101 protein-coding genes, 5 tRNA genes and 4 pseudogenes (1 of these 110 running past the window's edge) are annotated in these 115,343 nt (G+C 41.0%); 79 read left to right on the top strand and 31 right to left on the bottom strand.

Features of this window, described 5'->3' with window-relative positions; all coding sequences use genetic code 11:
* The first annotated feature begins 604 nt into the window (after positions 1-604).
* The 6 genes from HXT41_RS00005 (at position 605) to HXT41_RS00030 (ending at position 10,374) form a co-directional block, all read left to right on the top strand.
* Positions 605-6,682 carry a S8 family serine peptidase gene (locus HXT41_RS00005; RefSeq protein ID WP_421788675.1) on the top strand — a complete coding sequence of 2,026 codons (6,078 nt, stop codon included), beginning with the start codon at positions 605-607 and terminating at the stop codon, positions 6,680-6,682.
* Positions 6,683-6,806: 124 nt separating this feature from the next.
* Complete coding sequence (locus tag HXT41_RS00010; protein ID WP_421788677.1) at positions 6,807-7,910, top strand: class C sortase; 1,104 nt, start codon at positions 6,807-6,809, stop codon at positions 7,908-7,910.
* A 378-nt stretch (positions 7,911-8,288) separates the two neighbouring features.
* Positions 8,289-8,362: transfer RNA gene (locus HXT41_RS00015), tRNA-Lys, on the top strand.
* Between the two features lie 120 nt (positions 8,363-8,482).
* The gene (gene xseA, locus HXT41_RS00020; protein ID WP_421788823.1) at positions 8,483-9,889 is read left to right on the top strand and encodes an exodeoxyribonuclease VII large subunit; all 1,407 of its coding nucleotides are present in this window, start codon (positions 8,483-8,485) and stop codon (positions 9,887-9,889) included.
* A gap of 48 nt (positions 9,890-9,937) precedes the next feature.
* Entirely contained in the window at positions 9,938-10,258 is a 321-nt protein-coding gene (locus tag HXT41_RS00025) for an exodeoxyribonuclease VII small subunit (protein WP_004110585.1), read from the top strand.
* Positions 10,259-10,301: 43 nt separating this feature from the next.
* Positions 10,302-10,374: transfer RNA gene (locus HXT41_RS00030), tRNA-Arg, on the top strand.
* 215 nt (positions 10,375-10,589) lie between these two features.
* Here the strand turns inward: HXT41_RS00030 and HXT41_RS00035 are convergent.
* Positions 10,590-10,880 carry an addiction module antidote protein gene (locus HXT41_RS00035; RefSeq protein WP_016636961.1) on the bottom strand — a complete coding sequence of 97 codons (291 nt, stop codon included), beginning with the start codon at positions 10,878-10,880 and terminating at the stop codon, positions 10,590-10,592.
* Between the two features lie 174 nt (positions 10,881-11,054).
* Between HXT41_RS00035 and HXT41_RS00040 the strand changes: the two genes are divergently transcribed.
* Both HXT41_RS00040 and ileS read left to right on the top strand, forming a co-directional pair.
* Positions 11,055-11,357 carry a type II toxin-antitoxin system RelB/DinJ family antitoxin gene (locus tag HXT41_RS00040; RefSeq protein WP_421788679.1) on the top strand — a complete coding sequence of 101 codons (303 nt, stop codon included), beginning with the start codon at positions 11,055-11,057 and terminating at the stop codon, positions 11,355-11,357.
* A gap of 335 nt (positions 11,358-11,692) precedes the next feature.
* On the top strand, positions 11,693-15,103 hold the full coding sequence (ileS, locus tag HXT41_RS00045) for a mupirocin-resistant isoleucine--tRNA ligase (protein ID WP_421788681.1): 3,411 nt from the start codon (positions 11,693-11,695) through the stop codon (positions 15,101-15,103).
* 89 nt (positions 15,104-15,192) lie between these two features.
* On the opposite strand, the gene HXT41_RS00050 is transcribed toward ileS, so the two are convergent.
* Together HXT41_RS00050 and HXT41_RS00055 are read right to left on the bottom strand one after the other, a co-directional pair.
* A complete protein-coding gene (locus HXT41_RS00050; protein ID WP_033888599.1) occupies positions 15,193-15,396 on the bottom strand; it encodes a hypothetical protein in 204 nt (67 codons plus the stop codon).
* A complete protein-coding gene (locus HXT41_RS00055) occupies positions 15,374-15,649 on the bottom strand; it encodes a BrnT family toxin (RefSeq protein WP_004110572.1) in 276 nt (91 codons plus the stop codon). Before HXT41_RS00055 ends, HXT41_RS00050 begins: the two co-directional genes overlap by 23 nt.
* A 341-nt stretch (positions 15,650-15,990) precedes the next feature.
* Between HXT41_RS00055 and HXT41_RS00060 the strand changes: the two genes are divergently transcribed.
* The 5 genes from HXT41_RS00060 (at position 15,991) to murI (ending at position 22,497) form a co-directional block, all read left to right on the top strand.
* Complete coding sequence (locus tag HXT41_RS00060; protein ID WP_421788683.1) at positions 15,991-16,920, top strand: ABC transporter permease; 930 nt, start codon at positions 15,991-15,993, stop codon at positions 16,918-16,920.
* Positions 16,917-18,113, top strand: coding sequence for an ABC transporter permease (locus tag HXT41_RS00065; RefSeq protein WP_415685083.1), 1,197 nt, complete (start codon positions 16,917-16,919; stop codon positions 18,111-18,113). Before HXT41_RS00060 ends, HXT41_RS00065 begins: the two co-directional genes overlap by 4 nt.
* Before the next feature lie 173 nt (positions 18,114-18,286).
* On the top strand, positions 18,287-19,996 hold the full coding sequence (locus HXT41_RS00070; RefSeq protein ID WP_421783031.1) for an ABC transporter substrate-binding protein: 1,710 nt from the start codon (positions 18,287-18,289) through the stop codon (positions 19,994-19,996).
* A gap of 6 nt (positions 19,997-20,002) precedes the next feature.
* Positions 20,003-21,664, top strand: a complete 1,662-nt coding sequence (gene nikE / locus HXT41_RS00075; RefSeq protein WP_421788685.1) for a nickel ABC transporter ATP-binding protein NikE — start codon at positions 20,003-20,005, stop codon at positions 21,662-21,664.
* Positions 21,665-21,726: 62 nt separating this feature from the next.
* Positions 21,727-22,497: a glutamate racemase gene (gene murI / locus HXT41_RS00080; RefSeq protein ID WP_012913941.1), complete on the top strand. Its 771-nt coding sequence runs from the start codon at positions 21,727-21,729 to the stop codon at positions 22,495-22,497.
* A 40-nt stretch (positions 22,498-22,537) separates the two neighbouring features.
* Here the strand turns inward: murI and HXT41_RS00085 are convergent, their stop codons facing one another.
* Entirely contained in the window at positions 22,538-23,188 is a 651-nt protein-coding gene (locus HXT41_RS00085; RefSeq protein WP_004110557.1) for a vitamin K epoxide reductase family protein, read from the bottom strand.
* A 175-nt stretch (positions 23,189-23,363) separates the two neighbouring features.
* On the opposite strand from HXT41_RS00085, the gene HXT41_RS00090 reads away from it, so the two are divergent.
* A complete protein-coding gene (locus HXT41_RS00090) occupies positions 23,364-24,221 on the top strand; it encodes a PHP domain-containing protein (RefSeq protein ID WP_102703408.1) in 858 nt (285 codons plus the stop codon).
* A 61-nt stretch (positions 24,222-24,282) separates the two neighbouring features.
* Here the strand turns inward: HXT41_RS00090 and HXT41_RS00095 are convergent, their stop codons facing one another.
* Complete coding sequence (locus HXT41_RS00095; RefSeq protein ID WP_004105154.1) at positions 24,283-24,501, bottom strand: DUF3107 domain-containing protein; 219 nt, start codon at positions 24,499-24,501, stop codon at positions 24,283-24,285.
* A gap of 63 nt (positions 24,502-24,564) precedes the next feature.
* Complete coding sequence (locus tag HXT41_RS00100) at positions 24,565-26,295, bottom strand: phosphotransferase (protein ID WP_421788824.1); 1,731 nt, start codon at positions 26,293-26,295, stop codon at positions 24,565-24,567.
* Positions 26,296-26,450: 155 nt separating this feature from the next.
* Between HXT41_RS00100 and HXT41_RS00105 the strand changes: the two genes are divergently transcribed.
* A complete protein-coding gene (locus tag HXT41_RS00105) occupies positions 26,451-27,998 on the top strand; it encodes an ATP-dependent helicase (RefSeq protein WP_421788687.1) in 1,548 nt (515 codons plus the stop codon).
* Between the two features lie 154 nt (positions 27,999-28,152).
* Here HXT41_RS00105 and HXT41_RS00110 read toward each other — a convergent pair whose 3' ends face one another.
* Positions 28,153-29,892 (bottom strand): zinc-dependent metalloprotease, encoded by a 1,740-nt coding sequence (locus tag HXT41_RS00110; RefSeq protein ID WP_102703410.1) that lies wholly within the window; start codon positions 29,890-29,892, stop codon positions 28,153-28,155.
* A 260-nt stretch (positions 29,893-30,152) separates the two neighbouring features.
* Here HXT41_RS00110 and HXT41_RS00115 point away from each other — a divergent pair, with 260 nt between their 5' ends.
* Positions 30,153-31,040, top strand: a complete 888-nt coding sequence (locus tag HXT41_RS00115; RefSeq protein WP_102703411.1) for a YlbL family protein — start codon at positions 30,153-30,155, stop codon at positions 31,038-31,040.
* 44 nt (positions 31,041-31,084) lie between these two features.
* On the opposite strand, the gene HXT41_RS00120 is transcribed toward HXT41_RS00115, so the two are convergent.
* Positions 31,085-31,158, bottom strand: a tRNA-Val gene (locus HXT41_RS00120).
* Positions 31,159-31,276: 118 nt separating this feature from the next.
* On the opposite strand from HXT41_RS00120, the gene HXT41_RS00125 reads away from it, so the two are divergent.
* The 3 genes from HXT41_RS00125 to HXT41_RS00135 are packed head-to-tail and all read left to right on the top strand — an operon-like array spanning position 31,277 to position 34,362.
* Positions 31,277-32,788, top strand: a complete 1,512-nt coding sequence (locus tag HXT41_RS00125; protein ID WP_012913947.1) for a DivIVA domain-containing protein — start codon at positions 31,277-31,279, stop codon at positions 32,786-32,788.
* Between the two features lie 30 nt (positions 32,789-32,818).
* Positions 32,819-33,565 carry a DNA repair protein RecO gene (gene recO, locus HXT41_RS00130; RefSeq protein WP_116994863.1) on the top strand — a complete coding sequence of 249 codons (747 nt, stop codon included), beginning with the start codon at positions 32,819-32,821 and terminating at the stop codon, positions 33,563-33,565.
* 2 nt (positions 33,566-33,567) lie between these two features.
* A complete protein-coding gene (locus tag HXT41_RS00135) occupies positions 33,568-34,362 on the top strand; it encodes an isoprenyl transferase (protein ID WP_004110536.1) in 795 nt (264 codons plus the stop codon).
* A 17-nt stretch (positions 34,363-34,379) separates the two neighbouring features.
* Here HXT41_RS00135 and HXT41_RS00140 read toward each other — a convergent pair whose 3' ends face one another.
* On the bottom strand, positions 34,380-35,612 hold the full coding sequence (locus HXT41_RS00140) for a M20 family metallopeptidase (protein WP_033888600.1): 1,233 nt from the start codon (positions 35,610-35,612) through the stop codon (positions 34,380-34,382).
* Positions 35,613-35,676: 64 nt separating this feature from the next.
* Positions 35,677-36,042: an MTH1187 family thiamine-binding protein gene (locus tag HXT41_RS00145; protein ID WP_033888601.1), complete on the bottom strand. Its 366-nt coding sequence runs from the start codon at positions 36,040-36,042 to the stop codon at positions 35,677-35,679.
* Between the two features lie 179 nt (positions 36,043-36,221).
* Between HXT41_RS00145 and HXT41_RS00150 the strand changes: the two genes are divergently transcribed.
* From HXT41_RS00150 to HXT41_RS00185, 8 genes are all read left to right on the top strand, one after another.
* Positions 36,222-37,742, top strand: coding sequence for a glycine--tRNA ligase (locus HXT41_RS00150; RefSeq protein WP_102703413.1), 1,521 nt, complete (start codon positions 36,222-36,224; stop codon positions 37,740-37,742).
* Positions 37,743-37,811: 69 nt separating this feature from the next.
* Positions 37,812-38,966, top strand: a complete 1,155-nt coding sequence (gene dusB, locus HXT41_RS00155) for a tRNA dihydrouridine synthase DusB (RefSeq protein ID WP_064621738.1) — start codon at positions 37,812-37,814, stop codon at positions 38,964-38,966.
* A 202-nt stretch (positions 38,967-39,168) separates the two neighbouring features.
* Positions 39,169-40,380, top strand: a complete 1,212-nt coding sequence (gene ftsZ / locus HXT41_RS00160) for a cell division protein FtsZ (protein WP_116440542.1) — start codon at positions 39,169-39,171, stop codon at positions 40,378-40,380.
* Between the two features lie 24 nt (positions 40,381-40,404).
* The gene (locus HXT41_RS00165; protein ID WP_116431859.1) at positions 40,405-40,863 is read left to right on the top strand and encodes a cell division protein SepF; all 459 of its coding nucleotides are present in this window, start codon (positions 40,405-40,407) and stop codon (positions 40,861-40,863) included.
* 159 nt (positions 40,864-41,022) lie between these two features.
* On the top strand, positions 41,023-41,841 hold the full coding sequence (trmB, locus tag HXT41_RS00170) for a tRNA (guanosine(46)-N7)-methyltransferase TrmB (RefSeq protein WP_116994861.1): 819 nt from the start codon (positions 41,023-41,025) through the stop codon (positions 41,839-41,841).
* 107 nt (positions 41,842-41,948) lie between these two features.
* Positions 41,949-42,020, top strand: a tRNA-Glu gene (locus HXT41_RS00175).
* 297 nt (positions 42,021-42,317) lie between these two features.
* A complete protein-coding gene (locus HXT41_RS00180) occupies positions 42,318-42,998 on the top strand; it encodes an ECF transporter S component (protein ID WP_064621671.1) in 681 nt (226 codons plus the stop codon).
* Between the two features lie 287 nt (positions 42,999-43,285).
* Positions 43,286-43,359 (top strand) — tRNA-Ile (locus tag HXT41_RS00185).
* Between the two features lie 80 nt (positions 43,360-43,439).
* On the opposite strand, the gene HXT41_RS00190 is transcribed toward HXT41_RS00185, so the two are convergent.
* A complete protein-coding gene (locus tag HXT41_RS00190) occupies positions 43,440-44,342 on the bottom strand; it encodes a carbohydrate kinase family protein (RefSeq protein ID WP_004110445.1) in 903 nt (300 codons plus the stop codon).
* A 285-nt stretch (positions 44,343-44,627) separates the two neighbouring features.
* Positions 44,628-46,223 carry an aminopeptidase P family protein gene (locus tag HXT41_RS00195; RefSeq protein ID WP_421788690.1) on the bottom strand — a complete coding sequence of 532 codons (1,596 nt, stop codon included), beginning with the start codon at positions 46,221-46,223 and terminating at the stop codon, positions 44,628-44,630.
* A gap of 278 nt (positions 46,224-46,501) precedes the next feature.
* On the opposite strand from HXT41_RS00195, the gene HXT41_RS00200 reads away from it, so the two are divergent.
* A complete protein-coding gene (locus tag HXT41_RS00200; protein ID WP_421788692.1) occupies positions 46,502-47,959 on the top strand; it encodes a bifunctional folylpolyglutamate synthase/dihydrofolate synthase in 1,458 nt (485 codons plus the stop codon).
* Between the two features lie 17 nt (positions 47,960-47,976).
* Here the strand turns inward: HXT41_RS00200 and HXT41_RS00205 are convergent, their stop codons facing one another.
* The 4 genes from HXT41_RS00205 to HXT41_RS00220 all read right to left on the bottom strand — a co-directional run bounded on the left by HXT41_RS00205 (position 47,977) and on the right by HXT41_RS00220 (position 52,727).
* Positions 47,977-48,705 carry an aspartate/glutamate racemase family protein gene (locus tag HXT41_RS00205; protein WP_076002693.1) on the bottom strand — a complete coding sequence of 243 codons (729 nt, stop codon included), beginning with the start codon at positions 48,703-48,705 and terminating at the stop codon, positions 47,977-47,979.
* Between the two features lie 35 nt (positions 48,706-48,740).
* Complete coding sequence (locus HXT41_RS00210; RefSeq protein WP_081378923.1) at positions 48,741-49,982, bottom strand: carboxylate--amine ligase; 1,242 nt, start codon at positions 49,980-49,982, stop codon at positions 48,741-48,743.
* Positions 49,983-50,116: 134 nt separating this feature from the next.
* On the bottom strand, positions 50,117-51,922 hold the full coding sequence (locus tag HXT41_RS00215; protein WP_116440545.1) for a UDP-N-acetylmuramoyl-L-alanyl-D-glutamate--2,6-diaminopimelate ligase: 1,806 nt from the start codon (positions 51,920-51,922) through the stop codon (positions 50,117-50,119).
* Positions 51,923-51,947: 25 nt separating this feature from the next.
* Positions 51,948-52,727 (bottom strand): exonuclease domain-containing protein, encoded by a 780-nt coding sequence (locus tag HXT41_RS00220; protein WP_116440629.1) that lies wholly within the window; start codon positions 52,725-52,727, stop codon positions 51,948-51,950.
* Between the two features lie 149 nt (positions 52,728-52,876).
* Between HXT41_RS00220 and HXT41_RS00225 the strand changes: the two genes are divergently transcribed.
* Positions 52,877-53,554 carry a sigma-70 family RNA polymerase sigma factor gene (locus HXT41_RS00225; protein ID WP_119504673.1) on the top strand — a complete coding sequence of 226 codons (678 nt, stop codon included), beginning with the start codon at positions 52,877-52,879 and terminating at the stop codon, positions 53,552-53,554.
* A 68-nt stretch (positions 53,555-53,622) separates the two neighbouring features.
* On the opposite strand, the gene HXT41_RS00230 is transcribed toward HXT41_RS00225, so the two are convergent.
* From HXT41_RS00230 to HXT41_RS00245, 4 genes are all read right to left on the bottom strand, one after another.
* On the bottom strand, positions 53,623-53,697 hold the full coding sequence (locus HXT41_RS00230; protein ID WP_369803150.1) for a 50S ribosomal protein bL37: 75 nt from the start codon (positions 53,695-53,697) through the stop codon (positions 53,623-53,625).
* 137 nt (positions 53,698-53,834) lie between these two features.
* Positions 53,835-54,335 (bottom strand): Cys-tRNA(Pro) deacylase, encoded by a 501-nt coding sequence (gene ybaK / locus HXT41_RS00235; protein WP_004105119.1) that lies wholly within the window; start codon positions 54,333-54,335, stop codon positions 53,835-53,837.
* Between the two features lie 167 nt (positions 54,336-54,502).
* Positions 54,503-55,558 (bottom strand): type I glyceraldehyde-3-phosphate dehydrogenase, encoded by a 1,056-nt coding sequence (gene gap, locus HXT41_RS00240; protein WP_421788694.1) that lies wholly within the window; start codon positions 55,556-55,558, stop codon positions 54,503-54,505.
* 372 nt (positions 55,559-55,930) lie between these two features.
* Positions 55,931-56,728, bottom strand: a complete 798-nt coding sequence (locus HXT41_RS00245) for a thiamine diphosphokinase (protein ID WP_064621400.1) — start codon at positions 56,726-56,728, stop codon at positions 55,931-55,933.
* A 299-nt stretch (positions 56,729-57,027) separates the two neighbouring features.
* Between HXT41_RS00245 and asnB the strand changes: the two genes are divergently transcribed.
* From asnB to HXT41_RS00295, 10 genes are all read left to right on the top strand, one after another.
* A complete protein-coding gene (asnB, locus tag HXT41_RS00250) occupies positions 57,028-58,914 on the top strand; it encodes an asparagine synthase (glutamine-hydrolyzing) (protein ID WP_119504674.1) in 1,887 nt (628 codons plus the stop codon).
* Between the two features lie 229 nt (positions 58,915-59,143).
* Positions 59,144-59,905, top strand: a complete 762-nt coding sequence (gene infC, locus HXT41_RS00255; RefSeq protein ID WP_012913964.1) for a translation initiation factor IF-3 — start codon at positions 59,144-59,146, stop codon at positions 59,903-59,905.
* Positions 59,886-60,080, top strand: a complete 195-nt coding sequence (gene rpmI, locus HXT41_RS00260; protein ID WP_004128670.1) for a 50S ribosomal protein L35 — start codon at positions 59,886-59,888, stop codon at positions 60,078-60,080. Before infC ends, rpmI begins: the two co-directional genes overlap by 20 nt.
* 68 nt (positions 60,081-60,148) lie before the next feature.
* Positions 60,149-60,532, top strand: coding sequence for a 50S ribosomal protein L20 (gene rplT / locus HXT41_RS00265; protein ID WP_004105106.1), 384 nt, complete (start codon positions 60,149-60,151; stop codon positions 60,530-60,532).
* 94 nt (positions 60,533-60,626) lie between these two features.
* Positions 60,627-61,586, top strand: a complete 960-nt coding sequence (xerD, locus tag HXT41_RS00270) for a site-specific tyrosine recombinase XerD (protein WP_116440631.1) — start codon at positions 60,627-60,629, stop codon at positions 61,584-61,586.
* Between the two features lie 48 nt (positions 61,587-61,634).
* Positions 61,635-62,474, top strand: a complete 840-nt coding sequence (locus tag HXT41_RS00275) for a ParA family protein (protein WP_421788696.1) — start codon at positions 61,635-61,637, stop codon at positions 62,472-62,474.
* Positions 62,475-62,664: 190 nt separating this feature from the next.
* A complete protein-coding gene (gene typA / locus HXT41_RS00280; protein ID WP_064621387.1) occupies positions 62,665-64,590 on the top strand; it encodes a translational GTPase TypA in 1,926 nt (641 codons plus the stop codon).
* 43 nt (positions 64,591-64,633) lie between these two features.
* Positions 64,634-65,041, top strand: coding sequence for a hypothetical protein (locus HXT41_RS00285; protein ID WP_041160476.1), 408 nt, complete (start codon positions 64,634-64,636; stop codon positions 65,039-65,041).
* A gap of 137 nt (positions 65,042-65,178) precedes the next feature.
* Positions 65,179-66,174: a prephenate dehydratase domain-containing protein gene (locus HXT41_RS00290; RefSeq protein WP_116440547.1), complete on the top strand. Its 996-nt coding sequence runs from the start codon at positions 65,179-65,181 to the stop codon at positions 66,172-66,174.
* Positions 66,168-67,253: a prephenate dehydrogenase gene (locus HXT41_RS00295; RefSeq protein WP_116440548.1), complete on the top strand. Its 1,086-nt coding sequence runs from the start codon at positions 66,168-66,170 to the stop codon at positions 67,251-67,253. The genes HXT41_RS00290 and HXT41_RS00295 overlap by 7 nt, the downstream gene beginning before the upstream one ends.
* A gap of 23 nt (positions 67,254-67,276) precedes the next feature.
* Here HXT41_RS00295 and HXT41_RS00300 read toward each other — a convergent pair whose 3' ends face one another.
* A complete protein-coding gene (locus HXT41_RS00300) occupies positions 67,277-67,570 on the bottom strand; it encodes a DUF6725 family protein (protein WP_012913969.1) in 294 nt (97 codons plus the stop codon).
* A gap of 85 nt (positions 67,571-67,655) precedes the next feature.
* On the opposite strand from HXT41_RS00300, the gene HXT41_RS00305 reads away from it, so the two are divergent.
* The 13 genes from HXT41_RS00305 to HXT41_RS00365 all read left to right on the top strand — a co-directional run bounded on the left by HXT41_RS00305 (position 67,656) and on the right by HXT41_RS00365 (position 82,570).
* Complete coding sequence (locus tag HXT41_RS00305; protein ID WP_116440549.1) at positions 67,656-68,624, top strand: tyrosine recombinase XerC; 969 nt, start codon at positions 67,656-67,658, stop codon at positions 68,622-68,624.
* A 386-nt stretch (positions 68,625-69,010) separates the two neighbouring features.
* Positions 69,011-70,639 carry a peptide ABC transporter substrate-binding protein gene (locus HXT41_RS00310; protein WP_004110383.1) on the top strand — a complete coding sequence of 543 codons (1,629 nt, stop codon included), beginning with the start codon at positions 69,011-69,013 and terminating at the stop codon, positions 70,637-70,639.
* Between the two features lie 201 nt (positions 70,640-70,840).
* Complete coding sequence (locus tag HXT41_RS00315) at positions 70,841-71,767, top strand: ABC transporter permease (protein WP_004105077.1); 927 nt, start codon at positions 70,841-70,843, stop codon at positions 71,765-71,767.
* 12 nt (positions 71,768-71,779) lie between these two features.
* Positions 71,780-72,772: an ABC transporter permease gene (locus HXT41_RS00320; RefSeq protein ID WP_064621766.1), complete on the top strand. Its 993-nt coding sequence runs from the start codon at positions 71,780-71,782 to the stop codon at positions 72,770-72,772.
* 24 nt (positions 72,773-72,796) lie between these two features.
* A complete protein-coding gene (locus tag HXT41_RS00325; protein ID WP_033888614.1) occupies positions 72,797-74,821 on the top strand; it encodes a dipeptide ABC transporter ATP-binding protein in 2,025 nt (674 codons plus the stop codon).
* 179 nt (positions 74,822-75,000) lie between these two features.
* Complete coding sequence (locus HXT41_RS00330; protein ID WP_116440551.1) at positions 75,001-75,867, top strand: exodeoxyribonuclease III; 867 nt, start codon at positions 75,001-75,003, stop codon at positions 75,865-75,867.
* Between the two features lie 156 nt (positions 75,868-76,023).
* A complete protein-coding gene (locus HXT41_RS00335; RefSeq protein ID WP_102703420.1) occupies positions 76,024-76,788 on the top strand; it encodes a DUF3710 domain-containing protein in 765 nt (254 codons plus the stop codon).
* 24 nt (positions 76,789-76,812) lie between these two features.
* Positions 76,813-77,664, top strand: a complete 852-nt coding sequence (locus HXT41_RS00340) for a DUF3159 domain-containing protein (RefSeq protein ID WP_240318290.1) — start codon at positions 76,813-76,815, stop codon at positions 77,662-77,664.
* Positions 77,665-77,744: 80 nt separating this feature from the next.
* Positions 77,745-79,160 carry a class I SAM-dependent RNA methyltransferase gene (locus HXT41_RS00345; RefSeq protein ID WP_421788698.1) on the top strand — a complete coding sequence of 472 codons (1,416 nt, stop codon included), beginning with the start codon at positions 77,745-77,747 and terminating at the stop codon, positions 79,158-79,160.
* A 474-nt stretch (positions 79,161-79,634) separates the two neighbouring features.
* A complete protein-coding gene (locus tag HXT41_RS00350; protein ID WP_103014080.1) occupies positions 79,635-79,898 on the top strand; it encodes a type II toxin-antitoxin system RelE/ParE family toxin in 264 nt (87 codons plus the stop codon).
* A complete protein-coding gene (locus HXT41_RS00355) occupies positions 79,892-80,179 on the top strand; it encodes an addiction module antidote protein (protein WP_004109873.1) in 288 nt (95 codons plus the stop codon). Before HXT41_RS00350 ends, HXT41_RS00355 begins: the two co-directional genes overlap by 7 nt.
* Positions 80,180-80,561: 382 nt before the next feature.
* Positions 80,562-81,590, top strand: a complete 1,029-nt coding sequence (locus tag HXT41_RS00360; RefSeq protein ID WP_103014079.1) for an amidase domain-containing protein — start codon at positions 80,562-80,564, stop codon at positions 81,588-81,590.
* Between the two features lie 344 nt (positions 81,591-81,934).
* Positions 81,935-82,570 (top strand): hypothetical protein, encoded by a 636-nt coding sequence (locus tag HXT41_RS00365; RefSeq protein ID WP_146024633.1) that lies wholly within the window; start codon positions 81,935-81,937, stop codon positions 82,568-82,570.
* Positions 82,571-82,613: 43 nt separating this feature from the next.
* Here HXT41_RS00365 and HXT41_RS00370 read toward each other — a convergent pair whose 3' ends face one another.
* From HXT41_RS00370 to HXT41_RS00385, 4 genes are all read right to left on the bottom strand, one after another.
* Positions 82,614-83,186 (bottom strand): FMN-binding protein, encoded by a 573-nt coding sequence (locus HXT41_RS00370; RefSeq protein WP_103014077.1) that lies wholly within the window; start codon positions 83,184-83,186, stop codon positions 82,614-82,616.
* A gap of 227 nt (positions 83,187-83,413) precedes the next feature.
* A complete protein-coding gene (locus HXT41_RS00375) occupies positions 83,414-85,015 on the bottom strand; it encodes an ATP-binding cassette domain-containing protein (protein ID WP_103014076.1) in 1,602 nt (533 codons plus the stop codon).
* 33 nt (positions 85,016-85,048) lie between these two features.
* On the bottom strand, positions 85,049-85,414 hold the full coding sequence (locus tag HXT41_RS00380; protein WP_421788825.1) for a methyltransferase: 366 nt from the start codon (positions 85,412-85,414) through the stop codon (positions 85,049-85,051).
* A 28-nt stretch (positions 85,415-85,442) separates the two neighbouring features.
* Entirely contained in the window at positions 85,443-86,033 is a 591-nt protein-coding gene (locus HXT41_RS00385) for a hypothetical protein (RefSeq protein WP_103014074.1), read from the bottom strand.
* 602 nt (positions 86,034-86,635) lie between these two features.
* Here HXT41_RS00385 and HXT41_RS00390 point away from each other — a divergent pair.
* The 4 genes and pseudogenes from HXT41_RS00390 to HXT41_RS00405 all read left to right on the top strand — a co-directional run.
* A pseudogene (locus HXT41_RS00390) lies at positions 86,636-86,782 on the top strand (MFS transporter); the annotation flags it as partial.
* Positions 86,783-87,078: 296 nt separating this feature from the next.
* Entirely contained in the window at positions 87,079-87,642 is a 564-nt protein-coding gene (locus HXT41_RS00395) for a hypothetical protein (protein ID WP_103014073.1), read from the top strand.
* 13 nt (positions 87,643-87,655) lie between these two features.
* Entirely contained in the window at positions 87,656-87,901 is a 246-nt protein-coding gene (locus HXT41_RS00400) for a hypothetical protein (RefSeq protein ID WP_421775745.1), read from the top strand.
* A gap of 553 nt (positions 87,902-88,454) precedes the next feature.
* The gene (locus HXT41_RS00405) at positions 88,455-89,465 is read left to right on the top strand and encodes an amidase domain-containing protein (protein WP_048730094.1); all 1,011 of its coding nucleotides are present in this window, start codon (positions 88,455-88,457) and stop codon (positions 89,463-89,465) included.
* Positions 89,466-90,071: 606 nt separating this feature from the next.
* On the opposite strand, the pseudogene HXT41_RS00410 reads toward HXT41_RS00405, so the two are convergent.
* Both HXT41_RS00410 and HXT41_RS00415 read right to left on the bottom strand, forming a co-directional pair.
* Positions 90,072-90,254 (bottom strand): annotated as a pseudogene (locus HXT41_RS00410) (IS3 family transposase); the annotation flags it as partial.
* 12 nt (positions 90,255-90,266) lie between these two features.
* A complete protein-coding gene (locus HXT41_RS00415) occupies positions 90,267-90,905 on the bottom strand; it encodes an IS3 family transposase (protein WP_421788700.1) in 639 nt (212 codons plus the stop codon).
* A 596-nt stretch (positions 90,906-91,501) separates the two neighbouring features.
* Here HXT41_RS00415 and HXT41_RS00420 point away from each other — a divergent pair.
* The 3 genes from HXT41_RS00420 (at position 91,502) to HXT41_RS00430 (ending at position 93,815) form a co-directional block, all read left to right on the top strand.
* Positions 91,502-91,894 carry a hypothetical protein gene (locus tag HXT41_RS00420; protein ID WP_410309529.1) on the top strand — a complete coding sequence of 131 codons (393 nt, stop codon included), beginning with the start codon at positions 91,502-91,504 and terminating at the stop codon, positions 91,892-91,894.
* A gap of 292 nt (positions 91,895-92,186) precedes the next feature.
* Entirely contained in the window at positions 92,187-92,672 is a 486-nt protein-coding gene (locus HXT41_RS00425) for an NUDIX hydrolase (RefSeq protein WP_421788703.1), read from the top strand.
* A 510-nt stretch (positions 92,673-93,182) separates the two neighbouring features.
* Positions 93,183-93,815, top strand: coding sequence for a helix-turn-helix domain-containing protein (locus HXT41_RS00430; protein WP_116994836.1), 633 nt, complete (start codon positions 93,183-93,185; stop codon positions 93,813-93,815).
* A 736-nt stretch (positions 93,816-94,551) separates the two neighbouring features.
* Here HXT41_RS00430 and HXT41_RS00435 read toward each other — a convergent pair.
* On the bottom strand, positions 94,552-94,806 hold the full coding sequence (locus tag HXT41_RS00435; RefSeq protein ID WP_004110957.1) for a type II toxin-antitoxin system Phd/YefM family antitoxin: 255 nt from the start codon (positions 94,804-94,806) through the stop codon (positions 94,552-94,554).
* A 310-nt stretch (positions 94,807-95,116) separates the two neighbouring features.
* Between HXT41_RS00435 and HXT41_RS00440 the strand changes: the two genes are divergently transcribed.
* Positions 95,117-96,103 (top strand): helix-turn-helix domain-containing protein, encoded by a 987-nt coding sequence (locus HXT41_RS00440; protein WP_116994835.1) that lies wholly within the window; start codon positions 95,117-95,119, stop codon positions 96,101-96,103.
* Positions 96,104-96,124: 21 nt separating this feature from the next.
* A pseudogene (locus tag HXT41_RS00445) lies at positions 96,125-96,361 on the top strand (hypothetical protein); the annotation flags it as partial.
* Positions 96,362-96,609: 248 nt separating this feature from the next.
* Here the strand turns inward: HXT41_RS00445 and HXT41_RS00450 are convergent.
* Positions 96,610-97,011, bottom strand: a complete 402-nt coding sequence (locus tag HXT41_RS00450) for a DUF2178 domain-containing protein (RefSeq protein WP_116994834.1) — start codon at positions 97,009-97,011, stop codon at positions 96,610-96,612.
* The gene (locus HXT41_RS00455; protein ID WP_004134772.1) at positions 97,008-97,211 is read right to left on the bottom strand and encodes a helix-turn-helix transcriptional regulator; all 204 of its coding nucleotides are present in this window, start codon (positions 97,209-97,211) and stop codon (positions 97,008-97,010) included. The genes HXT41_RS00450 and HXT41_RS00455 overlap by 4 nt, the downstream gene beginning before the upstream one ends.
* A gap of 199 nt (positions 97,212-97,410) precedes the next feature.
* Here HXT41_RS00455 and HXT41_RS00460 point away from each other — a divergent pair, with 199 nt between their 5' ends.
* The 15 genes from HXT41_RS00460 (at position 97,411) to HXT41_RS00530 (ending at position 110,816) form a co-directional block, all read left to right on the top strand.
* Positions 97,411-97,707: a type II toxin-antitoxin system RelB/DinJ family antitoxin gene (locus HXT41_RS00460; protein WP_116994833.1), complete on the top strand. Its 297-nt coding sequence runs from the start codon at positions 97,411-97,413 to the stop codon at positions 97,705-97,707.
* A 423-nt stretch (positions 97,708-98,130) separates the two neighbouring features.
* Positions 98,131-98,703, top strand: coding sequence for a hypothetical protein (locus tag HXT41_RS00465; RefSeq protein ID WP_410311175.1), 573 nt, complete (start codon positions 98,131-98,133; stop codon positions 98,701-98,703).
* Between the two features lie 175 nt (positions 98,704-98,878).
* Complete coding sequence (locus HXT41_RS00470; protein WP_421788706.1) at positions 98,879-99,037, top strand: hypothetical protein; 159 nt, start codon at positions 98,879-98,881, stop codon at positions 99,035-99,037.
* Positions 99,038-99,545: 508 nt separating this feature from the next.
* Positions 99,546-100,652, top strand: a complete 1,107-nt coding sequence (locus HXT41_RS00475) for an ABC transporter ATP-binding protein (protein ID WP_116994832.1) — start codon at positions 99,546-99,548, stop codon at positions 100,650-100,652.
* Between the two features lie 10 nt (positions 100,653-100,662).
* Positions 100,663-101,442 (top strand): ABC transporter, encoded by a 780-nt coding sequence (locus tag HXT41_RS00480; protein WP_421788709.1) that lies wholly within the window; start codon positions 100,663-100,665, stop codon positions 101,440-101,442.
* A complete protein-coding gene (locus HXT41_RS00485) occupies positions 101,439-102,377 on the top strand; it encodes an ABC transporter permease (protein ID WP_421788711.1) in 939 nt (312 codons plus the stop codon). The genes HXT41_RS00480 and HXT41_RS00485 overlap by 4 nt, the downstream gene beginning before the upstream one ends.
* Positions 102,378-102,794: 417 nt before the next feature.
* On the top strand, positions 102,795-103,295 hold the full coding sequence (locus tag HXT41_RS00490; RefSeq protein WP_116994830.1) for a GNAT family N-acetyltransferase: 501 nt from the start codon (positions 102,795-102,797) through the stop codon (positions 103,293-103,295).
* Positions 103,296-103,307: 12 nt separating this feature from the next.
* The gene (locus tag HXT41_RS00495; RefSeq protein ID WP_076002752.1) at positions 103,308-103,583 is read left to right on the top strand and encodes a type II toxin-antitoxin system RelB/DinJ family antitoxin; all 276 of its coding nucleotides are present in this window, start codon (positions 103,308-103,310) and stop codon (positions 103,581-103,583) included.
* A gap of 102 nt (positions 103,584-103,685) precedes the next feature.
* On the top strand, positions 103,686-104,177 hold the full coding sequence (locus tag HXT41_RS00500) for a recombinase family protein (RefSeq protein WP_421788713.1): 492 nt from the start codon (positions 103,686-103,688) through the stop codon (positions 104,175-104,177).
* A gap of 19 nt (positions 104,178-104,196) precedes the next feature.
* Complete coding sequence (locus tag HXT41_RS00505; RefSeq protein WP_012913997.1) at positions 104,197-104,826, top strand: hypothetical protein; 630 nt, start codon at positions 104,197-104,199, stop codon at positions 104,824-104,826.
* Positions 104,827-105,466: 640 nt separating this feature from the next.
* Positions 105,467-105,652 carry a helix-turn-helix domain-containing protein gene (locus HXT41_RS00510; RefSeq protein WP_004110921.1) on the top strand — a complete coding sequence of 62 codons (186 nt, stop codon included), beginning with the start codon at positions 105,467-105,469 and terminating at the stop codon, positions 105,650-105,652.
* 26 nt (positions 105,653-105,678) lie between these two features.
* On the top strand, positions 105,679-106,398 hold the full coding sequence (locus HXT41_RS00515) for a DNA-methyltransferase (protein ID WP_116994827.1): 720 nt from the start codon (positions 105,679-105,681) through the stop codon (positions 106,396-106,398).
* Entirely contained in the window at positions 106,399-107,472 is a 1,074-nt protein-coding gene (locus HXT41_RS00520; protein WP_116431816.1) for a DNA cytosine methyltransferase, read from the top strand.
* The gene (locus HXT41_RS00525; protein WP_285089495.1) at positions 107,465-109,426 is read left to right on the top strand and encodes an McrB family protein; all 1,962 of its coding nucleotides are present in this window, start codon (positions 107,465-107,467) and stop codon (positions 109,424-109,426) included. The genes HXT41_RS00520 and HXT41_RS00525 overlap by 8 nt, the downstream gene beginning before the upstream one ends.
* A 13-nt stretch (positions 109,427-109,439) precedes the next feature.
* Positions 109,440-110,816 (top strand): LlaJI family restriction endonuclease, encoded by a 1,377-nt coding sequence (locus HXT41_RS00530; protein WP_116994826.1) that lies wholly within the window; start codon positions 109,440-109,442, stop codon positions 110,814-110,816.
* 141 nt (positions 110,817-110,957) lie between these two features.
* Here the strand turns inward: HXT41_RS00530 and HXT41_RS00535 are convergent.
* Positions 110,958-111,600 (bottom strand): annotated as a pseudogene (locus tag HXT41_RS00535) (relaxase/mobilization nuclease domain-containing protein); the annotation flags it as partial.
* A 791-nt stretch (positions 111,601-112,391) separates the two neighbouring features.
* Here HXT41_RS00535 and HXT41_RS00540 point away from each other — a divergent pair.
* The 3 genes from HXT41_RS00540 to HXT41_RS00550 all read left to right on the top strand — a co-directional run.
* Positions 112,392-113,654, top strand: a complete 1,263-nt coding sequence (locus HXT41_RS00540; protein ID WP_102702995.1) for a YcaO-like family protein — start codon at positions 112,392-112,394, stop codon at positions 113,652-113,654.
* A 22-nt stretch (positions 113,655-113,676) separates the two neighbouring features.
* Positions 113,677-114,990 carry an MFS transporter gene (locus HXT41_RS00545; RefSeq protein WP_421788716.1) on the top strand — a complete coding sequence of 438 codons (1,314 nt, stop codon included), beginning with the start codon at positions 113,677-113,679 and terminating at the stop codon, positions 114,988-114,990.
* A gap of 183 nt (positions 114,991-115,173) precedes the next feature.
* Positions 115,174-115,343, top strand: partial view of a GA module gene (locus HXT41_RS00550; protein WP_421788718.1) — the 5' end (the start) only. 5,920 nt of this gene lie beyond the right edge of the window; only the first 170 of its 6,090 coding nucleotides appear in the window; it begins with the start codon at positions 115,174-115,176; its stop codon lies off the right edge, out of view.

Consider the following 115,343-nt stretch of genomic DNA (forward strand, 5'->3'; position numbering starts at 1 on the left):
CTAAAGTAGCGCAATCCCTCCAAACGTGAGATAACTCTCGCGCGAGCGTAAAATTTAGGTCATTTGCGCATATCGTCGGTTGGCTGAAAAATTTACGGTTTATATTGCGCAACGTACTAACATTAGTTGGTAAACCAGCAATATTTTTTTAAAAAACATTGTCAAAATGCAAGGTTGTTGAAAAATTCTGTAAATTATATGTTAACTACAGATTTTTTACATGTTACTTGTGGAAAAGTGTTTGCGAGGAAATGGCGTAATTTAGCCATTTTTTCTATCCTAAATACAAATTTTTCAAATTTTATTTGCTAAATTAACAAGTTAAAAAAATTTTTTCTCTTTAAACAAGTGCTAGAGTATATGAAAAATATTTTGTTGCACTTGCAAAAATACACCATTATTTGCTGTTTGCATGGGGGGGGGGTATATCTCTTATGCGATATTTAGCGGAAATGATTCAAACTAGCGTAACAAAAATATTTACACCCGCATGAAAAATTTTGGCAGCCAGTATGAAAGATTTTGGCTGCTGGCATGAGTTTGTGATAGCTAGAACCGAAATTTTTCCGGGATAACAACCACCATTTTGAAGGAGAGTATGTTTATGAAGTTCAAACGAACGTCATATCTGACTCGTTTAGCAGCATTAAGTGTGGCCGCGGCGACGCTTATGGTGCCGCTTGGTACAGTTCCTGCGGCATTTGCAAAAAATGATAATGAAACTAAAAAAGATGAGAATACACTTGTCTCTAAGATGCTTGATTCATCTTTAAAAGATAATAGTGAGATTAAGTCTATAGAAGATTTACGCCATGTTAATCCAACTCTTGCTAAAGCTTTTGAGAATTACAGTAAAAAAGATCAATTTAATAAAAATTCAAATGCTCAAGTGACTGTTGTTGTTACGTTGAAAAATAATCATCCGAAACTCACGAATTATGACGAAAAAGCCAACATTCATGAGCAGAATGTTTTAATTAACCGCGTAAAGTCAAAGTACAATATGACGGTTCGTCGCCAAGTTGGTTATTTAATGAGTGCTTTTGAAGCTACTCTCCCTGAAAAACACGTTCAAGATTTGAAACGTGAGCCAGGTGTAGTTTCTGTCGCAAAAGAACGTTTATATCATCCAATGGAAAATACTGCACGTAATTTGCAAGGTGTGCAAGCTGCGTTTAAAAAATATCATCTTGATGGCACTGGTATGTTGGTTTCCATCATCGATACGGGCATAGATCCAACTCACCAAGATATGAAGCTTGATGCTTCAGCTAAGACGCATCTTCGATTACAACCAACAGGTAAAGGCAACACTACTGACAAAGTGCCTGCAGGTTTCAATTACGCTGATGAAAATACTAATTTCACAGACTCGGGTGCGGAACAGCATGGCATGCACGTAGCTGGTATTGTGGCTGCTAACGGCGATGAGACTGGTGCTCCTGCATCTGAACATAATCGTGTTGATGGCATAGCTCCAAACGCTCAGCTGCTTGCTATGAAAGTATTCTCAAACGTGCCGGGTTCGCATGGTGCTCGTGATGTTGATATTGTTGCTGCAATCGAGGATTCTGTAAAGCTTGGTGCTGATGTTATTAACATGTCTCTCGGATCAGATAACGGTTTTGGTGGAACTTCTAATGCTACATCTCTCGCTTTAAAGAAGGCTCACGAAGCTGGTGTGCTTCCAGTTATTTCTGCAGGAAACTCCGGCTTGAACTTCTCTGAAAGTGGTGGCATAGACGATGTTCTAGGTAAGTGGGATGATGCAACTCTTGGTTCACCATCTTCTTATCCTTCTGCTTTCAGCGTTGCTTCTGTAGAAAATTCAAATATTACTCAGCAGTCTGCAAATTGGGTTGGAAAAGATGGCAAGTCACATACTTTGCCGTACAGCTATTCTATTGGTTCTTTAACGGATGCACTATCTCAGCATGAACTTATGGATGCTAAAAAAGCCACTAAAGCTGATGTTAAAGATCTTGATCTTACAGGTAAATATGCTCTCGTAGAACGTGGCGATATCAGTTTTACTGAAAAGTTTAATAATGCGATTTCTAAAGGTGCTAAAGGTGTGATTGTTTACAATCACGACAAAGATTCATCCTTATTCATAGGAATGGGTGGATTGGACAAAATCAAAGGTTGCTTTGGTGCGTCTATTCCTCGTTCTTATGCATTAGAAATTAAAAAAGCATTAGATAATGGTGAGAAAGTAAAGATTGCTTTCACTGAACAATTCGTTACTATCGCCAATCCGGATGATGGGAAGCCTTCTAGCTTTACTTCTTGGGGTCCAACTCCAGAATTTGATTTTAAACCTCAAATTGCTGGTATCGGTGGTAATGTTTGGTCTACGCAGAATGGAAATAAGTACACCAGCATGTCTGGTACTTCCATGGCTGCTCCAAACGTTTCCGGTCTTTCAGCGTTAGTGATGGAAAGCTATAAGAAGCGTTTCCCTGATCTTAAAAAGTCTGAAATGGCTACTCGTGTAAGCCAAGCATTAATGAATACAGCAAGTATTATTGGACATAAAGATTCTGCAGATAGTAGGAAAATTCCTTACGCTCCTCGTCAAATTGGCGCTGGTTTAGCTCAGGTCGATAAAGCTGTTGCTACTAACGTGATTGCAACAGTCAACGGCAATTCGTACGTTGCTCTTAAAAACGTGAATTCTAATCGCAACTTTACAGTTACTTTGCATAATTATGGTAAGACTCCAGTAAAATTTGCTGTCCCAGATCAGGATGTTGTAAATGAGTCTAATGAGGCCAATAAAGATACAGTAACCTCTATTAGTGATACTGAAACGTTGCAATCAAAAACGCGTGAAGTTACGGTAAAGCCTGACAAAACCGCTGATGTTAAGTTTACGTTAAGCCCAAATCGTTCTAAAGGCAATCATTATATTGAAGGTTGGGCGCGATTTGAATCGCTTACTGATACTCAGCCAGATGTTTCTGTGCCATATCTTGGCTTTGTTGGCGATTGGAACGATGAACCTATAATGGTAAAACCGGGAGAAAGCTATAGTGCAAGCCACAGTGATCTTACGACATCATTGCTTTCGGTAGCTGGTTTTATGGGTAAACTTCCGGTTAATAATGAAACGAAGCCTTATGTACTTGGCGAATTTTCACCTGCAAATAGAGATGGCTGGATGGATTATGTTGTTCCATCTATGGCTATATTCCGCGGTGCATCTGAAGTAAAATATTCTGTGTTGGATTCACATAATAAAACTAAGATTGTTCTTGGAACAGAACACAACGTGAATCGTTCTACTATTTCTAATGTTGGAGCAACCGATGGTTTAGCTGGAAATTTCGACGGGTCTGTGTGGAATCCAAAAACAAGTAGGTTTGACATTCTTCCTGATGGATGGTACACGTATCGTATTCAAGCTCGCTTAGGAGATAAGTTTGATTGGCAAACTTATGACATGAAGGTAGCAATCGATAATCATGGACCTAAAGTCACAGTATCTGATCGTGATGCTAACGGCAATGTGAAGATTGTTATTAGTGATGAGTTAAGCCCTGATCCTGGCGTACCAACTATTCATCTTCCTGGTGTAAAGGATGCCTTGAACTATGGTGATGAAGACACTCAATGCCCGTTGAATGAAGCAACTCGTACGCGAGTGTGCAAGACTATTCACATTGGTAATGAAGCTCAATACATAGATGTGCTTGTTCGAGACAATGCTATGAATTCAACTGAGGTTAAAAAGGTATTCGACACATATGCTGTGAAGAAACCGGATGGTTCAGAAGAATCTAAGAAGAACAAGAAGTTTATTATTCCAAATGAACAAAAACTTACTTCTCAACAAATTAAAGTTAATGCTCTAGAAGAAAGTAAGACCGACCCAGATATTAATGGTAAGTTCTATCTTGAGGGATATCTCACTAAAGATGTTGCTTCTATAAAAGCTTATGTGACTCCTGAAGGCGGTAAAAAGCAGGAAGTCAAATTAGCTAAAAAGCGCAAGGGTGAGAATACTTTCTATGCGTTTGTGCCACTGAAAAATGGTGAAAATACTGTGATGCTTAAAGCTTTTGATAGTAAGGGTGACCGTATTGGCAATAAGAAACTTGTTTTAAAGTTTAATGCACAAACACCTAAGATTACTGTTGATGGTCTTGACAACAAGGGTAATTTGCCTGTAGCTGCAGATGGTAAAGTAACTGTTGCTGGTAAAGTAACTGATACTCCTGGAGATACTGTAAAGCTAACGCTTAATTATCAAAAGGCTGCTGACAACACTACTGCAGCTAATGCAGTTGCTGGTTCTGTGAACAATCATGCTTCTGGTTCTGCCTCTGAATCTACTACTAAAGCTGTTTCTGGTGCTAATACAACTTCAGCAGCGAATATTAATGCAAATGTGAAGCAAGCAGATATAGCTGCAGCTAGTAAAGAAACTGAAGAAGTAGTAACTGTTGGTAAAGACGGTAGCTTCAAAACAGTTATTACTCCTGCCGCTAAAGCTGTTATGGTAACTCTTGTAGCTACTGATTCTGCTGAAAACACTACAACTATAGGTTTGGCTCTCGCTGGTCGTTCAACTCCTACGCCTAAACCTGCAGCTGCAACAAAAGATTTCATGCTTACTAATGCTGGCTCTATGGGTTCTTATGCGTGGTTAATTCATAAGAAGAATAATGGTCCAGACGTTATTGGCTCTGATTACTTTGTTGCTCAAGGTGATGTGAGTTCCAAAGTGACTAGCGTGGTGTTTACTCCAGCTTCGCGTTTTGATGCTACAACTAAGAATCTTGTAACTCCAAACCCATTGCGTGCTGAAATTAAGAACGGAAAGTTTAGTGTAAAGCTTCCAATGCATCCGGGTATAAATGATTTCCGCTTGCAGGTGAACACCAAATCAACTGACGAAGATGCTGATGAAGACGATGAAACGAATGTAATCGATACTCCTGCAGCATTCTACTTCGACATTACGCCTCCAACAGCACATTTCGATACTCCAAAACTGTATGGTCACACGTTGTTCACCAATCGTGACACAGTGACTTTCAGTGGAAATGTATCAGATGATGCTTTCGGCCAAACTTTGCGAATTAATAATGATTCTGTAGGTGATTTCTACACTTTGGACACGAATGGTAAAGAAACAACTCGTCGCCGATTCTCAACTGACATTCAAGTAGACAATGGTGATAAGTTGCTGCTGCACTTAAGTGATCAGGTTGAATCTCATTTACTTGGTGTGATTCCAGTTGTTCTTGATGAAGTTGATCCTACTGTTAAAGCAGGTTTGGTTGAAGGCGAAGAAATCACTGATGGTCACGAAATTACTGTTAAAGCAGAAGATGATAATTTGAAGTCTTTGCGCGTTATAGTTGATGGTCATCCAGTAGCGTATACGGAAAATTATCTTCCAACTACAGCAGTAGAGGACACATTAGTGGATGTTTCTAAGGTTAACGATAATCCAACTCCAGATAAGCCAAGTTCTACAACATTAACGTTGAAGATTCCTACTAAGAAGTTGGTTGATGGTACTCACACTATCACTATTGAGGCGACCGATTTTGCTGGTAATACAGCAAGCGACGCAAGTAATAATGCAAATGGAGCTACTGCATATACATTCACGGTGAAGAATGGTGTGAAGCCTGGTGAGAATCCAACGAAGCCAAGTAATTCAGGAACCAAGGATGAGTCAACTCAAACTGATTCTGCACCAATTCCTCCTGCTTCTACAAAAAAGATCCAAAAGTCTCTTGCTGGATTAGAAACCAAGAATGTCACAGCTGGAAAGGAAGTAAAGATTTATGTTTCTGGACAGCCTGAAGCTGTGAAGAAAGCCAAATCCGGTGATCGCATGTATGCGTTCATTTACTCTGATCCTAAGGATCTTAAGGGTGAAGATGGTCATGAATATGTGACAGTGCATACTGATGAAAACGGTAAGTACTATTTCAAGGCTTTGATTCCTAGCGGATATTCAGGTAAGCACACAATCTTACTTATGGATGCAAATGGTAACCAGATTGCTTCTGGAGGGGTATCTGTATCTTCCTCTGCTTCTTCTGATAGTGGCAGCCAAACTGATTCTGATAATAAGAATAATCAGAACCAGAATGGTAGCGGTAATGTTGGTAATACTGGCAACTCTGGTAATACTGGTAATAGCGAAGGTGGAAGCACAGGTCACGGTAACGGTAGTGGCAACAACGGTGGCAGCACTAGTGGTAATGCAAGCGGTAATACTAGCGGTAATACTAGCGGTAATGCCAGCGGTGATACCAACAATAATAGCCGCGGTGGTAATCATGGCGGTAGCCACAGCTCTAACCACGGCGGTAATCATGGTGGAAAATCCTTCACTACTGTAGGTAATTCCAGTAATAATTCGGAGTCGTCCTCAAAGGATGATGCGGATTCTACTAATGCAGGCGCATCCGCTGCATCCGGCGATGCCGCTGCCAATGGCAACGCAAGTTCTTCCAATGGCAACGCAAGTGTTGCGAATGCTAACGCTGCTGAAAAGGAGCAGGCTGCCGCTAAGTCTGCAGCCAAGAAGATGACTTCTGACTTGGCGATGACTGGTAGCAGTGTGATTGGCATGGTTGTGACGTTTATGGTGCTGCTTGCAAGCGGTGCTGTAACGTTTAAAACTCGCCGCCATCATACGCACACAAGAAAGTAAATAAACAAAATAAGTAAATAAACAAAATAAGTAAATAAATAAAAAAGTAAATAAACAAAGAGCACTTTCATCCTTTAGTAAGGTGGGAGTGCTCTTTGCTCCTTGTTTATTTATTGGAGGAATTATGAAGTTGGCTGATTTTGCAGAGTCTGCTCGCGCGCTATTTAAGCGGCTGACTCGTATGCGCGCTAATAAGTCCTCCAAAAGTGCGGAATCTTCCGCAAGCTCTGGAATCGCTGCATCTTCCGAAAATACTGAATCTGCGCAGTCTACGCAGTCTTCGCAATCTTCATCATCACAAGAGCAATCTTCCCCAAAACCAATGTCCACACTTCGCAAGCTGGCTGAGCCGATTGCGCTTGTTACTATTGGCATTTTGTGTTTCAGCTATCCTGTGGTTTCTACTTTGGTCAACAACCATGCTGCCAAGGAACTTTCAATCGAGTATGACAAATTAAATAAGGAAAAGACTAAAGAAAATCGCGCGGAAATTTTGGGAAAAGCGCGTGAATACAACGTTCGCCACAAGGCGATTATTAGCGCGGACCCGTATAACGGCAATAACGACTACATGGACACTCCCGAATATAAAGAGTACGAAAAAGTGCTTAGTGAGCCGATGGGGATTATGGGCATCGTGAAAATACCGAAAATTGGCGTGAGACTGCCGATTTACCATGGAACTACTCAAGATACTCTCGCGATGGGAGCGGGGCATTTGTACGGCACGGATTTGCCGGTGGGCGGCAAAAGCAGGCACACGGTTGTGACGGCGCATACGGGTATGCCGGATGCCACAATGTTCGACGATTTAAACACGCTGAAAAAAGGCGATTACTTCTATTTTGATGTGCAAGGCAAGACTCTTCGGTACAAAGTGTTTCGCATAAATGTGGTAGAGCCGAACGATATTCGTTTGCTGCGGCGTGAGAAGGGGTGCGACTTGGCGACGCTGATTACGTGTACCCCGTATGGAATTAACACGCAAAGGCTGCTCGTGACGGGGTATCGCGTGCTGCCGGATCCTGCCAACGTGCCGGGCGACCATATGCAGTGGTCGTTGTGGATGACGTTGTTTGTGATATCGATGGTGATGTCTGCGGTGTTGATGGCGATGATGCTGATTGCGTCGTTGCGAAAGAAGAATGGTGTGAGTAGTGTGCAAGGCAGGCATTTGCTGGCGGTTTCGCGCAAAATGTTGCGTAAGTTGCGCGAACTGCCTGCCTGAGCGCGCGCAATGCTGCGCTCAAGCAAGTCGTCGCGCACGTAAAGCACACTGTGCTTTCAGCATTGAGTCGTCGCTACCGCATTGGGTCGCTTTTCGCGCTACGCATTAAGCGAAAAGCGAGGCAATTATATTTGTGTCTTATTGGATTATTGGTCGTCAGATTACGCTTTCTTAGGAATATAAAGAAAGCGTAATCGTGTGCGCGCTTGCGTGGAAAGAGCACTGGGCTTTCCACATTGAGCAAGCGCTACCGCATTAGTGTATCGAGAAGCGCGCTGTGCTGCTTCTCGATACACTAATGCGACACGCCGGCTTGCGCGCAAGCTCATTCTGAGTATAGTAGTTACTCGGTTCGCGAAACGAGCCAAGATAACCAACGCCCCTTTAGCTCAGTTGGTTAGAGCAGCTGACTCTTAATCAGCGTGTCCAGGGTTCGAATCCCTGAGGGGGCACAAGCGAAACCCAAGCTTCATCGCTTGGGTTTTTTCGTATCTAATCCCTCCGCTACGCATATGCAGCAGCGCGCGTTTGTCCCTCTTTGCAGTCAAGCTGGAAACATGACCTCGTCAAATATGATGCCGCAATTATTTCAGGATGATGCCCAGCTTGAACAGCCGCAACAACCGCTGCTAAATTTAGCACAGTCGCAGTCGCAACAAGTTCAGTCGCAGCTGCAATCACTTACGTCGCAGCAAGCTCAGCCGCGACAGCTCCCTCTAAAAGCCGCCGACACGACTGCCGAAAATCCATGGCCTGTTGCCGTTTTAAGCCAAAAGTTCCACAGTGCCGTAGAACGATGGCCAGCAGCGTGGATTGAGGGTCAAATCGTCGAAATTAACATGCGCCGCGCTTCTTCTGGTTACATCACCCTTCGCGACAGTAATGAAGAAGTGTCGATTTCAGTAATGGGCTTCAGCAATTTCGTGCAGCAGGCGCGCGAACTTCGCCAGGGCGACCGCGTAGTCGTTCACGGCAAGGCGGATATTTGGGTAAAAGCCACGCGTTTGAGCTTCGTTGCAGACGAAATCCGCCGCGTCGGTGCCGGTGACTTAAAAGCGCAAATTGACGAGTTGCGAAAAAAGCTTAAGGGCGAGGGCTTATTTGACGCTGAAAATAAGGTTCCGCTGCCGGAATTTCCTAAGTGCATCGGACTTGTGTGCGCTCCTCAAGCGCGCGCTGAAGGCGATGTTATTACGAACGTGAATTTGCGCTGGCCTGTTACGCGTTTCAAAGTTGTTCACGCGCACGTGCAGGGCGTGCAGTGCCCGTCGGATATTATTGCCGCAATCGAGCAGCTCGACGCGGACCCGGAGGTTGACGTTATTATCGTTGCTCGCGGCGGCGGTAGCTTTGAAGATTTGATTGGTTTTTCAGACGAAGGCGTGGTTCGCGCTACGGCTGCGTGCGCGACGCCGATTGTGTCTGCAATAGGCCACGAGGACGATTGGACGCTTATCGATTTGGCTGCAGACATGCGCGCTTCAACTCCTACAGATGCTGCAAAGCGCGTGGTTCCGGACGTGCGCGAGCAGTGGCAGCTTATTGATAACGCTTTGCAAACTATGCGCATGCGAATTTCTGCGCGCGTAGACAATGAGATTCGTCTCGTTGAAGGTTATGCGAATCGCCCGAGTCTTACGCGCCCGAGCACTATGCTTGAGCCGCACGAGCGTTTGGTTGAGCAGGCTGTTGAGCGAATGCGTCACGGTTTGGTGCGACTTCTTGACGACGCGAGTTTGACTGTTGAGAAGGCTCACGCAAGCTTGACTGCGTTAAGTCCGCAATCGACTTTGAATCGCGGGTACGCTGTTGTGCAGCTCAGTGGTGGGCGAGTGCTTGACGATGCGGCTTTAGCGAAAGTTGGCGACGATATGACAGTTACGCTTAAAAGTGGCGTGGTTCTTGGCAAGGTGACTGGAACAAAGTCAGCTGTTACTAAGTCTGCTTTCATAAAGCCAAGTAAAAAGTCAAGTAAATAATTTTTTAGATATTTTAGATATTTATTTAGATGCAACGAAAGGTTAGATATGAGTGAGAAAGTAACGAAAAAAGCGGAAGAATCAGCAGAAAACACAGAATTTGCAAGCACACTTACGAAAGAAGAGCGCGCTGCGATTGAGACGATGCCGTACGAAGAGGCTCGCGAAAAGCTGGTTCAGGCGGTTCAAGCGTTGGAAGCTGGCGGTTTGACACTAGATCAGTCCATGCGTCAGTGGGAGATTGGCGAGGCGTTGGCAAAGCGCGCGCAGGGTTTGCTTGCCACGGTTCGCGCTAAGTTGGACGCGGCGCAGGCGGAGCAGTCGGCGACGGCGGCTACGGCTGGCACGCAGTCTAATCTTGAGGATTAAGCGCGCCGCAGTGACACGCCATAGTGTATAATTGCCATTTGTTGTCTCGGTAGCTCAGTGGATAGAGCACCACTCTCCTAAAGTGGGTGTCGTCAGTTCGATTCTGATCCGGGGCACTTTTATGTGTGGACGTTGTGCAGTTTATATTTGTGCAATGATGTTGTGTGCTGTGTATGGTTTGCCTATTTTTTGTTGATAAATATTAGTTTCTTTTGTATAATTTAGCAGTGGTGAAGCCAGGCAGTGTCTGGTTCGCAAAGAGCCAATCAAGCGATTGATTGGCTCTTTGCGCATCTAGTATCGGGGGATTGCAAATTTAATTAGAAGATTATTATTTATTCACTGCAAGTGTCATATGTAATCCTAGTGCTTTTAAGATTTTCGAGATTGTTGCAAATGATGGGTTCCCTTCTTTAGAAAGTGATTTGTACAGTGATTCTCGATTAAGTTTTGTTTCTTGAGCTAGTTTGCTCATTCCATGAGCTTTTGCTATATCTCTTAGAACAAGTTGGACTGTTTTAGTATCTCCATCTTCTAGTGCAATAGCAAGATATTCATCAATTGCTTCCTGTGTGTCTAAGTATTTACTTGCGTCAAACGTTGAAAAAGTAACCTTGTCCATCTTATTGTTCCTCGCGTAATTGTCTTAATTACCTGTTTAAGCCCTGTATATATATATATGAAATTGTAACTTATATACTAAAGAGCAACAATTTATAGATATAATATTGTTTTTTGACATATATGTGTACAATAGACATATAATGTATGTAATTATGACAATGAAGGTGTTTTTATGACTGTTTCCACTGTAGCAAGAATTAATTTCAGAACAGATGAGAAAACTAAGCAAGATGCAGAAGTCTTATTTGATGCTTTAGGTCTTGATATGTCTACTGCGTTAAACATGTTTCTTAAGCAGGCAGTACGTGAACAAGCTCTACCTATTAGTCCGTCACTTGTTACGCCTGTTCCAAACGAGGTAACACTTAAGGCTATGAATCACGCTAATCAAATTATGAATGGCAAAATTTCTGAAGACGGTATTGTTTTTAGCAATGCTAAGGAAGCTAAAGCATTTTTGGATAATATGTCATGAAAATTATTCGCGAGTCGCGAAATTATTCCCAATGTTAGGGGATAGTGTTAGATTATTTCTAACTTAAGCGATGATCCGTTATCGGCGGGGAGTTTTCGGAAGAACGGCGAGGAATCGTAAGATTCTAGCTTATTAGAACCGACGGGGTTGGCCCGCACAGCCAAACACGAGAGGCTATGGGAATAGTTCGATTGCGTTGCATATTTGTGTTACGCACTTGCGTTATGCATTGCGATACACGTTACGTAATCATCTTATAGCAAGCGAGGTGGTACCGCGGCAGTAACTGTCGTCCTCGCAGGGAAATATTCACCCTGTTGAGCGAGGAGAGCACAGTGAGCGAATCCACTAATCCAGCAGCAAACGCGTCCGAAAATACGTCCGCAAATCACGTATACCCAAAGGTAAGTGTTTCAGCATCAACGCAAGAAAACTCCGGCGCGCAAGTTGCACCAAATCCTTCCTTCCCAAAGCTTGAAGAATCAGTTCTCCAATACTGGGATGCAAACAACACTTTCCGCAAGTCAATCGAATACCGTCCGTCCGGCAAGGGTAGTCAAAACGAGTTCGTGTTCTTCGACGGACCTCCATTCGCAAACGGTCTTCCTCACTACGGCCACCTGCTCACAGGCTACGCAAAAGACGTCGTTCCGCGCTATCAGACTATGCGCGGTCGCAAAGTAAACCGCGTTTTTGGTTGGGATACTCACGGTCTTCCTGCAGAGTTGGAAGCGCAGAAGGAACTCGGCATCGAGTCGGTTGAGCAAATCGAAAAAATGGGCATCGCAAAGTTTAACGATGCTTGCCGTGCCAGCGTTTTGAAGTACACAAACGAGTGGCAAAACTACGTGCATCGTCAGGCTCGCTGGGTTGATTTCGAGCGCGGTTACAAAACGCTGAACATTCCATACATGGAATCCGTAATGTGGGCTTTTAAGCAGCTTTATGATAAGGGCTTGGCTTACAAGGGTTACCGCGTGCTTCCGTACTGCCCGAAGGACCAAACTCCACTTTCAGCCCACGAGCTTCGCATGGACGCGGATGTGTACCAGAATCGTCAGGATACTACCGTTTCCGTTGCCGTTAAGCTTCGCGACGAAGCCGACGCTTACGCAGTATTCTGGACCACTACTCCTTGGACTGTGCCAACCAATTTCGCAATCGTAGTTGGCGCAGACATCGACTACGTGGAAGTTCGCCCAACTGAAGGCAAGTTCGCAGGTAAAAAGTTCTACATCGGTAAGCCTTTGCTTGGCTCCTACACTAAGGAACTTGGCGAAAATTACGAAGTTGTGCGCGAACTTAAGGGCGCTGAGATGGCTGGTTGGCGCTACTACCCAGTGTTCCCATACTTTGCAAGCGATTCCGCGCTTTCCGAGGGTGGCACTCCTGGTCCTAACGCTTTTACGATTTTCACTGCAGATTATGTTGACACCGCTGAAGGTACTGGTCTCGTTCACCAGGCTCCTTACGGCGAGGACGATATGAACACGCTTAATGCGCACGAAATTCGCAGCGTTGACGTGCTCGACGCAGGTTGCAAGTTTACAAGCGACTGTCCAGATTACGAAGGCTTGTACGTTTTCGACGCGAACTTGCCAATTTTGCGTAACTTGCGTGCAGGAGACGGTCCGCTTGCTCAAATGCCGGAAGATCAGCGCGCGTTGTTATTCCAAGAAAAAAGCTATGTACACAGCTATCCTCATTGCTGGCGTTGTGCAACTCCGCTTATTTATAAGCCTGTTTCTAGCTGGTTTGTGTCTGTTACGAAGATTAAGAAGCGCTTGCTTGAGCTTAATCAGGAGATTAATTGGATTCCTGGAAACGTTAAGGACGGTCAGTTTGGTAAGTGGCTTTCTAACGCGCGCGACTGGTCGATTAGCCGTAACCGCTTCTGGGGTTCGCCAATTCCAGTGTGGGTGAGTGACGATCCAAAGTATCCTCGCGTAGACGTGTACGGTTCTTTGGAAGAGCTTAAGGCTGATTTTGGCGACTATCCGCGCGATGACGACGGCAATGTGAATATGCACCGCCCGTATATTGATCGCCTTACTCGTCCAAATCCAGACGATCCTACTGGAAAGTCGCAAATGCATCGTATTACGGATGTTCTCGACTGTTGGTTTGAGTCTGGTTCCATGCCTTTCGCGCAGTTCCATTATCCGTTTGAAAATAAGGAATTCTTCGAAGAGCACTTCCCATGCGACTACATCGTTGAATATATTGGTCAGACTCGTGGCTGGTTCTACACGCTTCACATTATGGCTACGGCTCTATTCGACCGCCCAGCTTATAAGAACGTGATTTGCCACGGCATCGTGCTTGGTTCCGACGGCCAGAAGATGAGTAAGCATTTGCGCAATTACCCGGATGTGAACGGCGTTTTCAACGAGTACGGTTCGGACGCAATGCGCTGGTTCCTCATGTCTTCGCCAATTTTGCGCGGTGGCAATTTGATTGTGACTGCAGACGGCATTAGGGATACGGTTCGTCAGGTTATGCTTCCAGTTTGGAGCTCGTACTACTTCTTCACTTTGTATGCGAATGCTGCAAACGGTGGTAAGGGTTATGACGCTCGTCGCCTTCGCGCGGATGAGGTTGCAGGACTTTGCAACATGGATCGTTATTTGCTTGCTCGCACGCGTTTGCTTGTTGAGCGCGTAGAAAAGTGCTTGAACGCGTTTGCGATTAGCGATGCTTGCGCAGCAGTTGGCGATTTTATTGACGTGCTTACGAATTGGTATATTCGCGGCAGTCGTGACCGCTTCTGGAATGAAGACGAGACTGCTTTCAACACGCTTTACACTGTGTTGGAAGTGTTCATGCGCACGATTGCTCCTCTTGCTCCTATGGAAGCTGAGGCTGTTTGGCGCGGTCTTACCGGTGGCGAATCCGTGCATTTGGCTGATTGGCCTTATTTGGTGGAGCCTGAAACTCTTTCAGACGGTGAGAAGAACCCTAAGGCTGGAACAGTCACTGAGCTTGGTGCTGTTCTTGCTCATGACGATGCTTTGGTTGCTGCTATGGATAAGGTTCGCGAGGTTGTGTCTTCTGCGCTTTCGTTGCGTAAGGCGGAACAGTTGCGCGTACGCCAGCCATTGGCAAACTTGACGGTTGTTGCAGAAAATACTGCTGCTGTTGAGCCTTACGAGCAGGTTCTTGAGCGCGAGCTTAACGTGAAGAATGTTACATTCTGCACTTTGGAAGACGCAAGCAACCACGGTTTGAAGATTGTTCACGAGCTTAAGGTGAATGCGCGCGCGGCTGGTCCTCGTTTGGGTAAGCAGGTGCAGTTTGCTATTAAGTCTTCTAAGAGTGGCGATTGGCATGTTGATGAGTCTGGAGCTCCTGTTGTTCAGACTCCAAACGGCGAAGTTGCGCTTGTTGAGGGCGAGTATGAGCTTGTAAATCGCGTTGAGTCTTCGGATGCTCAAGCGGCTGCGAATACTGCTTCTGCTGCAATGCCAACTGGCGGTTTCGTTATGCTCGACACTGCTTTGACTAGCGATTTGCTTGCTGAAGGTTACGCTCGCGACGCTATTCGCGCTGTTCAGGATGCCCGTAAGGAGAACGGTTTGGATATTAGTGACCGAATCGCTTTGACTTTGAGCGTGCCAGCTTCGGACGTTGTTAAAGTTGAGCAGTTCCGCGATTTGATTGCGGAGGAGACTTTGGCTACGAGCTTTGAGGTTGTTGAGGCTGATTCTAGCGCAACTGAGCTTAGCGTAACTCTTAAGCGTGCGTAAAACACAACTAACAGCTAATTAACTAAACAAAGCGTGCCGGTGTATTTCAATACGTCGGCACGTTTTGTTTTACTTCTAGTTTTATTTGACTACCGTGTTGTAGCTACTCTAAAGAATTTCATTATTCTCAATATCCATCCAGGCATAATAAAAGTGACGTGCTTTTGTTCGTTCGAGTGGTTCTCTATAATTGGATGCTCCAAATCAAAGTACTCAAGTACGTCTTCGCCGTTATCGAATTTTCTATCAATTTCTTTTCCGCTTATCTCTTTACTTTTTGTGGTGTTTTTCATAATATTGTTCCTCCTTCTTTCGTGATCTTCTTACAGAAATAATACGAATTCGATTATTTCTTTTTGTTATTACTGCAGTCCAATGTTTGCTGTCTATCTTTCCAAAAACTAAGTAGCGAGAGTCATCATTGCCTGAATTTTTGGATTTGATTTCAGTTATTTCATTATTCCAAAGTATTTGAGCTTTTTTGAAACTGATACCATGTTTAGCTAAATTTTTTAAGCTCTTTGCAGGATCGTACTCAAAATTCATACTCACCTTCTATCGTCTATTTTAACGTAAAATAGCATCAATTGAAACTATTTTTAATGATTGTTGTTTTGTATTAAGTATCGTAAATGCTTTAAGTCGGCTTTCCTAGATTTTTTTACGCATTGTGGTTAAAGGCTATTTATAGAAGCAAGCGCTACCGCATTGAGCTTGCTTGAAGCGCACAATGCAGCTTCAAGCAAGAGCAATGTGACACCCCGTTTTCTATGGGTTCCTATAGTGTCGATAAGACAACAATACAAATTTTTACTCGATTTGTGTTTTGCGTTAATTTATATTGCATGATATTCAAAAAGAAAGTGCAGGTGACGAAATGAGTAAAGATGAGAAGGGTCGGTGTATTTCGTTCACGCTATAAGCGTGATTCATCTAGTGTCACCGTTCCTGCTGGAAATAATTCTGGCATTATTATCGGAAGTATAATTATTGCAATTTTTGTGATTTTGGCAATTTTTGCCGATGCTTTTACTGCAATCACTGGCAATAATCCTTATGATGAGCATCCAGAATATTTAGATTTTAATTCTGTTCCAACAGGTTTTGGTGGCATTAATTTCCAGCATTGGTTTGGTCTTACGCCACTTCGTGGTCTTGATATTTTTGCAATTGTGGCTCATGGCGCGCGCGTATCTCTTGGAATTGGCGTCGCTTCTACCATAATATCGCTATTTCTTGGCATCGTAATCGGCATGATTGCAGGGTATTTCAGTGGTTTTGCAGATGCTTTGCTTTCGCGCACAATGGACGTGTTCTTCGGTTTCCCGTTCCTGATTTTTGCGATTGCTTTGTCTGCTGTTGTGCCGCAAGATTTTCCGCGTCCGCTTCTACTAATACTTGTTTTAGGATTTTTTGGTTGGCCAAGTATTGCGCGTTTAGTTCGCGCTCAAACTCTTACGCTTAAATCTCGCAATTTTGCAGTTGCATCTCGCGTAATGGGAGCCGGTACGTGGCATGTTCTTCGTGAACAAATAATGCCAAATATGATGCCGTTGTTGCTTGTGAATGTAACGTTCCTTATTCCTGGACGAATTGGAGCTGAAGCTGCGTTGTCTTTCCTTGGCGTTGGTATGAATCCACCTTCGCCTTCGTGGGGTCGCGCTATTGCGGAAGCTGTGCAGTGGGTTTTAGTTGACCCATGGTATTTACTTTTCCCTGGAACTGCACTGTTCTTGCTAACTTTCGGTTTTAATCTTGTTGGTGACGGTTTGGCCAGTGCTCTTCAGCCTCGCGCTAAAAAGGCGGCGACGGCATGAGATATAAGGAAAATATTAGTAATAGCGATACAAAAAATAGTAATAGCAGTACGAAAAATATCAGCAATAAGCAGAATGTAAATAATACGCAGAAGAAAAATATGCAACAAAATATTAGTAATAACAGCAATAATGAATCCGCAAAAAACCCGCGAATTATTAGCAAAACCGTAGATTTTCTTACGTTTTTAATAAAGCGTTCAGCAAGCGCGGTACTTGTTTTAACACTGATTGCAGTTGTATTATTCCTTATTTTCTTTATGCTCCCAGCGAATCCTGCGCAACTAGCTTGCGGAAAGCCGTGCACTCCTGAGCGTTTGGCTCGAGTTTCCGCATTTATGGGCACGGACGCGCCGTGGTATGAGCAGCTTGGAAACTATATTCGTGGGATATTTTTTGGACGAGAATTTGGAACTAATTCTGCATCCTCAGGAATTTCAGCCGCTGGTGCCGCAATTATCTGCTCGTCTCCATGCTTAGGCTGGTCCTTCACGCTTAACGAACCAGTCACAGATCTTATTATGAGCCGTTTTGCTGTGACAGCTTCTTTGGCGATTGGCGCTGCATTACTTTGGGTAATTATTGGTGTAGTAACCGGAGTGATTTCTGCTTCTAAAGAAGGATCGCTTTTTGATCGTGCATTTAGAGCGCTTTCTTCAGTGGGGATTTCGTCTCCTGCTTACCTGATTGGTATGCTTGCAATACTTGCTTTTGCAGTATATCTGCCAATTTTCCCTACAGGCGGTTATGTGAATTTTTCGGATGATCCTTTAGGTTGGCTGCAGCATTTGCTACTTCCGTGGATTGTTTTGGCGCTTCTTAACGCTGCTTATTATACGCGACTTACTCGTGCTCATATGCTTGACGAGTTGCAACAGGATTATATGCGCACTGCCTTGGCTAAGGGTATGCCGCGAACGAAAGTTATAACTCGTCACGCTCTGCCTAACGTAATGCTTCCTGTGCTAACAATGTTTGGCTTGGATCTAGGCGGTTTGCTTGGCGGTGCTGTGATTACTGAGAGAGTTTTCTCTATGCAAGGTTTGGGTTCGCTACTTCTTGATTCTGTTAAAAATCTTGATTTGCAAGTGCTGGTTGGTGTGACGCTTTTTGCGGCTGCGCTTGTGATTGTTGCGAATCTTATTGTTGACATCTGTTATCGTTTCATCGATCCTCGTGCCGCAGTCTGTTAGTGCCTTTCGAGTGAAATTGTTAGTGGGCGAGGACTAAGCGCTTGCGTTTGCTTGATGCTGCTCGTGTCAGCTCGCTCACTTTTTCTCAAGTTCAAAAATGTTAAATAGCTTATGCGCGAGTTTTAAAGAATTAAATTTTAAATAGAAAAGATTAAAGAAATAAGGGGATTATTATGTTCATTTTCAAAAATAATACGGCTTCAAAGAAAATTCTTGCTTCAACAGCAGCTTTTTCACTACTTACAATTTCACTACTTTCGCTTTCAGCTTGCACAAATTACAACTCTGGGAAAACCAGTATTACGAACACTTCCGTGCTAAATTCTAATCCTAAAAAAGGCGGAACTTTTACAATATTTACGTCAAATACGAATATGAATTTCGATCCAGCGCGCAGTCAGGGTTTGCCAATTACGTCAAATAATTTCATCTTCCGCGCACTTACTACGTGGAAAGTAAGTCCGGATTCAAGCGAGCAAACGCGCGTAGTTCCAGATTTGGCAACGGATACTGGCACAACAAGTGACGGCGGAAAAACTTGGAAATACACTCTTAAAAAGGGTGTTAAGTATGAAGATGGAACCGAAATCACTTCGCACGATATTAAATTTGGTATTGAGCGCTCGTTTGCAGATTCGTTAAGCGGTGGTTTTGGATATCACAAAACTCTTCTTGTTGGAGCTGAAAACTATAGAGGACCATTCGACGGAAAGTCGCTTGATTCGATTGAAACTCCAGATAATCAAACGATTATTTTCCATTTGAAAGCACCTTTTGCAGATTGGCCGTGGGTGACATCTTTGGCTGCATTTGTGCCAGTTCCAACTAGTTCAGGCGATGCTCAGATATATAGTAAAAGGCCGAAATCTTCAGGACCATACAGGATTGTGCAGAACGAAGTTGGAAAGCAAGTTGTAATGCAACGCAATAAGTATTGGGATTCCAAGCTTGACAGTACTCGCACAGCTTCTGCAGATGAAATTGTGTGGAAACTTGGTTCAGACACTACTGTTTCAGCTCAGTCTATGATTCAAGGAAATACGGATACAAAAGCCGCATTTTTGGCTGATTTTGTGCCGCCTGCTCAGCTTGCACAAGCTCAAGCGCATCCTCAATCTCGCAAGTTGCTAACTACTAGTAGTGATGGTGCTCTTGAATATTTGGCTATGAATACGCGCAGAATAACGGATATCAATATTCGAAAAGCGATTCAGTATGCTGTTGATAAGCAGTCGTATCGAACTGCGAAGGGCGGCGAAATTGCTGGAGGTTTTGCTACTACGCTTATTACGCCTGGTATTTCTGGTCGAAAGCAGTTTAATTTGTATTCTGAAGATCCTCGAGGGAACGTTGAGAAAGCTAAACAACTGTTGAAAAAATCAGGTAAAACCGATATTAAGTTGATTCTGATTGCTCGTCCGGATCAAACGCAAGTGGCATCTTCTGTGCAATCAAGTTTAAAGCGAGCTGGTATTAAAGTGACGATTAAAACTGTTGACGCAGTAAACTTTACGGATGCAATTACGTCAAATTCCGGAGATTACGATTTGGCTTTGGCTTCGTGGCAGCCTGATTTTCCTTCTGCTTTTGCGAATTTGGGACCGCTTTTTGATTCTTCGCAAATTGGCGGCGGTAACTGGAATATTTCTCGTTATTCGAATCCTAAAGTAGATGCTTTAATTCGCGAAGCTGTGCAAACTGTTGACGAGAATTCGGCTCATAAACTGTGGCAAAAGGCGGATCACGCTATTATGGAAGATTCTCCTGTTGTTCCGCTTATTTACTCGCATAATACGTTTATTCATGGAAGCGGTGTTGAGAATTTCTACATCGGAAGTTTTCCTGCTTACCCTAATTATGCAGCTGTGTCTTTGAATAGGTGATTGAAGATGACGAATTTGGATGCGCAAGCTTTGGATAATAAAGATTTGGATGCGCGTAAAAGAATTGTTATAAGCGTTGAAGATTTGTCAGTTTCGATTGACGGTAGGCAAATTACACGCAATGTTTCTATGCGATTGCGTGATGGAATGGTTTCTGCGTTAGTAGGCGAGTCCGGTTCTGGAAAGTCACTTACTGCGCTGGCTCTTATGGGATTGCTCGATAATAATGCGCGTGTTGAAGGGAATGCGGCGCTTCTTAACGCTTCGGATGCTAACGAATCTTTTATAAATTTGCTTAGCGAAGATGCCTCTTATGAGCATATTCGCGGTGGCATGATTGGCATGATTTTTCAGGAGCCGTCCAGTGCGTTTAATCCTGTGAAAACAATTGGCAAGCAAATAGAAGAAACGCTAATATATCATCCTGAAAAAGCAGGAAAGCTTAGCCAAAGAGAGCGTAAGAAGCGTGTGATTTCGCAGCTTCTCGAGGTTGAGTTGAGTGATGCTGAGCGTGTGTATCGTTCTTATCCGCATGAGCTTTCTGGCGGCCAACTCCAGCGTGCGATGATTGCTATGGCTTTAATAAATCGTCCACAAGTTTTGATTGCAGATGAGCCTACAACAGCACTCGACATCACCACGCAACGAGATATTTTACGTCTTATACGTAATTTGTCGGAGAAATTACAGCTTGCTGTATTAATTATTACGCACGATATGAGTGTTGTGCGTGCGCTCGCAGATGAAATGTATGTAATGCAAGGCGGGAATATTGTGGAATCTGGCGAAGTTCAGCATATTTTTGCGAATCCTAAGCACGAATATACGCGCACTTTGCTAGATTCTGTTCCTAAATTTGATATGCAATATGCTTCAAGTGGTGATTCTTATGAAAGTATAGAAGAAGTAGCAAAAGCAATTGCTAAGAATATTGCTAAGAATATTTCTGAATCTCCAGGATCTGAATTTCCAGTAGTTGAAGTTCAAGGCGTAAGTGTGAAGTATTCGCATGCTCGTTTTAGCAAAAATTCAAATAAGCTTGCTCTCGCTAATGCAAACTTGCGCATTAACTCTGGCTCTACACTAGCTTTAGTCGGGGAGTCTGGAGCTGGGAAAACCACTATTGCAAAGCTTATTTCTGGGCAAATCAAACCAAATTCAGGATTAGTGCTACTTAATGGAGAAAACTTAAACAGATTAAACAATAAAGCTCACCGCCAAGCATTATCGCGAATTGGATACGTTTTTCAAGATTCAGGTTCCGCACTAAATCCGCGTAAAACCATTGGCTGGAGTATTGCAGAACCATTACTTTTACACACGAATCTTGATGCCAATGAGCGTTTAGAGCGCGTTGAAGAAATGCTTAATCAAGTACAACTGCCAGTTGAATTCGCAAGCCGTTTTCCTCACGAGCTTTCCGGAGGTCAAAGACAGCGCGTAGGTATTGCGCGAGCGTTGATTTTGCAGCCTTCTCTGCTTATTGTGGATGAGCCAACTTCTGCGCTTGACGTAACAGTGCAACGTTGTGTACTTAACTTATTGCATGATTTGCAACAAAAATACCGTTACGCATGCTTGTTTATTACTCATGATGTTGGCGTTGTGCAAGAAGTTGCTAGCGAAGTTGCCATAATTAGAAATGGCAGCGTTCAATATATTTCGTAGTATGTTTTCCTAGTATGTTGACACTCGCCATTACGATAGTAAGCGTTTTTAGGAGGTAGTTTATGGCATCGTCGGCAGCAATTGGCGTTTTTGATTCTGGGCTTGGAGGCATTTCCGTGGCTCGTCAGTTGCATGCTGCTCTGCCGCATGAGCGAATTATTTATTTCGGCGACTCTGCAAACGCGCCATACGGCATTAAAACGCCTGAAGAAGTTAAAAAGTTAAGCTTTGCAATCGTCGAGCATTTTGTTCGTTTAAATGTAAAAGCTGTTGTAATTGCTTGTAATACTGCCACTTCCGCAGCTGTGAACGATTTGCGCGCGCATTACAATATACCTATCATAGGTATGGAGCCGGCGCTTAAATTAGCTTGTGATTTAGGTAAAGGTGAGCCTCAGCGCGTAATCGTAGCTGCAACTCCGCTTACTCTTCGCGAGCGCAAGTTTGCGGATTTGCTGCAACGTTTTTCGCAAAATAACACGATTTTTTCGCAGCCTTGTCCTGATTTAGTGCGTATTGTTGAGCGTGGGGAGCTTAATAATCGTGATGTAGTTTTTGCTGCTCTTCACAAGTATTTCGACGAGTATGATTTAGACAGTATCGATTCGGTTGTGCTGGGCTGCACTCATTTTGTGTTTTATAGGGATTATTTCCGCGAGTTTTTGCCTGCGCGCACGAATATTGTTGACGGCAACGAAGGAACTATTAATCATTTGCGCAAAATATTGGAACTTAATAATGAGCTTGCAAGCGATTCTCAAGAAGGCAGCATAACTCTTACTAATTCGGATACAAGCTTGCGCATGCAGCAACTTGCGAAGAGCTTGTGCTGAAAGACTTGCGTTAAGATTTTGCGTTAAAAATCGCTCTTATTCAGCCAAAAAATACTTTAGAATATTGGCACAAAATCAAAGTAAGCAATGCCGCAACCCAAAGCACGTCTATGAGCAAGTCGTATCGCAAACGGTAATAGCTTTCAACCAAGCTAAAACGCTTAACAAGCAACTTTTGCGAACTTACGCTTGCGTGAGTCAAAGATATAAATTGCATTGTTGTGGAGAACATAAGCACAATGCACCACGGGCACAACGCGTGAATTACGAACATAGATTGCGAAAACAGCCAGTAAGCATAGACAAGAGCGCATAACCCACCAAGCCAAGTGCAGATTGCGAACCATCGCGGCACGCGTACGCGAATCATTCCAATAACTGCGAGCGTTACGAATACGCTTTCTGCAGCAATTCCAAAGAATGCGTTTGGGAAGCTTAATTCGCCAAATTTCACAATTTCTGCCTGCCAAGTTTGTGCAACTCTAGAGCAGGACACAACGCTGTTAAAATCGCAGCTGAGCAGTTTTTTAGGTGCGCGCGCTAAAGCAAGGGTTTCAGCAGAAAGTATAAGCGAAGTTACGAGTGCTACTGCAGAGAAAAATAGCATAATGCCATACGTCCATGCTGCAGAGTGCCTCCATCCGCTAAGTGTTGTTTCATAGTTTTCTTTAGCGGCGTCAGTTTGCTTCATTGCTGCTCCTAAAAGTTACTAATTGCGAATGATGTGAATAATAATAAATAATAGCAAATAATTATGTATGCATATTCATTTCTCGTTACATGGCACAGTTTACGATGATTATATGACCGCAATAAGCAACAACCAACGTGAAGCATCAAATCATGCTAGCGATAGCAACTCCAGCATGATGAGTTTTGCGCGCGAACGCTGGGATTTGCACTGTCATACTGTTTATTCAGACGGTACTGCAACTCCAGAAGATTTAATTACGCAAGCTAAAATCGTTGGTTTGCAAGGTGTTGCTATTACTGATCACGACACAACTGCAGGATGGCATGATTTTCAAGAGGCTGCTAAAGCTTCGAATATGCCAGTATTATTTGGTTCGGAGATTACTGCGCAAGACTCAGGCGTGTTTGTGCACATGCTCGCATACCAGTACAATCCGAAAAATAGCATGATTGTGAGCATGTTTGAGCTTACTAGGAAGCGTCGTTTTGATCGCACAAAGCGTATGGTTGAATGTATGTCGCGCGATTTTCCAATTACTTGGAATGACGTTTTGGCTCAAGCGAAGCTCGGCGACTTAACTACAATCGGGCGGCCGCATATCGCTGATGCTTTAGTAAAAGCTGGCGTGTATAAAACGCGTTCTGAAGCTTTTGCTGGGCCTATCTCTCCGTGCAGCCCGTACTATATACCAACTCCTTCTCCAAATGTTCGTGAAGTTATTGAGGCTGTTAAAGATGCTGGGGGAGTTGTTGTTATTGCGCATCCTGCCGACCCTACGCGTAACCGCGTGCTTCTTTCGGATAATCAAATTATATCGTTTGCTAAAGCTGGTCTTGACGGTTTAGAAGTGTATCATCGCGGAAATTCTAAAGCGCAACGTGAAAGACTGCTTTCTTTAGCGAGTAAGTGCGATTTGCTTGTGACGGGCGGCTCGGATTGGCATGGCTACGGTAAGCCAAATCGTTTGGGCGAAGAAACAACAAGCCGCGAAGTAGTATCGGAAATACTCTTGCGCGGCTATAAGCTCTAAAACTATTTATTTATTTATGTTGCTGTAAAGTTTCTGCCGCTCTTAGCGGAATTTCGTTATTTTAGTTGAGCGCGCCGAAGCCCACTGAATGCTTTGGCGTATCGCCGATGAGCGCGTAAGACAGCGACGAAGCTGAGACCATAATAGTGCGCCCATTTACGTCCGTAAACTCAAGCATATCCTTGGAATCGTTAATCACTTTGCGCACTTCTTCTGCACTTTGGTTGGTTTCAAAATCGATGGAATCAGAAACGTTTTTTACTCCTAAAACAACTCGCATACATGCTCCTTTTGCTTTTTACGCTATTTATCGTTTTAATTAGTATTTAGTATTTTATTTATCTTAGTCTAAGTCTGCTTGTGCGTCGCGCATTGCTCGTTCTTCACGCTCTAGCAGAGGGATGATTACGGTTTCTGGTTTATCGTCATTTTTTTGCGTATTTCTTTCTGTATCTTCAGAAAGTTTTGAGTCCGAAGAAGTCTCGTTTGTGCTATCAACCTTACTGTCACGCTCAACTATAACTTCATCCTTAACCTCAGAATCATTGTTGTTCTTGGCGTCCTTAGCTTCCTCATTGCTACCAGCGTTACCAACGTTTTCATGCTCAGCACTAGCATTGCTATCAGCAGATTTACTCATTGCAGTTTGCATAATAGTTTCTGCGGTTTCGTGTACTGTTTGAGTTTTTACATGAGTAATTACTTGAGTTGCTGTGTCGTCAGCGAGTTGTGCTGCTTTTTCAGCCTCCTCAGCGTTAGCTGCGTGTGTGCCAGCATATTGAACTTTGCGCTCATGAGTATCGTCGCTTATAGTTTTGTTGCTATCGTAAGTCTCGTCTTGAGTGTTATTTAATTCAGTATTTCTTTCTGAAGTAATGTCTCGCTCATGAGTTTCGTCGCTATTTCCAGTGTTTAGTTGGTTTTCAGTAGAATTATTCTTAGAAATTTGGCGACTTTGCGTATTGTCATTTTCAAGAAGCGTTCCAACTGTAATAGTCGAGACGGGATTTCCTGCAGCACGACCAGTTTTAGCAGTTTGTGCATTGCTAATACGACTAAGCTCGTGCGCTAAACGCTCAACTTGAGCCTTAAAACGCATAATACTAGTGTTATCTGCACGTTGCAAAGCTTGAACAAAATCGCCAACTTGTTCCATTTGCAGCCACAAGTTTGCGCGAAGCATAATCAAACTATCTAAACGAGAACCCATAATTCTACCGTATGCAGAAAGCACTGCGTTTCGGCGCTGCTCGTTAAGTTTTGCAAAAATCCAAGCCAAATCGCGCGCAGGATCGTTAATTTGCATTCTTTGCCAATTTGTCACAGCAGTAATTGTTGAGCCAGCAAACAAAATGTCGCCATCCATAAAACCGCCGTGTACTGGGCAAGTTTCAAATGACCACAATCCTTCAGTTTCCAACACTCTTGACCAACTGTCAGTAATTTCGGTTGGAATATGACCGGCTTGACGAAGTCTTTTAATCCAACCGGTTAACTGTGCGCGAATTTGACCAGTAGTAAAAGCAGAGTATTTTCCGCGCGTTACGAAAGTAGGGCGCAGGCGATGAATAGCGCCGATTGCAGTTCCAACATTTGCGCAATCGTCAGTAGTAAGAAGACGCAAGTCGCGAGCGCTACCTTCAAGATGTTCGCAAATAAGCACAGTGTCTTCATCGTTGTTGTTGGCAATAATGCTTGACATTCGTATAGATTGCTGTTGTGTAGATTGCTGTTGTGTGTATTGCTGAGTGCCAACAACTGTAGAATTTTCATCGGTTACATTATTTGCAACATTTCCAGCGTTATTATTAGCATCTTCGCGTTTTCCTGGCATAAACGTGAGCATAGTGTCGTAAGCGAATCCCAAAGCTGCCAAATCTTTACTGTGCTCAAGAGTCCATGCTGCACGAGCCCGGTCATGCAAACGCTTGCGACCTTTACTATCCGCACTGATAAAAACGTCGTAAAGCTTACCGGAAATATCTTGCACAACGGCGTGAGAAATTCCAGCCGCGGTATCAGTGGCATTAACTTGCTCACTTTGGCGCGTTCCTGCAAACTGTACTTCGGGCATGGCTGCAGATGCCAGTGCTGCCAACTTGAATCTACTGAGTTGTGTCACACTCCCACAGTAATACAAAGCACCGAAATTTTGCCAATTTTTTGTAAGTTATACACATATTTTTATTCTTGTTGCGTAAGTGTTGTTATTGCTGCAACAATAGAATTATGAATTCTTCACCAGAACCTTCGCAAGTGACTTCTAAAACTTCTCAAGTGACTTCTCCAGAAGCACTTTTAGACGGGTTGGATAATTCGCAACGCGAAGCTGCTACCGCACTAGAAGGGCCAGTGCGCATTATAGCTTGTGCAGGAGCTGGTAAAACGCGCACTATTACGCGCAGAATTGCGTATGCTTGCGCTACTGGTAAGTGGGATCCTGAAAGAGTTTTGGCAGTTACTTTTTCTGTAAAAGCAGCTGCGGAAATGAGATCGCGTATTGAGGCTCTTGGTGTAAGTAATGTTGGATGCGTCTCAACATTTCATTCTGCGGCTTTGCAACACATTCGCAGCGTGTGGAACGACGTCTGTTCAGCACAATTTCCATCAATTATGAATGATTCTCAGCAAATCATAGCTTCTGCGCTTAAGCGTTATCCGGATTTTGCGGATATGACTTTGTTGCAAACTCGCGATATTTTGGCAGAAATTAATTGGGCGAAAGTTTCGCTTATTGCGCCTGACGATTACTTGCGTGTGTGCGCTTCTACGCACCGTTTGTCTCCTGCAGGTTTAGAGCCGCAGCAATTTGTCGATATATATGAAGCTTACGAAACCGAAAAAAATGCGCATAATTGCATCGATTTTAACGATATTCTTCTACTTTGCTGCCATATTTTACGAAATTTTCCGGAAGCTGCAAACCGTATTAAGCAATCAATCGGATGGATCACAGTTGACGAATATCAGGATGTGTCTCCTTTACAGCACGAATTGTTGCGATTATGGATGGGGCAGAACCGCGATATTTGCGTAGTGGGCGATCCTGCGCAAACAATCTACTCGTTTGCAGGTGCGAATAGTTACTATTTGCTTTCATTTCCGCAAGAATTTGCTCCTCTTGGAGCAGATATTAGTTTGAATACCGACTACCGCTCCACAGAACGCATAGTAGGTCTTGCTAATAGAGTGCTTGCGGCTTCTGCGCATAAAAAGGATTACGTAAAAGTTAAGGCGGCAACAAAAGGCGGCGTTCGTGTTAGCCAGCAAGTTTTTGCAACCGATGTTGAAGAAGCTTTGGGTGTAGTTGAGCAAATTGCAAAACTTGTAAAAAGCGGCGTTGCGCATCTTGGGGAGTGCGCAATACTAACGAGAACCAATGCTCAACAGCAAGTAGTTTGTAAAGCGTTAAAAGCAGCAAAACTTCCGTATCGCGTGAGAAAAGACGTGGGGTGGCAGCGAAATGTTTTAGAGGATGCGCAAAGCTACGGTTCTCAAGGTACTTCTGACATTTTTGCATCTTCTAATATTTCAACTGTTACTGTTTCAACTATTCATGCTGTTAAAGGTTTAGAGTTTGCGCATGTTTACGTAATTGGCTGCTCTGAAGGGCTTATTCCTTTTGGCTCTACGACTGATGACAGTGCTTTGGAAGAAGAGCGCAGACTTATGTACGTTGCAATAACTCGCGCAGAAAAGACTTTGCATCTTTCTTACGCTTCTAGAAAAGACAGTGGAACTGGCATGAATCGCGTGCCTAGCCGCTTTCTGGCTTAATCTCGCGGCATAAATTTTACGCTCGTGTAAAGTTTTGGTCGTTTTTGGTTGAGACCGACCTTTTCTTTACACAGTTGCACAGTTTATGCCGTTTTGAGCGTTGATGTCGATTATTCAGCTGGATTGTTATTGAATCAGGAGTTTTACAAGAGTTTTATTCGCCGTCAGCATCAGTTTCGTCGGAATTGCCGGATTCGTTGCCAGCTTCGTTACCGGATTCGTCGTCAGTTTCGTTACCGGTTTCGCTGTTTTGCTTCTTTTGGCGTGCATCCTCTTCCAAAAGCTTGCTAAGTTCAGCATCCCAATCATTTGTGCCTAAATCGTCTTCTGTTAATTTTTCAAAAGATTTTTCGATAGGCGCATTTTCGATAGCGTTATCAGTATTTTTGTTACTTTCGTAACTGTCTGCACTTTCGTGACTTTCGCTAGTTTTTTCAGTTGCTTCATTAGTTTGATTAGACTGAGTTTCTATTGCATTTTTTGCAGCAGTTTTCGTTGCATCCTCCGCATCGATTTCTTTCGTAACTTCGTCACCTGCGTTACCAGCTTTACCTTCATTACTAGCGTCTTTCGTAACTTCGCTAGCTTCCGGCAAAGTTGGCAACAAATCTGGATGACTCCACAAGCTATCTCGCTCTTCAATACCGCGCTCGCGAGTCAACTTTTCCCACAATTGCGATGCCTCGCGCATACGGCGAGGGCGCAAATGCAAACCAAGTAACGATTCAAACGTCACTTCTGCAGGTCCTCCTGCAGCTCGCTCGCGACGCATCATCTCTCGCAACTGCTCAATGTGCACAATATGAGCCATTCCAGACTGCCATGTAACGCAATCAACCCAACCTTCAACAAGTGCAAGCAAAGTTTCCAAACTGTGCAAAGCTTGACGCTGCTCCTCAGAATCATTGCTGCCAATATTTTGCAAATTAACAGCTCCTGAAATTGCTTCCGGATTCATTGTTTCCACGTCGCGAAGCTGTTCTTCCATAGCCTCTAAATCAATACTTATTCCGTTTGCGTACTTAATAATCAGTGCTTCAAATCGTGGCATAAGCCATGGCACGGATGCAAATAATCTTGCGTGTGCAGCTTCTCGCAAAGCCAAATAATTCATGACTTCTGTAATATCCAACTCCCACACTTTTGCATACTCAATGCAGTTGTATGGAATTAATCCGCCTGCAGGATTTTGCAACAGCGCAAGACCTTGATCAAAACTGCCGTGTACTTCGTGTGAAAGTGCTCCAGCTGCTTGACCCAGTTGCATAGCAAACGAAGTGTTTCCAAGCAGTTTCATGAGTTGCGCTGGATTATTCATTCCTTCAGGCAACGGAATCGGCACAACTCCTGCAAATAATCCTTTTACTTCAGCATCATCCACATCTCGGAATCGCTCTTCAATAACAGAAGTGAGTGCTTCATTTACTGATTTTGCAACAGGATTAGCGAATTTAACCCAAGCTTCAAGCGTTTTTTCTACCCAATCAGCTCTAGACAATACTTCTGGCGTTCCAGGAGCAGGATTGAAATTGCACGTTATATCTAGCCACAAGTTCGCTTGGCTTAAAGCTCTTCGTGTGGCATCTGCTACGTCTGCATTTACATTTCCTTGATCGCCATTAGCGTGCTGTAAAGCAATAGATTGCGCTAACTTGCGATTAATTGGCCCTTCTTCAAGTGTTGCTTCCATTTCGTATGGATTATTAAGACCGCCTGCACTAAAAGCTTGCATCATTCCGCGAACTTCGTCTGGTTTAGGAAGCTTATCAGGATTCTGATTTAAGAGTTGTTCGCGTAGCTCAAACGGAAGCTGATCAAGTTGTTTCCATGCTTCTTCTCCTTGTATTGGCCCAAAGCATTCAATGAGCCATTGGTGAATTGCATCGTCATTCATGAGCGTATCCTTCTCGTGCCACGTGTTGCATAATTTACAGTTTTTATTTTTATACGTTTCGTATCTGCACGTATTTGTACGTATTTTATAAGTATTTATACGTATTTTACACGTCTTTATATGCGAGTTTAGCGCATCTTCTTAATAAAAATATTTTTTAATACAAATATTCTACTCGATAATATGGTTTTATGTGCTATAACTTGCGTGCAAATATATTTTAAAGCAAAACTATATAGGGCTTGTGTCATGATACAAGCATGTTTCGCTTTTCTACAGGTGCTAGTGTATTCCGTGCGTGTTTTAGATCCTTGCGCTCGCTGTCTCATGCTTTAGTTTTGTACATTACTTCGCATTCTTTGCGATATTTTGCAGGATTCTTTACAGTAATTGTTGCGATTTTTGCGTTGTCGCTTCCAAGTGCATACGTCGTAGAAGAGCCTGGTCCAACGCAGGATGTTTTAGGATCCCTATCAAATACTCCTGTGATTGATATGTCTGGTTCTCGAGTAAAAGAAAATCATGATACTGGTAAATTATTGTTGATTACTGTCAATGTTTCTGGTGTTCCTGGATATGAGGTTTCAACATTTTATTCATTGATTTCGTGGATGGATCCTCATAAAAGTTTGTTGCCTCGTGAAGCTATTGTGCCAGTAGGGCAGAGTGCTGACGAGTATGAGAAGGAATCCACAAACGAGATGAATGATTCGCAAAGCCTTGCTCAAAATGTTGCGTTACAGTACGCGTCTAAGCATCTTGGAATTAAAAAAGAAGATGTAAAAGTTCGTTTACATATTGAAGATATTGGTGGACCGTCTGCCGGAATGATGTACACTCTAGGAATTCTTGACAAGCTTACTCCTGAACAAGAAACTGGTGGTAAGACGATAGCCGGAACTGGAACTATTGAAAAATCGCAAAAAATTGGTGCAATTGGTGGTATTCGGTTAAAGATGATTGCAGCTAAAAGAGATGGGGCTACTTGGTTCTTAGCGCCTTACGATAATTGCAATGAAGTTGTTGGGCATGTGCCACAAGGTTTGCGCGTTGTAAGTGTAAAAACATTGGATGATTCTTACAAAGCGTTAAAAGCTATTGGTTCTGGTCGTGGTGCAAATAAATTGCCAAGCTGCAATGTGAAATAAAACAATAAACCAAATAAAGCAGAAACCAAATAAAGAGCAGAAAGTGGGCGATGAGGGACTCGAACCCCCGACATCCACCGTGTAAAGGTGGCGCTCTAGCCAGCTGAGCTAATCGCCCGTTTGCAACAAATTAAAAACATACATGATGGTGTGTACGAATGCAACGTGTGGCGCGCGTCGTAACAATCGCGTACAGTATACTGAATAAGAACATGTGCTCAGGAGGTCGATATTCGATGGCTCAGAAACCTGATACCGCTCGTAATGCTTCAGCAATGGAGCGTGTGGGTAAGCGTAAGTTAGGATATAACGTCGCACAGGTGAATGCTTTTCTAGAGCGTGCTCACACTTTGTACGAAAGCGATGAAGCTCGACTTACGCAGAAAGATATTCAAGAGGTTTCTTTTGACTTGGAGCGTAATGGTTACATTATTGGTCAAGTTGATGCTGCGTTATCGCGTTTGGAACGTGCGGTAGTAGATAAGTGCACTGAGCAAGAATTGGCGCAATGCGGACGAGTTGCATGGAAAGCTCGTGTAGAAGCGCTTTATCGTAAACTTTTGCAACATGCTCAAAGAGATTATCGCGATCGTTTTGATCGTGGTTCTTCGCATCACCCGTCTTATGCGCGTAAACAAGTGGATATTATGGTCGATCAAGCATTAGATAAGATTGCTCTTATGCTTGGTCATGAGCTTGAGTGGGAAACGGACAAAGAAACATTACAAGATATTGATTCTGCTTATGTTTCTAATGTGATTTTTACGCAAAAAAACGGTAAGCACGGTTATGATGAGCGTCAAGTTGATTATTATTTAAACGCTTGTGTGCGTTTGCTTAGCAGCTTGGAATCTTTTGAGCGTGTAGAACAGTATGTTGATGCGGATAATAGTAGTTCCTCATACTCTCGAGCAGCATCTGAATCTTATTCTGCTCCTGCTTCTGTTCCTGCTTCTGTTCCTCCTTCTGTTATTCCTGTAACTAAAGCTGAAGAGCCTGCTAAATCTTCAGAATCTACGGAATCTTATAACCATTCTGAAGAGCCTGTTCCATCATTTGCTCCTTCAATAAAGCCTGCATCTGATTTCAGTGCTGCTTCTGCAGCTTCTTCCGCTTCTGCCACTGCACCTTCTGCTTCTTCAATATTCAAACCTGTTGAGGATGCTGTGGATGATGAAGACACTGCGGATAGATTGTCTAAGATTGCACCTCGCTCAATACCTAGCGTGCCAAATCATGATAAACAAAGCATTTTTGCTCCTGTAGATTATGCTAATCAAGATTCTAATGATTCGTTTGAAGCGTTAAATAAGTCTGAGCGCGCAATATTTACACCTCATGCTGCTGCAAGTAAGCCTTCTAATGTTCTTAACGATACTGATAGCAATGACGAGCTTTTGCAAAGCGCTACAGTAATGCGAAACTCTTCTGAATCTTCTGTGCTACCTCCTTCTTTCACTCCTGCAGCTCGTAATCGCAATAATTCATCTGCGCCTAAGCCTGTTGCGGCTCCTGCTCCTGATGAATCAATTCCATCATTTGCTCCTCAAGATTCTGCACAGCATTCCTCGCAGCATTCTTCGCTTAATATTCCGGAGTTGCATGTTTCTAATTTGCAGCCGAGTAAGCCATTGAGTTTAGATATTCCAGATTTGTCATTCCCAATTATTGGTCATATTGATGAATCTACTAATTTCGGTAGCTCTTCTCAAGGCGACGATGATTCGGAAAATAACGATCGTAATTAATCTAACTATTAAAAAGATATAGTTTGATTTATGCCATTGTATCGCGATGAAGCTGTTGTGCTTCGTACTTTTCCTTTAGGTGAAGCGGATAGGATTGTTGTGCTTCTTACTAAGCGGCATGGCAAAGTTCGTGCTGTTGCAAAGGGAGTTCGTAGGCTTAAATCACGTTTTGGTGGTCGTCTTGAGCCGCTTATGCGTGTTGATTTGCTTCTTGCACAAGGTAAATCTTTGGATGTAGTCTCGCAGGCTGTTTCTATTGCTGCTTATGCTGGTGAAATTTGTGCAGATTATACGTCCTATGAGTATGCAAACGTCATGCTTGAAGTTGTGGATTTGCTTGTTTCTAACGAATATACAGATGAATACAGGCGTGAATATCAAGATGCGCTAGGGCAGTATCGTCTACTTACTGCGGCTTTACTTTCATTGTCCAAGCATAAGCATTCTCCTGATGCTATTGGCGTGTCGTATATATTGCGAGCATTGTCATTAGCTGGGTGGTCTCCGCGACTACAAGCTTGTGTTGTATGTGGGAAAAATGAAGATTTATGCTATTTTTCGCCTTGCGCAGGTGGAATGATGTGTGCAAGTGATCACACTCCGGATTCAATAGTTTGTGCTAATTCGACGCGTTTGCAATTGTGTGCTCTTGCGCAAGGAAACTGGTCTGTTCTTGACGGAGTGTCGGTTGATTCTTCTACTATGCGATGCGTTCAGCAATGGGCTGAATATTATCTTGAGCGACCTATTCGTTCGATGGGGTTGTTACATTCGTAAGTATGGCTTTTGAAAACGTGGATTATAAGTCGCTCGATATTCCAGCGGCTCCTTTTAGTGACCCTTCTCACATACCAGATTTTCCTAAGGGCAAAGTGCCTCGTCATGTCGGTGTGATTATGGACGGAAACGGACGCTGGGCAAAAGAGCGCGGAATGATTCGAACCGAAGGTCACAAAGCTGCAGAACCGGTAGTTTTTGACGTTATTGCAGGAGCTATAGAAGCAGGAGTTCGTTACTTAAGCTTGTACACTTTTTCTACCGAAAATTGGAAGCGATCTCCACAAGAAGTGCGCTTTTTAATGGGATTTTCTAGGGATATTATTCACCGCAGAGTTGCGCAAATGAACGAATGGGGAGTGCGCGTTCGTTGGGCAGGAAGGCGCCCTAGATTGTGGAAGTCTGTTATTGACGAGTTGGAAAAAGCGCAAGAAATCACCAAAAATAATAAAACTATTGACGTTGTTTTTTGCATAAATTACGGCGGTCGTGCAGAAATTGCGGATGCTTGCGCGCAAATCGCGAAAGAAATTCAAAATGGCAAAATTAAAGGCGATCGTGTAAGTGAAAAAATGATTGCTGAGCACTTGTATAATCCGGATATTCCAGATTGCGATTTGGTGATTCGCACTTCCGGCGAGCAGCGCACTAGCAACTTTTTGCCTTGGCAAGCATCCTACGCGGAACTTGATTTTGTGCCGGAACTATTCCCGGATTACGGCCGCGAAGTGCTGTGGAGGTCGATTGACCGCTATGCGCATCGCGACCGCAGGTTTGGTGGCGTAAAAAACGCCTAGTATCTCACTAAGATTTGTTACTTTTCGCTAGTGAGCCAAGCGCAAGCTGCCACAACTGCAGCTTCTAATCCGCGATTAAGAGTGGGCTGCAAATCTGGGGCGAATGCCGGATTGTGATTTCCAGGAGCATTCTGCATATCCGCAAAACCACCTAAGCCCCAGTAAGCGTAAGGAGTTTTAAAAGCGTTCGCGACTATAGAAAAATCTTCCGAAGCAGAAGCGCGCGAAATATCTACAGAATCTTCTCCAAAGTATTCATCAAAAGCTTTACGCACGCGCAAAGATGCATTCTGATCATTATTTGTAAGCGGATAGCAATCATAATACGTAAACTCTGGTTCTTTAGGACATCTTGCAAGCTCGCACTCTCCACGCACAATTCGTTCAATAGCATTGTGCACAAATTTTTGAGTATCTTCGCTATAAGTTCTTGTGTTAATTAAAAGCTCGGCATCATCAGGAATAATATTCGACTTACTTCCTGCATTAAGCGCGCCAACTGTAACAATTGCGTAATCTTTAGCTGCAAGTTCGCGAGAAACAATCGTCTGCAATTTAAGCACAATTGACGAAGCAACAACCACCGGGTCAACGCTCAACTCAGGCATAGAACCATGCGAACCTTTACCAAAAATGTGCACGCGAATCGAAGCTGCAGTAGTTAAGAACGCGCCCGAACGAATACCGACTGTTCCTGCAGGAATAGTGCCCAACACATGCTGACCAAGGTAAACGTCAGGCTTTGCAATCATGCTCATAATGCCATTTTTCACCAAGTCTTTTGCGCCTTGAGCTGTTTCTTCTCCAGGCTGAAAAACGCCAATATACGTTCCTTTCCAAGCATCTTTATGCTCATTAAAAGCCTTCAAGGCACCAAGTAGGCTGGAAATATGAAAATCGTGACCGCAAGCGTGTGAAACTCCAACCGTTTTGCCATTTTCGTCTTGCGCACTAACTGTTGAAGTGTAATCTTTTCCTGAATTTTCTTTAATTGGAAGCGCATCGATATCCGCTCTCATAGCAACAACAGGACCTTCGCCGTTTTTAATCTCTGCCACAACGCCTATTTTTCCAACTCGCTTTGTTTCAATCCCAGCTTCGCTAAGAATATCAATAATTGTTTGAGCTGTATGATCTTCTTTCATTGACAGTTCAGGATGTTGATGAAAGTATTTGTATTGTTTTTCTCGTTCTCTTTGGGTTTCATCTAAATCGGATAATATTTTCTGAACTGCCGTAAGTTGCAGCATAAATTCCTGCTTTCTTTTGTTTTATTATAACTTTTTTGAGTTTTGAGATTATTTGATTTTAGTTTTATTCTTCTTTATTTCGTTTGTCGAGAATCTTATCTACAAGCGCACTTTTTGCGTCAATTTGATTGCTAAAACCAGGGCGAATATCTAATTTTAGTATTACTCCAGTACGGTATCCTTTACTAACTAAAGTCATCGTAGCATCTTTCACAACGCGCATAACGTCATCAAATTCGCCCTCAATATTCGTGAACATTGCGTTAGTTTCGTTCTTTAATCCAGAATCGCGAATTACTTGTACAGCATCCGCCACGTACTCGCTCAACTCGTCTCCGACTCCGCTTGGAGCAATGCACAACGCCGCGACCGTGTTAGTTCTGTGCTCGTTCGCGTGGTCGTTTGTATTCTCGTTATTATTTTCACTCATAGTAACAATCCCTTTAAAATCGTAATCTTATGCAAATCTAGCAAAACAAGACAACGCCAAATAATGCGTCAACAAACTTATAAATTTGCATTACTTTAACAATTTTACAAGCGTCACAGGGTTTTTCTATAATAGCAACGTTTTCACCCGAATTTTCTAGTTTTACGAAAAGGTGTATTGTGGCTGTTTCAAAGCTTGATGAAGTCGTCTCCTTGGCTAAGCGTCGAGGATTTGTGTTCCCAGCCGGCGAAATTTACGGTGGCACGCGTTCTGCGTGGGATTACGGCCCGCTCGGTGTTGCGTTAAAAGATAATATCAAGCGCGAATGGTGGCGCTACATGGTGACCACGCGTGGAGATGTTGTTGGAGTGGATACTTCCGTTATTCTGCCTTCACAGGTGTGGGTTGCTTCCGGTCACGTTTCCGTGTTTAACGATCCTTTGATTGAGTGCTTGAATTGCCATAAGCGTCATCGTGCAGATAAGTTGGAAGAGTCTTATGCTGAAAAGCATGGCGACAAGATGCCAGAAAATGGATTAAAAGACATTGCTTGCCCAGATTGTGGTACTCGCGGAAACTGGACTGAGCCACGTGACTTCAACATGATGCTTCGCACTCATTTAGGACCGGTTGAAGACGAAAATAGCTTGCATTATTTGCGTCCAGAAACAGCTCAGGGCATTTTCGTTGATTTTAAGAACGTCATGACTTCTGCTCGTCAAAAGCCGCCTTTTGGCATTGCGAATATTGGTAAGTCTTTCCGCAACGAAATTACGCCTGGAAACTTCATCTTCCGCACTCGCGAGTTTGAGCAGATGGAAATGGAATTTTTCGTAGAGCCTGGAACCGACGAAGCTTGGCACCAGTATTGGATTGACACTCGTGTGCGTTGGTATGTGGATTTGGGTGTTAAGCCAGAAAACTTGCGCATGTATGAGCATCCTAAGGAGAAGCTCAGCCACTATTCCAAGCGCACTGTCGATATTGAATACAAATTTGGCTTCCAAGGTTCGGATTGGGGAGAGCTTGAGGGTATTGCAAACCGTACTGACTACGATTTGTCTGCTCATGCTAAGCATTCCGGCGAGGATTTGAGCTACTTCAACCAGGCTACTGGCGAAAAGTATGTGCCTTACGTTATTGAGCCTGCTGCTGGTCTTACGCGCTCGCTTATGGCATTTTTGGTTGATGCTTATGACGTGGACGAAGCTCCAAACACTAAGGGCGGAGTTGACAAGCGCACTGTTCTTCGACTTGATCCTCGTTTGGCTCCTGTTAAAGCTGCAGTTTTGCCTTTGAGTAAGAAGCCAGAATTACAAGCTGTTGCTCAAGATTTGGCTGCAGATTTGCGTCAGCATGATTGGGTTATCGATTACGACGAAGCTGGTGCTATTGGTCGCCGCTACCGTCGTGAGGACGAAATTGGTACTCCTTTGTGCGTAACAGTTGACTTCGATACTTTAGAAGATCATGCTGTTACAATTCGCGAGCGCGACACTATGCAACAAGAGCGTGTTTCCTTGGACAAGGTTGCAGATTACGTCGCTAGCCGAATTAACGAAAAACGTGTTAAGTATCCGCAAGGCCCTGTTGAAATCGTTGGTACTCGTGCAGCCGACGGTACTACGGATATTGCTAAAGAAGCTGGCGAAGACGAGTCTAAGCCTGTACAAATCGCTACTGCTGGCGGATTATACTAATACGCGTTTGAGTAGTGCTTAAGCATTAATAAGCAAAATTATTATTATAGTGAACGGAGTTAAAGCAATATGAATTTTTCTATAAAACCAGTGGATTTAGGGAAAGTTCATATTGCAACTCCTGTTGTTTTATCTCCAATGGCGGGGATCACTAACTGGCCATTTCGCGTAATCTGCCGCGAATTTGGTCCGGACGGGCTTTACGTAGCAGAAATGATTACAGCTCGAGCTTTAGTTGCACGAAATCCAAAAGCATTGCGTTTATGCCGTTTTGCGCCTAGCGAAAAAGTGCGCTCGCTGCAACTTTATGGTGTAAATCCTTCTATTGTAGAGCAAGCAGCTCGAATTGTTGTCGACGAAAACATGGCTGATCACGTTGACTTAAACTTCGGCTGCCCAGTTCCAAAAGTGACGCGACGCGGCGGTGGTTCTGCTCTTCCTTGGAAAACTGATTTGTTGCAAGAAATTTTGCATCGCGTTGTTTCTGTTTGCGAACCAGCAGGAATCCCTGTTACGGCTAAATTCCGCGTTGGAATTGACGAGAATCATGAAACTTTTATTCAAGCTGGTCATATTGCGCAAGAAGAAGGATGCGCTGCTGTAACTTTGCATGCTCGTACAACTGCAGAATATTATGGTGGTCATTCAGACTGGACGCGTATTGGCGAGCTTGTAGAAGCACTCGATATTCCAGTTTTTGGCAATGGTGATATTTGGGGTGCGGAAGATGCGCTCGCAATGTTTAAGGAAACTGGCTGCGCTGGCGTTGCTATCGGTCGAGGATGTCAAGGTCGCCCATGGTTGTTTGCTGATATTCGCAATGCTTGCGAAGGTAGCGATAATCGTGTGAATCCTACTTTGACAGAAGTTGGTTCCGTTATTTTGCGTCACTTGAAGCTTTTAGTTGAGTTTTATGATGGTGACGAGCGTATGGCTGTTCACGACTTGCGTAAGCATGTCGCTTGGTATTTAAAGGGCTTTCCTGTTGGTGGTGGCACTCGTAAAGCGTTTATGGAGTGCGAGTCGATTGAGGATGTTCAACGTAATCTCGATATGCTTGACGGTTCTCTTCGTTTGCCAGAAAAAGTGTTAGACACGCCGCGTGGGCGAGTTAGATTTGCTAAAAAAGTTCATTTGCCGTATGGGTGGTTAGATTCTCGTACAACTAGTCACGAAGAGCGAGAGGCGTTATTTGGTGATGATCCAATGGATGCAAGTTACTAGTGTTTTCTAGGGCTTTCGTCATTTTTTTGCACTGATTATTTCGATAATGTTCTATTAAAATCACCTTGTGCTCATATTTGCATATAGCACGGTGTATTATCAAAACAGTGACATTTTTTCAGTTTATTGTGAAAACGTCGTCAGTATCGAGCGTTTTGCGCTAAAATATTGTGTAAACGTGCGTGAGTGACAGGAGATAACGGTGAGCGAGATTGCCCAGACTGACAATTTCAACGACAAAACCATCATCAAGGTAGTCGGCGTCGGTGGTGCCGGCGGTAACGCCGTCAATCGGATGATCAGCGAGGGTCTACAGAATGTAGAGTTTGTGGCCATTAATACTGACGCTAAAGATTTACTGCGTTCTGATGCTGATGTAAAGATTTCATTATCTGATGCTTCGAGCCGAGGCTTGGGCGCTGGTGCTGACCCTGAAAAGGGTGCTAAGGCTGCGCAGGATCATCAATCAGACATTGAAGAGGCACTTAAGGGTGCTGACATGGTGTTTGTTACCTGCGGTGAAGGCGGTGGTACGGGTACTGGTGCAAGCCCGATTGTAGCTCGTGCAGCTCATCAGCAAGGTGCTTTGACTATTGCTGTTGTTACACGTCCATTCGGTTTTGAAGGACCGCAACGTGCTGCATCTGCAAAACTTGGTATCGAAAATCTTCGCAAAGAAGTTGACGCGTTGATTGTTATTCCAAATGATCGTCTTTTGGAGATTTCTGATCGTACTATTGGAATTATTGAAGCATTTAAGACTGCAGATACTGCATTGCTCGCAGGTGTGCAAGGCATTACTGATTTAATTACCATGAATTCTTACATTCATGTTGATTTCTCTGATGTTACAGCTGTTCTTCGCGGAGCAGGTACCGCATTGTTCGGTATTGGTGCTGCAAAGGGCGAGGATCGTGCAACTCAGGCAGCTGAAATCGCTATTAGCTCCCCATTGCTGGAAGAAAGCATTGAGGGTGCTCACGGTGCTTTGATTAATATCGCAGGTCCAAGTGATTTGAAGCTTCAGGAAGCTTCTGCTGCAACTGAACTTGTTCGTAAAGCTATTCATCCAGAAGCTCAAATTATTTGGGGTCTTTCTTTGGATGATTCTTACGGCGATGAGGTTCGAGTTACGGTTATTGCTGCTGGATTTGATGCCCATCCTAAGGCGGAGGAGTCCTCAGCTAAAGCTGGTCAGTTTGTTGATATGCAAGCAGATGTTAAGCCTGTAGCTCCTGCACAGTCTACGTCATCTTTCAAAGAGGAAGCTCAAGCTGCTCCACAAGTAGAACAACCTGCTTCTATGCCTTCTATGTTTGAGCCTGCAATGAATCAGCAATATTCTCCTTCTGCAGCTCCTGTACAGCAGACTGCTGAACCTGACGAATTAGATATTCCTGATTTTCTGCGTTAAGCGTAACGAGAGGAGGGTTGCTTCATGGCTGGCTTTATGAAGAACGTGATGTCATACGTTGGTATGGCAGATGTGCCTGAGGATGATGATTATGCTGAATCTGATGTTCAAGAAACGTCATTCGATAATGATCGCTCGGTAACTCCTGCTGTGTCGCAACATGGTAATGATTTGCGTGGCAGTTCTGCCCGTGCGAATGCTAGTCGTATGAGTCGTATTACTACAATTCATCCTAAGTCTTACGATGATGCGCAAATGGTAGGTCGTGCTTTGCGTGACGGTGTTCCAGTGGTTTTAAACCTTACTGGTGTAACTGAATCAGTTGCGTATCGTATTGTTGATTTTTCTGCTGGAGTTGTGTTTGGTGTTCGTGGCTCTATTGAGCGTGTGACTCCTAGGGTATTTTTGCTAAGCCCAGCACAAGTGAATATCAAAGTAGAGGATGCTCCGAACGACAATACTGCGCGTGACTTGTTCTCCTAAAAATTGTATTTGCTAAAGAATTAATTAAGCAGCGTTTGTTTAACAACTTTCGCTGCTTTTTTATACTTTTTGGTAGCATAAAAGCGATGCGTACGAGCATGACTAAAATCATGCGAATTTAAACTAAAGGCATGTAACCCAAATAACGAAAGTAATCTCATGAGCACTGAAAATGAAAACGAAAACACTATGCAAGCCAAGCAACGCACTGTATTGTCGTTTGTGCGTCGTTCTGGGCGCTTAGATGCGCGTTTACAGCACGCTCAGGAGCGTTATGCAAGTCAGTACCTGCTAGACGTTACTGAAGCACCTGGCTCATTTAGATTGCGCGGAAATTTGAACATTACGCATGATTGGATTAGCGATAAGTGGGGGAATGATAATCCGCTTATTGTTGAAATTGGTTCCGGGCAAGGCGAAAACATTGTTGCCGCAGCTGAACGTTTGCCGGAAACTAACTTTTTAGCGCTTGAAGTTTATGATCCAGGCGTTGCTCACACAATGCTTCTTGCTGGAAAGCAAGGTTTGACTAATCTTCGTATTGCGCAAATTAACGCTCCTGATTTCTTCGCTGCGTGCGACTGTGGAGTTTTAGAAGAAGTTTGGACTTTCTTCCCGGATCCATGGCCTAAAATGCGTCACCATAAGCGTCGTATTGTGCAACCAGAGCTTGCCTCTACAATCCATCAGGCGTTGCGTAAAGAGGGCGTTTGGCGCATTGCTACAGATATTGAGGACTATGCTTTGCATGTGCATGAGATTATGGATTCTCGCGAAGATTTTGCAAATATTGGCGAATTAAGCGTAAGTCTTCCAGTTGAGCACGTAGGAAAAGGTACAGCTGGCACCGCTGCAACTCTTCCACACGCAGATTTTAGCGAATCTGAGCGTTTTGCTGGTCGAGTTCTTACGAATTTTGAACGCAAAGGCTTGGAGGCTGGTCGCACGATTCACGACTTCACCTACATAGCACAATAATGCTCTGCCGCCGCTGTTCTCGTAGCTTTGCAGTTGTACTTAGCCTCAACACGCCGTGAGTTGCGTACTGCTTTTTTGAGTGTTAATATCATATGGTTTGGTTCGAAGCCCCCTTCGTCTAACGGTTAGGACACCAGACTTTCAATCTGACAACAAGAGTTCGACTCTCTTAGGGGGTACAAATTACAACGCCGCTGGGTTTTCAGCGGCGTTTTTCGTTTTTTGTATTTCTGATATTCGTATTTCTATTTTTGCTGCTTACCCTATTTTTCGTATTTTGCGCAGCAATTAGTTTTTCATATATTTTTTCTATAAATCGATATAAGATCTGACAATGTATTAAATATCACAAAAGGTATGTTGTGCTTTTTAGAGGTGGTACACTTTCTCATTGGTACTTCTGCCCGGGCTGCGTAGGTCAGGAAGTATTCAATTCAGTAATTTACAATGCGCAGCAGCTTAAAAAAGGATTTCCTATGAGCGATATTTTCAATACAAATAATAATGGGTTAGAATCATCTAATTGTGTAACGGATCAAGTGGATAGTAATGCTGCTTCTAGTATTAATAGGGTTGTGAGCATGCGTTGGCGTGTTGCAGATATCGCATTAGGTGCTGCTCTTGCTGCTGTTTTTGGTGTTATCTTGTATGGCTATGGCTTGGTGTTTATTCCTTTGATTCGTACTTTGAATGCAGCTGTTCTTCCTGGTTTTGCAAGCATCACGCATGGTGTTTGGTATTTGTCGGGAACTCTTGCAGTTTTGCTTATTCGTAAGCCAGGTTCTGCAGTGTATGTAAATGTTGTTGCAGCATTTGTACAGGTGCTTCTTGGAACTCCGTTTAATATGCGAGATACGCTTATTTCCGCACTTTTGCAGGGTGTGTTTGCGGAGATTCCGTTCTTAATTTTCCGTTTGCGAAAGTTTAATTTGACTTTGAGTGCTCTTTCTGGTTTGCTTGTGGCTTTTGAGTATGGTGTGTTCTTAAGCTTCACTAAGTACCAGGCTAAAGCTCCTACTTATATTACGATTCATATGATTACAGAGCTTATTAGTGGATTGTTGCTTTCTGGAGTGCTTGTGTGGTTTGTGTATTTGGCTTTGCGCAAAACTGGTGCTCTTGATAACTTCGCATCTGGACGTTCTGACCGAGCTTGAAATCATCGGGATTTCAAGCTCCTTCAGAGCGTCGAGCTTGCTCAGGTTGAAAGCACGGTGTGCTTTCAACGCAAGCGAGGTCTGCCTTCGTCGTTATTGACGGAGGCAGATTTTGGTTGGTGTGGTTTTGTGATGGGTTTTGTTTTTGTTTGTTGGGGTTTTGACCGAGTTTGAAATCATAGGGATTTCAAGCTCAGTAATCCTAAGCAAAGTCAAAAATTCGACTCACTGAGTTGGCGACGTTTATGGGTATGTGCTAATCTAGTCGTTGCTAACTTTGTTAGCGTGGGGCTTTAGCTCAGTCGGTTAGAGCAGCGGACTCATAATCCGTCGGTCCAGGGTTCAAGCCCCTGAGGCCCCACAAGATATTAATAATGCCACTTCATTATGATTTATGAAGTGGCATTTTTGCATCTTATAATTTAAATTTTATTTTTTGTTTTATTTGTTATTTTCTGCCATTGACAAATAATCTGGTATTTGTTTTGGATACTTAGGCCATGCTCCTTCTTGAGTGCACACAAATGCTGCAGTATTAACAGCTGCGCGATGCGCCTCTTGCAAGCTTTCTCCCTTAAGAATATGCGCTGCAAATGTTCCTGAGAACGAGTCTCCAGCACCAACTGTGTCAAGAACTTCAACGTGTGGAGTTGGGATAGTTGAGCTTTCTCCAGTGCTAGTAGTAATCGTACTAAAAGTAGAGCCGCCTGTAAGAATCACATAATCTAGTCCGTAACGAGCTTGGAACCACTTGCAAGCTTCCTCGTCTGAAGTGTCGCGAATATTGAACATATCGCGTAATAAGAATAGTTCCGAATCGTTAAGCTTAAATACTGTTGCTTCTTGAAGTAATGTGTCGATAAGATCCTTAGAGTAGTGATCGCTTCTAATGTTAATATCGAAGAACTTCATTGCTCCAGGCTTAGTATGCTTTAACAATTGCAAAATTGTGTCGTGAGTTTCTTGAGAACGTAAGCTTAGAGTGCCAAAGCATACTGCATCTGCTCGTTCTACTAAATCAATGAGTTCTCGAGTGTAAAGAATATGATCCCATGCTATATTTCGCAGAATAGTGTACTCTGGTATTCCATTTTTTAGTGTTACTTCTACAGTGCTTGTTGGCCAAGCGTTGCGTTGAATAATTGAAGCGATGCCAGCTTTGTTCACTTTGTCAATCAGCTCATCGCCGAGTTGGTCTTGACCAACAGCGCTAATCATGCAACTTTGCGCTCCGTGACACTGTGCATGATATGCAAAATTTGCTGGTGCTCCTCCAACACGTTTTCCATGTGGGAGCAAATCCCATAAAAGTTCGCCGAGTGAAAGAACAATTGGCTTAGTCATAATATTCCTTTCGCACGCGTCAGTGCAGCAAGTTTGTAGAGCTATACTTTTTACTAAATATCTTCTCGCTTCTTCAAAAGCATTTTGATGCAAATTTTGCTTGTAAAAATGCTACATAAACAATTATGGTGCGCCCTTTCGATAAGTAATATGCGCAATGCGTGTTACGTTTCTATAGAGCGCACCATAAGTGCTATATTGCGTACGTTTAACTTAACTTATGCTGGCGTACTATATTATTATTATTCTTTTTTATTATATTTTTCTATTATTTTGATTTATTGCTTAATGCTGAAAAATATCACTTTTGTGAGCTTGTTCAGCCATCCATGCTTCTACATCATCGATTTGCTTTGGAATGTCAATAGAAAGCCACTCTGGACCGCTTTCAGTCATTAGCACATCATCTTCAATACGAATTCCAATTCCGCGCATTTCTTTAGGAAGCATCAAATCGTTAGCTGCAAAGTATAATCCTGGCTCAATAGTGAATATCATTCCTGGAGTAATTTTTGCGCCCTGATAAGACTCGTAGCGTGCTTGTGCGCAATCGTGCACATCCAAACCAAGATGATGAGCAACGCCGCAAGCGTGCCAACGACGATGCTGTTGACCTTCTGGCGAAAGTGATTCTTCAACGCTAACTTTCAAAATTCCCCATTCGTGCAAGTGTTCGGCTAGAACGCGCATGCAAGCATGGTGAATATCGGAGTAGGTTGCACCTGGTTTAGCAGCCTCAAAACCGGCTTGCTGAGCGTCAAGAACGCACTGGTAAAGCTTCTTTTGCAAGTCAGTGAATTTGCCGTTCGTTGGGAAAGTTCGTGTAATGTCAGCAGTGTAGAGGCTGTTAACTTCAACGCCGGCATCAATAAGTAGCAATTCTCCGCTGGAAACAACGCCAGTATTGCGCATCCAGTGCAAAATTGGCGCGTGCTTGCCGGAAGCAACAATCGTGTCGTAGCCAACTTCGTTGCCTTCTTCGCGAGCAACAGAATTAAAAGCACCCTCAATCATGCGCTCGGAATGCTCATGACCCAAAGCATTAGGCAAACGCGTAAGCATGCGGTCAAAACCAAGTTTTGTGGCGGCAATAGCTTTGCGCATTTCGCGAATTTCGTAGTCGTCCTTAAGCATTCGTGCTTCTGCAGCGAATTCGTGCAATTTGTCGTCTGCGCAAGTGTTTGCATCTTCATCAGTAAATCCACTTGCTTCTCGCATTGTTTCAACTTTTGCAGTAAGCTCAGGATCGGTTTCTCGAACAATTCGCACGCGAATGCCTTCACCATTAGCATCGTCGCTTACGTTCTTTGCAATAGCGTCATCAAGTTCTGCAATATCGCGCGTTTCAATGCCAGTCATTGCTTTAAGTTCTTTTAAGCCTGCGCGAGGACCAACCCAATATTCTCCGTAGTGAGGATCCTTGTAAAATGCTGAAGTGCTGTTATCTGCGCGTGGAGCTACAAAAAGCTCAGGTACATGCGTTTTTCCAGCCTTAGCTTCTTCGCTGTCTTCGCTGACTGGCTCCATAACAAGCACAGCACCAGCCTCATAGTCTTGACCTAAGCCAGTGTAGTAAGCAAATGTAGTGTCTGGACGGAAAGCATAATCGCAGTCGTTATTACGCACCTTTGGTTGTCCTGCAGGAATAACTAAACGTTCACCTGGGAAACGCTTTGAAAGAGCCTCTAAACGAGCTGGAATGTACTTGCTAGATTCAAGAGCTTTAACTTCTGGCTCCTGGTTATCCCAGTTATTCGTCATAAAATCTTTAAAAGAATCACTGTTTGGACGAAGTGAACGGTTATTTACGCGATCTTCTGCCTTTTGCGTGCCGTCAGCTTTTAGCTCTTCGCCGTGCTCAGTTGGCGTATATTCTGCCATTATGAGACTCCTTAATTTTTGCTTGTTAATTTTTGCTTGCGCAAATTATACAAATAGTAAATAAACAGTCAATAAACTAACATAGTCTTATTTAGTGTTTTATGCGAGTTTTTTAGTGCAAAATAGCAAGATTTTATACGCAATTTACAAAGTGCGTATAAAACGCTTTTGCTATGTGAATATTGTCACAACATATTTATATGCGTGTGTTGTTGGTATCAACTAATCTAGATTGTTGGAAAATGAGTAAGCGAGCGTAAAAATTAGGGGGAGTAGTTATGTCTATTGAAAATCCAAATCGCAATAATGAGCGAATTGTTGATATCGAACGCAATATTATGAGTCGAGCTCCAGAACACAATAAAACTAATCTCGACTTGGATCGCATGCGTCTTATTCTCGATATTTTAGGTCATCCAGAGCAGTCTATGCGTGTTATTCACATAACTGGTACGAACGGCAAAGGTTCTACTGCTCGAATGGCTGAGTCAATTTGTCGAGCATACGGTTTGCGAACCGGATTATATACTTCTCCACATTTGGAGCGCGTAAACGAGCGCATTATGATTGACGGACAGGAAATTAGTGACAATCAGTTCGTTGATGTGTGGGATCAAATGAAAGACATTATCGACATGGTTGACGCTCGCATGGAAGCTGACGGTAAGCCAAAAATGAGCTTTTTTGAAGTGCTTACAGCCATGGCAATTTGGGCTTTTGCGGACGCTCCTGTTGATGTTGCTGTTATGGAAGTTGGCATGGGTGGCGAATGGGATGCCACTAATGTTATGAATGCTGATGCTGCAATTATTGGGCCGGTTGATATGGATCACATGCAATGGCTTGGAAACACTGTTGAAGAGATTGCTCGCACGAAGGCTGGTATTATTAAGCCAAATTGCACTGTTATTTTGGGTCCTCAGCCGCATGAAGCTAAGGTTTTGCCAATTATTAAGGAAGTTGCAGAGCGCAACCATGCTACATTATTGCGCGATTCTTCTTATGGCGATGGCGAACTTGAAGTTGTGTCTCGTACTCCTGCAGTTGGTGGACAGGTTGTTACTTTGCGTACACCTCTTGGCACTTATGAGGATGTTCCGGTTGACAAGTTTGGCAAGCATCAGGCTCATAATGCTTTGGCAGCTCTTGCCGCTGCAGAGGTTGTGCTGCCTGTAAGTGGTGCTTTGGATGGCGATTTAGTTGCAGAGGCTTTAAGTCAGGTTAAGGTTCCTGGGCGTATTGAGCAGGTTCGTACTTCGCCGACAATCATTATTGATGGTGGACATAACGTGAATGCTGCCGAGTCTCTTCGTGAAACTATTGAAGAAAACTATCATTTTGAGCAGCTTATTGGCGTTGTGGCAATGATGGCAGATAAGCAAGTTGAAGAATACTTGGGTGTTCTTGAACCTATTTTGACGAAGATTATTGTTACGCGTAATTCTTGGCGGGACCGTGTAATGGATCCGGAAGATCTTGGAAAGGTTGCTGTAGGCGTGTTTGGCAGGGATCGTGTGATTCGCGTTGACGAGCTTCCGGATGCTATTCAAACGGCTGTGAATCTTGTTGATGAAGACGATGAGCTTGGCGTGGGCTACGGTCACGGCGTGCTTATTTGCGGAAGCTTTGTTACGGCAGGAGATGCTCGCACAATGCTTGTTGAGCATGTGAATCCGGATTTAAAAAAGCCTAAAGATCAGCGCGTTGCAATTCACCCGAATATTGACGAGTCCTGAAAATTAAGCTATTTCTGCTACTTCATTCGCAAAGATTTAGCTTTTTCTACAGTATTTTTTACAAGTACTGCTTGAGCGTCAACTAACGGTATTTGCGGAAGAGGGAAAGCTTCATTAAGCACGCTTAATTCTGTGCAACCCAAAATAAGTGCGTCGCAACGGCACGTTCCTGCAGGGTCGAGCATGTCGCTTAAAACGGACTCGTAACGGCGTAAATTAAGATTGCCTGTGCCTTTTACATCATCATAAATAAGTGATGTAATGCGTTTTTGCAAATCGTCGTCGGGTGCTACGAATGTGTATCCTGCTTCTTCTATAGCGCGCTGATACACTCCAGCTTTACGCGATCCTGCAGTACCTAAGAATCCAATACGGTTACATTTAGACTTTGGGTAACGTTTAGAAACTTCAGCTACAGCACCACGCGGCATATGTATAATTGGCACGTCGGTGAGTGCTTGGAACTTATCGTAAAAGTAATGCGCAGTATTGCACGTGAGCACAATAAATGAAGCACCTATCGCAGTTGCTTTAGCTATGTCGTCTGCAAGAGTAGGGAATGGGCTTTCGGATGATTCGCCAACAATATATGCTGTTCTATCTGGCACAGAAGCATCATTGAATACCACATAATCTAAAAACTCTTGATCGTTATGTGCATGCGTTTCTTTATTAAGTAAACGAATATAGCTTTCTGTTGCAAGTGTGCCCATGCCGCCAAGTACAGCAAAAAACGGACGTTTCATTGTCTCATATTCCCTTCAAAGTTACGTAATAATTTTCACGCTTTATTGCGGAAAAATTCTGCGTAACGCCTTGTGTAAATTGAAAACATATGACGAATCATCAACCAGCGTAGCAGATTCATATCTTTTTTATATTCTAGCGTAGTGCCCCAATCGCCGCGACGAATCATATTAAGACCGCGCTTCTTTTCATCGCCTTCTGCTACATAATTGCAAAATATCGATCGCGGAATCTCCATCCACAACTTTTCTCCACGACCGAACACAGTATTTCCGTCAAAAGGCTTATGGTCAATTAAATCTTCAACAAAATATTTAGCAATATTAAATCCGTTTAAAGTGACGAAATAGCTTGAACGGCCTTGGCGTAAATTGATTTCAAAAAGCTTATATTTTCCGTCTCTCTCATCGTATTTCATATCAAAATTAGCTACGCCAACGTAATGTATATCTTCCAAAAATGCTTTAATATTTTGGAAAACTTCTTCATTGTAGTCTGGAATAATAGCTGCATAATTGCCAATCGCTTCTGGAGTTGGATCCTCCAGCAGAGGGTGTCCTAGAAACATCATGCGCACATGATGATTGCTATCAACGTAAGCGTTTAGCACACGCATGCGGCTGTCGTCTCCAGGAATAAAGTCTTGCAAAATCATTTCGTCATCGTAGCCAGCTTTGTACGAGCGTTGAATAAGAGTATCAAGTTCTTGCGGAGTATTGATAATAAAAGCTTTTTTGCGTCCCTCAAAATCAATATCAAGCCATTTAGTGCTATTCGCTGGTTTCATAGCAATAGGGAAGCTGAATGGCAAATCTTCATAAGCGTGCGCTGCTACTTCTTGAGCGTTTACAACTTTAGTTTTTGGATGAGGAAGATTGTATTTTTCACAAGTTTTATAGAATGAGCTTTTAAGGCTAAGCTGGCGATTGAGCGAATTTGGCAATGTGTGGAAAGCAAAATATTCGTGCAATTCATCACCGCATTGGCTTAGAAGGTTCGCATATACGTCGCCGCAAGGAATAAGCAGAAGTTTGGTATTAGGATGCTCTTGATGCCATGATTTAGCAAAATTAAGCATTGTATTGCGGAATGTAGGAAGTTCTCCAAAGCCTGGAACAATTCTCACATCGACAATTTTGCTAAATTTCGTAGGTGAAAGTTGGAAGTGCGCAAAAGCAATTGAAGTAATGCCATATTCTTCATGGAATGCTCGAGCCATGCCGTATGCGTTTATATCGCTACCGAGTAACACAGGTTGAAATCGTTGATTCTTCATTTGTATCTTCTTCATTTGTTTTAATTTGTTATTTAACTTGTTTGTTATTTAGTTTGTTAGCTAGCTTGTTAGTTAGTTTATGTAGTAATTGCGTTTATTTTATTCGTATATTTTCATACTTTCGCATAAGCGTATTACAGACCAAAAAGACGCTTTATTACGAATGAATCACCCTCATACGGCACATGCTTTCGTTTGTTTTTAATCCAACGTTCATCGCCCTTACCAATAGCAAGAAGAATGTTTAATCTTCCATTTTTTTGTTCGCTACTTGCTGCATCGTTGTAAGCGCATTCTATTGCTTCAGCTCTGTCGATAATAATGCGTGAAGAAACATTTGGGTTCGTAACATAACTTTGCATATCCTCGCAAATATGCATTACGTCTTCAGTATCAGTATCTTCAGTAGTGAAAATAAACTGTTCTATGCGGTTTTGCGCGGCTTCAACAATTTCTTTACGACGGTCGACAGCTTTATCTCCTGTGGAACCAGTTATTAGCGTAATTCGAGGATTAAATTTGCCGTAGCGTTCTTCTACAAAGTCAAGAACTGATTTTGTAGAAATGTAGTTATGCGCATAGTCGACAACCGCAATCATGTTTGAGTGCGTGTCTTTGAAAACTTCCATGCGTCCAGAAATTTTCACATTCTCAATAGCGTGTAGTGCGTGTAAATCAGTATCCTGATTAATTCCCAATTCTCCTGCAATAGCGATTGCAGCTAAAGCATTTTCGTAGTTAAAATCTCCTGCAATAGACAATGCGAATTCGTCAATAGGGCAGTAGTGCACGTCTTCTTCGTAGTCGTTATCTTCATAGTCGTCGTCTTCGCTTGAGTCTCGCATAGCGATGCAATGTGATTCACTATTTTCTACTGGCATTGCAATGTAGTCAGGAGTAAGTAATTCCGTGTAATCGTCATCGTTAGCAGGCGCGCAATAATTTATGCGATCGTCGTCAAGATCATCGAAATTGTCATTTTCGCAAGCATCGCCTTCTATTTCATCTTTTTTAATGCGAGCAAAAGTTGTTACGAGCACATTGTTGCGTTCCGCATCTTGTAAAAGAAGATCTGCGTGATCTGTATCAGAATTTAGTACTAAACGCTTAGTATTTGCAATAATTTGTCGTTTGCAATACAAGTAATCTTCAAAAGTTGGGTGCTCAATAGGGCTAATGTGGTCTGGGCTAATGTTTAAGAATGCTGCAACATCGAATTTAAGACCGTATACGCGATTCACCTTATAAGCTTGCGAAGAAACTTCCATAACAAGATACTTCATGCCGTTATCTACAGCTTCGCGCATCATTTTGAAAGCATCAAAACTTTCAGGAGTAGTTAAATTAGATTCAACGTAATTTTTTCCGTCTACGCAATTATCTACTGAAGAAAACAGTGCTGCTTTACCGTGCGAATGGGAGTTTAGGATAGCGTGAGTAAAGTAGGCTGTAGTTGTTTTGCCTTTAGTTCCAGTAATTCCAACAATAGTGAGTTTTTCTTGTGGATTTCCAAAGAATGCTGCTGCAAGCACGCTCATTGCTTTTTTAGCATCCGTAACAATTAAACCAACAGCTTTTGTGTATTGTGCGTAGCTTTGTTCAGCAACATATGCAGTAAGTCCTTTGTTGTCTGCATCTAAAAGATATTCCGACTTAAAATTGCCTTTAATAAACAGAAGTGTTCCAGATTTAATATCGCGAGTATCGTAAGTTGCGTTAGTAAAGCACTTATCTGCATCAATATTTGGGAAATAATACGGATTTAAAGACCATATTTCATTGCGAGAATGAGTAGAGTCTATAGTTTTTTCTTTAGTATTAGCACCATTAGCAGTATTAGTATCTTCTGCTTTACCATATTGAATCATTTCGCGTAACAATCCATAGTGTTGCAAAATTTCACTTGCGTTTGCTAGTGACAACGTGTTATGCATGATCATAATTTACTTCTTTTCACCAAATGTTTTATAGCCATGTTCCAGTAATAGGCTCACGTCCGTGAGATTGCAGCCATTGATTGAAGCTATCTCGCCAATTAATATAAGCTTCGCGCTGCCAATCCATCATAGTATTCAGCCTCATGCAACTTACTGACTCATATAGTTTGCTCATTGGAGCAATCAAATCAAGAGCTGCAACTGTGTCTGCTGTAGCATCGTGGAAATCTCCGATTGGTTCAACCCCGTAAAACTGAGATGTAATAGTGAGAGTACGCTTGCCGGATCTTCTAGAAACAGCCCTATCGATAACAAGAGGGTCAACAGTAAGAATGTCATTAGCGTTTAGTGCATGTATTGAACAAGTTGCGCGTTCTTCTAGCGCAGTAAGATGCCAATGCTTCAAGTCGTGACGTAACATTGCAATATCAAATGGAGCGTTATAAGCAAGTAGTGGAATATTCTTAGCTTGAGCCATGCTTACTGCACGTGCAAGGAATTCAAGTTCTTCTTCAGGCTCTCCGCCGTGTTCTTGAAGGTATTCGTCTGTGAAACCATTTACTTCGCTTGCCTTAGGATTCATAGGCTGATGAGGGTTAATTAACCAAGTTGATACCACATCTCCAGCGTGAGCTAGTTCAGGATTGCGTAATACTAGAGTTGCAGAAACAATGGCATCTTTACCAATATTTGCACCTGTAGTTTCAGTGTCGAAACCAAGTAACCATGATTCAGCAAGTAATGTATTCTCATCTTGCTTAGGTGCTAAATCTAAAGCATTTAACAATTCTTGAATATGAGTTGGCATAGTCACAATACTACCGCAATGTCACGCAATGTCACACTATGCCGCGCTGCGTTATTGTGCTGCGATGTGTTACCATCTCGCGCTGCGCTACACTATGCAATACGATAAATCAGTAGCGATATGTGCAAAGTAAAAGTATTATTGACTATATGAGTGAGCAAATCGAGAAGACAAATGTTATGTGCTCTAAAAGCGTAAGAGTTAAAAAACAAAATGCAAAAAATTGTAATGCTCGCTTATTTAGTGATCGTTTAGTAGATACTAAGCAAAGTTCTGCAATGGAAAGTCGACGCAAAAGATTTGAACAACTTGTATCTACTTGCGTTGATCCTTTGTACACTCAAGCTATGCGTCTTACGCAAAATGCGCAGGATGCGCAAGATTTAGTGCAAGATACTTTTGAGCGCGCTCTTAAATCTTTTGAAACTTTTCAGCCTGGCACGAATTTTGCTGCCTGGATTAACAGGATTGAACGAAATTTGTATTTTAATCAGTACGCGAAAGCAAAACGAAGCCCTAAACGTGCTAACGATGAAACTGGTGACTACAATGATTGGGATATCTATGAGGCTTCTAATCATTGCGCAAAAGGAATGCTTTCTGCTGAACAAGAATATTTAGAAGGGTTTGCTCCACAAGAGATTATTGCTGCGCTTAGTAAGTTGCCGCCTGAGCGTAGAAAAGTTTTTATTGAAGTCGCTATTCGAGGTAAATCTTATAAACAAATTGCCCAAGAAGAAGGCGTAAAAATAGGAACTGTTATGAGCAGACTTAACCGCGCTCGCATGCAACTCAAACGTGAGCTTTCTGATTATTCTAGTGAATAAAAGTATGTTAAAACGAAAAAGCCCACGATTGACGTGGGCTTTACAGTATGTATAAGCGAATTTATAGTTTAAGCATTTGGTCTTTTACCATGATTCGCTGCTTTTTTACGACGCGCCTTGCGCTTGCGGCCACGCATACCCATAATGCACTCCTTAACGATTAATGAACAACCTTAGGGATTATCGCACGTTGCCAAGACGTTATATTTGCCAACGTACTAATCCCGTGCGAGTAATCACTTGTTGGTAGCAATATTTGCAGTGATAAAGCTTATGTTGCTTATGCTGCTATATCAGCTACAGTTGCGTTTAATAATGTTACGATATCTTGAGGATTAAGAACTACGTCCAATCCTCGTTTTCCTCCAGAAACAAGAATCTCATCAAATTGCATTACGCTACTATCTAGTACTGTTTCATGGTGCGTTTTTTGTCCGAATGGTGAAATTCCGCCAACTACGTAGCCGCTTTCTCGTTGCGCAACTTCTGGGCTTGTCATACTTGCTTTCTTTGCGTGTACGGCTCCTGCAATTGCTTTCATATTGAGACGTCCGTTTACTGGAACAATTCCAACTACTCGCTTTTCACCAGTGTCAACCATGAGAGTTTTGCAAACTTGAGCTGCGCTTACGCCTAGCTTTTCAGCAGCCTCAATTCCGTAGCCGTCGTCCATGTGATCAGCGTCATGCTCGTATTGCGCTATGCGGAAGGTGATGCCTGCGTTTTCGAGTTGCGCAATAGCAGGAGTTGCTTTTCCGGTTTCTGCATGTTTTTTACTCATTTTGTTACCGTGCCTTATACTCAGCCATCAAATTCTGTTACATGATATGCTATACCGACTGTTGACTTAACATATAAACCCCTTGTGTAGCTTAGAAAGCAGCACAAGGGGTTTTGATACATTAAATATTCGCACAACCAGCTATTGCTGATTGATGCTTAGCGAAATTACTCGGAGATTTCAGCGAAGTAAAGAAGGGTGCGAATCATGTTGGAGGTGAAGCCGTACTCGTTGTCGTAGAAGGTAACGGTACGAGCCAAAGTTACACCGTCAACAGTGTTCACGTCGGTCTGAGTTGGATCGAAAACGCCACCGTGGGTGTCGCCGATGATGTCAGAAGACACGATGCTGTCTGCATTGTAACCGAAGTACTCGCAGTTTTTGAAAGCCTTCTTGAAAGCGTCGTTAATTTCTTCAGTGGTTGCTGGCTTCTCAAGAACAGTAGTCAACTCGGTAACAGAGCCGTCTGGAACTTGAATGCGCTGTGCGTGACCCTGGAGCTTGCCGTTAACTTCTGGCACAACCTTGCCGATTGCCTTAGCAGCGCCGGTGGAGTGCTCAATGGTGTTGCAAGCTGCGGAACGGTTGTTGCGTGGCTTGGAGCCGCGTGGGCCGTCGAGAATCATCTGAGTGCCGGTGTAGGCGTGAATTGTGGTCATGAAGCCGGACTTGATTCCCCAGTTGTCTTGAAGCAACTTCACCATTGCGGCCATGGAGTTGGTGGTGCAAGAACCAGCGGAAACAATGTTGTCAGAAGCCTTCAAGATTTCGTGGTTAACGCCGAACACAACTGTTGGAGTGGTTTCGTCCTTAGCAGGAGCAGAAATAAGAACCTTCTTAGCACCTGCGTTCAAGTGAGCCTGGGACTTTTCTGCAGAAGTGTAGAAACCGGTGCATTCGAGAACGAATTCAACGCCGTCGTTCTTAACCCATGGAATGTTATTTGCGTCTTTTTCGGCGTAAACCTTATAAGTCTTGCCATCTACAACGATTGCGTCTTCGGTGGAGGTTACCTCAACTGGGGTGCCGTCATCGTGGCGGAATGTGCCGTGGGTGCTGTCATACTTGAGCAAGTAGGCGAGCATCGAAGGGGTGGTCAGATCGTTGATGGCTGCGACTTCGATGTCACCTGCTTGACCGCCGCGAGCTTGAAGCTCAAAAATACGACGGAATGCGAGACGACCGATACGACCGAAACCATTAATACCAATCTTGACTGTCATGTGGTTCTCCCTTGAGTGAGACCTCGTGCGCAACGTTTTAAGTCGCGCTATTTTCGCGATGAAAACTCACGCATTTAGGTCATCGTTATTTGAATTAACGGTGTTCATTTTAGTGTGCGGTATGTACGAAGAGTTGTAATATAGCTCACTTTTATTGCAATAATGCATTGTGAGAACAGTGAGCGTTAACATGCTGTGTTTTATGAGTGTTTTTGTGAATTTTTTGATAGTTTCCAGTTGCGTTTTTGCATAACATTTTACGAATCAATATTGTTCAATTGAACAACGCATGTAATGTTAAAAAGAAAAAGGCTGACGAGTTTTTCAAGTAAAAGAACCTCGTCAGCCATTTGCACAAACTAAAGTTTGCGCCTATTCGTTATACGTCATTGCTTCAGCAGCTGCAGTAGTCGAATATGTTGGAGTAGTTTCGCTTTCAAGAGGAACTGCTAATGCCTCAGATATAGAAGTATCGACTTCGCCTAAATCTCCAATTGGTCTTTTAAACCAGCTCACCTGTGGTAATGGAGCATTAATAGGGAAGGTTACAATAAGTGTTCCTTCATGAACGTCAATATGAGCAGGCGTATCATTTAATAATTCGTTACTTAAACCTTGTACTGCATCTCCATGCATGGTTGCGTGTTTAAGCTGATACTTTAATCCAACTTCATTTACATCATTAGAAACTGGAGTATGAGAAAAAACGGAAACTATGCGCAAATCATTTCCAGATGATGCTGGAAAATCAAGAGATCCATCATGTATTGCTGTAACAATTTGACCGTCGCCGTACAAGAATCCAATTCCACCGCGACGCGCTAAACGAACCATAAGTTGAATATTGGAAATAGTATGGTCGACTCGACCACCTAATCCTCCGAAAATATGAAATTCTCGAGAGCCTTTAGCCCAACCGACTTTCAACGCAGAAAGTAAGTCCGGATCATCTTTTTCTGCAGGCAATCTAGTAATAACTGCATCAGTAGGGAGCTTTAATCTAACAGAGTCAAAATCGCCGATGAGCGCATCTACATGCAAACCTAATTTACATGCATGATCCCAGCCTCCATCAGCTGCAATTGTTAAAGCGCGATCTGGCACATGCTCACGCGTATGATCGTAATAATCTCCTGCTGCTAATACTACGCAGCGTTGCAAAGGTTCCATAGCAACATAATAACGCTGCATTTGTACTGATACCATACATTTACAACAAGAGTTTATAAGCGTAGTTGTTAACCAACATTTGACTATGTTTTATGCCATTTTTGGATTTGATATTAACGTATTTTATTGCTTTTATTCCGGCAAATACAGGAATTTTTAGACTAATACTCGCTTAACATAAAGTGCTTGGTGTAATATTGCATGGCAAGTTAGATTTTCCAAGTTATTATGGATTTTCGTTAATTATTTGCTAGTAGACTAACGTAATGCTGTGTTGTATATTCTACGAGGAGAAATAAATGTGCGGAATTGCAGGGTTCATTAATGACACCCCAATTAACGTCAAAAGCCAAATTGTAAAAGATATGACAGATGTGATTGCGCATCGTGGTCCTGACGAGTATGGAACTATGATTGACGAACACGCAGCACTTGGTTTTCGTCGACTTAGCATTATAGATCTTCACGGTGGATCCCAACCTATGTACAACGAGGATGGGAATCTTGCAGTTACTTTTAATGGTGAGATTTATAACTACAAGCCACTTCGCGAAGAACTTATTAAAGCTGGTCACACTTTCCATACTGATTGCGATACAGAAGTATTAGTGCACGGATACGAAGAGTGGGGTAAAGGCTTACTTAATCGTTTACGCGGAATGTTTGCATTTGTTATTTGGAACAAGAGTACTCAAGAATTGTTTGGCGCTCGCGACCATTTCGGTATTAAGCCTTTTTATTATGCGCAAATGAATGGTACTTTTATGTACGGATCCGAAATTAAATCTTTACTGCGCCATCCAGATTTTAAGAAGGAACTTAACGAAAATGCGCTTAAGCCGTTTATGACATTCCAATATCCTGCAATTAACGAAACTTTCTTCAAGGGCGTTTTTAAGCTGCGTGAAGGTAATTGCTTTACGTATAAGAATGGCGAAATGAAGATTGAGCAATATTACGATCCTAATTTCAAAGAAACAAAGCAACGCTTGAATGAATTAGTTGATTCTATTGATAAAACAGTTTGTGATTCTGTTCAAGCTCACCAAATTGCGGATGTTGAAGTTGGTTCGTTCCTTTCTTCTGGAGTTGATTCAAGTTATGTTGCCGCTGTTGCGCGCCCTGAACACACATATTCTATTGGTTTTGCTGGTGGAAGATACAATGAATCCAAACAAGCAAGCGAATTGGCAAAAATTATTGGCTTAAACAATAAATCTGAAATTATTGACGCTGCTGACGCATTCCGTTATTTCCCACAAATTCAGTGGTATTTGGACGAACCTGATTCTAATTTCTCTTGCGTCCCATTATTCTTCCTTGCAAAATTAGCTTCGCAAGATTTACGCGTTGTGCTAAGCGGTGAGGGAGCAGATGAATTATTTGCAGGATACATTGATTATGGTGTTCATACGCGTTCTAAACTTATTAAAGTTGTGACTCGCATGCTTGCAAAGTTGCCAAAAAAGTTGCGTTACGCGATTGGTCGAGCTGCAAAGGGTAAGCATTTCCATGGAGCGTGGCATTTGTACGCTAATTTGGCTCCAGCTGAGGAGCATTTTATCGGTCAGTCAAAGGTTTTCAATGAGGAAGATGCTGTAAAACTTTTGAAGCCTGAGTATCGCAAGGGTCCTAGCGTTCGCAGCATTGTTGATGCTATTTACAATAGAATTGCTGGTAAGGGACTTTCTGAAGTGAAGAAAAAGCAATATCTTGATATGCATCAATGGATGCCAGGAGATATTTTGCTTAAGGCAGATAAAATGACTATGGCACATTCTTTGGAGCTTCGCGTGCCTTTGCTTGATCGTGTTCTTATGGATGTTGCAGAAAAAGTTCCTACTAAATATTTAATTACTGATGAAAATACGAAGTTTGCTTTCCGAAAAGCTGCGTCCCGTCATTTGCCAAAAGCTTGGTATGACAGAGAAAAGCTTGGTTTCCCTGTGCCAGTTAAGGATTGGTTGCGTGAGGAACGTTTTTATAAGATTGTGCGTAAGACGTTTGAAAGTGACGATGCTGCTAAATTCTTCGATAGAGATGCTTTACTTCGTATGATTGACGATAATTATGCAAAGAAAAATGACGATCGTCGTAAGATTTGGACAGTTTACACATTCCTGACTTGGTATGATGTGTACTTTAATCATGATGGATTGAAGCCTGAGCCAATGCAGTTAGCGTAGAAATCGCATAGTTCTAGCTTTGATTTGTGGCAGTCAAAACGCGTTTCGTGTGTTGGCTGCTTTTTTGTCAAGGCTTCTAGTAAAATGAATATTCGGCTTGAGTAATCAAGAAAGTGGGATGTCCCCACCTGGAAGCCTACTGTGGTTTCGGGTTCATGACTTCGGTCACGCAAGTTAGCTCTTGTGCTGCTTGCTGCGCTGTTATATAGCGTTTTATTGATATGAAGTGGTGAATCTTAAGCTCTTGGACTTCTTGGTGTATTACATCTTACAAGTATTTAGAAGGATTGGAGTCATCATTAGCGACGAACCACGCATTAACGAGGAAATTCGAGTCCCTCAGGTGCGCCTTATTGGTCCAAAGGGCGAGCAAGTGGGAGTTATCGCAACCTCTGTCGCGTTAAACCTTGCAAGGGAAGCTAACCTCGATCTTGTCGAAGTTGCACCTACTGCTAAGCCTCCAGTAGCCAAGCTTATTGACTACGGTAAGTACAAGTACAACGAAAAGATTAAGGCTCGTGAAGCACGTCGTAATCAGACCGTCGCAGAGGTTAAGGAAATTCGTTTCCGTCTCAAGATCGACGATCATGATTTCGATGTGAAGAAAGGTCATGTGCTTCGTTTCTTGAACGGCGGAGACAAGGTAAAAGTAACTATTATGTTGCGTGGCCGTGAGCAATCTCGTCCGGTTGGTGGCGTTGAATTGTTGCGCCGACTTGCAGATGAGGTCTCTGAAAGTGGCACAGTAGAGTTTGCGCCAAAGCAAGAAGGTCGAAATATTATTATGACTCTTGCTCCAAAAGGCAAGAAAATTCATACACAGTCTGAGCAACGTCGTCGTGGCGCTGAATCTCGCGCTGAGCGTCAAGCTCGTCAGGCTGCTCGTCTTGCAGCTAAGCAAGAGGTTCAGTCACAAGCTGCAGCTGCAGTAAATGCTATGCAATCCGATCAACATCACAAGGAGGGCAGCAATGCCGAAGATGAAAACTAATTCCGCAGCGTCCAAGCGCGTTCGTCTTACCGGTACCGGTAAGGTGATGCACGATGGTAGCGCCATGCGCCACAACTTGGAGCACAAGTCGGCTCGTAAGCGTCGTGCTCTTTCTGAAGATAAAGTATTGGCTACTGCGCAGAGCAAGAAGCTTAAGGGCTTGCTCGTTAAGTAAGTAACAAGTAAGAATTGCTTGTAAACGAATACGCAATCGAAAATTTTTAAGAAAGCTGAGGAATACTTATGGCACGAGTAAAGCGCGCAGTAAACGCTCACAAGAAGCGTCGCGTTGTTCTTGAGAGGGCTTCTGGTTACCGCGGTCAGCGCTCCCGTCTTTATCGCAAGGCAAAGGAACAGCTGCTCCACTCATTTACTTATAACTTCCGCGACCGCAAGGCTCGCAAGGGTGATTTCCGCAAGTTGTGGATTCAGCGCATTAACGCAGCAGTTCGCGCTGAAGGCATCACTTACAATCGCTTCATTCAGGGCTTGCACTTGGCAGGCATCGAATTGGATCGTCGCGCTCTTGCTGAGCTCGCAGTTTCCGATATTGAAGCTTTCAAGGCTGTTGTCGAAGCTGCTAAGGCTGCATTGCCAGCTGATGTAAACGCTCCAGTTGAAGCCTGATTTTGCTTTAATAGAGTTCTATTTTAAGCCCACCAATTTAGGTGGGCTTTTTCTTTTAAATCAACAAATTTACTTATTAGCTATAATTATTTTTATGCGCTCAAATCTTGATTCTGACAATAGGGAAAATAATATTCCTGAAGAGTTTGCACTTCATATTCAACGCTTTATTGCGCATATTGATATTGAGCGTGGTCTTTCTAAAAAAACAGTATCTGCGTACGCTTCAGATTTGCAAGATTACACATGCTGGCTTTGCGACGAACGAAAAATAAAAGATATTGCTACTATTTCTCAATTAGATATTGAATCATACATTCGAACTTTGAATGAATTAGGGTTGGGGACTAGGACAGTTGCGCGTCGACTTGCAAGTATTCACGAGTGGCATCGCTTTATGCTTGCTCATGGTGACATACAAGCTGACGTTTCAGCGCAAGTAAAAGCTCCAAAACAAGCAGACTACTTGCCGGATGTTTTAAGTATTGAAGAAGTAAATAGAGTTATTGAAGCTGCAGGGAATTTTGGAAGTTCCGATGCTATTTCGATTAGAGATACTGCTCTTCTCGAGTTTTTATACGCTACTGGAGCGCGAATTTCGGAAGCAGTTGGCGTAAAATTCGAAGATATTGATTTAAACGAATCTGTTGTAAAACTTACAGGTAAAGGCTCTAAGCAGCGTTTAGTTCCGATTGGTGGTTGTGCTGTTCGTGCTCTTCGTAACTATATGGAGAAATCTCGCCCAGAATTAGCGTTAAAGGGCAAACGTGAATTGCACACAATTTTCTTAAATAAGAGAGGTAATGCACTTTCTCGTCAATCAGCATGGGCAATAGTAACGCAAGCTGGCGAGCGTGCAAAACTTGACAAACCATTGCATCCGCATACGCTGCGTCATTCTCTTGCCACGCATCTTATTGCAGGTGGTGCTGATGTGCGCACAGTTCAAGAGCTTCTTGGTCACGCTTCCGTAACAACTACGCAAATTTATACGCATATTAGTCCCGACGCATTAGTTGAAGCTTACGTAATGAGTCATCCTCGAGCTAAATAATTTTATGCTCAGAGTTTCGTGAGTATACCTGTTGATAAAGTGGGGAACATGCCTACTGATTTACTTGGACGCGAATACGAAACTTTTCATGCACCAGAGCCGTTAACTTCACATGGTCCTGCTCGCATTATTGCAATGTGCAACCAGAAAGGTGGAGTTGGTAAAACTACAAGTTCCATTAATATTGCTGGCGCACTAAGTCAGTATGGTCGTCGCGTTTTGATTGTTGATTTCGATCCGCAAGGTGCGGCAACAGTTGGACTTGGAATTAACGCAAATGCGCTTGATAATACAGTTTATACGGCATTATTTGATTCGTCTGTAGATGTTCACGACGTAATTCGTCATACTGAAACAGAAAATATTGATATTATTCCTGCAAATATTGATTTATCTGCAGCTGAAGTTCAGTTAGTAACTGAAGTAGGACGAGAGCAAATATTAGCAGGTGTATTGCGCAAAGTGTGCGACGAATACGATGTTATTATAGTCGATTGTCAGCCTTCTCTCGGCTTGCTTACTGTAAACGCGTTAACGGCAGCTGATGGTGTGATTATTCCACTTGCTGCAGAGTTTTTTGCTCTTCGAGGCGTGGCTCTTCTTATGCAATCAATTGAGAAGGTACAATCTCGTATTAATCCAAATCTTAAAGTATTTGGAGTTCTTGTCACTATGTACACTCGCACACTTCATAGTGAGGAAGTGTTGCAGCGCATTTATGAAGCTTTCCAAGATCGCGTTTTGCACTCTGTGATTTCGCGTTCTATTAAGCTGCCAGATTCTACAGTTGCTGCAGTTCCTATCACTATTTTTGCTCCTGAACACAAGACTGCAAAAGAGTACCGCGAAGTTGCGCGTGAGCTTATTGCTAAAGGTGTTGTTGCGTAAGTTCTTGTTGTTCTGCGTTAGTGTGGATTAAAAGCTGTCTGCGCTCACTAGTAAAATCGGTGCGGTTTGGCAGTTTACCTATTTGGGTGCTTGTCAATAATGTATATAGCTACTGTTTCAGCCGATATTTATAGCTTAAGCGGTTGCATGTTAATAATTACTTAAACGCGAAGAATGGAAGAGGTTTGTGATGACTGTTCGCGGTGATATTCGAAATGTGGCAATTGTGGCGCACGTAGACCACGGTAAGACCACTCTGGTAAACGCCATGCTTCAGCAGTCGCACGTATTTTCTGAGCGTGAAGAAGTTCCAGATCGCGTTATGGATTCCAATGATTTGGAACGCGAAAAGGGCATTACTATTCTTGCTAAGAACACTGCTGTGCAGTACACAGGTCCATTAGCTGAAAAGTATGGTCATCCAGAAGGTATCACTATTAACGTTATTGATACTCCAGGTCACGCTGATTTCGGTGGTGAGGTCGAGCGTGGTATCTCTATGGTTGACGGCGTTGTTTTGTTGGTTGACGCTTCTGAAGGTCCTCTTCCACAGACTCGCTTTGTGCTTCGTAAAGCTTTGGAAGCTAAGCTTCCTGTTATTTTGTGCGTAAATAAGGTAGATCGTCCAGATGCTCGTATTGAAGAAGTTGTTGGCGAATCTACAGATTTGCTTCTTGGCTTGGCTCAGGATGTTGTCGAGGAAGGTATTGACCTCGATCTCGACGCTTTGCTTGATTTGCCAGTAATTTATTGCGCTGCTAAAGCTGGTTATGCTTCTGTTAATCAGCCTGAAAATGGTGGTTTGCCAGATAACGATAATTTGGAGCCATTGTTTGATTCTATTATTTCGAACATTCCAGCTCCTGAATACGAAGAAGGTGCTCCTCTTCAAGCTCATGTTGCAAACATTGATTCCTCTGACTTCTTGGGTCGTCTCGGTTTAGTGCGAATTTACAACGGAACTTTGGAAAAGGGCAAGACTTACGGTCTTTCTCGCGTCGACGGTTCCATTGAAAACTTCCGTGTTTCTGAGCTTCTTCGCACTCAAGGTTTGGAGCGCACTCCTGTAGCTTCTGCAGGTCCTGGCGACATTGTTGCTGTTGCTGGCGTAAACGACATTATGATTGGCGAAACTATCGTTGACCAAAACGATCCAAAGCCGCTTCCATTAATTCATGTCGACGATCCTGCAATTTCTATGACTTTCGGAGTAAACGATTCTCCTCTTGCTGGAACTGAAGGCAAGGATCATAAGCTTACTGCTCGTATGATTAAGGATCGTTTGGATCGCGAGCTTATTGGTAACGTTTCTATTAAGGTTATTCCAACTGAGCGTCCAGATGCTTGGGAAGTTCAAGGTCGTGGCGAGCTTGCTTTGGCTGTGCTAGCTGAGCAGATGCGTCGCGAAGGCTACGAGCTTACAGTTGGTCGTCCTCAGGTTGTTACCAAGACTATTGATGGTCAAATTAATGAGCCTATGGAAAGCACTACGATTGACGTCCCAGAAGAGTACATGGGTACCGTCACTCAGCTTATGGCTGATCGCAAGGGTCGCATGGATTCTATGAGCAACCACGGTTCTGGTTGGGTTCGTTTGCAATTTACTGTTCCTTCGCGTGGTCTTATCGGTTTCCGCACTGCTTTGCTTTCTGCTACTCGCGGAACTGGTATTGCAAGCTCTATTTCCGCCGGTTATGCTCCATGGGCTGGTCAGATTGTGACTCGTCAGAATGGTTCCATGGTTTGTGACCGCAAGGGTGTTGCAACTCCTTATGCTATGCAGCGTTTGCAAGCTCGTGGCGTATTCTTCGTTGATCCACAAAGCCCAGTTTACGAAGGACAAATCGTTGGTATTAACAACAAGCCAGATGAGCTGGATGTAAACATTACGCTTGCTAAGCACATGACTAACATGCGTTCTTCAACCGCTGATGTTCTCGAGACCTTGACTCCGCCAATCAAGATGAGCTTGGAAGAGTCTCTTGACTTTGCTAACGAAGACGAATGCGTGGAAGTTACACCTGAAGCAATTCGCGTGCGCAAGATTATTTTGAGCCGTGACGAATGGTATAAGTGGCGTGCTAAGCAGCGTCGTCAAAACAACAACGCTGCATGATAATCGCAATATACCAATTAGTAATGGAACGTTAGGTTTTATTATGTCGTCGAAACCGTGGTCGCATCGCTTGCCTTCGTGGGGCAGGTATGCGACCACGTGTGTTTCTGCAGTAATATGCGCGTTGATTGGTACTTTTGCTCATCGCTGCGGTGCAATGGATAACATTCCTTACGGATTCGTATTATCTATGCTTTTGCTGTTTTTGTCTGCTTGGTGTGCAAGATCTCGTAGTGGTTGGAGTGGATTACTTATTCACGCAATAGTTTTCTCCGCGTTTGCTTGGATTCTCGCATTAGATTTTATTGGCAGTGCAATTCTAGTACCTGTTGGTTTCACAATACCGTTGCCATGGTGTTCGCAATATGTTGGATATTTTTGGCTTTACGGCGTTCTTGTTGCTCACTTAGTCTTGCTTTGTATGCCTCAGCGTTGGTTTGTTATTGAATAGTGAAATGAGCAAAGAATTTGCAATAATTTAAGCGTGACTTCGCTGTGAATTTTGCATACAAAGAAGTATTAAGCAGTATTTTTTACAGTAGTCTTGATTACAATATTCTTAACTGCAACAGTTTTTAAGGAATACTTATGAATAGTAGTAACAGTAAGTTCTCACGTAAATTATGCTATTTAGGGCCGGAAGGTTCTTTTACTCATCAAGCAGCTTTAAAAGTTCAGCAGCAGTTACAATCATTTGAGAATTTGCGACTTATTCCAATTGCTTGCGAGAATGTTCTTAGTATTGCTAGTGAAATTGAAGAGCATAACAATTGGGGTGTTATTGCGTGGGAAAACAATATTGAGGGCGTTGTAATACCTAATTTAGATTTACTCATTGATGCAAAGAATATGGTTGGTATTGCTCGCGTAGGAGTCGATATTAGTTTTGATGCTGTTATTTGCAAGTCAGATTCAATCGATAACTGTTCTACTATTGTTGCTCATCCGCATGCGTTGGCACAATGTCGTAAGTTTGCTCAAGAGCGTGGATTGAAAGAAAAAACTGCGTCTTCAAATGCTGCTGCTTGTAGGGATTTAGTTCCTGGAGAAGTTGCTTTATGCCCTAAAATTTGTGCTGATTTATACAATAGGCAGATTGTGAGTGAAGCAGTTGAAGATTTTTCTGGCGCGCGAACTGAGTTTTTAGTGCTAGCTCCTCGAGATCAGGCTTTAGATTTTGTTAATGTGCAGCGAGAAAACTTTTCATCATTTTCCTCAATTATTGCATTTATTCCGCGTTGCACAGGTGCTGGCGTGTTAGCAAATTTGCTTGATGTTGTGCGTGATCATGGTCTTAATATGACTTCCTTTATGTCTAGACCGATTAAAGGGCGAGGCGGTTTATACAGTTTTATTGCAACTGTTGATTCTGCTCCTTGGGATTCTATGTGTAAAGATATGATTCAAGAGGTTGTTGAACATGGTGATTGGGTTCGAGTTTTAGCAGTGTATTCTTCTGATAAACGCAAGAATCCGGTGATGGATGATTGGATGCTACCTCATGGTGGAGTGTGCGTTGAACCTTCAGTTGATGCTTTACGTAATTTGAACGTAATGCGTGCAGAAAGAGAATTATTATGGTAGACGATGCTGAATTTTCTCAAAATTTTTCTGTTGGTATTGTAGGTCTTGGTCTTATTGGTGGATCTCTTGCAAAACGACTTGCTAAACTGGCAAATTGCAACGTATATGCATGGAATCGTCATAATGAGCCTTATGACGAAGCTAAAAGTTTAGGAATTACTTGCGTAGACAATGTGCAAGATTTAGCTAAACTTCGTCCAAATGTTTTGATTTTATGCAATGCTTTAGCCGCTATGCCAAGTATTTTGCATGAAGTTGCACCTTATATTGACAAATCTTGCACAACTATTAGCGATGTTGGTAGCGTAAAAACTTTAGTTAGAAATCAGGTTGCTGCAGCAGGTTTGCAAGATTGCTACGTTGGTGCGCATCCGATGGCTGGTAGTGAATTTACTGGTTGGAAAGCTTCTAGTGGTGAGCTTTTAAATGGTGCTTTGTGGGCTTTAACTGTTGATGATTCTACTGAGTTTTGGCGAGTTAGAAATATTTTGCAAATGATTGTTTCGCTATGCAAGAATCGCGCAATAGTTTTGGATGATGCAACGCACGATAATTCTGCAGCTCTTATTTCTCATATGCCTCATGTTGTTGCAACAGCTCTTGCAAACGTATTATGTGAACAATCTAATCGTGCTATTGCTTTACAACTATCTGCAGGTTCCTGGCGAGATATGACACGAGTTGCTCTTACTGATCCTCAACGCACTCGTGCTATGGTAAGTGAAAATCGGCATAATACTGCGAAATTATTGCGTTCCGTAATTTCTGAGCTAACTTTTGCTGCAAATATGTTAGATAATGATGTTGAAACCGCGGATGCTTTAGAGCAAGAGTTTTTTGCTAAAGCTCAATCTTGGAGAGAATATAAATACTTGCAGCGCAACTCGTCTAAAACTAGTATGCAACAAAGCGATGCTGCAAATAGCAGATTGTGGAAGTATGATTCTCAAATCAATTGGCAGCAGGAATTATTAGAATCCGCGCGCTTAGGAGAATCCATTGTTGAACTTTCCGGATTTAACATCAACGAATCTTCGCAACTGCTATTGCGCTCAGATGCTTCCTTGAGAAATGTGTAAAACTTGCTCCTTATCAGACAATTCTACAGACTAAGCGGCTTTTGGAATTTGCGTTCTGGGATTGGCTTTAAACGGTAAATAGTTTTGGCATCAATGAACATTTCTTCGGCAGCTCTAGTGCCGTTTGCTGCAGGATCTCGAAGTAAATGAAGCATTACCCCGTCCCACTCGAGTACGTGCCCAATTGCATCATGATACTCGATTTTTTGTGTTCCATTGTTATTGTCTTCTATAATTTTGTAAGTTCTTACTACTATGCGCGAGCCTGCAGGTATTTGCTGTGGTAGTGTAGTTAAATTCCGTGTTTGTGTGTTCATAACATGCTCCTTGTTGTATTATGCATGTGACTGAAGTATATGGCAAACGTTTTGTTTTAAACTTTTATGGAAGGGTGAGTTAAGTATGAGCAACAATAAATTTGTTTCTGAAAATTTCTTAGGCTTACCTTCTAAATATATGAGTTTAATAGATGATTATATTGATTATGTTCGTGCTAATAAAGGCTTGGGTGAACGCACGCAGAAAGCTTATGCCAGTGATATTTTGCAATGTTTAGCATGGTGTAATCGGCACGGATTTAATAATATTTCGGAGCTTACTACGGATGATTTGCGTTCGTGGATGGCTGATGAGTCGCGAAGTCATGCGCGTTCAAGTTTGGCTCGCAAAGTAGTTGCGGTGCGTGGTTTTTTTGCGTGGTGTCAGCATGTTGAATACATAAGCGGTAATCCTGCAGAAATTTTAATGACGCCAAAAATTAAAAATATGCTGCCATCTGTTTTGGATGAATATCAAGCAGAATCATTAATGAATAATGTTGATTCTAAAGCTAATGTTTCAACTTCGTGTCCCAAAAATCAGAAAGCTATAGGACTTCGCAATGCTGCAATTCTGGAGCTTTTATATGCGACTGGTATTCGTGTTGGTGAGCTTACTAGTTTAAATATTCAGGATATTAATTTTTCCTCGCACACTATAAAAGTTACTGGTAAGGGAAATAAGCAGCGTGTTGTGCCTTTTGGGGTTCCTGCTTATAAAGCTTTATCTGCTTGGATTTCTAAAGATGGACGAGAAATTTTATTGCGAAATTCTGTTGAAGAGGCAGTATTTCTTGGTACTCGCGGAAAGCGTATTGATCAGCGTTTGGTAAGGCAGATTGTGCATGACGAGGCTAAAAGTGCGCATGTTCCGGATATTTCTCCTCATGCTTTGCGGCATAGTGCTGCTACGCATATGTTGAATGGAGGGGCAGATTTACGCGAAGTGCAGGAATTATTGGGTCATTCATCGCTTAATACTACTCAGCGTTACACTCATGTTTCTATTGAATCTTTAAAACGTAAGTATTCTCAAGCTTTTCCGCGTGCATGATAGTAAATGTTTTAAACATTCAATTATTCATATTTAACATGTTTTTTACATAATAAATATGTTAATTTACATTTTTGTAATATACATATATCTATAAAAAACAATAAATTTTACTATATAAATAATAAAATTTTCGGTATTTATAATTAAATCTAGACTTAAATAATTAATTATTACTAATATACAATATTTTTTTCAATTTTCTTTTACTATTGCATTGTTTGTAAAAATACGTATCATTGAATTTTAATCAACGAAGAGGCCTCGTCATTGGCTTGCGAGAATCCATCTGGCAATAAAAACCGGATGGATTTTTATGTTTTAGCTGATGTTTGGCTTTTTTGTGATATGACAATCCTGCCTACCAGACGTTAGGAGAAAAATATATGAAGAATAAGGCTTTGGCTTTCGCTGCTGCTGCCTGCTCGCTGGCAATGTTACTTGGTGGCTGTGGCTCTTCCGCTAAGAATGCACAAACAAACGGTGGCAAGGTTATTATTACCGTTTCAAACTCTGAGCCACAAAACGAATTAGTCCCTGGAAATATTAACGAAAATGCTGGCGCTCGTCCTGCCATGTTGGTTAATTCCACGTTGGTAACTTTCGATGAAAAAGGTAATCCTGTGAATGAGGATGCTGAAAGCATCACTCCAAATGCTGATGCTACCCAGTACACCGTGAAGGTTAAGAAAGGAAAGAAGTTCAGCGATGGCACTCCTATTACAGCCGAAAGCTTTGTGAAAGCTTGGAGCTTCGTCGCTAACGCTAAGAATGCTCAGAAGTGTGCTTCCTTCTTCCAAACCATTAAGGGTTATGCTGATTTGCAGAAGGATGGTACTAAGGGTGACGAACAGCTTTCTGGTTTGAAGGTTGTTGATGAAAATACTTTTACCGTTGATTTGGAACAGCCAGATTCTGTATTCCCAATTAAGGTTGGCTACTTGGCATTTGCTCCACTTCCGGAATCCTTCTACAAGGATCCAAAGGCTTATGGCGAAAAGCCTGTTTCTTCTGGTCCATACTTGTTCAAGTCTTGGGATCACAACAAGCAGATTGAAGTTGTGAAGAACCCAGATTACGATGGTCCACGTAAGGCTCAGAATGATGGCGTAACTTTCAAGGTTTATACAGATGGTAACGCTGCATACCGCGATGTGCAGGCTGGAAACCTCGATATGACTGATAATATTCCAGATACCCAAACTAAGACTTTCCAGAAAGATACAACTGTTAAGGCTTACAACCGTCCAGGTTCTGTAATCCAACAGTTCACTATTCCTTCAAGTCTCCCGCACTTTGATGTAAAGACTGAAGAAGGTAAGCTTCGTCGTCAAGCTATTTCTATGGCTATAGACCGTAAGGTGATTATCAACAAGATTCTCAATGGCACTGCTTCTCCTGCGAACGAATTTACTTCTCCATTGACTCCAGGCTATAAGGCTGATCTTAAGGGTCATGAGAACGTAGAATTTAATGCAAAGAAAGCTAAGGAACTTTGGGCTAAGGCAGATAAGATTTCTAAGTATGATGGATCTCTTACTTTCTCCTACAATGCCGATGGAAATGCAAAGTCTGTGTTTGATGCTGTTGTGAATTCCCTCAAGAATAATCTTGGAATCAAGGCTGAGACCACTCCAATTCCTACATTCCAGGAATTCCGTAATGCTTGCGCTAAGCGTCAGATTAAGGGTGCATGGCGTGCAGGTTGGATGCCAGATTATCCAAGTGCAGAAAATTACTTGACTCAGGAATTTGCTTCCGTTGCAGCTGATGGCAATGGTTCCAACGAAGGTGATTATAAGAATCCAAAGTTCGACGATTTACTTAAGAAAGCTGCATCTGCTAAGCCAGAAGAGGCTATTAAGCTCTATCAGCAAGCAAACGAAATCCTTCTTGAGGATCTTCCATCTGTCCCATTGTTCTACTCGAACGCTAAGGCTGTGATGGTTCCAACTTTGAAGGGCTTCACAATGGATTGGCAGAATATGCCGCTGTACTATCAGCTTCACAAATAAGCTGGTAGCTAATTAAGAAAACAGCATAGTGTTACATACTTTTTAGAAAGTTAGTAGGTAACACTAGTTGGTTCCTCTTAATAATTTAATATCGCTTATTGCGAAATTGCTGCTCCAGCTAAACTAGTTAAATAAAACTATTGAGCTGGAGCGGCACTTTGTTGTTTTTTGAGTAAGTTTTAACAATTCAAGGAGAATTCGATGGGTAAGTACATTCTGCGTCGTATTTTGCAGATGATTCCTGTTGTTCTCGGCACAACATTATTAGTTTATGCTTTAGTATTTGCTTTGCCTGGAGACCCAGTAAAAGCAATGTTTGGAGAAAAACCTGTTAATCCTGCAGTGGCTGCACAAATACGAGCCGAGTATAACTTAGATAAACCATTTATTATTCAATATTTACTTTTCTTAAAGAATGCTCTTACCCTCGATTTTGGTCATACTTTTGCAGGTCAACCAGTTATCGATGAAATTGGTCGTGCATTCCCGGTTACTGTTCAACTAGCAATTATGGCATTCGCTTTCGAGGCAATATTTGGTGTCATATTTGGCATAATTTCAGGTTTGAAGAAAGGCAAGTGGTATGACAGTGTGATTCTGGTTGTATCTCTTCTTCTTATTTCTGTTCCAACATTTGTGACAGGTTTCGTAGGACAATACTTATTTGGTGTTAAATGGCGCATATTACCAGTTACAGCTAGTAACGATCCTGGATTCTTCGATTTGCTTCTTCCTGCAATGGTTCTTGGTTCTGTGTCTATGGCGTATATCATTCGACTTACAAGATCTGAAATTTCTTCAAATATTTCGCTCGATTATGTGCGTACAGCTCGTGCAAAGGGCTTAAAAGAAGGCTCTGTTATTGTTCGTCACGTTTTGCGCAACTCGCTTATACCTGTCGTCACCTTCTTAGGTCAGGATTTGGGTGCTCTTATGGGCGGTGCAATGATTTCGGAAACGATCTTCAACATTCATGGCGTTGGATTCCTCACATATCAAGGGATTCTAAAAGGAGAAGGAAACCTTGTTGTTTCCATTGTCACGCTTTTGACATTGATATTTGTATTTAGCAATTTTCTTGTTGATATGTTGTACGCGGCTCTTGATCCGCGCATTCGTTACGCGTGAGGGGAGTACACTATGGAAGATAATTTGATGAAAAATGATTTGATTGCAAATAATGCTTCAAATTGCGATATATTACCGGGGCAAGAACGCTACGTTGCACCATTAGACGATACGCCTATTCAAGAAGTGGATTCCGTAGACGAATCCGCTGCTGCAACGAGTATGTGGGCAGATACTTGGAGAACTTTGCGCAGAAATCCATTGTTTATTGTTTCTGCAATTTTGATTATTGCAATTATTTTTGTTGCGTTCTTCCCAAGCATTCTTACAAAGCACAATCCTAATTATTGCGTTTTGGAACACTCTCTTGAGCCAGCTTCAGCCGCGCATCCATTTGGTTTTGATATGCAAGGTTGCGATATTTATGCTCGAGTTGTTTATGGTACTCGTACATCGCTAAGTGTTGGTTTGCTTGCAACTATTTTGGTTGTACTTGTTGGTTCTTTAATTGGTGCGTTAGCAGGATTCTTCGGAGGCTGGGTTGATACTATTCTCAGCCGAATAACTGATATCTTCTTGGCTTTACCAATGCTTCTTGGTGCAATCGTAGTTTTACAAATGTTCCGTACATCTAAATCAATTTGGAAAATTGTGCTTGTTATGGTGCTTTTTGGATGGGTTAGCGTTGCTCGTATTGCACGAAGCGCTGTTATGGAATCAAAAAATCTTGAATTCAATACCGCATCTACTGCTTTAGGATCTACTCCAATACGTAATCTTTTCAAACACATTATCCCGAACTCTTTGGCTCCAATCATTGTTGTTGGAACAACTTCGCTTGGAACTTATATTGTGTTGGAAGCAACATTAAGCTTCCTTGGAATTGGTTTACCAAGTACTACTGTCAGCTGGGGTGGAGATATTTCTACCGCTAGAAATGTTCTTACTACGAACCCAGAAGTCTTGTTCTATCCGTCTATTGCACTCGCAATTACTGTGCTCGCCTTTATTATGATGGGTGATGCTGTAAAGGATGCATTAGATCCGAAGAGCCGTAAGGCGTGAATTTAGCGTGGAGGAATAAAACTTATGAATACAACACGTAAAGATATAGACATTCGCGCCATGCAGCTAGAGCAAGGGCCATTGTTGGAAGTAAAAAATCTCCAGGTTGATTTCACAACAGACTCAAAAAAAGCTGTTCATGCTGTTAGAGATGCTAGCTTCTGTGTTTATCCTGGTCAGTGGGTTGCAATTGTAGGTGAATCTGGTTCAGGAAAGTCCACTTCTGCAATGGCTGTTCTTGGTCTTCTTCCTGGAACCGGTCATGTTACAGGTGGATCTATTAAGCTCAAGGGTAAAGAAATTAGCAGTTTGAAGCCAAAAGAGATTGCTGCCTTGCGTGGTACTGCAATGGGCCTAGTTCCGCAGGATCCTATGAGCAACTTGAACCCTGTGTGGCGTATTGGCGAACAAGTTAAAGAAGCATTAATCGCAAATGGTGTTGACGTTGATCACGAGAAGCGTTCTTCATTAGCTGAGGCTCTTGCAGGCGATTCTGTTCAAGTCAAAAGCAATGAGGATGAAACATTCCTTGGCTCTAAAGAATTACCAGATTTGATTGAAGTTGCTAAGAAAGCTTTGAAAGAAGTTGGGCTTGATGAGCATAACGATGCTGAAAAGTTCAATGAAGCTATTGATTACTACAAGAAAGAGTGGGTTCCAGGCTCTGAAACTCGTTGGCGCGTAGCAGACGATTTAATCAAATATGGTGTAAATGACGACAAAGCTTGGGAAATTGCCAAAAAGTATGTTGTAGGTGCAAGCGTTGAAGATCGTATTGCTGGTTTGCTCGATGAAGCTGGTTTGCCAGATGCTGCAACTCGTGCACGTCAGTTCCCACATGAGTTTTCCGGTGGTATGCGTCAGCGCGCTTTGATTGCTATTGGTTTGGCTTGCCGACCGGACTTGCTTATTGCAGATGAGCCAACTTCCGCTTTGGATGTTACTGTGCAAAAGCGTATTCTTGACCATTTGCATACACTAACTGATTCGCTCGGAACTTCTGTTCTCTTCATTACACACGATTTAGGTTTGGCTGCCTCTCGCGCGCAGCATGTTGTTGTTATGTATAAGGGTCGTGTTGTTGAGTCTGGCCCATCGTTGGAAGTTTTGCAGCATCCTCAGCATCCGTATACAAAGAGACTTGTTGCTGCCGCTCCAAGCTTAGCTTCTCAGCGCATTATTTCTGTTAAAGAACACGGTGGTAACGCTGATAACTTGCTTGAGCATCATGTAGTAGGTGAGCAAACTCTCGAAAAAAGTGAGCATATTATTACTGTGGATCACTTAACTCGTGAGTTTAAGCTTCCTCGCAAGAAAGAGCTTTTTAAGGCTGTTGACGACGTTTCATTCTCTATTAAGCGTGGTACGACGTTAGCTATCGTTGGTGAATCTGGTTCAGGTAAATCTACTGTTGCGAATATGGTTTTGCGACTTCTTAAGCCAACAAGTGGAACTGTTACTTACGAAGGTAAGAATATTTCCGATTTAAAGGGTTCGGATTTGCTTGACTTCCGTCGCCATGTGCAGCCAGTTTTCCAGAATCCGTATGGTTCTTTGGATCCTATGTACTCAATTTATCGTTCAATTGAAGAACCTTTGCGTATTCATAAGATTGGTGATAAAAAGAGTCGTAAAAACCGTGTGGTAGAGCTTCTAGACATGGTTCGTATGCCTGCTTCAGTTATGACTCGATTCCCGAACGAACTTTCTGGAGGACAGCGTCAACGAATTGCGATTGCTCGTGCTATGGCTTTGGACCCAGATGTTATAGTTTGCGATGAAGCTGTATCTGCTTTGGATGTGCTTGTGCAAGATCAGGTTTTGCACTTGCTTAACGATTTGCAGGCGGAGCGTGGTTTGAGCTATTTGTTCATCACACACGATTTGGCTGTCGTTCGTCAGATTGCAGACGAAGTTGTTGTTATGCAGCATGGAAAGCTTGTTGAGCATGCAACTACAGATGAGGTATTCGATCATCCACAGATGGAATACACTCGCGATTTGCTTGATGCAATTCCAGGAGGAAATTTGGAACTTGGTTTAGACTAAATAGTACAAGCTGATAAAAAGGTGCAGGTTTTATAGAATCTGCACCTTTTTATTTTTCTATTAATTCCGTGTTTATTGGTTGAGTAATCCATAACTTGTAATCTGTGTTGGTTGCGTGATTTATGTCTGTTGCTTAGTGGTGGAGCTGTTTGTGTTGTGTACATATTAGAGTTGATTACATGATTACAATTACGACTTCGAATTTAAACGGTATTCGTGCAGCTGAGCGCAAAGGTATGCTTAACTGGTCTGACGCGCATACTCCAGACGTGTGGTGTATGCAAGAAGTGCGCGCTCCGCAGGATGCAATCGACCCAATTATGACAAAAATTGAAATGGGATATTGTACGTCTGAAAATATCGTAAATTCTATAAAAAACGATAATTTTACTTATACAAATGAAGTTTGCCGTGTAAAAGGTCGAGCTGGAGTAGCTCTAGTTACGTCTCTTCCTGTAGTTGAAAAACGCTACGGTTTGCCTGGTTTAAGTGAGGATGTTGATTCTGGGCGATGGGTTGAAACTGACGTGCGTACCCCTGAAGGGTATGAAATTACTATTGCTTCTGTGTATGTTCATGCTGGAAATGTGGACGATCCGCAAAAAATGCAACAAAAATTCCGCTTTTTAGACACAATGCTTATACGCTTGGGGGAGCTTCGAAATATTGCAGCAAGTGGCGGAAATCAAGCGATTTTGTGCGGTGACTTTAATATTGCGCATACTTCACTTGATATTAAAAACGCTAAGGCTAATGAAAAAAGTGCAGGATTCTTGCCAGAGGAACGCGCTTATATTGATCGCTGGATTAACGAATATGAATTTGTGGACGTTATGCGCATGCTTGCAGGAGATATTCAAGGACCATACACTTGGTGGAGTCAGCGCGGTAAAGCTTTCGACAATAACGTTGGCTGGAGATTAGACTACCAGTTCGCAACTCCTGAAATTGCGGAAAGCGCTCGCGGATTTGTGATCGATCGTGCTGAAAGTTATGAGGCAAGATGGTCGGATCACGCGCCTTTAACCATAAAATACGGTGTGTGATTATTAATCACATTAACTGAAATAAATAAAGTAATAGCATTTGCTCATATGCATATTTTCAGTGCTTTGTTTATGATAATCTGGTGAAGTTGAGCAATTTACGACGATTAGCATTATGCTTATTGTTGTGCTTGTTGTTTTAAGAAATGAGGAATAATGGGTTGGTTATTTGGCCGACATGAAGAAGAAAAATCTTCAAAAGTTGAAGACAAAATCGTAGAGGTAAAAACTGGTCCATGGGATTTCAATGATGAAGATGCTCCTGATTTTAGCGATTATCTAGATTTTGGTTCAATCTATATCCCATATTTTCAAGGCATTGAGTTGCGAGTAAAAAAGCAGCATGAAACATCGCAAGTTCTTGGTATGACAGTAACTTATGGTTCTTCAAGCGTAGAAGTTGAAGCTTTTGCTGCGCCTAAAACATCTGGTATTTGGCTAGAAGTGTGCAAAGATTTGCTTGATGGTAATAGTCAAGCGTGTACAGTACAAGGCGAATTTGGTACTGAGCTACTGTTACCTGTAAAAGTTGGAGAAAAAACCATTACAACGCGTATTGTTGGCGTTGATGGTCCTAGGTGGATGCTTCGCGGAGTATTCTCTGGACCTGCAGCAACAGAGCTTGCAGATAATAATAACGAAACAAAACAATTAGACGAATGGTTTAAGGGGATTGTTGTAAATCGTGGTGAAGAGCCGCTTGCGCCTCGCGATTTTATTCCTATGCATGATCCAGTAACTAGAGAAGAAAAAGAAGCTGCTTTAAATGCAGAAAATAGCGGTAAAGATGGGGAAAATAATACGTCTGATGAAGATGCTAATAATGCACTAAAAAAAGACGATAAACCATTAGGTTACGACCAACAAGTAGAAGTAAAAACTACGCTTACACGCGGTCCAATGTTTGCTGAAATTAGATAATGCAAATAGTAGAAAGTTAATTGAATGGATTCACAAGAATCTTTACAGAAATCCGAAGAAGAGTTTTCTTCGCAAGAGTTTTCAAATGCAGTAAAACTCAACGATTCTGCGCAAACCAACGATTCTGCGCAAACCAAAAAACGCTCAGGACTAGCGACATTGGCTTCAATTGGAGCCGAAGGATCTACATTTTCTGTAATTGATTCAATGGGTGGCGTTCGAGGCGTAATCGAATCCATGCTTCCAGGCTTGCTGTTTGTTATTTGCTTCGTTGTAACACGAAATGTGCAAACAACGGTTATTGTTGCAGCTGTGATTGCTGTTTTGCAAGTTGTGATTCGTCTTATTCAAAGGCAATCGCTTATGGGAGCAATTAGTGGGCTTGTTTCCATTGGAATCTGCCTTGTTTGGGTGTGGACGAGTCACCAAGCGCGCGACTACTATATGATGGGCTTTATTACGAACGCTGTTTATGGTGTGCTTCTTGCTATTTCGCTGATTGTGCGCGTGCCTGCTTTAGGGCTTGTGATTGAGTCAATTCGCAAAATGCCTACGGAAAACTTTGGCTCGTGGCTTCACGAATGGCTCGATTATAAGCCGCTTAAGCGAGCGTATATGTATGTGACAGGATTGTGGATTGCTGTTTTTGTGCTGAGGCTCGTTTTGCAAGTGCCATTATATTTGACGAATCACGTTGTGTGGCTTGGTACCGTTCGCTTGATTATGGGATTGCCGTTCTGGGCACTCGCAATTTGGGTTTCTTACTTGATTATCGCAACGCCGTTTATGCGTCTTCACCATAAAAATCGCGAAGAAAATTATCGCGAAGAAAAGCAGATTGACGAAGATGAAAACGATGTAAATTCAGTGAAGTAAAATCATCTTAACAAAAATCAGCGTTAGAAAATCAGCGTTAGAGAATCAGCTTAACAAAACGCAAAACTAAGGGGTAGTACATGCAAGTAACGATGCGAATCGAGCGATATGCGGATCAAGGTAGATGCGTAGGTCATCTCGAAGGACGCGTTGTATTCGTGCGATTTGCCCTTCCTGGTGAGCTGGTTGTTGTGCGCATGGATGAGCCGATGCGTGCAAAAGCGCACTTTTTTACTGGCGAAGTTGTAGAAGTTTTGGAGCCTAGTGCGGATCGTGTGGAGCCGCAATGGAAGCTCGCTGGTCCTTTGGCTCAGGGCGGCGGAGTTGGCGGCGCGGATTTAATTCACGTTTCTTTGCCTGGTCAGATTCGTTGGAAGGCTTCCGTAATTGCCAATCAATTCCAGCGTTTAGCGCATATGGATGTTGCGGAAAGCGATGTTAGTGTTGAGCGCATGCCAGGGGACGAGGAGCTTAACGGGTTTAATTGGCGTACGCGCATGGAGTTGGTTGCGGATGATGAAGGGCGATTGTCTATGCGTAAGCGCGAGTCGCATGATCGCATTGCGATTGATACTATGCCGCTTGCGTCGCGCGCAGTTTTGGTTGTTGCGGATTCTTTGGACTTGTGGAATCGTTCTTTTTCGCCAAATGCGCAAATTCGTCTTGCTGTTCCAGAGCCTAGGGTTGATGGTTTGGATTTTGGTGTTTCTGGCGATAAGGCTGCGCTTCTTAGTGCGATTGGCGAAAATTATGCGCTTATAGTAAATGATGAGTTGGTTGCAGGATCGGCATTGTTGCGCGAGCGCGTGCGAGTTGCTGTTAATGAAGATTTATCTCGTGCGCGTACTTTTGATTACGATGTTGATGGGCGCGGTTTTTGGCAGATTCATCGCGCAGCTCCAGAGCATTTGGTGAACTACGTTTTGGGATTAGTTCGTTCTGCACTTGGTGGGCGCACTAAGAATACTGTTTTGTGGGATTTGTATTCTGGTTCGGGTTTGTTTACGATTCCTCTTGCGACTTTGGCTAATGTTGGCGGAGATTCTGCTGGTGATGCAGGTTCCGTTGGTTCTGCAGAGCCAGCTCGCGTGCTTAGCATTGAGGGTGCGCCGATTGCTGTAAAGAACGCAAGGCGAAATATTGGACGCGCTGGTCTTAGCAGGGATGTTGTTGAAGCGCTTGAAGGGGATGTTGCGCAAACTCTTGAATCGCAGGTGTTTAAGGCGAGTAAGTCATCTAAGATTGTGCGCCGATTTGCGCATCCAGATGTTGTTGTGTTAGATCCTCCGCGCGCTGGTGCTAAAGCTCAAGTTTGTAAGCAGATTGCGAAGTCTGGAGCAAGAAGCGTTGTGTATGTTGCTTGCGATCCGACCAGTCTTGCTCGCGATGTTGGCACGTTTAAGGAGCTTGGCTACAGCGTTCAGTCTTTGCGTGCGTTCGATATATATCCCAACACTCACCACGTCGAGAGTGTCGTATTGATGTCAAAGGCTTAATAGGTGGGTGCAAATTTGCCCTTGTGTAGCAAGGCTTAGCGAGGGCTATCGTTAAAAGGTTTAATGCGAAGCGGCTTTAGGCTGGGTTCTTGCGGTTTTTGAGTGTGTTTTGGCTGTATGAGGGAACATGTCTACGTTCTAGGGTCGAGTGCACAAGATGGATAACGTTAAAAAGTGCACCCACCTTGCACCCAGCTGGTGAAGTGGGGATATACAGTATTACAAGCATAATATAGTAAGAAATAATATGATGTTCTAAATCAAAGTTTCAGAGTACAGAGCAATAGTTTCAGAGTTCAAAAGCAAAGCTTCATTGTATACAACACGTAATGAAGCTAGATTTCAAATTATCATGTGAAGAATCATGGAAGATATTATCTGAAATCATAAAATCATCACCTTCAAACCTTGTATATTTTAAAACCCGCGCGACTAATCAGCTAAATCCGCTAATTTAGGAGACTTAGTAGGCTCATGGTCTTGCAATCTAAAGCTCGAATTAATGCGAGGCTGAGATTATGTGAAATTGCAGGTAAGCCAGTAGGTGATTTACATCCAGTTTGCAATGGTATTAGTGAACTGCGTTTCGCTTTTGGACCAGGATATCGTGTGTATTTTGCACAAAAAGGCTCAAAGTTAATGCTATTACTTGCTGGTGGGGATAAAAGTAGTCAAAGTAAAGATATTAAGCAAGCGAAGATACTTCTTGCACAGTTAATTGAGGAGAAGAAATGGTAAATATAAGTAAATGGGATGCGAGTGAGTATCTTGAGGACGATGATGATGTTATTGCATATCTCAATGCTGCAGCAGAACTTAACGATCCTCGCTTGTTGCAAGCTGCTATAGGTGATATTGCAAAAGCTCGAGGAATGAAAGAGATTGCTCAAAAAGCTGAGGTTGGTAGGGAAAGCCTTTATAAAAGCCTAAGACGAGATGGCAATCCTAGCTTTCAAACTATTGCGAAGGTTGTTCAAGCGTTAGGTGGACGCATTGCAATAGAACCAGCAAATGCGTGACACACACAGTTATCGTGGCAAAAATCGCAAATCTAGCAAAATCTGCCACGATAACGTGCGTCCTGTTTACAGCGTCATGCAACAATTACAATGACTGAATTGTAAGGCGTAAGACTAGAATTACATACATTTTTAATACATTTAGTATATTAAATATATTTAGTTGATATTTGAAACAAAATGGCACTTATAGCAACAGAACAACAATTCCATATACATAAAACATCGTTTTATGATTTTATTGACATCCATATAAATTCAATAGTAGAATTTCTAATGTGTTGTTTAGTTGCACCGTAAAGATGCATGCAACTAGCGCTTTGCTAGTTTCTTTTATCAGTACGGTTGCTGATCATCATGGTTAATTAGGAGAGAAGATAAGATGAAAATTTGTTATAAAATGATAGCTACATGCTTTGCCTGTCTACTGATTGCTAATGGATTAGTAAATGTAGCATATGCCGATAATAATTCTGGCGTTACAACTCAAGAAAGTAGTTTTGTAAAAGTACGAAATTATATAGCATTCCAAGGTGAGCGTTTCAGATTACTAGATACATTCCAAGACCCAAATTCAGCAAAGCAAAACTTTTTATCTAAACATTTTAGTGTTATCAACAAGGCTAAGAAAAGTTATTCATTGCCTGAATTAACTGAAAAAACAGCAACAATTTATAAAAGCATTCTTTCACAAGAGGATGAAAAAAATACATTGAGAACAGACGCGACAGAATCTGTTGAATTTTTAGATTGGTATGAAAATAGATCTGAGAATGATGCAATACTTGCTGAACTTGAAAAAATAAATAAACAAATTTCTAATGGATTTCTATCTAAAGAAGAAGGCATAGAAAACGCTTATCTACTTTTGCCAACATTACCAGAAAATCATAATGATAAACCATATTACGCAGACCGTAGTTTAGGGATTAATGTTTCTGCCGCGAAAAAATATGCTGCAAAATATGCTGTAAAACCTAATCCAAAATACGGTTATAAAAAAAGAGGCTGGTGGATTTGGGAACGCGATGAAGATTGCACAAATTTTGCTTCTCAAATTTTGTACGCCGGTGGCGTATCAATGGATATGTATAATAATCCATCTAAAGGTTGGTGGTGGAAGGCACAGAATGACACTTCTATCTCTTGGGTTAATGCTAATACTTTCAAAAATTATATGGGAAGTGGCTACAATACAAAGCATTGGAAACAGCTTGTTCATTCTGTTGCTGACGGTGATTTTATCGGCGTTGATTATAACCAAGATGGAGAAGTTGATCATATCGGTTTCGTGTATCAAAAAGGTCGCGATGGTTTGAAGATTGCACAACATTCCACGAATTATTTAGCGTGGGATGGTGGATGGCCAAAACATGACGGAAAAGCTATTTATTATAGAGTACGTCGATAAATAGTAAAATTTTGTAACATTTTCATTTAAGAAGAATGTAAATAATGAATTTGCTAAAGAATATTTGTAAACGCAAGTGTGCGTGGTTATTGTTTATTCCACTTGACACTATATGCCTACTTACTCTGGCATATAGATATTTTATTAACACATCGAATGGGTATGTTTTATATGACGGTCTTGCATGGACTAGTGTAGTAAGTCTTGTATTGTTGGTTTGCGTTATTGCATTTTGTCGCGAGCGCAAACGCTGGATAATGTCAATAACACTAGTAGCGCTTTTCGTTATATCTACGCTTATTTGCATGTATGCGCAATCATTAGCAGAGCTATTACAAGTTCCTATGGTAAATTATGCATATTATCCCGGCTCTGAAGTAAATACAGTTCTTATATGCCTGAATTTTTGCGTACATAGTGTATTGGTTATGCTTCTTGCATTTAATAGTTATAAGACTTTCATCGAGAAAGAACAATCAGAAAATAGTGCATCTTGCAATATTGTTCCCGAGGAGAAAAAATTTAAAAATATTCATTCTTTCTGTGCAAAATATTTGTGGATTATTTTAGTAGTGATTGATGCTATAAGTATTGTATTACTTCTTCGATTTTGGTTTACAGGATTGCATGATGCAGTTAATTCAACATTGTATAAGGCAGTACAATTGTCTGGATTTTATGTGCCAATTTGCTTTGCAATTGCTGTGTTATCTTTGCGCAAAGATTCAATGCGATGGAAAGCATTAATACCTATTGTAATTATTATTTTTGATACATTAGGTACATTGCTATGGTCAAGTGATACAGAACTATTGTATGGGTATTCAATCAATCCATACCCTGGACCTCATATTTTCACTCTTGTTACTACGTGGAATTTCTACCTAATCACTTGTACAGCTTTTGCTTTAATGTTGCACAAATATAAGGAAAATGTACGATTAAAATCAGTTGATAGCGTTCAAAATAAAAAAGATTAGATGCTGATTCAATCTGCGCAATAATCGCGATTGTGCCTTGCAATTATTGTGCGGATTGAATTGAAGCCTCTTGGCGAGCAACATCAAGCGCTTTATTGAATGCGTCGCTAGTCCAACTTGCTCCAGCAACAACTGAAATATGCAAATCTTTCAACGGCTTTCCAACTATTTTACCTGGAATAGCGCCAGCAAAAGCATTCATGTGCTTTTTTGAAATCGGCGTAAACGGATGAGGAGTCATTTGCACATCGCTAATATTCCCATTTGCGACGCTTAAGCGCACATCAAAACTATCTTCTGCAACCGGACCATACGTAGCTTTGATTTTGTAATCGCCATCTTTGTAATTGCCAGTATCGGTTTTAGACTGGTTTTTAGAATCCCCAGAATCTTCACTTTGCGCAGAAGACTGAGATTGCTGAGCGCCAGCATCGTACTTCCCTGAAGGATTACCGCCATCATCCGCGCTTTGACCAGAATTGTCAGCGAACTCATCGTTCATAGGAACAGCTTTTGGCTCTCCACAAGCGGACAACATAGCAGATGATGCAGCTATAACAGCAAGCGCAGCAACAGTTTTGCAACTTTTTTGGATTCGACATCCTTCAGGGTGGATGCCCTATATCTAGCGACTGGCTAGGATTTCGACTCCAATTTCCCTTTTTTCAAAGGTAAGATACAGAACAAGAGAATAGTTTGAACTTAGACCAGCTTTGGGCTCTTTTAGTTTCATCATGGTTTTGAGTGATGCAGACTCAACGACGTATTCTTTGATCGCAAGTGTATCGCTTACCTCACTTCGGTCACATAAATCTAATATTGTCAGAAAGACGGGTGCATATATTATGCGAGTTCAGATAATCCAGAACTGCTAAGTTCGAGCCATCTTGTGATTGAGAGGCTCTCTAAAAAGTCGCGATCATGACTTATTACTAGCAGAGCGCCTTCAAACTGCGACAGCAAATCTCTCACCTCACGGAGGCTTTGAATATCTAGACTATTAGTAGGTTCATCTAAAACAATGAGTTGTTTTGGTGGGGTAGCTAGTAGGAGCTTCGCGAGTGAAAGTCTAAACTGCTCGCCACCCGAGAGTTCAGATACAAGGCTGTCAGGCGTTGCGCTGCTAAAATCAAGCCGAGCAATGACAGCGAATACTCGTTGCCGTTCAAGGTTGGGTATCCCTTGCACAAGCTCGTCCCAGATCGTTTTTGAGTGATCAAGATGTAGTGAGTTCTGAGAGAGAATACCAATACTTTCAAGATCAGGGGTCAAAGGTTCTGCCCAAGCCGGACCAGAGCACCTCAAGGAGCTATTGTTAATGCTTGCTATGAGGCGCGACTTTCCAACACCGTTAGCACCAACAAGTGCAACGCGATCGTCACCACCGATAATGGTTTGCCAGCCAGTGCATGAAGACAAACATATAATCTGACGCCTACTGCCCTCTTGATCTGACAGCAAACCGTCGAGACGCATAGTATGTTCTTTTTCGATGTTATTTTTTGCGGCCAATTCGGTCTCAGCGGCATCTTGGCGTTTCTCTGTTAACTGTGATCGTTGTCTGCTTAAGGTACCCTCAGACTTACTTTTGAGACCGTTCATAGACATTTTAGAGCCGCGCTTCTGAATCGATGCACGTTGATTACCGTTCCTACGAATTGATTGCCGTTGCTCTAATTCTCTAAGAGAACTTTTCAGCCTTTTTACCTCTTTTCGCGCTTTGTTAAGCTCGTGAGTGGCCTCAGCTCGCCTATTCTTTACATGGTTCAAGTAATCAGCGAAGGATCCATCTATCTGAGTCAATCTACCATCACGGATTTCCCAAATCTTGTCAAAGCAATCCATGATATTTCGATCATGTGTTGCCACGATAAGGGTGTATTTAAAGTCGGCAATAAAGCGCACCAGCCGCTCTCTTCCAGCGAAATCAAGGTTATTCGATGGTTCATCAAGCAAACAGATTCTCGGCTTGGCAATCTGAGCTCGCGCTAACCCCAAGTTCGCGAACTCACCACCAGAGATTTCTGAGATCAACCGTGAATACTCTAGTTGTGGGAACCATTCTTCTTTAACAGACTCAAGCAGGCTCGCAAGTTCCCATTTATCACTTAAATACGCTAAGTCCTCCTCATTATAATTACCTTCCTCAAGTCTTTCGGAAGACCTCAAGAACCACTCAACACCAAGAAACTCGGCAACCGTGCGATTATCATCAGGGCTACGATTCTGTGCCATGAAATACGGTGCGGATCCTAGGACTACGGAGCCATGAGATGGAGAAATCGTGCCTGCGATGATACGCAAGAGCGTTGACTTGCCACTTCCATTATCACCGACAACTGCGATACGTGTATTAGAAACATGGCTTGAGATGTCGTTCAATACGAGCACATCTCCATCAAAACTGTGACTCACGCCATTCAAACGTACAGCACTCTGATCCATATTCTTACCTCACAGAGAAATAATAAAGATGAATTAAGGTCGTGCTATTAAGGAAAAGCGCATCGGACTTTCTGTAACATGCTCACAGTCTGTGAAACCCGCAGCTAGAACAAGTGACCGAACATCTTCAGGTTCTCTGACCCGTCCTTGAACAGCACAAGCTAGCGCCAGTTTGCCTATAGCATCAACATGTGATGAAGAAGAAAATCTGATCGCCTCGGAGATAACCAAGTTCGCCCTAGATTGGCGAATCGATCGAAGAATATTTCTTAGTATTTTTGTACAACAGTCATCATCCCAATCAGCTAAAATCGAATCCAACAGAACGACATCTACGCTCGGAAGACTGTCGTGGAAAAAGTCCAGTGGCATAAACTCAATGGTTTTATTGGCTTCAATTCCTTATATTTAGTTTTTACCTGTCTATTTAGTTTTTACTGTTTTTATCCGTTTCATTCTTACTTGAATGAGATTTTATGTGTGTTATTAAATCTCTTAGGAACGAAATTGCTGGTAATGCCAATGGCGTCCATGACCATTGGTTATTTGTAATAAGGAAAGCTATTAGTCCAGAAAGCAAGCATAAAACAAATAGTACAGCGCTTATCCATGTATTTCTTTTAGATGTTTCTATTTCTGCTTTAACAAGTTTGTCTTGTCGTTTAGACTCATCGACCGTAAAAGCATCTGCCTGATTAAGTATTCTTTCTTGTACATTCGTTGGGTACAAATTAAAACTTTCTGGATCTGGCAGTATTCCGCTCCATTCGTCGCTATAACCTAGAGTCTTGAGTGCAAATATAAGTGAAGCAGCTTGTTTTTCTTCAAAGGTAGTTGAATCTATTGTTTCGTTAATGTCATTTGACGTAATTCCGTCGACACTCCCAGCAGTATTCGAGTCATTCTTCGATTCATGATTTGTTTTTGAGCGTTCTTCATTGACGCCTGGCGATATTGTTCCAGCTTCTGAGTCTGATTCGCGCTCGGAATCGTCGGCATAATTGAAATCATTTTTCACAAACTCCTACCTTTTGCTAGTGCGGTTTGATTCTCAAATGAGAATTTAATAGTTTACGCAATATAAAACAGTCTACACAATATAATGAAACTATTTTACATTATTGTTTATTGCTTAGCTAGTGTATAACAAGATTGTTTTTGATTAAAGCAGTAATGTTTATTGAGTTATAAAAGTGATTGTGTTTTTGTTTTAACATTTTTATCTCTGGTTTGTGTTGGCGTTGGTTGCGTATGCGTGTGTGTTTTGAGTGTTGAGTGTGTTGCTTTCGGTTTTGTTTGCTACTAGGGACATTCAAAACCGAAAGCTTTTTGTTTTTCACTCTTTTTGTTTTGAACTGTTTTAGTCTATGATCCCTGTTTTTTTGTAGTGTTTTTGTTGTTTTGTATTATTATTTGTTGTTTTTTGGCCAAGGGTATAGTGTTATCAAATTTGTCAAATAAGCTATTGGATTTGTGTAGTTTGTAGTGAATTATTTAAGTTTGGTAGCGATTTGAAGGTAGTTATGTAAGTTTGCATGTAAGCCTGCGTGTAAGTAGTTATGTAGTCTTGCATGCAAGTTTGCATTGTTTGGAGAGAGTTTTAGGGGAGAGCTGGTTGCTGTGAAGTCAATATTTAGTAAGAATAATATTTTTATTCGCATGAGATCTATTAGTCCGGCATTGCGATGGGCTCTGGTTGGCTTATGTTTTTCTATGCTCGGCAATCAAGCGTATGAAGGATCGGTTTTGCCTATACTCGCGCTGATTTTTACCGCCGGTCTTCTTGTTGTTTTGCCGCAGCTACCAAACACGAGCTACGCTACAGACTAGGGATGTAGTTGTGATTTTGAGTATTCTAATTGTAGTCTATTTGCATAATTTAGTATTTGGGGGGGGGATAACCCTATTCCTATTTGTTACAAGTAAAACTGAGAACACCTTATACATTTTATATATTATCAAAAATAACAACAACAATTGTATGGCAAAAAATTATGGAATAAGATGAGTACTAAACCTAATGATAGGTCTTTTATATATTGTAATTACAAAGGAGAATTTCTATGAAATGTCATATTTTTAAGTCTATTGCTGTAGTTGTTGCAGCATTATCAACCTGTATTTCTCTGGTATCAACTGCTCAAGCTAGTGAGATAGTGGATAATGGACCAAGTGTTGTAGAAAGTAATGTCAGTGATGCGAATATAGATAATTATGCTAAGCGTCTTGAAATTATTTTTTCAAGGTATCTCAAGTTTAATAAAATTAATAAAAAATGGACTATAACACAAGCAGGGGAGTTTTCTCATGTTCCGAAAGAAGTGCTTGAGAATTTAATTCATAAGCTCAATGCAAATGCATCTGTTGATAAGATTTCGTCTAATGATAATCATGCAGTGCGTTCGAAGGATTATGCTAAATGTGTACTTGAAACTACTGGTCTAAGCAGCCTTATTGGAATATTTCATGGTGCTTTAACAAAGTTACTTGAAAATCAGCTTTGGAAGCAAGCTGCTATGTATATTTTAAAGGCAGTTGGTCCAGCCGCATTTAGAGGTGGAGCTGTGGCCCTAGCTGCAAGTTTAGCAGCTTCTGCTATTTGGTGTGCGACTCCGTGGAGTAAGTGAGGAGGATATTCTTATGTACAAGGTTCTTATGTTCGTGCTGAAGTTGGTTATGTTTACAGCTGTGAATTTTATGTTCCTTTACTTGTCGATGGTGGTATTCGGCCATGATTTTGGTGTGATGTTCAAAACGTATGGAAATGCGCTCGGTCCGCTTATGTTTATGCTTGCTTTGATGACAACGATGTCGTTGCCTAATGAAGGAACTATTTTTGAGGGTAAGCGGCAAAAAAGTGTGTCTAAAAACCCGAGTTTTCGTTGAAATACCAAGGAAAACTTGCTGTAGTTAAGCTAAAAAAGCTTAACATTTAGTATTACTTGACATTGAAAACAAAAGGGGCTTAAAAGATAATCGTGCTATTACTGCATAAAATACTTAAGAAATTATCATAAGCCCCTTTTCGGCCTATAGACCTTCTTTTTAGTTTTAATGCAATAAATTTAATATTCCTAATTTTATTTTCAAAAATCACTAGATTGGTTTTATATATTTTTTGAAATAAAAACTATTCTATACAAAGCTTAAAATGCACTCATCTAATCATCCCTTGAATCATCTCACGTGCTACGAAGCATCATCAGAAGATGACTGGACGAACGAGTAGGTATTGAAGAAAGCCAACCAAGCTTGTGTTGGCTTCGCCTTGTCGCTGCCATCATTGCGTTGAACCGCACCATCAGATGCGGCAATTAACCAACCGAGCAAAGCGTCTAAAGCAGCAATGATCTACTAATACTGTGACATTTTGACATTCAAAGAAGTTTGTGTATAATATATAATTGTGTTGTTGTAATTAATTCAAAGGAGTAATATTATGAAACACAAATCCACAGTAAAAATGTGTGCATTTTGCCTATTGTTTACAATTGGAATATTTCCATCAATGGCATCCGCATCCCCGCCTCACAGTGAAGACTTTCTTGCCAATCAAGAAACTGCAACTAATACTGTTAAGTTCCAAGGGAAGACTTTATATTTATTAGATACCTATGTCAATGGCGATGCTGCCAAGGCTAAATATGTTGCTCTCTACGCGAGTGACCTCAGAGCTGCTCAAACCAAATATTCTCTACCAGAACTAACCGTCGACACAGCATCTATGTACAAACAGATTATTATTACTGAAGTTTTGGATGGCCGTCCAGATTTACAACCATTGGTTCAATTTCTTGATGTTTATGAAAACCCTAAAGAGAACTCACAAATTATCGAACAGTTAGATGCGTTCAATCTTAAGATTTCCGAAGGTGAGCTTTCTAAAGACGATGGTATTGCTCTCGCAAAAATGTGGATTCCAACCAAGCCTAAAAATGGGAATGATAGACCAGTTTATGCTTTGCGAAATTCCGGTATCGACCTTAGTAAGGCTCGCGCTTATGCCGAGAAGTGGGCAACAGGGATTAATGGCAAATATGGTGAGGAAAAGAAATGGTATGGTGCCCCTGTTGACTGCACTAATTTTGCTTCGCAGATCCTACACGCCGGTGGTGTACCAATGGATACCTATAATGATCAAAATAAAGGATGGTGGTGGAAATCGAAGGGAGATCGCTCTACATCATGGGTGAATGCCAATGTTTTCAAAAACTACATGGGGTCTGGTTATAGCACAAAGCACTGGGATAGTTTCGTGTCTAATGTGCGTAGTGGAGATTTCATTGCTGTAGACTTCACAAGTGATGGGACTGTAGATCATGTGGGCTTCGTCCACACCAAGAGCGGTAGAAAGTTGCGGATTGCACAACATACCAACAACTACCTTAAATGGAATGGCGGATGGCCAGATTCAAATGGCAGAGGAACGTACTATCGTGTCCGCCGCTAAAGGTAATAGGCTACAGCTAATACCCCTAATAGCTGTGCTAGCAGGCCTAGGAATACTAGTTTATCGCTTCTGGTTGAACACCTCTGCTCTGTACGCTCCATTCTACGCTCTCATGGCGTGCGGGGTTGTTGGTGCGTTGATTCAGTTATTGGTTGCAATAACAACTACTTGTTTGTACCGCAGAAAAGTTATAGCTATCGTGGATGTGACAGTGATTATAATTACATTGTTGATTATTCTATTTGGCGATTATATAGCATGCAGTGTGCTGAAATTGCCTGTTGTTAGCTATGCTTGGAGCCCTGGAACGCAGATTAACACCGTTGCTACAATCTTGTCCGGTGCTGTGGTGACATTCCTAGCATTCTGGGAACAACGCAAAATAAAGTGACAGTAAAACCATATGAAAAATCTACAGTTAGGTATATTCTTGCGCATTCGATGACTAGTTTTTCTCATAAGGGAATGTAGTACCGATTGCTATATACCTGCCAGATTCTAGGCGAATAACCTTTGTGCTATTCGCCTAGATTTTTATATATTCTCATCACTGCGAGTGCTATTGCGTCTCATGAGCTATAGGCCAAAAGGGGCTTAGGACAGTTTTTAGACATTTTGTGCAACTATAGCACGATGTTCCGTAATTGTCTTTCCATTAAGACCTGTTTTAATTCTGTGGTTGTTGTAAAAATCAATGTAAGTATGAATAGCTTTACGTAATTCTTCTGTACTATCCCAGTTAAGTGGATAATACATTTCTGTTTTCATTCGTCCAAAAAAGCCTTCACAGGCAGCATTATCTCAACTGTTTCCTTTTCTTGACATGGAGCGTGTAATACCAAGACCTTCTAATCTCTCAATCCACCCGCCACCTCTATAGTGATTTCCTCTATCGGTATGAATAGCTAAGCTTTTACATTCTGTAGTGTCGAGGGTAGATAAAGACCCTTCTAACATTTCATCTTCAAGACACTGATATGGGTGGTTTGAAAGAGCGTAAGAGACCACTTTACCATCAAAACAGTCAATCATAGGGCTTAAATAGAGTTTTGACTCTTTTGCTGAAAACTCAGTAATGTCTGTAAGCCAAATCTTATTAGGTGAATTTGCATGAAAATTATTATTAACGATGTTACTGCATGCGGGAGTAATTTCTCCTATGTAACTTGAATAGCGTCTTTTACGCCTGGCATATCTAATCTCAATTAACTCTTCTTTCATGAGCCGTCTTACTACTTTTTCAGATACTTTAATACCTTTAGTTCTCAACACTAACCATATTCTAGGAGAGTCATAAGTAAAGAAGTTTTCTTCTGCAATCTTGTGTATGCAACCTCGTATATGTGCGTATTTGTCAGGTTTTTGAAGAGCATTTTTAGCATAGTAATAACTTGAACGCTTTATCTGAAGTGTTTTAATCAGAAGCTCTAACGGTAACACTAAAAGTAGTTAGGCTTATAACACTTTTTGCGGAGTGAGGATTTCTGATATTAATACGGTTGGGATTATATTAGATTTGTTGGGATTGTATTAAATACAGTTGGACTTTATTGGCCACGGTTGGGACTCTATTAGAGCGTGGCTAATGCTCGTTTTGTTTTCTAAAACGAGTGTTGTTTAACGAGAAGGGGGGTGAAAACATTGTTAACGCTTAAACCTCAAAGCACGTAGCTTTCAAGGCAAGTGTGGTTTTTACATGTCAAACTGTTATAAAAACGAGATTATTCCACTCTTTTTTACACTCATGATACGGGTTTTAAGAAAGAGCGGGTAAATGTTATAAGAATTTTTGGAACAATTAACAAGATTGTGGTTAATGATTAATCAATAAGACACTACTAGTAAACAGTTAAAGCCTGATTAGCTATAGGGCGATGAGATACGTCAATAGGATCCTCATGGTTTTTTCATGACTCCTATGAAGTACCTCTATTCTACTATGGCTGTTTTTCAGGTATTAGAGTCGGTACTTCATAAAGTATCGGCTCTTTTTTGTATGTGTCTTCACCCTACCGCTGCAGGCGGGAAGGGTGAGCATGAGGACTCGCAAAACTAATAGCAATGATCGAGCAACGTATAAGTATACAAGTTGTGTTCGTAATGAAGATGGTAGTTATAGTGAAGAAACTATCGAGATTAAGCCGGGCGAAAATGGTGTCACTGAAGCTGATATTAAGATGCTTCACTCAATGGATGACAGTGAGGTTTACTACAACAATAAGAACCTGCGTCCTACTAGAACTGTTGAAGAAAAAGCTGAGATTGAAGCTTGGAAAGAAGAATATATCCAGCATTTTAATCTTAAGCATGGTTATGAGCCGAATAAAGATGATGTGGAGTATGCTGCTGAAGAGCATTTTCCACGTAACTATAATCTTTCACTTGACTTTGATGCACGTCGAGAGTGTCGTATTGATGTCAAAAGCTGATTAGGTGGGTGCAAGTTTGCCCTTGTGTAGCAGGGCTTAGCGAGGGCTATCGTTAAAAGGTTTAATGCGAAGCGGCTTTAAGCTGGGTTCTCGCGGTTTTTGAGTGCGATTTTGCTGTATGAGGGAAGATATCAACGCTCTAGGGTCGAGTGCAATAAGTTCAATGATTGTTGCTTGTGCACAGTGTGATATACAAATGTATCAATCACTTGGATTTTCAATTCAGATTGGGAACTTGTTTTCATTTGAACCATAAGTCACAGTCATTAGATAAAAAATAAAGGAGTAAACTATGGAGGATAATTGCGGATTTATTAACGATAAAAAAGCATTTAGGTATAGAGCAGCAGCCATCATAGTAGAAGAAGGTTGTGTGCTATTTGCAGGAAATGATGAGGACGACTATTACTACTCAGTTGGCGGAGCGGTTCACATGGGCGAGACATCAGAAGAGGCCGTGAAGAGAGAAGTATTTGAAGAGACAGGTCTTAATTACGAGGTCGATCACCTTGCTGTCGTACACGAGAACTTATTTATCGGCAGCTCCGGCTTAGATGGAGTAGACTTCCATGAGCTTACACTCTACTACTTGATGAAGTCCCTGGGCAAAAGAGATTTTACGAGCCATAGTACTACAGAGTCAGGTGCTAAAGAGACAATGCATTGGTTACCTATAGATGAGCTTGATAAGTGCAAGGCTTACCCGACATTTATGAAAGAATATCTTAAATCGGAGCATAGTGGAATAGAGCATATAATTTCAGATGAAAGATATTAATGAATCCCGCTATTATGGCAAGAGATCGTTACATAAACATTAGTTCTAGTTTCTTAACTCTTGTATGCAATGAAACTTTTCCTTTTATACTCTGAAACTGTTGCTTTCTGTGTTATATATCTCAGCATGCTCTTGACAACAAACTTATGTTTCTGTTGCCTTATTCCGTACGTTTGTTGTTGGGGATTGGCATGAATGAGAGCAGAGCAATGAGGTGGATATCGGTCTTCGGCGCGTTGTGTTGTATGGCTCGTGCACCTTGGATTTTGTACATTCTCTGTTAGTTTTGTATAAATTTCTTTTGAAACAGCTATTTTCACATAATTATGTGCGCGTGTGCTAAGAAAATGCCATGTTACGATTCGTAACGCTTGTGTTCTAGTTAGTTCCTTTTCTATTCATATGTTGCTCGTTAGCATGTAATTACGCAGTGCGGTTATTAATTGCATTACGAGCAAAACAAATAATCGTTAAGAACGAAAGCTCATAGCCAATGAAAGGAGTTATACGATGTTGTTGGGAGAAAAAATCAGAAATGCGCGCGTGGAAGCGGGTTTAACTCAGGAAGAACTTGCTGAAATGATTATGGTTTCGCGTGCTGCGGTAGCGAAGTGGGAAGGTGGTCGCGGTCTGCCGGATGTTGCAAATTTGAAGGTGATTGCGGATGCGCTGGGTGTTACTGTCGACTATTTGTTGGATAAAGACAATGCTATTGATTTGTCAATCATTAAGAAGCCTATTGATTTAGCGAAGTATGGTCTTAATGAAAAATTGAGTGTTCGTAAGAAAATCAAGATGAAGGAACAAATTATTCGTGATGAATATGCAGACGCTGAAATTATTATGCTCACGGTGACGAAGTTTATTCCAAATTCGTCTGAAAAGTTTATGGATAATTTTATCGGGTGTATTACTACTTTGTTCGGTGATATTCCTTTGTTTGATACGTTTGCATTCGGTAAAGCGGTAGAGAGTATTGGCAGTGAACAGTATTACTTGGTGAATAAAAAAGAAAAGCAATTTTTTGTGCTGATAACGGATGAGTATATTATTAGCAGAATGATGCGAGTAAAGTTCACTGATAAGAAGATGTGTGTTGGGGATAAGGAATTTACGCAAGTTGGTAAGTTGCGTGATAAGTAAGAACCGGGAACCGGTAGTTGGTTGGGAATTGGTCAGAAGAATGTGTTTTTCAGTTTTGATTTCCGCATTCTTCTGATTTTTAGTTTCCGGGTTTTGTACATGCTTTTAGTGTTTTACATGACAGTTGATCATAAGAAATGAAATTCGATTTTTGCACACATATAAAAATGCATATTCTTTGCATCTGGCTAGTCTACTGAAATTATTTGACCTGTGCGTCAAAAAAGTTCATTGGCGCCAAGTCATGATTTTGACTATATAAAACGTTACATTGGGCTTTTAGAAAGATATGTCACATATTGTCGAATTTCCATTATTTGTTGTTGATAATATTTTCAATGTTTCTGCCTGTATAAAAGATACGAACAATCGTCACGCTACATTTATCTTCATCTAAGAGGTAAAAAGTTGTGTAGCTATCTATGGGAACCCTGTGTATTTCCATAGAACACCAAGGCTCCCGGCCAACAATCTAGTATTGCATGGGCATGGTGTTAATAGAATGGATATCATGCCTGAAATCAGGCTATAAAGTCAATTTTAAACCTTTAACGATAGCTTTTTTAATAACCGTTAGCATAATAATGATTGTTATTAGGAATAGTTATTCCAGTAGTGCGTCAATATTTCGTTTTGAGTATAGAAGTCTTCGCACTTCCATAGTGTCGTCGATGACAACGTAAAAAATAGAAAAGTTGCGTACATTAATCCTGTAGTAAGGGTGTTCTCGTGTTGATTAATCCCTTCTCCTTACACTATCAAAGACGTCGTCTTTAGAAAGACGCGTAGAAGTATTTGCGGCAAAAGTATCTGCTTCGTCGAGTTTTCTTTCGATGTCGTCAGTGAGAGCAGAGTATTGTTTGATGCTCATGAGAACCATAGTTCCATAACCGTTTTTTGTAAGGAATACTGGTGTATTTGAATTTATAACTGTTTCTTCTACTTCTGGGAATTTATTTCTTAAATCGGAAACTGGGCGAATATTGATCATAGTATCAACCTCCTTTTATCAAAAAAGTATCATAATATTATCAAGATTACAATAGTTAGCGCGCTATCGAACTTTTATTCCGACGTTTGGCGAGATATTATTCCAATGTTTGGCGGCATCAGTGAAGATGATTGGAAAGTGCGGTGCAAACATGAGAGAAAACGAATTGGTGGTCGGTTGCGCTCATTTGTCGGCAGAAATTGCGCTTTTAACGGTAATTGTCAATCGCACTTGCTACTACGCAACTGCTGTTTCAGCTATAATTTCACCATAATCATGATGAATTCTAGTTTGAAATGGAGATGTTTTTATGATTTTAGCAGATAAAATATTGGAACTGCGTAAACAAAACGGTTGGTCGCAGGAAGAATTGGCGGACAAATTGGGCGTCAGTCGCCAAGCTGTTTCCAAATGGGAAGGCGCACAAAGTATCCCGGATATGGAACGGATAATTGCATTGAGCCGTTTGTTTGGTGTTAGTACAGATCTTCTGGTAAAAGATGAAATTGATGTTATGGGGAAGAACGTCAACGCAGGTGAAAATGCCTGCCAGGAAGAAGCCGGCGTTCGCATGCGGGTAATTGAGCTGGAAGAAGCCTCCGCTTATATTGCTCACAGAATATCATTTGCCGCCTATGTTGCTCTAGGCGTTCTTCTTTGTATTCTGGCGGCAATACCGTTGGTCGGCAGTGATCTTTTGCTTTCTCACACAGTAAATGCACAAGTCGGTAAAACTATGGGCTTAGCATTCAGTGTTGCGATTATTACCGTAGCTGTAGCTATTTTTATTATTCAGAGTTTCCACGGAAAGCGTTATCAATATTTGGAAAAAGAGGACTTTGGAACGGCTTACGGCGTTGACAGTGTGCTCAAAGAACGCTTGGAACGGTTCATGCCGTCGTATGTGCTGCGGACGGTCAGCGGTGTCGTTTTATGTATGGTTGCCTTTATTTTTCTTATAATTTCGGATATAGCACCGAAATTTTATCAACTTTCATCCGGCTTTTTTGTAGTTATCGCTATTGCCCTGGTGGCAGCAGCTGTCTATTTATTCGTACAGGCGAATATTATCCGCTCGTCCTATTGCCGTTTGCTGCAACCGAAGAAAAAAACTGTCTATCCTGCAAAGATTAGCTTATTTCTCCAAGCTTACTGGCTTATAATTATCTGCATTTATTTAGCCTACAGTTTCATCACGTCCGATTGGGGAAAAAGTTGGATTGTTTGGCCGTTGGCCGCATTGACTTACGGAGTAATAGAAGTAGTGCTCAAAGCGTGGAGGCTCGGAAAGAAATAAGTGACTTTCGGAGCCGATTTTGTGGCGAATAATGTTAAGGCTGTTGCTTCTTGCATGGTGGATACGTTAAATGGTACGAGTGTTTTAGAGGGAGAAATTACCAAGGGTGCATGTCTTGAAGTAGTTTGTGAAAATGGTATTAGCGAGGTTTCTGATAAGAATAAGGTCAATCTTAGTTGTAATAATCTTGGGCGCAAAACAGATGGATGTGCTCACTATGCTGTGCATTGCTTGAATGGGAAAGCTGTAGTGAAGTAATACTGTTGCGGTGTTTTATGTCTGTCACTGTGACTAGTCGCACGAGATATAGTTTGGCATATTCTAAAAATGCTTAGGAATGTTGGAGTATTAGGCTTGGTGGTTTTTTAATCCAAGTGTAAAGGTCATTTTCATTTGCTTCGCCTGATGCAACTTTGAGAATAAAAAAGTTTCGTATTGGGGATAAGGAATTTATGAAGGTTGGTCAGCCTTGTAATAAGTAGTAAATGAGCGGGTTATGTCTGGTTTTAATATTTTTTCTCATAATATTTGTTGATAAAAAACATGATTAATGGAGAAAAGGCGATCGAAATAGCTAAAAGAGCAGCTGGCAAATATGCTTTCGTGATAAATGCAATTATGGCAATTATTCCCATTAGGTGCATCAGTATGAATGCCATTGTTGCATTTACTTTATCTTTGATTTTCTCATTTCTTTCATCGTTTACATTTATTTTGTAGTTGTGGTCTTTTTCTATCATCTTATAGTGCATGATTTTTACGTGTGAAAGTGAGATAATTGCAACAAAAACAACTGACAGTACAATTCCTACGGATTTGTTCAGTTTAAGAGTCAGCGCAAGAATTAGTCCGCAAATTCCTATTACATAACCTATGTACCAAAAATTCTGTGTTTTTTGTTTTTTCATTTTTTATCTTCCTCGTAGATAAATATTTCTTCGATTGTTAAATCAAAGTACTTGGCAATTTTGTATGCCAATATGATTGATGGATTGTATCTTCCATTTTCCAAAGAACCGACTGTCTGTCTTGATACTTCAAGTGCATCTGCAAGTTCTTCTTGTGTTATGCCTTTTTCTTTTCTAATTTGTTCAAGTCTATTTTTCACATTACATTCTCCATCCTAATGGAAAGCTAGCTTTACATATAAGATAATTATTTCGAGAGTAAATGTCAAGTTTGCTTTCCGTTGGATTTAATAAAGATGTGGTGGAGCACCTGCCGTGAGTTTTGCTTTGCTAATGCTGATGTTAATGCAATGCCAATGCAATGTCATATAATCATTGTAAGAAACAAGGGGTGATTATATGGCGAAAACAGCTAACTTGTATACTCGTATTGATCCAGAGTTAAAAGAGCAGGCAGAGCATATATTGAATTCTTTGGGTCTTCCTCCTTCGAGTGCTATTACCATGTTTTATAAGCAGGTTGTTTTACAGCAGGGGCTTCCTTTTGATGTGAAATTGGGTTATAGAGAGCCGCGTGATGTGAGTTCTATGACTCAAGGTGAGTTGAATGATGAGTTGGAAAAGGGTTATAAGTCAGTTTTATCTGGTGATGTGAAGTCTGCGGATAAGGTTTTTGAGTCCTTGCATAAGGCATAGGGTTCGTGTCGTGTGATAATTTTCTTATTTTTTATTTTGTTTTTGAAGAAAAGTATGAAGTTGTGGTTTCTCGTGTGCTTTATGGGAAAAGAGATATTGAGAAAGTTATAAATGGCAATTAAACCTTTTGCAATATCTCGCTTCTATCGTTAAAGCGTGTACTCATTTTGCCACACATTTGTTTATGTATGGAAATAAAATCCTGTAGATTATCGGATGATTTTTAGCTATAGTTATTTTGTAGGCTGTATATCTGCATTCTTTGTCCATAATTTACATCCCGTCAGTTTTATTAAACTCAAAGATGATTTGTACTCCGAGATGAATAAATATTTGGCAGATGATGGTGAAGAACAAAGTGAAGATTGAACATGAGAATCGTAGCTGCAATTAGGTAAAGATTAAGTTGTAGAGGAGGCATAAATGAAGAATATCAAGCATTATGCTTTTTTGACTATGGTAGTTTGCCTTATGTCACTTATTTCAGGTTGTAAGAGTCAGAATAATTTTAGTGATAATAATAGAGAAGTAAAAACAGAAAATCAAAAGTCTGCAAGGAATGAAAGACACTCAGAAAATAATGAAGATGTTGACTGGAAAGAGGTAAGTAAAAATGGTGTTGATGAAACTTTGCTCATAAAAAACATAGATGAAAAGGTTCTCACGTATGTTGCTAAACAGTTACAAAATCTATGCGACGAGATTGGTGAAAAGGGGGTCAAAGATAAATACTATCGGCTGACAGGGTGGTATAACGATGTAGTATATTCTAAGCAATACAAGAGTGTTGTGTCGTTGGGTAAAAAAGCAATGAAACCATTGTTCCTAATAATATATAAAAGCAAAGAGGCTGGAATGTATGAATGGGTTTGTAGTAAAGCGTTAGATGAAATATCTGGTTTTGATTTCTCGGGATTAAACAATGGCGCAGGCTGGAGTAATTCTAGAGAATTTTTAAAGGCATTTACCGATAAAATTATTAAACAAAAAAATTAACAACTCTCTGTTTACAATTGTCTTGGATGTTTACACTCCTACAATATTCCCAATATTAACTTCCATTCTGCAATGAGCATTAAGACTATTTTGCTGTCGAGTGATTATTAATTTAGTTGTTTATGTTTTGGGGAACAAATCGGTTAAATAATTGTAAAAAAGTTCCCTACATTATTTGATTCCTCACGGTAAATACTTGCTGGTTATTCCAGAAACTAAGGTTCCTGAGTTTAAGAAGTTGCTTGTTGAATATTACGAGGGTGAAGATTTGCAATCTGTAACGGATGCGCTTGCTTGTGTTAGTGAGGATGATTGGAAAGTGCGGTGTGCGTGAAATACATGTCATCAATTCATAAAGGCAAAATATTTAGTGCGTGCAGCAATTCTTTTGCTGCGTGTCTTTTTCATGTTTTATGCTCAGCATTGCTCAATACGTATAATTATTTGATTAAATTCACCAAAACATATATAATTTTCCACGTAAAGCACATTTAAGTTTATGAGGTGTTGCGCTATGACTGCCCAAATGATCGCTAGTCTTAAGAACGGTTTGAAAGGCATATAAAAGCACATAAAACAGCTTAAGATACATATTCTTTAGCAGTATTAAACACGCATTGCACATGGTGTTTTGTCATTATGTTTGCACATGTGCGTTGGTTTTCTGTAGTTTTTGCACGTTTTTTGCATGTTTTTGCGCATTCTTATCGTTCTTGTAAGCAAGCGTTATCTTTTTATCTAACTGATTTTCATTGTTGAAATTTATTCAATAACAGTAAGAATTAAGGTTTAATAACAGTAAAAATTAAGCTTTAATAACACGTAAGAACGAAGTAATAATAATGAATAATAATATAGAAAACGCAACTGATAGTCGCGATAACAATAATAAGCAGTCAGCTAGCAACTTAATATTGCGTATTGATAATATAACAAGATCTTATTCTCGTGGATTAGGTCGTAAGAAGACAACTCGCCAAGTTTTACATAACGTATCTTTTGATATCCATTCTGGTGAAATATTTTGCTTGCTTGGCCCTAATGGTGCAGGTAAAACAACTACCGTAAAAATTGTTGGCACGTTGTTAGCTCCTGATGGTGGTAGTGTTCGTATTGCCAATATTGATGCTGTGAGTAATCCTCGAGAAGCGCGTAAGCATGTGTCGTTACTTCTTGGAGGTGAGCGAGGATTTTATCAAAAGTTAAGTGCATTAGATAATCTTCGTTATTTTGCGGATCTTTCTGCTGTTCCATATAGGGAGCAAGGAAAGCGTATTCACGATGCTCTTGAGCAAGTTGATTTACTTGATAAAGCTCATGATGCTGTTCAAACTTTTTCAAGGGGAATGTGGCAGCGGTTGCATATTGCTCGATCGCTGGTTGCTAGAACGGATCTTATGCTTTTAGATGAGCCTACCACTGGTTTGGATCCTGAAAATGCTAGGAAAGTACGTGAAATTATTCATGCTTTACGAGATCAAGGAATAGCGATTTTGTTAACTACGCATGAGATGAGTGAGGCTGAAAAATTAGCTGATACTGTTGCTGTAATAAATCACGGTAATATTATTGCTCAGGGAAGTGTTCAGCAGTTGGCTTCTTTGCAGCATATTGATCATGTAACAATGTACGCGTATGAATGTGAAGCATCAAGCGGAACTCCTAGTGTTAAGGAAGAATTGCAAAAACTTGATGGAGTGTTGTGGTGTGATGTTTTTGAATCGCATGGAGTGTTAAATATTACTATCGCGTGGAGCAAAGCATTATCTCAAGAACGAAATATTAAAATTCCTGTTGATGGGATTACACGTTTAGGTGATCGCGCTGCAAGTTTGGAAGAAACGTATCTTGCTATTGTGCAAAATGATAATATTTCTGCATCAAATACTTCTACTTCTTCTGCTGCTACGCCGTCTTCTTCGTCTTCTTCACCTTCATTGAATAAGTAGGAGGCTTAATATGAATACTTCTACTCGTTCATACGCTTCTGTGATTCGTGGCATGTGGTTTCAGCTTAAAAGCTTAGCAAAAACAACGTTTTTCTTGCAAAATGCGATACTTGCTCCAGTATGTTTTGCGTTGATGAAAATTGTTGCCTACTATGGTTTTTCTCATGATTGTACCAACTTCCTTAATAATATTTGGGTTGATTCTTCTATAGCTGGATTATGGTCTGCTACAACTACTGCTGTTGGAATTATTGGATACCAGCGTTATTTAGGAACATTACAATATTTAACTTTAAGTGTTATCTCACCTTCTGCAGTGTTTCTTCCTATTGTAGGATCCGCAGCTTTACTTGGGTGCATTGGTATGCCGCTTGCGATTATTACCGTTACTGTTTTCTGCCATGGGTTCTTTATGATAACATTCACGCAGTTAGTTGGATACTTACTTTCTATGCTTGCTTGCGTAGCTTCTGCTGCATTATTATCTGGAATTTTTGTATTATGCCGTAAAACTACAGTTTATGAAGGTTTGATTTTAATTCCTGTATGGATGCTTTGCGGAATAGTGATACCTGTAGAATCAATGCCATTGCCTGCTCGCATTATTGCGTTTATTCATCCGCTTACGTCTGCAGTGTGGGTGGTTCATGCGCAATCGTTTAATGCTACTACTGTGTTAGCAATTGTGTTATGCGTTGTATTATCCAGCGTTTTGCTTGTTATTGCAGGTTTTATGTTACGTCATGCTATTCGACTTGCAACGCTTAATGGAAGTTTGAACATAATATGATACGAAATAATAATCAGGTTGAAACTATGCGAAATAAAATTATTCAAAATAATAAGTACGCTGAATTGCATCAATATAATCAATATTCACAGTATGGTCACATGAGCGTGTTATCTAGTATACGAACTGGTGCAAGAGTGAGTATACAGAGTATACCTAGCTTAAATAGTTGGAATACTGCTGTTATTCGTATGATTATTGAGCCTCTTTTATCCACGTTCTTATACGTTTTTCTAGCTGGAGCTGTAAGCGGAGGATTCAATGGAGCAGCTAGTTATGCGACTAGCGCTGGTTTTAATCATAGTTTGATTGCTTCAACTATTGCTGCTGTTATGGGCGCGTGTTCTATTTCCACAAGTATGACGGTGTCAGAGGCGCTAGCATGGGATCGTTTTGAAGGTACAACACCATTCGTGCTTACAAGCGCGAAAGTTGCATTACCATTATGGTTCGGTCGTATTATTGCGCTCGTGACTATTTCTTTAGTGAGTGATGCTGTGACTTTGTTTATAACAATGCTTGTAGTAAGCCCGAGTGCTTTCTTTGTGATTAATATGAGTGCGTTGATGCTGTTGTTCCTTATTGTTCCTGTTGCTTCTACGGGATTTGGTATTGCTATAGCTGCTATAAGCATGATGATGAATGATGTTTATACTATTTCTAACGCGCTTAGTGCAATACTTCCTATTGTTTGTGGTGTGATTGCTCCAATTAGCGTATTTCCTAAGATGATGCAATACGTGTTATATGTGATTCCAGTAACTCATGTTACTCAAGCATCTCGTAGTATAGTTGATGGTTCTGTAAATGTTGGCGTATCGCTACTTGTGATTCTTGTTGTTGGTGCGTTGTGGGCAATTGTTGGTGTAATCATATGGAATGTTGGTGTGGCGGTTCAACAGCGTAAAGGTACTTTAACAACTATAGGGTTTTAGCTGATAAATATGGGATTTAGTTAATTATATAAATATTAAATTCGCGTATGTAGAGTGGGTGTAATGCTAGTGGCATGTTGATTATTGCGTAAGATTGTTCAGTAAGCTATTAAGCAAATCTTAAACCTTTTTGCGATATTTTTTATCGTTAAAAAGTGCACCCATTTTTTGTTTGTATATTTGGCTGTATCATACATTATTTTTCTAGTAGAAGCTGTGCTTTATGGAAAAGAAAAATTTTATGGATGCGAAAAGCCTGCACTTATTGGAAAAATAAAAAAATTTTTCTTTAATAAAGCTTGTATGTGTGGTTTTTTTAAATAGTAATACTATTAAAGCTAAACAGACTATTATGGACTCTAATTTTAATAGAATTGTATTCTTATTAGAATCACATATTAAGAATAAGGAGAACTTATGAAATTAATTAGACCAGATAGTAAATATATCCAAGGTTATATAGAAGCAAATGAAGAAGATGAAATTTTTAGGCCGAATGCAGAAAGACGTTTTATACACCCTGAGACAATTATAGAGAGTTCTTATAACTATGAGCATGGTATAAATTTGCCTGAAAATTATGTTAGAGCTACTACGTTTTGGCTGATAGATAATGAAAAATTTATTGGTGAAATTAATATTAGGCATGAATTAAATTCTTTTTTAATTAACTATGGTGGTCACATAGGGTACGAGATTAGACAATCTGAATGTATGAAGGGCTATGGAACAAAAATGCTTTCTATGGCACTTACATATTGTAAAGAGACTTTGAATCTGCATAAGGTTTTGATTACATGCGATGATGACAATATTGGCTCCATACGAGTTATAGAAAATAATGGTGGAATTTTAGAAAACAAAGTGAAAAATAGCTTATCAAGAGGAAATGTTACGACAAGAAGGTATTGGATATAATATATAGGAAAAATATTAAAAACAGCGAATGTGAATGTGAGAATACAAGAAAATATTAAGCAGCAGGCAGATCGAATTTTGGAAACGATTGGAGTCCCTAGAGCTATGGCTATTGACATGTTTTATCGTCAAATCATTCTTAATAATGGTATTCTGTTTTCGCTTACTATTCCAAAGTCTCTTACAGCACAAGATGCTATGGATGAGAAAACGTTTAATGCGTTGATGGTTAAAGGATATGATCAGGCGGTTCGTGGTGATAGCTATCTGATAGATGATGTTTTTTGAAGAGCTTGAATGCTGATTGGCAGTCGTGATGTGAGATTGGTTTTAGAAAATTAAACCTTTTTGTGATTGCTCGCTTCTATCGTTAAAAAGTGCACCCACCCTGTGAAGGTTGGTTCATCAAGATCTGAATTTAATCGAATGATTGATGAGTGTGAGAAAGGTAATCTTGATATTATTCTTACTAAAAGTGTGAGTCGTTTTGGTCGTGATACGAAAGAAGGCTTAGAGGCTATTAGAAAGATTCGATCATGTGGTACAAGGATTATCTTTGAGACAGATAAAATTGATACGGAAACTGTCGATGATGAACTTTTAATCAGTGTGGTTCAAGCGTGCTGTCAGGCTGAAAATGATTGGCGTAGCGAGAATATTGTTTGGGGATTAAGACGTAGAGCAGAAGATGGCACGTCGGGTCTTTATAGCAGGGCTTGTTATGATTATAAGAAAGATAAGCATGGCATGCTGAATGCAGGCATTATTTCTAAAGAGAAGTTTGAAGCCGTTGAGCTTGAGATGGCGGTTCGTAGTAATGTGGAAGTTGGAGAGGACGGAACGGTCAAACGCAAGTCTAAGAAATATAGTTCGAAAAGATGAAGATCATAGGAGAATGTATATGAAAGATAAATTTTCTAAATCAAATATTAACACCGTTTCAGGGAATGTTTTTAATGGACCCACTAATATTGTTTCCGGAAACAATACAGATTTTAATGGGAATTCATCGGGAAAAACTGCGACATATACGCCTGAACCTGTTTGGAGAAGCCCTATAACAATGGCAATTCTATCATGGATGGGAATCTTTATTTCCCTGATAGGAATTTTCCCGTTTTATAAACTATTTGAACCTTTAATTAATTTATTTACCAATAAAAGTATTCAAATAAATGCAAACAATAATATTATATATTGGGGAATCTTAGCTATAGTAATAATTATACTTTTGGCAATTATTGTATGGTTAAGAGATATTACTAAAAGAGAAACTAGGCATCCGTTATTCTTTAATTATGCAATTAGTGGTCTTGGAAGAAAACTTACGATAGAAAAAATTCATATTGAAAAATGCCCTATATGTGGTGGCACAATGAAATATTTCAATAAGGCTGTAGAATGGAGAGATACAACATATCCTAATGGAAAAACAAAACGTGAGGTTACAAAAAAAGTGCCTGCTTTGCAATGTAAGCGAAACCCAGATCATTTCTGTGAAGTTGATCCAGCTGCAGATAAAATAAATTAGGTTTAATGAAAATAAGTATACTGTTATTGTAAAGTTGCAACTCTATGCAAATTAAAAAATTGCAGATGATGCTGGACAAATATTTCGAGCGATAAATCTCTAAAAAAGATTAATAGTTTATATAATATATACATTAGTCTAATCAAAACTTATATGCTCGAAACAACAGAAATCTTATAGTTTTTATAAAATCAAATGGGTTTTGCAGAGATATTTAATTTTTCAAAATAGCCTAATAATCTCACGTGGAGACTGTTGTTTTGATGTCAAGAGCTGATTAACTGAGCAAATTTTGTCTTTGTGTAGCAGGGGTTTACAGGGTCTATCGTTAAAAGGTTTAATGAGTGGCGGCTGTAAGCTGGCTCGGCGTGCTTTTTGAGTGCAGTTTGGCTGTTTGAGGGAAGATATCAATGCTCTAGGGTCGAGTGCACAGGATGGTAACGGTAAAAAGTACACACGACTTGCTCACAGGCTACAGCGTCAAAGATAGGCAATTTCTTATAATGTAAAATATCTAGTAATATATACAAATATAATGAAATATATCCAAATACAACCAAATACATTGACCTTTTATAAAAAGCAGATATAATGGTAGTTGGGTCTGTAGTGATGAAAATTTAGAGGCGGTATAACACAGATGAAAAATGAAGAAAGCTATATCAGCATTGATGAAGCGGCAGAATACTTGGGGATAAAAACTGTCACTCTGAGAACCTGGATAAGAAAAAAACCAGATATGCCAGTATATAAAATAGGAAAACTTTGGAAATTTAAACGCTCGGAATTAGATAAATGGATTGCCAGTGGAGAAAGTGCAGAGTAGCTGTTAAGTTAGGAGAGTGATTCATATTGTCTAAAATAGAACTTTACAACGATGACTGTATTGTTGCTATGGATAATCTTAGGGCAAAATCAATAGATTTAATTGTTACGGATCCGCCATATAATCTTGGTAGTTTTATGAAAACTAGAGATACTAATCTAAAAAAGATGAGAGATAATTTTTTTGGTGCCGCAGGTTGGGATGACATGGGTTTTGAGGAATGGGAGAAATCCATGGAGTCTTTTTTTGAACTATCTTCTAGAGTCATGAAAAGGGGTGGCTCTATGATTGTGTTTATGGCTATTATAAAAGTTGAAACGATTATAAAGTTAGCTGAGAAATACGGATTTTACTATAAGACAACAGGGATTTGGCATAAAACTAACCCTATGCCCAGAAATATGAATTTACATTTTGTAAATTCTACAGAAGCATGGGTGTATTTCACTTATAAAACAAAGACTGGAACATTTAACAATGGTGGAGCTATGTTTCATGATTTTATAGAAACATCCGTCACTCCGAATAGCGAAAGAAAATATGGAAAACATCCAACGCAAAAGCCAGAAAGTTTGATGCAGCACTTTGTAGAAATACTTTCCAACCCTGGTGATAATATTCTAGATCCATTTATGGGCTCTGGAACAACGGGAGTTGTTTCAAAACGAGCTGGTCGCAATTTTATAGGTATAGAATTAAACTCGGAATACTACAACATTGCTAAATCTAGGATAGAGGGCAAATAAATGCAACCAACGGTAATAGATTTATTTTCAGGCGTAGGAGGATTATCGTTAGGCTTTGAAGAAGAAGGATTCAGTGTTCTTTTAGCTAATGAGTATGATGAATCCATTGCAAACGCTTATATGAAAAATCATAAAACAACAAAAATGGTCGTTGGTGATATTACCTCTCTTGATTTGGATGCTGTTTTTGGAACATATAAAAATAAGATTGACGTCATTATAGGAGGGCCACCTTGCCAAGGCTTTTCGCAAAAAGGTCAGCGGAAAACAATCTACGATAAAAGAAATTTTTTATTTGAATATTATGTAAAGGTAGTTGAGCTTGTAAAACCTAAGTATTTTGTAATGGAGAATGTCCCAAACCTGCTTACTGCTGAAAAAGGTTATTTTTTTAATGAAATTGAGACGCTATTTAATGCTATGGGGTACTTTTTGCAGCATGGAGTACTTAATGCCGCGGATTTTGGAGTACCACAAAATAGAAAAAGAGCAGTTATTATTGGCAAAATGAATGGGGTTGCTCCGTCTTTACCATCCTCGCTGAATGAGAAAGTAACTATATGGGACGCAATTAGCGACTTGGCATTTTTAGAATCAGGAGAAGGCGATGAGGTGCAAGAATACAGATATGCGCCTCAAAGCGAGTATGAAAAAAAATTACGTGGACATGCTAACCTTTTGTATAATCATAAGGCAACAAAACACTCTCCACTTTCATTAAAAAGATTGAGAATGATTCCTCCTAATGCCGGTAAAGAAGTTTTACCAAAAGAGCATCTAACTAAATCCATATATAGTGGTACGTGGACCAGAATGAAAAAAGATGATATATCCGTCACGATAACAACAAGATTTGATACACCTTCTTCAGGCAAATTTACTCATCCTTTTTTAAATCGGGCAATAACAGTAAGAGAAGCGGCCAGGATACAGTCATTCCCAGATGAATTCATATTCATTGGTAGTAAGAGTTCTCAAATGAGACAAGTTGGTAATGCTGTTCCGCCACTATTGGCATCAGCAATCGCTAGAGTAATTAAAAATGATATTATGGAGGGAAACACTGATGAATAGACCAGATAATATGTCCGTTTATAATGCATTGGATTTAAAGCTTGGTATTAAATCTTCGCTCCCACATGTTAAGAGTGCTGTCGCGCTAATACTTTTGTTTTGGGAGTGCTCTATTAAGTCTGCTGAGCTTCAGTATTCCGTGCAAAGTGGAGACAAAATAGTAATTAATCCAAATTTGAAAACTGCTATTAAAAATAAACTAGCACAAATTTGTAAACAAGATGGTATTAACATTGATACAGTAATAGATGCTATAAATAATAATTCACTATTTAAGTCTCAAATGGAATCGCTAATAGTAGCCTTTGAGCTAATTTGGAAGTTAGCAAAAATCAGCTTTATTGATGAAGATAAAACTGCTAGTGCAGAAAGGACAGGTGGAATAAGGTATCCCAAAAAATTAATCTATACGGTCAATGCTGACATTATCGATACTCTAATTGACAATGATTGGGATGCTTATGTACGTATTTTGATTTTGTGGATTGGTGTTGATATTAATTATGATAAGCAGATAGAGACTCGATTGAGTCGCTTGTTAACTGCAATATCTGAAGGCGCAATCTTTAAATTAGTTGATGGTACTAATGATGTTATTTTTAATCAAAACGACGTGTATAAGAAACTAATGCAAACTAAAAATAATGTAGACTTAAATGGAGATGAAGAAGCTAAAGGTTCTTTAAGAATACTTAAATCTCTGCTTTCGGATGGACTAAACCCATACCTTGAGGGCCATAATGGAGATGTTCAGATATTAAAAGGTCAGTTTAATAATCTAGAGGAATATCAAAAAAGGGTAGAAACCTTTCTGCAGCTATCAGCCACAAAAATAATAGGCTTCAAGGATGCAAATATAGATAAAGAGACCGATAGACAAGATTCGCTTGAAAATAATCGCGTTGTAAGTGGGCGTAATATTCTTCTATATGGTGTTCCGGGTTCTGGTAAGAGTTGGACTATTGAGCATGAATATTGCAAACCTGGAAGTGTTGTAGAAAGACTTGTATTTCATCCTGACTACACTTATTCAGATTTCATTGGACAGATTCTTCCAGCAGTTTCAGATGATGGACAGGTAAGTTATAAGTTTACTCCTGGACCTTTTACGAATATCCTTCGTGAATCATATAACAATCCGAGCAAGGAATACATCCTTATTATTGAGGAAATTAATCGTGGTAACGCTCCTGCTATCTTCGGAGAAGTGTTCCAGTTGCTTGACCGTAAAGTAGAAATTCGTGATATTGATGACAACGGATATCCCATCGGTACAAGTGAGTACGGTATTACAAATATGAATATTGCTGAGGAGATGTACGGCAAGGATAGAAAAACAGAAAAGGTTCGTATTCCTTCAAACCTTTCCATCATAGGTACGATGAACACATCAGATCAAAATGTTTTCACGTTAGATACAGCTTTTCAGCGCAGATGGGATATGCGTCTTATCGAGAACGATTTTGCCAGTGTCGACAGTTCGCTTGCTGATGCAGAAATCCTTGACACTGGAATAACATGGAAAAATTTCTGCGTTGAAATCAATAAGATTGTTGTTGGGAATAGTACAAGGATGACTTCTGCGGAGGATAAGAGACTTGGAGCATACTTTGTTCATGTTCATGATCTTAAATACGATGATACTATGGGAGATCTGAAAGAATATGACACTCTTCGTGTTAAAGAAACCAGTGGCTCTCTTACCGATGATGAGAAGTCCAGAATTGCAGTGATTCGTGATGCAATGCGACAAAATAGGAAGTTCCCTGAAAAGGTAATAAAGTATCTTTGGGATGATGCATTTAAATTCAACCGTGAAATTATTTTTGAGGTTAATGAATATCAAAGTCTTGAACAAGTAATACATGCTTTTATGTATGCCAGTGGTACTGAGCGCTTTAAGGTGTTTAAAGATAATGTCAGGGATGCATTTGCTAATGTAGAAGAAGATTAAGTCGGTGATTTATATGGATTTAGACTCAGCATCAAAGTCAATCAAGGAATTTGATATTAAAAAACACTGCCATGTTAACACAAATGAAGATGGTGATCGTTTTGTTGGTATCAAAGCTGATTCTGATAATGCTATGGTCTATTTTCCAATCGGATATGAGTTGCCAAAAACCGATGCTGAAATTAGAACAGACATAAAGCATTTAATACAAGTGTTATCTGAATTTACAACAAAAGATGACAGATTATTGGCAATTAATAAGTTTACAGCACCACAATTAGTAGGCTTCCCTATCAATGCGTATAAAAATGTTATAGAATATTATTTTTCAATTGGTGGCGCCTATTATGTTGAGAAAGAGCAAGTATATACTACTGCTTCAACTGGTAAGCAGGATTGGGCAAGAACTGCACGAAAGCAAATGCCTCTTGTTCAAAGCAGAAATGGTGTGAGTTCTTTTGTGTTTACACAGTTTGAAGTTCGATCTTCAACTCCAAATGACACGAAAGAAATAACGCAGATCAATAGATTCTGTGTGTATGAAGCGTTTAAGAGACTTGGATGGCTGTATGTTCCCTATATGCCAGAGGAATCAGGGTCACATCCGGATATTAAGACGTCAATAAGAATTGTCCAAAACAAGCTTGCTACTACAAATGACGATAGGAAGAAATCCTTATTTCGTAGCATGAATGACATGCTTGAGTATATGTATGAGAAGACTTCAGATAAGCAATTCTACTTTGGTACAGATGACTTTGATCATGTGTGGGAAAAATTAATTGATCGAGCATTTGGAGAGAAGGACAAAAATAAATATTTTCCTCGTTCAAGATGGTTGCTTGATTGCGGCAAATACAAAGAAAAGAAGCCTTTGATTCCGGATACAATCATGGTATATAACGATAAATATTACGTTCTTGACGCTAAGTACTATAAATACGGTTTGACTGGGATTCCTAACCATCTGCCTAACGGTTCGTCAATCAATAAGCAAATTACATATGGCGAATATTTGGAAAAGAATAAGAATGTAGATGCGAAATCTCTATTTAATGCTTTCATCATGCCGTACAATATGGCAAAGAACTATTTTAGTCTGACGTCTTTTGTTGGAAACATTGGTGAGGCAATTGGCGACTGGAGATGCAACAAAAAATACTATGAACGAATCCAAGGAATTGTGATTGATACAAGGTACCTAATGTACCATTATTCAGGTAAGCCGATAAAGGAAAAGGCTGCACTTGCGGAATCTATAGAGTCTGTTCGGTGGAGGAAGGAAATAAAATTTACAAAGGAATCATCTCTTCCTAAAACAGTATCTTATGCGCGTAAGCCTACTGATTCTATGGTTGCCGAAGACCGTGGCACGTACGATATAGATTAAATATAAAAAATACTATTGCAGAATCTCTGTTTGTAGTACTACAGACAGAGACTTTATTTTATGATATGTACTCCTTTCACTAGCAGTCCAGAAAAGGGGTACATATCATTGCCCAATATTCATAGCCTTTGCTTCCTTTTACCTTTCTTCAGTATAATCTTCTCCGATTGTTCTAGATCTTGTAAATCTCGGCTTATCTTTCGGTTTAAAAGCAATGTGTTTGCTATACTTAATTTCATAGCCAAGATCAGCCATTTTCTTTAAAAAATCATCCCAATCCTTAAACTGTTTTACCATTCTGTCAATATCAAATTGCAGCCTGCTTTTCCAAGAAGTACCACGCTTTGTCTGTTTATTCTCATACCAAGATTTACCGTTAGTCTTATATTTCTTCTTGTAACTTTCGTAAAACTCATCAATGACAGGTAGGTTGTTTTCTTTGCATAGCTTGTCGCTTTGATACCTGATTTGATGACAGCTTTTCTTATTAGACTGGTGGCATCTACCCGTTATCATATTTACATTGTTGAAGATGATGTGATTGTGGATATGCCCTTATCTACGTAAGTAGATAAGACAAATTCGTACTTGTCTTTAAGTATATTCTTATACAGCTTTATACCAATCTGGTGAGCCATTTCAGGACTTGTTTCTCCCGGTAAAAATGATTGAATGAGATGTCTTGCAAAAACGGTTTTTGCTCTCGCGTCTTTCGTGTCCTTAAAAACTGAGTGTGGGCAGTTGATTCGTGGCATTTATGAGTGCGTAGTAAAAGTTGCTTGTTGAATATTATGAAGGCAAAGATTTGCAGGTAATTGCTTCGTTTATGAGGGAATATTGTTGGCGACATTAAATGCGCATGATGGTGTTGTCTGCTTTTGCGGTTGTTGCCGCTGCTACTTCTGTGTATGAAAAGTATAGTTTTACTGCTACCTTGTCTTGTGTTGTTTCCAGAACACTAGAAGCGTCACCACAGCACCGGCCAAAATTGTAGCAACGGTATTAATCTGTGTTCCAGGACTCCAAGCATAGCTAATAAAGTGCAAATTAGACACATATGGCTACTATCTCCTTACGATCTTAGGTAAAACCATTCATAATTAAGCGGTCAAAACATGCAAAAAAGACTACTTAAAACCTACGCAAGACATGTGGGCACACAAAGTTCGCTAGAAACGATTAGGCAAGATATACAGTATTACAAGAATAGTATACAATAATTTACTATAAGTCTTTCTTAAAATAATTAATAAAATTTATTATTTGTTACTGTTTTGTATTCATGACTTATAACTGTATTGTATTTTTTTGTAAGAAGTAATAGTATCTTTTACCAAAGTTCTTAAATGAGTTCTTAAATGAACTTAAAAGGAAATTAAATGAGTTATTATTTTTTATTGAAAGGTGAATATTATGGGACGTACTGGAACTGAACACAGCACTCCACATCTTACTAGTATGAGTGATTTCTTTGTTGGTGAAATACCAGACGATGATGAAAATTGAAATAAATATGCTGGCGGTTTTGTTATTTTGTAATACAATTGCCAGCATTATTTTGTGAAAAGATATGTTATGGTTAATTTTGTTTCACCTGAACGAGAATTTACATTGATGGATTCTTTGTCATCAATTATTGAGGTATTTGCCTTAAAGAAGTGGCAATGGAGTGTTGAAGTATCGCAATGGAGTGTTGAAGTATCAGCATTAGACACTACTTGTATTTTGGATTCGTGTGTTTATTTAGATGAGGCTGATTGTGCAGATATTGTTTTAGAATCCGCTAGAGGTAAAGGTCTTGGGCTTGAATCTCTAACTAGCGGTTTATATGAATTATTGGAACATATAGTATATTCGAATCAGTCTGTTTTGTATTCTTGTTCATCATCTCTTCGAATAAAAGGAGATGCGATTCTTAATCTTTCTAATTCAGCAAGCAAAAATACTGATTATACTTTTTATAGTATGAGTGATAATGCTATTGCTTCGTTACCACCAGAATACTGCGGTGGAAAGTCTACTGGTGAGTTTTCTTCTATTGATGAAAATTTAATTCGTTGCTACTATACAAATAATGGATGGGCCGCAGGTGCTTCTATCCAAGAAGCGACTTTGCATGCGCTTAATGAACTTATTGAACGAGATGCAACATCTAATATTCTTCTTTCTAATATATTTGATGATGTATGCGTAGAGTTTTTAATTCCTAATTGTGAATTATTGAAAGAAATAAAACAGGCTATTGAGAGCGCAACTGGTAACAAGGTGTATATTGTATCGATTCCAGCTTTGTCTGGCTCAGTGGTGCTATCTATATGTTATAAGACAGATAGAGAAGAAATTCCTACTTTTGGATGCGGCGCATCGCAATTTTTAGGATACGCAACATATCGTTCGCTTCTTGAGTTATGGCAAGAGTTATGTGCAGATAAAGATTATTCTAATCCTGAAGAACGTGATAGATCCAAAAGACTAAAACATCTTGTACATTCATATCCAAATATTAAGAAAGCTTTATTCTTAGAAAAAATTAGACAGGATAGTGGGAAATTTTCACAAAAATTAGTGTCATATGATATACGTGACACTTTATCTATTCCTAACATAGAAATTCAGATAAATAATATAGTAAATGATCTTCATAAGTACGGAATAGATATATGGAAACGTGACGCATTCCACTATGAGCGTAAATCGATGAAATGCAATCCTAGTGTTGTGCAAATTGTCGCACCAGGATTGGAACGTTTTCATGTTATTCGTCATGGTTTTCCTGCTGAACTTATAGGTCGTCTAAGAAAACGTAAATCAATAATGTCGATTCGTCAACACAATTAATGTAATTTATAAGGGGCTTATTATGAAGGCTATTGGTAAGCGGAATAATATTTTTATTCGTATGAGATCTATTAGTCCAGCATTGCGATGGGCTTTGGTTGGCTTCTGTTTTTCTATGCTTGGTAATCAAGCGTATGAAGGATCGGTTTTGCCTTCGATTATTATTGTTGGCTTGCCAGCTTGGGTGATTGGTTTTCGTAAGACTTTTATGACGGTTGCCGATTTTCTTTCGCCATGCTCTGGTTGGATAGTTGATAAGCTTGGCGGTTTTCGCGCCCTTGCTATGACTGAAGGCGTAGAAGGCGTGCTCGGTTTGCTGCCGCTTCTTATGTTTGGCTCTCCTGCGTGGAAGTGGTCGCTTGTAGCTCTTTCTTGTGCATTGTTGATTACAGGTCAAGTGATTGATATTGCTAGCGAAGTTTTCGAGGTTGATGCTGCAGGCGGCGACGACAGCATGATTGTAAACTACAGCGGCATTGTGAGCATTTTGGCAAGTATTACAGGAACATTACTTGGCTCTCCATTAGGATCGTGGATTGCGAGCTGGTCGATTCCTGTGGTTTTGATTTTCTCGTCCGTGACTTCTTTTGCGGCTTGTGCTACGCGATTTATTATGAAACAAGACATTGCGCAAGCGTCTTGCGCAGAAGAGGAAGCGTTGCAAGATGTAGAGAATGAATCGCAAGCGATTAGTGAAGAAGGAGAAGTATCGCAAGTATCGCAAGTATCGCAAGAAAATGACGTTGCCAATAAATCTGCAGCTAAGCAATCTGAGAATCCGTTACTCAAGAGTAAAATCATGCTTCTTGCAGGATCTCTTTTGGTTGCTTTTATTCCTGCATGCTCTGTTTCTTATATTCTTCTCGGTCTTGGTAAGCAATATGGTTCTAACTCTTTGACGATATTGTATATTTTTACTGGTGTAGGAAGCGTGCTCGCATCCGTTTTATATGCGCATTCTTCTCAAAAACTCGGTTTAAGAAAAGTTGCGATTTTAGGTATTGCTGTGAGCTTGCTTGCTTATTGCCTTATGTTCATTAATCTTTTGCCAATGATGTGCTTCGCATTCTTCCTTCAAGCGATTGGTGGAATGTTACTAGTAGAGCCGATTATTGTTGCGCGTCAGATTCTGTTTAAAGGAAGTGCGCTCGCTAAGTTTTCTGGTTGGGCGCGCCTTGTGTTTGCGATTGGTGCTACTACTGGTTCTTGGATTGGATTTGCATTCTCATCTACGTGCCAATGGCAGCTTTTGCCTATACTCGCGCTGATTTTTACTGCCGGTTTGATTGTTGTTTTGCCGCAGTTGCCAAATACCAGCTATGCGGCGCTCGCATGATTATTTGTAATATTTAATATTGAATATAGTTGTTACCTTAATCGCATGGTAGTTTTTGCCTATATTACTTGAATTATTACGCGGGGGGGGGTATCCTTTGCTCTATTAACAAGCTCTTTTACAAGATGTGAGTTTACGTCTGCAGAGCGAGTTGAAGAGAAAATATATAAGTGAGGACTGTTAATGGTTAAGAAAACACAAGCTGCTAAAAATGCTTTACATGTGTCTAAGAATTACGCGTATTTGAAGCCGAGTACACTTCGTTCAATGGCGAAAGAGATAAGTGGAACTCGTTTAGAAGCATGTAAGTCGTATGCGGTTTCACGTTTACCGAAAATTGCTGTGACTGCAAC

It is taken from the genome of Gardnerella sp. DNF01189, from assembly GCF_049244195.1.
In the GTDB taxonomy this organism is placed as follows: domain Bacteria; phylum Actinomycetota; class Actinomycetes; order Actinomycetales; family Bifidobacteriaceae; genus Bifidobacterium; species Bifidobacterium swidsinskii.

Excerpts from the sequence above, each read along its gene's own strand:
- HXT41_RS00005 (WP_421788675.1), top strand. The coding sequence starts at position 605 with ATGAAGTTCAAACGAACGTCATATCTGACTCGTTTAGCAGCATTAAGT.
- HXT41_RS00010 (WP_421788677.1), top strand. The coding sequence starts at position 6,807 with ATGAAGTTGGCTGATTTTGCAGAGTCTGCTCGCGCGCTATTTAAGCGG.
- xseA (WP_421788823.1), top strand. The coding sequence starts at position 8,483 with ATGATGCCGCAATTATTTCAGGATGATGCCCAGCTTGAACAGCCGCAA.
- HXT41_RS00025 (WP_004110585.1), top strand. The coding sequence starts at position 9,938 with ATGAGTGAGAAAGTAACGAAAAAAGCGGAAGAATCAGCAGAAAACACA.
- HXT41_RS00035 (WP_016636961.1), bottom strand. The coding sequence starts at position 10,880 with ATGGACAAGGTTACTTTTTCAACGTTTGACGCAAGTAAATACTTAGAC.
- HXT41_RS00040 (WP_421788679.1), top strand. The coding sequence starts at position 11,055 with ATGACTGTTTCCACTGTAGCAAGAATTAATTTCAGAACAGATGAGAAA.
- HXT41_RS00050 (WP_033888599.1), bottom strand. The coding sequence starts at position 15,396 with ATGAAAAACACCACAAAAAGTAAAGAGATAAGCGGAAAAGAAATTGAT.
- HXT41_RS00055 (WP_004110572.1), bottom strand. The coding sequence starts at position 15,649 with ATGAATTTTGAGTACGATCCTGCAAAGAGCTTAAAAAATTTAGCTAAA.
- HXT41_RS00060 (WP_421788683.1), top strand. The coding sequence starts at position 15,991 with ATGAGAAGGGTCGGTGTATTTCGTTCACGCTATAAGCGTGATTCATCT.
- HXT41_RS00065 (WP_415685083.1), top strand. The coding sequence starts at position 16,917 with ATGAGATATAAGGAAAATATTAGTAATAGCGATACAAAAAATAGTAAT.
- HXT41_RS00070 (WP_421783031.1), top strand. The coding sequence starts at position 18,287 with ATGTTCATTTTCAAAAATAATACGGCTTCAAAGAAAATTCTTGCTTCA.
- nikE (WP_421788685.1), top strand. The coding sequence starts at position 20,003 with ATGACGAATTTGGATGCGCAAGCTTTGGATAATAAAGATTTGGATGCG.
- murI (WP_012913941.1), top strand. The coding sequence starts at position 21,727 with ATGGCATCGTCGGCAGCAATTGGCGTTTTTGATTCTGGGCTTGGAGGC.
- HXT41_RS00085 (WP_004110557.1), bottom strand. The coding sequence starts at position 23,188 with ATGAAGCAAACTGACGCCGCTAAAGAAAACTATGAAACAACACTTAGC.
- HXT41_RS00090 (WP_102703408.1), top strand. The coding sequence starts at position 23,364 with ATGATGAGTTTTGCGCGCGAACGCTGGGATTTGCACTGTCATACTGTT.
- HXT41_RS00095 (WP_004105154.1), bottom strand. The coding sequence starts at position 24,501 with ATGCGAGTTGTTTTAGGAGTAAAAAACGTTTCTGATTCCATCGATTTT.
- HXT41_RS00100 (WP_421788824.1), bottom strand. The coding sequence starts at position 26,295 with ATGCCCGAAGTACAGTTTGCAGGAACGCGCCAAAGTGAGCAAGTTAAT.
- HXT41_RS00105 (WP_421788687.1), top strand. The coding sequence starts at position 26,451 with ATGAATTCTTCACCAGAACCTTCGCAAGTGACTTCTAAAACTTCTCAA.
- HXT41_RS00110 (WP_102703410.1), bottom strand. The coding sequence starts at position 29,892 with ATGAATGACGATGCAATTCACCAATGGCTCATTGAATGCTTTGGGCCA.
- HXT41_RS00115 (WP_102703411.1), top strand. The coding sequence starts at position 30,153 with ATGTTTCGCTTTTCTACAGGTGCTAGTGTATTCCGTGCGTGTTTTAGA.
- HXT41_RS00125 (WP_012913947.1), top strand. The coding sequence starts at position 31,277 with ATGGCTCAGAAACCTGATACCGCTCGTAATGCTTCAGCAATGGAGCGT.
- recO (WP_116994863.1), top strand. The coding sequence starts at position 32,819 with ATGCCATTGTATCGCGATGAAGCTGTTGTGCTTCGTACTTTTCCTTTA.
- HXT41_RS00135 (WP_004110536.1), top strand. The coding sequence starts at position 33,568 with ATGGCTTTTGAAAACGTGGATTATAAGTCGCTCGATATTCCAGCGGCT.
- HXT41_RS00140 (WP_033888600.1), bottom strand. The coding sequence starts at position 35,612 with ATGCTGCAACTTACGGCAGTTCAGAAAATATTATCCGATTTAGATGAA.
- HXT41_RS00145 (WP_033888601.1), bottom strand. The coding sequence starts at position 36,042 with ATGAGTGAAAATAATAACGAGAATACAAACGACCACGCGAACGAGCAC.
- dusB (WP_064621738.1), top strand. The coding sequence starts at position 37,812 with ATGAATTTTTCTATAAAACCAGTGGATTTAGGGAAAGTTCATATTGCA.
- HXT41_RS00165 (WP_116431859.1), top strand. The coding sequence starts at position 40,405 with ATGGCTGGCTTTATGAAGAACGTGATGTCATACGTTGGTATGGCAGAT.
- trmB (WP_116994861.1), top strand. The coding sequence starts at position 41,023 with ATGAGCACTGAAAATGAAAACGAAAACACTATGCAAGCCAAGCAACGC.
- HXT41_RS00180 (WP_064621671.1), top strand. The coding sequence starts at position 42,318 with ATGAGCGATATTTTCAATACAAATAATAATGGGTTAGAATCATCTAAT.
- HXT41_RS00190 (WP_004110445.1), bottom strand. The coding sequence starts at position 44,342 with ATGACTAAGCCAATTGTTCTTTCACTCGGCGAACTTTTATGGGATTTG.
- HXT41_RS00195 (WP_421788690.1), bottom strand. The coding sequence starts at position 46,223 with ATGGCAGAATATACGCCAACTGAGCACGGCGAAGAGCTAAAAGCTGAC.
- HXT41_RS00200 (WP_421788692.1), top strand. The coding sequence starts at position 46,502 with ATGTCTATTGAAAATCCAAATCGCAATAATGAGCGAATTGTTGATATC.
- HXT41_RS00205 (WP_076002693.1), bottom strand. The coding sequence starts at position 48,705 with ATGAAACGTCCGTTTTTTGCTGTACTTGGCGGCATGGGCACACTTGCA.
- HXT41_RS00210 (WP_081378923.1), bottom strand. The coding sequence starts at position 49,982 with ATGAAGAATCAACGATTTCAACCTGTGTTACTCGGTAGCGATATAAAC.
- HXT41_RS00215 (WP_116440545.1), bottom strand. The coding sequence starts at position 51,922 with ATGATCATGCATAACACGTTGTCACTAGCAAACGCAAGTGAAATTTTG.
- HXT41_RS00220 (WP_116440629.1), bottom strand. The coding sequence starts at position 52,727 with ATGCCAACTCATATTCAAGAATTGTTAAATGCTTTAGATTTAGCACCT.
- HXT41_RS00225 (WP_119504673.1), top strand. The coding sequence starts at position 52,877 with ATGAGTGAGCAAATCGAGAAGACAAATGTTATGTGCTCTAAAAGCGTA.
- ybaK (WP_004105119.1), bottom strand. The coding sequence starts at position 54,335 with ATGAGTAAAAAACATGCAGAAACCGGAAAAGCAACTCCTGCTATTGCG.
- gap (WP_421788694.1), bottom strand. The coding sequence starts at position 55,558 with ATGACAGTCAAGATTGGTATTAATGGTTTCGGTCGTATCGGTCGTCTC.
- HXT41_RS00245 (WP_064621400.1), bottom strand. The coding sequence starts at position 56,728 with ATGGAACCTTTGCAACGCTGCGTAGTATTAGCAGCAGGAGATTATTAC.
- asnB (WP_119504674.1), top strand. The coding sequence starts at position 57,028 with ATGTGCGGAATTGCAGGGTTCATTAATGACACCCCAATTAACGTCAAA.
- rpmI (WP_004128670.1), top strand. The coding sequence starts at position 59,886 with ATGCCGAAGATGAAAACTAATTCCGCAGCGTCCAAGCGCGTTCGTCTT.
- rplT (WP_004105106.1), top strand. The coding sequence starts at position 60,149 with ATGGCACGAGTAAAGCGCGCAGTAAACGCTCACAAGAAGCGTCGCGTT.
- xerD (WP_116440631.1), top strand. The coding sequence starts at position 60,627 with ATGCGCTCAAATCTTGATTCTGACAATAGGGAAAATAATATTCCTGAA.
- HXT41_RS00275 (WP_421788696.1), top strand. The coding sequence starts at position 61,635 with ATGCCTACTGATTTACTTGGACGCGAATACGAAACTTTTCATGCACCA.
- typA (WP_064621387.1), top strand. The coding sequence starts at position 62,665 with ATGACTGTTCGCGGTGATATTCGAAATGTGGCAATTGTGGCGCACGTA.
- HXT41_RS00285 (WP_041160476.1), top strand. The coding sequence starts at position 64,634 with ATGTCGTCGAAACCGTGGTCGCATCGCTTGCCTTCGTGGGGCAGGTAT.
- HXT41_RS00290 (WP_116440547.1), top strand. The coding sequence starts at position 65,179 with ATGAATAGTAGTAACAGTAAGTTCTCACGTAAATTATGCTATTTAGGG.
- HXT41_RS00295 (WP_116440548.1), top strand. The coding sequence starts at position 66,168 with ATGGTAGACGATGCTGAATTTTCTCAAAATTTTTCTGTTGGTATTGTA.
- HXT41_RS00300 (WP_012913969.1), bottom strand. The coding sequence starts at position 67,570 with ATGAACACACAAACACGGAATTTAACTACACTACCACAGCAAATACCT.
- HXT41_RS00305 (WP_116440549.1), top strand. The coding sequence starts at position 67,656 with ATGAGCAACAATAAATTTGTTTCTGAAAATTTCTTAGGCTTACCTTCT.
- HXT41_RS00310 (WP_004110383.1), top strand. The coding sequence starts at position 69,011 with ATGAAGAATAAGGCTTTGGCTTTCGCTGCTGCTGCCTGCTCGCTGGCA.
- HXT41_RS00315 (WP_004105077.1), top strand. The coding sequence starts at position 70,841 with ATGGGTAAGTACATTCTGCGTCGTATTTTGCAGATGATTCCTGTTGTT.
- HXT41_RS00320 (WP_064621766.1), top strand. The coding sequence starts at position 71,780 with ATGGAAGATAATTTGATGAAAAATGATTTGATTGCAAATAATGCTTCA.
- HXT41_RS00325 (WP_033888614.1), top strand. The coding sequence starts at position 72,797 with ATGAATACAACACGTAAAGATATAGACATTCGCGCCATGCAGCTAGAG.
- HXT41_RS00330 (WP_116440551.1), top strand. The coding sequence starts at position 75,001 with ATGATTACAATTACGACTTCGAATTTAAACGGTATTCGTGCAGCTGAG.
- HXT41_RS00335 (WP_102703420.1), top strand. The coding sequence starts at position 76,024 with ATGGGTTGGTTATTTGGCCGACATGAAGAAGAAAAATCTTCAAAAGTT.
- HXT41_RS00340 (WP_240318290.1), top strand. The coding sequence starts at position 76,813 with ATGGATTCACAAGAATCTTTACAGAAATCCGAAGAAGAGTTTTCTTCG.
- HXT41_RS00345 (WP_421788698.1), top strand. The coding sequence starts at position 77,745 with ATGCAAGTAACGATGCGAATCGAGCGATATGCGGATCAAGGTAGATGC.
- HXT41_RS00350 (WP_103014080.1), top strand. The coding sequence starts at position 79,635 with ATGGTCTTGCAATCTAAAGCTCGAATTAATGCGAGGCTGAGATTATGT.
- HXT41_RS00355 (WP_004109873.1), top strand. The coding sequence starts at position 79,892 with ATGGTAAATATAAGTAAATGGGATGCGAGTGAGTATCTTGAGGACGAT.
- HXT41_RS00360 (WP_103014079.1), top strand. The coding sequence starts at position 80,562 with ATGAAAATTTGTTATAAAATGATAGCTACATGCTTTGCCTGTCTACTG.
- HXT41_RS00365 (WP_146024633.1), top strand. The coding sequence starts at position 81,935 with ATGGTAAATTATGCATATTATCCCGGCTCTGAAGTAAATACAGTTCTT.
- HXT41_RS00375 (WP_103014076.1), bottom strand. The coding sequence starts at position 85,015 with ATGGATCAGAGTGCTGTACGTTTGAATGGCGTGAGTCACAGTTTTGAT.
- HXT41_RS00395 (WP_103014073.1), top strand. The coding sequence starts at position 87,079 with ATGAAATGTCATATTTTTAAGTCTATTGCTGTAGTTGTTGCAGCATTA.
- HXT41_RS00400 (WP_421775745.1), top strand. The coding sequence starts at position 87,656 with ATGTACAAGGTTCTTATGTTCGTGCTGAAGTTGGTTATGTTTACAGCT.
- HXT41_RS00405 (WP_048730094.1), top strand. The coding sequence starts at position 88,455 with ATGAAACACAAATCCACAGTAAAAATGTGTGCATTTTGCCTATTGTTT.
- HXT41_RS00420 (WP_410309529.1), top strand. The coding sequence starts at position 91,502 with ATGAGGACTCGCAAAACTAATAGCAATGATCGAGCAACGTATAAGTAT.
- HXT41_RS00425 (WP_421788703.1), top strand. The coding sequence starts at position 92,187 with ATGGAGGATAATTGCGGATTTATTAACGATAAAAAAGCATTTAGGTAT.
- HXT41_RS00430 (WP_116994836.1), top strand. The coding sequence starts at position 93,183 with ATGTTGTTGGGAGAAAAAATCAGAAATGCGCGCGTGGAAGCGGGTTTA.
- HXT41_RS00435 (WP_004110957.1), bottom strand. The coding sequence starts at position 94,806 with ATGATCAATATTCGCCCAGTTTCCGATTTAAGAAATAAATTCCCAGAA.
- HXT41_RS00440 (WP_116994835.1), top strand. The coding sequence starts at position 95,117 with ATGATTTTAGCAGATAAAATATTGGAACTGCGTAAACAAAACGGTTGG.
- HXT41_RS00450 (WP_116994834.1), bottom strand. The coding sequence starts at position 97,011 with ATGAAAAAACAAAAAACACAGAATTTTTGGTACATAGGTTATGTAATA.
- HXT41_RS00460 (WP_116994833.1), top strand. The coding sequence starts at position 97,411 with ATGGCGAAAACAGCTAACTTGTATACTCGTATTGATCCAGAGTTAAAA.
- HXT41_RS00465 (WP_410311175.1), top strand. The coding sequence starts at position 98,131 with ATGAAGAATATCAAGCATTATGCTTTTTTGACTATGGTAGTTTGCCTT.
- HXT41_RS00475 (WP_116994832.1), top strand. The coding sequence starts at position 99,546 with ATGAATAATAATATAGAAAACGCAACTGATAGTCGCGATAACAATAAT.
- HXT41_RS00480 (WP_421788709.1), top strand. The coding sequence starts at position 100,663 with ATGAATACTTCTACTCGTTCATACGCTTCTGTGATTCGTGGCATGTGG.
- HXT41_RS00485 (WP_421788711.1), top strand. The coding sequence starts at position 101,439 with ATGATACGAAATAATAATCAGGTTGAAACTATGCGAAATAAAATTATT.
- HXT41_RS00490 (WP_116994830.1), top strand. The coding sequence starts at position 102,795 with ATGAAATTAATTAGACCAGATAGTAAATATATCCAAGGTTATATAGAA.
- HXT41_RS00505 (WP_012913997.1), top strand. The coding sequence starts at position 104,197 with ATGAAAGATAAATTTTCTAAATCAAATATTAACACCGTTTCAGGGAAT.
- HXT41_RS00510 (WP_004110921.1), top strand. The coding sequence starts at position 105,467 with ATGAAAAATGAAGAAAGCTATATCAGCATTGATGAAGCGGCAGAATAC.
- HXT41_RS00520 (WP_116431816.1), top strand. The coding sequence starts at position 106,399 with ATGCAACCAACGGTAATAGATTTATTTTCAGGCGTAGGAGGATTATCG.
- HXT41_RS00525 (WP_285089495.1), top strand. The coding sequence starts at position 107,465 with ATGAATAGACCAGATAATATGTCCGTTTATAATGCATTGGATTTAAAG.
- HXT41_RS00530 (WP_116994826.1), top strand. The coding sequence starts at position 109,440 with ATGGATTTAGACTCAGCATCAAAGTCAATCAAGGAATTTGATATTAAA.
- HXT41_RS00540 (WP_102702995.1), top strand. The coding sequence starts at position 112,392 with ATGGTTAATTTTGTTTCACCTGAACGAGAATTTACATTGATGGATTCT.
- HXT41_RS00545 (WP_421788716.1), top strand. The coding sequence starts at position 113,677 with ATGAAGGCTATTGGTAAGCGGAATAATATTTTTATTCGTATGAGATCT.